The 115343-nt window shown below is 70.7% G+C and carries 67 protein-coding genes, 1 tRNA gene and 1 pseudogene (2 of these 69 cut by a window edge); 33 read left to right on the top strand and 36 right to left on the bottom strand.

What is annotated here, in order from left to right:
• The 4 genes in view from AC4BEG_RS31735 to AC4BEG_RS31720 are tightly spaced (at most 48 nt apart) and all read left to right on the top strand, a layout consistent with a single transcriptional unit that may run on beyond the window.
• Nucleotides 1–4599 carry the final stretch of a type I polyketide synthase gene (locus AC4BEG_RS31735; RefSeq protein WP_490707270.1) on the top strand. 5712 nt of this gene lie to the left of the window's left edge, so 4599 of the gene's 10311 nt are visible here — the last part of the coding sequence; its start codon lies beyond the left edge, outside the window; it ends in the stop codon at nt 4597–4599.
• The gene (locus AC4BEG_RS31730; RefSeq protein ID WP_490703100.1) at nt 4526–14398 is read left to right on the top strand and encodes an SDR family NAD(P)-dependent oxidoreductase; all 9873 of its coding nucleotides are present in this window, start codon (nt 4526–4528) and stop codon (nt 14396–14398) included. The genes AC4BEG_RS31735 and AC4BEG_RS31730 overlap by 74 nt, the downstream gene beginning before the upstream one ends.
• 48 nt (nt 14399–14446) lie before the next feature.
• Nucleotides 14447–25753: a type I polyketide synthase gene (locus AC4BEG_RS31725; RefSeq protein ID WP_490703099.1), complete on the top strand. Its 11307-nt coding sequence runs from the start codon at nt 14447–14449 to the stop codon at nt 25751–25753.
• A 30-nt stretch (nt 25754–25783) separates the two neighbouring features.
• Nucleotides 25784–26542 carry a thioesterase II family protein gene (locus AC4BEG_RS31720; RefSeq protein ID WP_490703098.1) on the top strand — a complete coding sequence of 253 codons (759 nt, stop codon included), beginning with the start codon at nt 25784–25786 and terminating at the stop codon, nt 26540–26542.
• A gap of 81 nt (nt 26543–26623) precedes the next feature.
• Here the strand turns inward: AC4BEG_RS31720 and AC4BEG_RS31715 are convergent.
• Both AC4BEG_RS31715 and AC4BEG_RS31710 read right to left on the bottom strand, forming a co-directional pair.
• Nucleotides 26624–26696 (bottom strand) — tRNA-Trp (locus AC4BEG_RS31715).
• A 64-nt stretch (nt 26697–26760) separates the two neighbouring features.
• Nucleotides 26761–28056, bottom strand: coding sequence for a cytochrome P450 (locus AC4BEG_RS31710; protein ID WP_490707269.1), 1296 nt, complete (start codon nt 28054–28056; stop codon nt 26761–26763).
• Between the two features lie 476 nt (nt 28057–28532).
• Here AC4BEG_RS31710 and AC4BEG_RS31705 point away from each other — a divergent pair.
• Nucleotides 28533–29634 (top strand): annotated as a pseudogene (locus tag AC4BEG_RS31705) (3-hydroxyacyl-CoA dehydrogenase family protein).
• Nucleotides 29631–29942: an acyl carrier protein gene (locus AC4BEG_RS31700; protein ID WP_490703097.1), complete on the top strand. Its 312-nt coding sequence runs from the start codon at nt 29631–29633 to the stop codon at nt 29940–29942. The pseudogene AC4BEG_RS31705 and the gene AC4BEG_RS31700 overlap by 4 nt, the downstream one beginning before the upstream one ends.
• A 113-nt stretch (nt 29943–30055) precedes the next feature.
• On the opposite strand, the gene AC4BEG_RS31695 is transcribed toward AC4BEG_RS31700, so the two are convergent.
• Both AC4BEG_RS31695 and AC4BEG_RS31690 read right to left on the bottom strand, forming a co-directional pair.
• A complete protein-coding gene (locus AC4BEG_RS31695) occupies nt 30056–31195 on the bottom strand; it encodes an RNA polymerase sigma factor (RefSeq protein ID WP_490703096.1) in 1140 nt (379 codons plus the stop codon).
• Nucleotides 31195–31611, bottom strand: coding sequence for a YciI family protein (locus AC4BEG_RS31690; RefSeq protein WP_490703095.1), 417 nt, complete (start codon nt 31609–31611; stop codon nt 31195–31197). The genes AC4BEG_RS31695 and AC4BEG_RS31690 overlap by 1 nt, the downstream gene beginning before the upstream one ends.
• 548 nt (nt 31612–32159) lie before the next feature.
• Between AC4BEG_RS31690 and AC4BEG_RS31685 the strand changes: the two genes are divergently transcribed.
• The 6 genes from AC4BEG_RS31685 to AC4BEG_RS31660 are packed head-to-tail and all read left to right on the top strand — an operon-like array spanning nt 32160 to nt 37814.
• Nucleotides 32160–33350 carry a M16 family metallopeptidase gene (locus AC4BEG_RS31685; protein WP_490703094.1) on the top strand — a complete coding sequence of 397 codons (1191 nt, stop codon included), beginning with the start codon at nt 32160–32162 and terminating at the stop codon, nt 33348–33350.
• A complete protein-coding gene (locus AC4BEG_RS31680) occupies nt 33347–34165 on the top strand; it encodes a hypothetical protein (protein ID WP_490703093.1) in 819 nt (272 codons plus the stop codon). The genes AC4BEG_RS31685 and AC4BEG_RS31680 overlap by 4 nt, the downstream gene beginning before the upstream one ends.
• On the top strand, nt 34162–35238 hold the full coding sequence (locus AC4BEG_RS31675; protein WP_490703092.1) for a hypothetical protein: 1077 nt from the start codon (nt 34162–34164) through the stop codon (nt 35236–35238). The genes AC4BEG_RS31680 and AC4BEG_RS31675 overlap by 4 nt, the downstream gene beginning before the upstream one ends.
• Complete coding sequence (locus AC4BEG_RS31670; protein WP_490703091.1) at nt 35235–36224, top strand: ABC transporter ATP-binding protein; 990 nt, start codon at nt 35235–35237, stop codon at nt 36222–36224. The genes AC4BEG_RS31675 and AC4BEG_RS31670 overlap by 4 nt, the downstream gene beginning before the upstream one ends.
• Complete coding sequence (locus AC4BEG_RS31665) at nt 36221–36985, top strand: ABC transporter permease (RefSeq protein ID WP_490703090.1); 765 nt, start codon at nt 36221–36223, stop codon at nt 36983–36985. Before AC4BEG_RS31670 ends, AC4BEG_RS31665 begins: the two co-directional genes overlap by 4 nt.
• 25 nt (nt 36986–37010) lie before the next feature.
• Nucleotides 37011–37814 (top strand): ABC transporter permease, encoded by an 804-nt coding sequence (locus AC4BEG_RS31660; protein WP_490703089.1) that lies wholly within the window; start codon nt 37011–37013, stop codon nt 37812–37814.
• 103 nt (nt 37815–37917) lie between these two features.
• On the opposite strand, the gene AC4BEG_RS31655 is transcribed toward AC4BEG_RS31660, so the two are convergent.
• The 13 genes from AC4BEG_RS31655 to AC4BEG_RS31595 form a co-directional block, all read right to left on the bottom strand.
• Complete coding sequence (locus tag AC4BEG_RS31655) at nt 37918–38727, bottom strand: histidinol-phosphatase (RefSeq protein WP_490703088.1); 810 nt, start codon at nt 38725–38727, stop codon at nt 37918–37920.
• 4 nt (nt 38728–38731) lie between these two features.
• Nucleotides 38732–39520 (bottom strand): SDR family NAD(P)-dependent oxidoreductase, encoded by a 789-nt coding sequence (locus tag AC4BEG_RS31650; RefSeq protein ID WP_490703087.1) that lies wholly within the window; start codon nt 39518–39520, stop codon nt 38732–38734.
• On the bottom strand, nt 39517–40524 hold the full coding sequence (locus AC4BEG_RS31645) for a hypothetical protein (RefSeq protein WP_490703086.1): 1008 nt from the start codon (nt 40522–40524) through the stop codon (nt 39517–39519). Before AC4BEG_RS31645 ends, AC4BEG_RS31650 begins: the two co-directional genes overlap by 4 nt.
• A complete protein-coding gene (locus tag AC4BEG_RS31640) occupies nt 40518–41708 on the bottom strand; it encodes a methionine adenosyltransferase (RefSeq protein ID WP_490703085.1) in 1191 nt (396 codons plus the stop codon). The genes AC4BEG_RS31645 and AC4BEG_RS31640 overlap by 7 nt, the downstream gene beginning before the upstream one ends.
• 244 nt (nt 41709–41952) lie before the next feature.
• On the bottom strand, nt 41953–42729 hold the full coding sequence (locus tag AC4BEG_RS31635; RefSeq protein ID WP_490703084.1) for a helix-turn-helix domain-containing protein: 777 nt from the start codon (nt 42727–42729) through the stop codon (nt 41953–41955).
• A gap of 108 nt (nt 42730–42837) precedes the next feature.
• On the bottom strand, nt 42838–44151 hold the full coding sequence (locus AC4BEG_RS31630) for a DegT/DnrJ/EryC1/StrS family aminotransferase (protein WP_490703083.1): 1314 nt from the start codon (nt 44149–44151) through the stop codon (nt 42838–42840).
• Nucleotides 44148–44675 carry a P-loop NTPase family protein gene (locus AC4BEG_RS31625; RefSeq protein WP_490703082.1) on the bottom strand — a complete coding sequence of 176 codons (528 nt, stop codon included), beginning with the start codon at nt 44673–44675 and terminating at the stop codon, nt 44148–44150. Before AC4BEG_RS31625 ends, AC4BEG_RS31630 begins: the two co-directional genes overlap by 4 nt.
• 58 nt (nt 44676–44733) lie before the next feature.
• A complete protein-coding gene (locus AC4BEG_RS31620; RefSeq protein ID WP_490703081.1) occupies nt 44734–45708 on the bottom strand; it encodes a phosphoenolpyruvate carboxykinase (ATP) in 975 nt (324 codons plus the stop codon).
• On the bottom strand, nt 45705–46739 hold the full coding sequence (locus tag AC4BEG_RS31615; protein WP_490703080.1) for a phosphotransferase enzyme family protein: 1035 nt from the start codon (nt 46737–46739) through the stop codon (nt 45705–45707). The genes AC4BEG_RS31620 and AC4BEG_RS31615 overlap by 4 nt, the downstream gene beginning before the upstream one ends.
• Nucleotides 46732–47844, bottom strand: coding sequence for an inositol-3-phosphate synthase (locus AC4BEG_RS31610; RefSeq protein ID WP_490703079.1), 1113 nt, complete (start codon nt 47842–47844; stop codon nt 46732–46734). The genes AC4BEG_RS31615 and AC4BEG_RS31610 overlap by 8 nt, the downstream gene beginning before the upstream one ends.
• A 425-nt stretch (nt 47845–48269) precedes the next feature.
• Complete coding sequence (locus AC4BEG_RS31605) at nt 48270–48743, bottom strand: NUDIX hydrolase (protein ID WP_490703078.1); 474 nt, start codon at nt 48741–48743, stop codon at nt 48270–48272.
• Complete coding sequence (locus AC4BEG_RS31600) at nt 48740–49687, bottom strand: hypothetical protein (protein ID WP_490703077.1); 948 nt, start codon at nt 49685–49687, stop codon at nt 48740–48742. The genes AC4BEG_RS31605 and AC4BEG_RS31600 overlap by 4 nt, the downstream gene beginning before the upstream one ends.
• A 629-nt stretch (nt 49688–50316) precedes the next feature.
• Complete coding sequence (locus AC4BEG_RS31595; RefSeq protein WP_490703076.1) at nt 50317–51408, bottom strand: helix-turn-helix transcriptional regulator; 1092 nt, start codon at nt 51406–51408, stop codon at nt 50317–50319.
• A gap of 264 nt (nt 51409–51672) precedes the next feature.
• On the opposite strand from AC4BEG_RS31595, the gene AC4BEG_RS31590 reads away from it, so the two are divergent.
• Complete coding sequence (locus AC4BEG_RS31590) at nt 51673–52092, top strand: hypothetical protein (protein ID WP_490703075.1); 420 nt, start codon at nt 51673–51675, stop codon at nt 52090–52092.
• A gap of 259 nt (nt 52093–52351) precedes the next feature.
• Here the strand turns inward: AC4BEG_RS31590 and AC4BEG_RS31585 are convergent, their stop codons facing one another.
• On the bottom strand, nt 52352–52774 hold the full coding sequence (locus AC4BEG_RS31585; RefSeq protein ID WP_490703074.1) for a hypothetical protein: 423 nt from the start codon (nt 52772–52774) through the stop codon (nt 52352–52354).
• 43 nt (nt 52775–52817) lie between these two features.
• Nucleotides 52818–53603, bottom strand: a complete 786-nt coding sequence (locus AC4BEG_RS31580) for an alpha/beta fold hydrolase (RefSeq protein WP_490703073.1) — start codon at nt 53601–53603, stop codon at nt 52818–52820.
• 83 nt (nt 53604–53686) lie between these two features.
• On the opposite strand from AC4BEG_RS31580, the gene AC4BEG_RS31575 reads away from it, so the two are divergent.
• Nucleotides 53687–56005, top strand: coding sequence for an ATP-binding protein (locus tag AC4BEG_RS31575; protein ID WP_490703072.1), 2319 nt, complete (start codon nt 53687–53689; stop codon nt 56003–56005).
• A gap of 390 nt (nt 56006–56395) precedes the next feature.
• On the top strand, nt 56396–56722 hold the full coding sequence (locus tag AC4BEG_RS31570; RefSeq protein ID WP_490703071.1) for an ATP-binding protein: 327 nt from the start codon (nt 56396–56398) through the stop codon (nt 56720–56722).
• Between the two features lie 51 nt (nt 56723–56773).
• Here the strand turns inward: AC4BEG_RS31570 and AC4BEG_RS31565 are convergent, their stop codons facing one another.
• Together AC4BEG_RS31565 and AC4BEG_RS31560 are read right to left on the bottom strand one after the other, a co-directional pair.
• A complete protein-coding gene (locus tag AC4BEG_RS31565; protein ID WP_490703070.1) occupies nt 56774–58111 on the bottom strand; it encodes a hypothetical protein in 1338 nt (445 codons plus the stop codon).
• A gap of 90 nt (nt 58112–58201) precedes the next feature.
• Entirely contained in the window at nt 58202–61630 is a 3429-nt protein-coding gene (locus tag AC4BEG_RS31560; protein ID WP_490703069.1) for an outer membrane protein assembly factor BamB family protein, read from the bottom strand.
• A gap of 336 nt (nt 61631–61966) precedes the next feature.
• On the opposite strand from AC4BEG_RS31560, the gene AC4BEG_RS31555 reads away from it, so the two are divergent.
• Complete coding sequence (locus AC4BEG_RS31555; RefSeq protein ID WP_490703068.1) at nt 61967–63400, top strand: hypothetical protein; 1434 nt, start codon at nt 61967–61969, stop codon at nt 63398–63400.
• Nucleotides 63401–63439: 39 nt separating this feature from the next.
• Nucleotides 63440–64378, top strand: coding sequence for an NAD(P)/FAD-dependent oxidoreductase (locus AC4BEG_RS31550; protein ID WP_490703067.1), 939 nt, complete (start codon nt 63440–63442; stop codon nt 64376–64378).
• Nucleotides 64379–64481: 103 nt separating this feature from the next.
• Here AC4BEG_RS31550 and AC4BEG_RS31545 read toward each other — a convergent pair whose 3' ends face one another.
• From AC4BEG_RS31545 to AC4BEG_RS31530, 4 genes are all read right to left on the bottom strand, one after another.
• The gene (locus tag AC4BEG_RS31545) at nt 64482–64682 is read right to left on the bottom strand and encodes a winged helix-turn-helix domain-containing protein (protein WP_490703066.1); all 201 of its coding nucleotides are present in this window, start codon (nt 64680–64682) and stop codon (nt 64482–64484) included.
• A 398-nt stretch (nt 64683–65080) separates the two neighbouring features.
• On the bottom strand, nt 65081–65293 hold the full coding sequence (locus tag AC4BEG_RS31540; RefSeq protein WP_490703065.1) for an MbtH family protein: 213 nt from the start codon (nt 65291–65293) through the stop codon (nt 65081–65083).
• A gap of 34 nt (nt 65294–65327) precedes the next feature.
• Nucleotides 65328–74801: an amino acid adenylation domain-containing protein gene (locus tag AC4BEG_RS31535; RefSeq protein ID WP_490703064.1), complete on the bottom strand. Its 9474-nt coding sequence runs from the start codon at nt 74799–74801 to the stop codon at nt 65328–65330.
• An 8-nt stretch (nt 74802–74809) separates the two neighbouring features.
• Complete coding sequence (locus tag AC4BEG_RS31530) at nt 74810–82567, bottom strand: amino acid adenylation domain-containing protein (RefSeq protein WP_490703063.1); 7758 nt, start codon at nt 82565–82567, stop codon at nt 74810–74812.
• A 242-nt stretch (nt 82568–82809) separates the two neighbouring features.
• Between AC4BEG_RS31530 and AC4BEG_RS31525 the strand changes: the two genes are divergently transcribed.
• On the top strand, nt 82810–85188 hold the full coding sequence (locus tag AC4BEG_RS31525; protein ID WP_490703062.1) for an ATP-binding cassette domain-containing protein: 2379 nt from the start codon (nt 82810–82812) through the stop codon (nt 85186–85188).
• Nucleotides 85189–85258: 70 nt separating this feature from the next.
• Here AC4BEG_RS31525 and AC4BEG_RS31520 read toward each other — a convergent pair whose 3' ends face one another.
• Nucleotides 85259–86005, bottom strand: a complete 747-nt coding sequence (locus AC4BEG_RS31520) for a thioesterase II family protein (RefSeq protein ID WP_490703061.1) — start codon at nt 86003–86005, stop codon at nt 85259–85261.
• Between the two features lie 158 nt (nt 86006–86163).
• Here AC4BEG_RS31520 and AC4BEG_RS31515 point away from each other — a divergent pair, with 158 nt between their 5' ends.
• From AC4BEG_RS31515 to AC4BEG_RS31505, 3 genes are all read left to right on the top strand, one after another.
• Nucleotides 86164–87534, top strand: coding sequence for a cytochrome P450 (locus AC4BEG_RS31515; protein ID WP_490703060.1), 1371 nt, complete (start codon nt 86164–86166; stop codon nt 87532–87534).
• Nucleotides 87441–88967 carry a (2,3-dihydroxybenzoyl)adenylate synthase gene (locus tag AC4BEG_RS31510; protein ID WP_490707268.1) on the top strand — a complete coding sequence of 509 codons (1527 nt, stop codon included), beginning with the start codon at nt 87441–87443 and terminating at the stop codon, nt 88965–88967. Before AC4BEG_RS31515 ends, AC4BEG_RS31510 begins: the two co-directional genes overlap by 94 nt.
• A gap of 63 nt (nt 88968–89030) precedes the next feature.
• Nucleotides 89031–90833: a non-ribosomal peptide synthetase gene (locus AC4BEG_RS31505; RefSeq protein ID WP_490703059.1), complete on the top strand. Its 1803-nt coding sequence runs from the start codon at nt 89031–89033 to the stop codon at nt 90831–90833.
• 61 nt (nt 90834–90894) lie between these two features.
• Here the strand turns inward: AC4BEG_RS31505 and AC4BEG_RS31500 are convergent, their stop codons facing one another.
• The 3 genes from AC4BEG_RS31500 to AC4BEG_RS31490 are packed head-to-tail and all read right to left on the bottom strand — an operon-like array spanning nt 90895 to nt 94403.
• Complete coding sequence (locus AC4BEG_RS31500) at nt 90895–91590, bottom strand: tryptophan 2,3-dioxygenase family protein (protein ID WP_490703058.1); 696 nt, start codon at nt 91588–91590, stop codon at nt 90895–90897.
• Between the two features lie 45 nt (nt 91591–91635).
• Nucleotides 91636–93675, bottom strand: coding sequence for a KedN5 family methylcobalamin-dependent radical SAM C-methyltransferase (locus AC4BEG_RS31495; RefSeq protein WP_490703057.1), 2040 nt, complete (start codon nt 93673–93675; stop codon nt 91636–91638).
• Nucleotides 93676–93716: 41 nt separating this feature from the next.
• On the bottom strand, nt 93717–94403 hold the full coding sequence (locus tag AC4BEG_RS31490) for a class I SAM-dependent methyltransferase (protein WP_490703056.1): 687 nt from the start codon (nt 94401–94403) through the stop codon (nt 93717–93719).
• Nucleotides 94404–94762: 359 nt separating this feature from the next.
• Between AC4BEG_RS31490 and AC4BEG_RS31485 the strand changes: the two genes are divergently transcribed.
• Together AC4BEG_RS31485 and AC4BEG_RS31480 are read left to right on the top strand one after the other, a co-directional pair.
• Nucleotides 94763–96667: a B12-binding domain-containing radical SAM protein gene (locus AC4BEG_RS31485; protein ID WP_490703055.1), complete on the top strand. Its 1905-nt coding sequence runs from the start codon at nt 94763–94765 to the stop codon at nt 96665–96667.
• Nucleotides 96664–97833: a MalY/PatB family protein gene (locus tag AC4BEG_RS31480; RefSeq protein WP_490703054.1), complete on the top strand. Its 1170-nt coding sequence runs from the start codon at nt 96664–96666 to the stop codon at nt 97831–97833. Before AC4BEG_RS31485 ends, AC4BEG_RS31480 begins: the two co-directional genes overlap by 4 nt.
• Before the next feature lie 42 nt (nt 97834–97875).
• Here AC4BEG_RS31480 and AC4BEG_RS31475 read toward each other — a convergent pair whose 3' ends face one another.
• Nucleotides 97876–98700 carry an ABC transporter permease gene (locus AC4BEG_RS31475; RefSeq protein WP_490703053.1) on the bottom strand — a complete coding sequence of 275 codons (825 nt, stop codon included), beginning with the start codon at nt 98698–98700 and terminating at the stop codon, nt 97876–97878.
• Nucleotides 98697–99686: an ATP-binding cassette domain-containing protein gene (locus tag AC4BEG_RS31470; RefSeq protein WP_490703052.1), complete on the bottom strand. Its 990-nt coding sequence runs from the start codon at nt 99684–99686 to the stop codon at nt 98697–98699. Before AC4BEG_RS31470 ends, AC4BEG_RS31475 begins: the two co-directional genes overlap by 4 nt.
• Before the next feature lie 174 nt (nt 99687–99860).
• On the opposite strand from AC4BEG_RS31470, the gene AC4BEG_RS31465 reads away from it, so the two are divergent.
• The 3 genes from AC4BEG_RS31465 (at nt 99861) to AC4BEG_RS31455 (ending at nt 102824) form a co-directional block, all read left to right on the top strand.
• Nucleotides 99861–100643: a TioE family transcriptional regulator gene (locus tag AC4BEG_RS31465; RefSeq protein ID WP_490703051.1), complete on the top strand. Its 783-nt coding sequence runs from the start codon at nt 99861–99863 to the stop codon at nt 100641–100643.
• A gap of 58 nt (nt 100644–100701) precedes the next feature.
• Nucleotides 100702–101457 (top strand): SDR family NAD(P)-dependent oxidoreductase, encoded by a 756-nt coding sequence (locus tag AC4BEG_RS31460; RefSeq protein WP_490703050.1) that lies wholly within the window; start codon nt 100702–100704, stop codon nt 101455–101457.
• A 119-nt stretch (nt 101458–101576) separates the two neighbouring features.
• The gene (locus tag AC4BEG_RS31455) at nt 101577–102824 is read left to right on the top strand and encodes a pyridoxal phosphate-dependent aminotransferase (protein ID WP_490703049.1); all 1248 of its coding nucleotides are present in this window, start codon (nt 101577–101579) and stop codon (nt 102822–102824) included.
• Nucleotides 102825–102875: 51 nt separating this feature from the next.
• On the opposite strand, the gene AC4BEG_RS31450 is transcribed toward AC4BEG_RS31455, so the two are convergent.
• Nucleotides 102876–103376: a winged helix-turn-helix transcriptional regulator gene (locus AC4BEG_RS31450; RefSeq protein WP_490703048.1), complete on the bottom strand. Its 501-nt coding sequence runs from the start codon at nt 103374–103376 to the stop codon at nt 102876–102878.
• A 104-nt stretch (nt 103377–103480) separates the two neighbouring features.
• Nucleotides 103481–104425, bottom strand: a complete 945-nt coding sequence (locus AC4BEG_RS31445) for a DUF5996 family protein (protein WP_490703047.1) — start codon at nt 104423–104425, stop codon at nt 103481–103483.
• A 328-nt stretch (nt 104426–104753) separates the two neighbouring features.
• On the opposite strand from AC4BEG_RS31445, the gene AC4BEG_RS31440 reads away from it, so the two are divergent.
• From AC4BEG_RS31440 to AC4BEG_RS31430, 3 genes are all read left to right on the top strand, one after another.
• A complete protein-coding gene (locus AC4BEG_RS31440) occupies nt 104754–105128 on the top strand; it encodes a hypothetical protein (RefSeq protein WP_490703046.1) in 375 nt (124 codons plus the stop codon).
• Nucleotides 105129–105294: 166 nt separating this feature from the next.
• On the top strand, nt 105295–105711 hold the full coding sequence (locus tag AC4BEG_RS31435) for a VOC family protein (protein ID WP_490703045.1): 417 nt from the start codon (nt 105295–105297) through the stop codon (nt 105709–105711).
• A 244-nt stretch (nt 105712–105955) separates the two neighbouring features.
• Nucleotides 105956–107290 (top strand): phosphatase PAP2 family protein, encoded by a 1335-nt coding sequence (locus AC4BEG_RS31430; RefSeq protein ID WP_490703044.1) that lies wholly within the window; start codon nt 105956–105958, stop codon nt 107288–107290.
• A 1-nt stretch (nt 107291) separates the two neighbouring features.
• On the opposite strand, the gene AC4BEG_RS31425 is transcribed toward AC4BEG_RS31430, so the two are convergent.
• The gene (locus AC4BEG_RS31425) at nt 107292–107690 is read right to left on the bottom strand and encodes a winged helix-turn-helix transcriptional regulator (protein WP_490703043.1); all 399 of its coding nucleotides are present in this window, start codon (nt 107688–107690) and stop codon (nt 107292–107294) included.
• A gap of 110 nt (nt 107691–107800) precedes the next feature.
• Between AC4BEG_RS31425 and AC4BEG_RS31420 the strand changes: the two genes are divergently transcribed.
• Nucleotides 107801–108799, top strand: a complete 999-nt coding sequence (locus AC4BEG_RS31420; protein WP_490703042.1) for an NAD(P)H-dependent flavin oxidoreductase — start codon at nt 107801–107803, stop codon at nt 108797–108799.
• 127 nt (nt 108800–108926) lie between these two features.
• On the opposite strand, the gene AC4BEG_RS31415 is transcribed toward AC4BEG_RS31420, so the two are convergent.
• On the bottom strand, nt 108927–109127 hold the full coding sequence (locus AC4BEG_RS31415) for an SCO3870 family protein (protein WP_201875303.1): 201 nt from the start codon (nt 109125–109127) through the stop codon (nt 108927–108929).
• 539 nt (nt 109128–109666) lie between these two features.
• Here AC4BEG_RS31415 and AC4BEG_RS31410 point away from each other — a divergent pair.
• The 3 genes from AC4BEG_RS31410 to AC4BEG_RS31400 are packed head-to-tail and all read left to right on the top strand — an operon-like array spanning nt 109667 to nt 114887.
• Nucleotides 109667–110221 (top strand): hypothetical protein, encoded by a 555-nt coding sequence (locus AC4BEG_RS31410; RefSeq protein ID WP_490701988.1) that lies wholly within the window; start codon nt 109667–109669, stop codon nt 110219–110221.
• Nucleotides 110218–114561, top strand: a complete 4344-nt coding sequence (locus AC4BEG_RS31405) for a DUF6531 domain-containing protein (protein ID WP_490703041.1) — start codon at nt 110218–110220, stop codon at nt 114559–114561. Before AC4BEG_RS31410 ends, AC4BEG_RS31405 begins: the two co-directional genes overlap by 4 nt.
• Nucleotides 114558–114887, top strand: coding sequence for a hypothetical protein (locus tag AC4BEG_RS31400; protein WP_490703040.1), 330 nt, complete (start codon nt 114558–114560; stop codon nt 114885–114887). Before AC4BEG_RS31405 ends, AC4BEG_RS31400 begins: the two co-directional genes overlap by 4 nt.
• Before the next feature lie 7 nt (nt 114888–114894).
• Here the strand turns inward: AC4BEG_RS31400 and AC4BEG_RS31395 are convergent, their stop codons facing one another.
• Nucleotides 114895–115343: the 3' portion of a (2Fe-2S)-binding protein gene (locus AC4BEG_RS31395; RefSeq protein WP_490703039.1), read on the bottom strand. Its footprint extends 22 nt past the window's final position; 449 of the gene's 471 nt are visible here — the last part of the coding sequence; its start codon lies off the right edge, out of view; the stop codon is at nt 114895–114897.

Here is a 115343-nt window from a genome sequence, read left to right as displayed (position 1 = left end):
CCGCTGTGGCTCGGCTCGATCAAGTCGAACATCGGGCACACCCAGGCCGCGGCCGGTGTCGCCGGTGTGATCAAGATGGTGTTGGCCATGCGGCACGGTGTGCTGCCGCGCACCCTGCACGTGGACGAGCCCTCCCCGCACGTGGACTGGTCCGCGGGCGCGGTGGAACTGCTCACCGCCCAGCGTGACTGGCCTGCCGTGGACCGGCCGTGGCGAGCCGGTGTGTCGTCGTTCGGATTCAGCGGCACGAACGCGCACACCATCATCGAGCAGGCACCCACGGTCGAGCAGGAGGAAACCCCGGAGCCGGCGCACGACGGCCTGGTGCCGTGGGTGCTGTCGGCCAAGGGGCCCGAGGCGTTGCGGGAGCAGGCCGCGCGGCTCACGTCCTTTGTGGACTCGAGCCCTGAGCTGGCCATGGCGGATGTGGGCCGTGCGCTGGTGTCTTCGCGGGCGGTGCTGGAGCACCGTGCGGTGGTGGTCGCCGCCGACCGGTCGGAGTTCCTGGCGGCTTTGGCGGCTGTGGCCGAAGGCCAGGCGACCGGTGCCGCGGTAACGGGAGTTGCTGACGAGTCTGGCCGGATGGGTTTCCTGTTCTCGGGCCAGGGGTCACAGCGGCTCGGCATGGGGCGTGAACTGGCGGCCCAGTTCCCGGTCTTCGCCGACGCGCTCGACGCTGTGCTGGGCGAATTCGACCCGGCGGTGCGTGAGGTGCTGTTCGGCGAGGACGCCGATGCTCTGAACGAGACCGGGGTGACACAGCCCGCGCTGTTCGCGGTCGAGGTGGCCCTGTTCCGCCTGCTGAAATCCTGGGGTGTCCGGCCGGATGTGCTGACTGGCCACTCGATCGGCGAACTGGCCGCCGCCCACGTGGCCGGTGTCTGGTCGCTGGCCGATGCCGCAAAGGTGGTGTCGGCGCGCGGTGCGCTGATGCAGGCACTGCCCGAGGGCGGCGCGATGGTCGCGATCCAGGCAACCGAGGCCGAGGTCGCGCCGGACCTACCGGAGACCGTCGGTGTTGCCGCGGTCAACGGGCCGAACTCGGTGGTCATCTCCGGTGTCGCCGCTGACGTCGAGGCCGTTTCCGAGCGGTGGCGTGAGGCGGGCCGGAAGGTAACCCGGCTCCGCGTCAGTCACGCGTTCCACTCGCCGCTGATGGACCCGATGCTCGACGAGTTCCGCCGGGTCCTTGAAGGCGTGTCCTACGAGGCACCCGCTATCCCGATCGTGTCGACGCTGACGGGCCGGTTGGCCACCACCGAAGAACTCGCCTCGCCGGAGTACTGGGTGCGGCATGTGCGGGAGTCGGTGCGGTTCGCCGACGCCGTGAGCACGCTCGTCGACGAGGGCATAGCGACGTTTGTCGAGGTGGGGCCGGGCGGGACACTGTCCGCGCTGGGGCAGGAGTCCGCACCCGACGCCGGATTCGTGCCGATGCTGCGTGGCGATCGGCCGGAGGCCGTGGCTGCCACCACGGCCGCGGGCCAGTTGCATGTGCGCGGCGTCCGGGTGGACTGGGAAGCGTTCTTCACCGGTCCTGGCGCCCGGAGGGTGGACCTGCCCACCTACGCGTTCCAGCACGAGCACTACTGGCCTGAGGTACTGCCGCTGATCGGTGATGTCTCGGCGGCCGGACTCGGTCCCGCCGAGCACCCGCTGCTGGGCGCGGCTGTCACCCTCGGTGGCACGGACGGTGTGCTCCTGACCGGCCGGTTGTCGGTCCAGACCCACCCGTGGCTGGCCGATCACGAGGTCATGGGCTCGGTGCTGTTGCCCGGTACGGCCTTCCTTGAGCTGGCGATTCGTGCGGGTGACCAGGTCGGGTGTGACCTGGTGGAGGAGTTGACGCTTGAGGCACCTCTCGTCCTGCCGGAGAACGGCGCGATGCGGGTGCAGGTGTGGATCGGCGCCGAGGACTCCTCCGGCAGGCGCGAGCTGACCTTCCACTCCAGCGCGGGTGACATCGACGACGGTCGTTCCTGGACCCGGCACGCCACCGGTGTGCTGCGGGCAGGCGGGCCCTCCGGGGGTGGAGCTTCCCTGGTCGAATGGCCGCCCGCAGGCGCGGAGGTCGTGGGCCTGGACGGGTTCTACGACCGCATGGCCGATGGCGGTTTCGGCTACGGGCCGGTGTTCCAGGGGCTGCGGTCGGCTTGGCGCAGCGGGGACGAGATGTTCGCCGAGGTGGCCCTGCCGGACGGGGTGAAGGCGGAGGGCTTCGGACTGCACCCGGCCCTGCTGGACGCGGTGCTGCACACCATCGGGCTGATGGGCGAGGCCGACGCTCCCGGCAAGCTGCCGTTCGCATGGTCGGGGGTGCGGTTGCACGCCTCGGGCGCGACGGTGCTGCGGGTGCGGTTGACGCCCACAGGGTCGGACGGGGTGTCGTTGGCGGTTGCTGACGGCTCCGGTGCTCCGGTGGCCACGATCGACTCGCTGGTGTTGCGACCGGCCGCGCCGGACCAGGTCGCGGGTGACGATCGGGGCGATGCGCTGTTCGGTGTCGACTGGGTGTCGGTGCCGCTGTCTGACGACGACGCCCCGACAACCGAGTGGACCGACGTGGAGGCCCTGACGCGGTCGGCGGAACTGCCCGACTTCGTCATCCTGCCGTGCCCGATCACCTCCGCCTCTGATCCGGTCTCCGGTGCGCATGAAGCGGCGCACTGGGCGCTGACCACGGTCCAGAACTGGCTTGCCGACGACCAGTTCGACGCCCCGCGACTGGCCATCGTGACCAGGGGTGCGATCGCCACCACGGCCGACGAGGATGTGCGGGACATCGCGCAGGCGGCGGTGTGGGGCCTGGTGCGGTCCGCCCAGTCGGAGAACCCGGACCGGATCGTCCTGGTCGACCTCGACGACGAAGCGGCCTCGCTCGATGCGCTGCCTTCCGCGCTGGCCACTGGAGAACCGCAGTTGGCGCTCCGCTCCGGCGTCGCCAGTGCGCCGCGTCTGGCCAGGGTCAAGCAGTCGGTGGTGGACGACCCCGGCTTCGGTTCGGGTGCGGTGCTGATCACCGGCGCGACAGGCACATTGGGCGGCCTCGTCGCCCGACACCTGGTCACGGAACGGGGCGTACGGAGCCTGCTGCTGGTGAGCAGGCGCGGCGCCGCGGCCAAGGGCGCCGAGGAACTGCGCGACGAACTCACCGCGCAGGGCGCCGAGGTGACGTTCGCGGCGTGTGATGTGGCCGACCGGGATGCGGTAGCGGCGCTGTTGGCCGAGCACCAGGTCTCCGCCGTGGTGCACACCGCGGGTGTGCTGGACGACGCCACCATCGGCTCGCTGACCCCGGACCGGATCGACGATGTGTTCCGCCCGAAGGTCGACGCGGCCTGGAACCTGCACGAGCTCACCCACGACCTGTCGGCGTTCGTGCTGTTCTCGTCCGCCGCCGGTGTGTTCGGCGGCGCCGGCCAGGGCAACTACGCGGCAGCCAACACCTTCCTGGACGCACTCGCGCAGCACCGTTGCGCTGCCGGTCTGCCCGCCACCTCCCTGGCATGGGGCCTGTGGGCCACGGCCGACGGCATGGCAGGCAGCCTCGACGAGACCGACGTACGGCGGATCACCAGCGGCGGCGCGGTCCCGATCGGCGCGGCCGAGGGCCTGGCGCTGTTCGACGCGGCAGGCTCCACAGGACGCGCACTGCTGGCACCGGTGCCCCTCGACCTGACCGTGTTGCAACGGCAGGCGCGTTCCCACCCTGTGCCGCACTTCCTGCGTGGTCTGGTGCGTGGCACGGCGCGCAGGACCGTCGATCCCGCCGCCACCAGGTCCGCACTGGCGCAGTCGCTGGCGGGCATGACCGAGGCCGAGCGGGAGAAGGCACTGCTCGACCTTGTCCGTACCCATGCCGCTGTGGTGCTCGGCCACAGCTCGGCGCATGCCATCGCACCCGACCGTGCGTTCAGGGACCTGGGCTTCGACTCGCTCAGCTCCGTCGAGCTGCGCAACCACCTCAACGCGGCCACCGAACTGCGCCTGCCCGCCACCCTGGTCTTCGACCACCCGAGCCCCGCCGCGCTCGCCGAGTTCATCGGTGCCGAGTTCGCGGGTGCTCCCGTCGTCGCGGCGCCCACCCGCACGGCCGTGGCCGTGACCGACGAGCCGATCGCGATCGTCGGCATGAGCTGCCGCTATCCCGGCGGGGTGAACTCACCCGAGGACCTGTGGCGACTGGTCCTGGACGGTGTCGACGCCATCAGCGAGTTCCCCACCAACCGCGGCTGGGACATGGACGCGCTGTACAACGAGGACCCCGACCACACGGGTACCTCGTACACCCGCGAGGGCGGCTTCCTGCACGACGCCGACCAGTTCGACCCCGCGTTCTTCGGCATCTCACCGCGTGAGGCGCTGGCGATGGACCCGCAGCAGCGACTGCTGCTGGAGACCTCCTGGGAGGCGTTCGAGCGGGCCGGTATCGCGCCGGAGTCGGTGCGCGGCAGTGCGATCGGTGTCTTCGTCGGCACCAACGTACCAGGACTACGGGCGCGGCTGCGTGGCCGCGCGGAGGAGCGTGGAAGGGTACCTCGGCACCGGCAATCCGGCAGTGTCATCGTCCGGTCGGCTGTCCCTACACGCTGGTCTTGAAGGTCCCGCCGTCACCGTCGACACCGCGTGCTCCTCGTCGCTGGTCGCCCTGCACTGGGCGTGCCAGGCGCTGCGCCAGGGCGAGTGCACGATGGCGTTGGCCGGTGGTGTCGCCGTGATGGCGACCCCCAGCACGTTCGTCGACTTCAGCCGTCAGCGCGGTCTGTCCTCCGACGGTCGGTGCAAGTCGTTCTCCGACAGCGCCGACGGCACCGGCTGGGGTGAGGGCGTCGGCATGCTGCTGGTGGAGCGGCTGTCGGACGCCCGCCGCAACGGACACCCGGTCCTGGCGGTGATCCGTGGTTCCGCGGTGAACCAGGACGGTGCGTCCAACGGTCTCACCGCGCCGAACGGTCCGTCGCAACAGCGGGTGATCCGCCAGGCGTTGGCGAGCGCCGGGCTGGCGTCGTCCGATGTGGACGCGGTCGAGGCACACGGCACCGGCACCACGCTCGGCGACCCGATCGAGGCGCAGGCACTGCTGGCCACCTACGGCCAGGACCGCACCGGTGAGCCGCTGTGGCTCGGCTCCATCAAGTCGAACCTCGGCCACACCCAGGCCGCGGCCGGTGTCGCTGGTGTGATCAAGATGGTGATGGCGATGCGGCACGGTGTGCTACCGCCGACCCTGCACGTCGGCGAGCCCTCGTCGAACGTGGACTGGTCCGCGGGTGAGGTGGAGCTGCTGACCGAGGCCCGGCAGTGGCCGGAGACCGGTCGTCTGCGGCGGGCCGGTGTGTCGTCGTTCGGCGTGAGCGGAACGAACGCACACACCATCGTCGAGCACGTGCCGAGCGAGGACCATGTTCCGGCCCCGGTCGACGGTGTCGTGCCGTGGGTGCTGTCGGGCAGGACCGCGGAGGCGCTGCGCGAGCAGGCGATCAGGCTGCGGGAGCGTCTCGCGGGTGAGCCGGAGATCGGCGTACAGGACGTCGCCTACTCGCTGGTGACAACGCGATCGGCCTTTGACCACAGGGCAGTTGTCATGGGTGACGAGCGCACGGCGCTGCTGGAGGGGCTCACCGCTCTGGCTCAGGGACAGCCGCTCCCCGGCTTGGTCGCAGGGTCCCCCGCCGTGGGTGGTGTGGGTTTCCTGTTCTCGGGTCAGGGGTCGCAGCGGCTGGGCATGGGCCGTGAGTTGTCCGAGCGGTTCCCGGTCTTCGCCGAGGCGTTGGACGAGGCGCTGGGCCAGTTTGATCCGCAGGTGCGTGCGGTGCTGTTCGGTGAGGACGCCGATGCACTGAACGAGACCGGGGTGACACAGCCGGCGCTGTTCGCGATCGAGGTGGCGCTCTTCCGCCTGCTGGAGTCCTGGGGCGTCCGGCCCGACATGCTGGCCGGGCATTCGATCGGCGAGCTGGCCGCCGCCCACGTGGCCGGTATCTGGTCGCTCGCAGATGCCGCCAAGGTGGTGTCGGCACGCGCCGGGTTGATGCAGGCACTGCCCTCGGGTGGCGCGATGGTGGCCATCCAGGCAACCGAGGCCGAGGTCGCATCGGACCTGCCGGAGACCGTCGGCGTTGCCGCGGTCAACGGCCCGAACTCGGTGGTCGTCTCCGGTGTCACCGCCGATGTCGAGACCATTGCCGAGCGGTGGCGTGCGGCGGGTCGGAAGGTGACCCGGCTCCGGGTCAGCCACGCGTTCCACTCGCCGCTGATGGACCCGATGCTCGACGAGTTCCGCCGGGTGCTGGAAGGCGTGTCCTACCAGGCACCCACGGTCCCGATCGTGTCCACGCTGACCGGTGCGCGGGCAACCGCCGACGAGTTGGCGTCGCCGGAGTACTGGGTGCGCCATGTGCGGGAGTCGGTGCGGTTCGCCGATGCCATGAGCACATTGCGGGACGAGGGCATCGCCACGTTTGTCGAGGTCGGGCCGGGCGGAACGCTGTCGGCACTCGGCCAGGAGTCCGCGCCGGACGCCGGATTCGTACCGGTGCTGCGGGCCGATCAGTCGGAGGAGTCCGCGCTGATATCCGCGGTGGCACAGCTGTGCACACAGGGCGTGCGGCTGGACTGGGAAGCCTTCTTCACCGGTCGTGGCGCACGGCGTGTGGACCTGCCCACCTACGCGTTCCAGCGGCAGCGCTACTGGCTGGACGCCGGGGTGGGGGCAGGCGACCTGAACGCCGCGGGGCTCGGCTCGGCCGACCACCCGCTGCTGGGCGCGATCGTCGATACCCCCGACTCGGACGGGCAGCTCTTCACGGGCCGGTTGTCGGTGGAGTCCCACCCGTGGCTGGCCGATCACGAGGTCATGGGTGAGGTGCTGCTGCCGGGTACGGCGTTCCTCGAGTTGGCGATCCGTGCGGGTGACCAGGTCGGGTGTGCCTCGGTGGAGGAGCTGACGCTGGAGGCACCGTTGGTGGTGCCCGAACGTGGCGGTGTGCGGGTACAGGTCGGGGTGGGTGTGCCGGACGAGTCGGGCCGTCGCCCGGTGATGGTGCATGCACGCGGTGACGACAGCGATGTATGGGTCCGGCACGCCAGTGGTGTGCTGGCCGATGGTGCTGATACGCCGCCGGTTGAGCTCGGTGTCTGGCCGCCTGCCGGGGCCGAGGCCGTGGACCTGGATGGGTTCTACGACGGTATGGCCGATGGCGGTTTCGCCTACGGGCCGGTGTTCCAGGGGCTGCGGTCGGCCTGGCGCAAGGGCGAGGAGATGTTCGCCGAGGTCGCCCTGCCGGAAGGTGCGGAAGCAGGGAGCTTTGGCCTGCATCCGGCGCTGCTGGACGCGACCCTGCACACCATCGGGCTGATGGGCGAGGCCGGTGCTCCCGGCAGGCTGCCGTTCGCATGGTCGGGTGCGCAGCTGCACGCCTCCGGTGCGACGGTGCTGCGGGTGCGGTTGGCACCCGCGGGTACGGACGGCGTGTCCTTGACGGTCGCGGACGGCTCCGGTGCTCCGGTGGCCACGATCGACTCGCTGGTGCTGCGCCCGGTGTCCACGACACTGTCGCGACAGGCCTGGGAATCACTGTTCCGCCTGGACTGGATGCCCGCCCCGGCATCGGCCGGAAACGGCGGTTCGGCGGCGGAGTTCACGGACTGGGCCACGATGCGGTCCGCCCTGGACGCGGGGGAAACACTCCCGGACAACGTCGTCGTCCGGTACACCGAGCCACACGACGTGGACGCGGTACGCCACCAGGTCCACACCGCCCTGGAACTGGTCCAGGGCTGGCTGTCCGACGACCGCTGCGCGGCATCACGCCTGGTCCTGGTGACCCGCGGCGCCGTGGCAATCGGCTCCGAGGACGACGTACCGGACCTGGCATCAGCCGCGGTATGGGGCCTGATGCGAACCGCACAGTCCGAGAACCCCGACCGCTTCATACTGGTGGACGTCGACGACGAGGACGGCTGGAGGTCCGCCCTGACGACCGGGGAACCCCAGGTCGTCGTGCGGGACGGGCGGGTGTTCGTCGCCCGCCTGGCGCGAGTGCGGCCGGAGGCCGGGACCGACCCGGCGTTCGGGCCGGACAGTTCGGTGCTGGTGACGGGTGCGTCGGGTGCGCTGGGCGGTCTGGTCGCCCGGCACCTCGTCGGCAGCCACGGGGTCGGACGGCTGGTGCTGGTCAGCAGGCGCGGGCCGAACGCCGAGGGTGCCGAGGAGTTGCGCGCGGAGCTGACCGCGCAGGGCGCCGAGGTCACCGTGGCGGCCTGCGACGTCGCGGACCGGGACGCGGTGGCCGCGCTGTTGGCCGAGCACCCCGTGACCGCCGTCGTGCACACCGCCGGTGTGCTGGACGACGGCACGATCGGCTCGCTGACCTCGGAGCAGGTCGACACCGTGTTCCGGCCGAAGGTCGACGCGGCGTGGCATCTGCATGAGCTGACCCGCGACCTGGACCTGTCGGCGTTCGTACTGTTCTCCTCGGTGGCGGGCACGCTCGGCGCGCCCGGCCAGGGCAACTATTCGGCGGCCAACGCGTTCCTCGACGGCCTGGCCCACCGCAGGCGCGCCCAGGGGCTGCCCGCCGCGTCGCTGGCGTGGGGCCTGTGGGCCGACGGCATGGGCGCTCGGGTGGCACAGTCCGACGCGAACGGTCTGTCCTCGGAGGAGGGTGTCGCGCTCTTCGACGCCGCGGTCTCCGGGACCGATCCGGTCGTCGTACCGATGCGGCTCGACCTGCGGGCCGTGCGTGAACTCCCGCTGGTGCCTCCGGTGTTGAGCGGCCTGGTGCGGACGACGAGCCGCAGGGCCGCGGAGAGCGGGGCCGACCCGGCCGGGGCGCTCCGCAACCGGCTGGCGTCGCTGGCCGAGGACGAGCGCGACCGGGTGCTGCTGGAGCTCGTCCGCACCCAGGCCGCCGTGGTGCTCGGCCACGCCGGGCCGGAGGCGGTCGCGTCCGGCCAGGCGTTCACCGAGCTGGGCTTCGACTCGCTGACCGCCGTCGACCTGCGCAACCGGCTCAACATGGCCACGGGGCTGCGTCTGCCCGCCACGCTGGTCTTCGACTACCCGACCCCCACGGCGCTCGCCACGTTCGTCGGCACCGAGTTCGCGGGTGAGCCCGTCGTCGCGGCGCCCACCGGCGTGGCCGTGGCCGTGACCGAAGAGCCGATCGCGATCGTCGGCATGAGCTGCCGCTACCCCGGTGGTGTCCGCTCGCCGGAGGACCTGTGGCGGCTGGTCGTCGACGGCGCCGAGGGCATCACACCGTTCCCGACCGAGCGTGGGTGGGACGTGGAGGCGCTCTACGACCCGTCGGGCGAACGGATGGGCAGCTCCTACACCCGCGAGGGCGGCTTCCTGCATGACGCCGACCAGTTCGACCCGGCGTTCTTCGGCATCTCGCCCCGCGAGGCACTGGCCATGGACCCGCAGCAGCGACTGCTGCTGGAGACCTCCTGGGAGGCGTTCGAGCGGGCGGGCATCGACCCCAAGTCGGTGCGGGGCAGCGCGACCGGCGTGTTCGCGGGCGTGATGTACCACGACTACGCCGCCCAGCTGCACGGTGTGCCGAAGAACGTCGAGGGCTACCTCGGCACGGGCAACGCGGGCAGTGTCGCGTCCGGCCGGCTGTCCTACACGTTCGGTCTTGAAGGCCCCGCGATGACCGTGGACACGGCGTGCTCGTCGTCGCTCGTCGCGCTGCACCTGGCGGCGCAGGCGCTGCGATCCGGTGAGTGCACGCTCGCGCTCGCCGGTGGCGCCACCGTCATGGCGACGCCTGCCGCGTTCATCGACTTCAGCCGTCAGCAGGGCCTGTCGCCGGACGGCCGGTGCCGCTCGTTCTCCGCCGATGCCAACGGGACCGGCTGGGGCGAGGGCGTCGGGATGCTCGTACTGGAACGGCTCTCGGACGCTCAGCGCAACGGACACCCGGTGCTCGCGGTGATCCGTGGTTCCGCGGTGAACCAGGACGGTGCGTCGAACGGGCTGACTGCCCCGAACGGCCCGTCGCAACAGCGGGTCATCCGGCAGGCGTTGGCCAACGCGGACCTGGCTCCGTCCGATGTGGACGTGGTCGAGGCACACGGCACCGGTACCACGCTCGGCGACCCGATCGAGGCACAGGCGCTGCTCGCCACCTACGGGCGGGAGCGGGCGGGTGAGCCGCTGTGGCTGGGCTCGCTGAAGTCCAACATCGGCCACACCCAGGCCGCCGCGGGTGTGGGTGGCGTCATCAAGATGGTGATGGCGCTGCGGCACGGTGTGCTGCCGAAGACGCTGCACATCGGCGAGCCCTCGCCGAACATCGACTGGTCCGCGGGCGCCGTGGAGCTGCTGACCGAGGCACGGCCGTGGCCTCAGGCGGACCGGCCCCGGCGGGCGGGTGTGTCGTCCTTCGGCTTCAGCGGCACCAACGCGCACGTCATCGTCGAGTCCCCGTCGGACGTCGAGTCCGCGTCGGACGTCGACGCGCCGCAGGCCCCCGAGGCGCCGCACGGTCCGTGGCTGGTGTCCGGCCGCACCGAGAGCGCCTTGCGCGACCAGGCGGTGCGGCTGCGCGACTACCTGACCGGGCGGCCTGACCTCGACCCGGCGGATGTCGCCCGCGCGCTCGCGACCTCGCGGGCCGGTTTCGAGCACCGACTCGCCGTCGTCGGCCACGACGTGGCCGAGCTGGTGGCCGGGCTGACCGACGCCGTCGAAGGGCGGCCGGGTGGCGGAGCCATCCGTGGTGTCGCCGACGAGCACCGGGTCGGTTTCCTGTTCTCGGGTCAGGGGTCGCAGCGGCTGGGCATGGGCCGTGAGTTGTCCAAGCGCTTCCCGGTGTTCGCCGAGGCGTTGGACGAGGTGCTGGGCGCGTTCGACCCGCAGGTGCGTGAGGTGCTGTTCGGTGAGGACGCCGATGCACTGAACGAGACCGGGGTGACACAGCCGGCGCTGTTCGCGATCGAGGTGGCGCTCTTCCGCCTGCTGGAGTCCTGGGGCGTCCGGCCCGACATGCTGGCCGGGCATTCGATCGGCGAGCTGGCCGCCGCCCACGTGGCCGGTATCTGGTCGCTCGCAGATGCCGCCAAGGTGGTGTCGGCACGCGCCGGGTTGATGCAGGCACTGCCCTCGGGTGGCGCGATGGTGGCCATCCAGGCGACCGAGACCGAGGTCGCGTCCGCGTTGCCGGACACCGTGGGAATCGCGGCGGTCAACGGGCCGACGTCAGTCGTCGTCTCCGGTGTCGCCGCCGATGCCGAGACCGTTGCCGAGCGGTGGCGTGCGGCGGGTCGGAAGGTGACCCGGCTCCGGGTCAGCCACGCGTTCCACTCGCCGCTGATGGACCCGATGCTCGACGAGTTCCGCCGGGTGCTGGAAGGCGTGTCCTACCAGGCACCCACGGTCCCGATCGTGTCCACGCTGACCGGTGCGCGGGCAACCGCCGACGAGTTGGCGTCGCCGGAGTACTGGGTGCGCCATGTGCGGGAGTCGGTGCGGTTCGCCGACGCCGTGGTCGAGATGGGCGCGGACGTCCTCGTCGAGATCGGCCCCGGTGGCGTGCTGTCGGCGCTCGGGCAGGAGTCCCTGCCGGACGCGGCTTGCGTCCCCGTGCTGCGCGGCGACCGGCCGGAGGTCGGCGCCGTCATGACCGCGCTCGCCGAGCTGCATGTGCGAGGTGTGCACGTCGACTGGGCCGCCTACTTCACGGGCCGCGGCTACGGCATTGACCTGCCGACCTACGCCTTCCAGTACCAGCGGTTCTGGCCCGACACGAGTGTGCGGCCCGCCACCGACGCGACCGGGCTCGGGCTCGGTTCCGCCGACCACCCGCTGCTGGGCGCCGCGGTCACGCTCGCGGACGAGGACACTGTCCTGTTCACGGGCAGGCTGTCACTGCGGACACACCCGTGGCTGGCCGAGCACGAGATCATGGGTTCGGCGCTGCTGCCGGGTACGGCGTTCCTCGAGTTGGCGATCCGTGCGGGTGACCAGGTCGGGTGTGCCTCGGTGGAGGAGCTGACGCTGGAGGCACCGTTGGTGGTGCCCGAGCGTGGCGGTGTGTCGGTGCAGGTGCGGGTCGGTGCACCGGAGGAGTCCGGTCGGCGCCCGGTGACGGTGCATGCACAGGACGACAACGGCGATGTATGGGTTCGCCACGCCAGTGGTGTGCTGGCCGATGGTGTCGATACGCCGCCGGTTGAGCTCGGTGTCTGGCCGCCTGCCGGGGCCGAGGCCGTGGACCTGGATGGGTTCTACGACGGTATGGCCGATGGCGGTTTCGCCTACGGGCCGGTGTTCCAGGGGCTGCGGTCGGCCTGGCGCAAGGGCGAGGAGATGTTCGCCGAGGTCGCCCTGCCGGAAGGTGCGGAAGCAGGGAGCTTTGGCCTGCATCCGGCGCTGCTGGACGCGACCCTGCACACCATCGGGCTGATGGGCGAGGCCGGTGCTCCCGGCAGGCTGCCGTTCGCATGGTCGGGTGCGCAGCTGCACGCCTCCGGTGCGACGGTGCTGCGGGTGCGGTTGGCACCCGCGGGTACGGACGGCGTGTCCTTGACGGTCGCGGACGGCTCCGGTGCTCCGGTGGCCACGATCGACTCGCTGGTGCTGCGCCCGGTGTCCACGACACTGTCGCGACAGGCCTGGGAATCACTGTTCCGCCTGGACTGGATGCCCGCCCCGGCATCGGCCGGAAACGGCGGTTCGGCGGCGGAGTTCACGGACTGGGCCACGATGCGGTCCGCCCTGGACGCGGGGGAAACACTCCCGGACAACGTCGTCGTCCGGTACACCGAGCCACACGACGTGGACGCGGTACGCCACCAGGTCCACACCGCCCTGGAACTGGTCCAGGGCTGGCTGTCCGACGACCGCTGCGCGGCATCACGCCTGGTCCTGGTGACCCGCGGCGCCGTGGCAATCGGCTCCGAGGACGACGTACCGGACCTGGCATCAGCCGCGGTATGGGGCCTGATGCGAACCGCACAGTCCGAGAACCCCGACCGCTTCATACTGGTGGACGTCGACGACGAGGACGGCTGGAAGCCGGCCGTCGGAAGCTCGGAACCCGAGCTGGCCGTGCGGTCCGGTGAACTGCTGGCGCCGCGTCTGGTGCGGGCCCGTCCCGCGGAGGCGGAGGGGCCGGGCTTCGGTGCCGGTCCGGTGCTGGTGACCGGTGCCAGCGGCATGCTCGGCGGGCTGGTGGCACGCCACCTGGTGGTACGGCACGGGGTGCGGCGACTGGTTCTGGCGAGCCGCCGCGGCCACGTCGGCGCACTGCACGAGGAGCTGACCGGCCTGGGCGCCGAGGTCACCACGGTGGCCTGTGATGTGGCGGACCGCGACGCGGTGGCGGCCCTGCTGGCCGAGCACCCCGTAACGGCCGTTGTGCACGTGGCGGGTGTGCTGGACGACGGTGTGATCGGCTCGCTGACACCGGAGCGGATCGACACCGTGTTCCGGCCCAAGGTCGACGCCGCCTGGAATCTGCACGAACTGACCCGCGAGCTGGACCTGTCGGCGTTCGTACTGTTCTCCTCCGCCGCGGGCACATTCGGCAACCCCGGTCAGGGCAACTACTCGGCGGCCAACGCCTTCCTCGACGCACTCGCCCAACACCGGCACGTACAGGGCCTGCCCGCGACATCGCTGGCGTGGGGCCTGTGGGCCGGGGAGGACGGTATGGGCGCCCGAATGGCCGAGACCGGGGCCGTGGGCCTGTCTCCGGAGGAGGGCCTCGAGCTGTTCGACGCGGTGGCCCTCGGGGCGGACCCGGTCGTCGTACCGATGCGGCTCGACCTGCGGGCCGTACGGGAACTCCCGGTGGTGCCACCGGTGTTCAGCGGTCTGGTGCGGACGACGACCCGCAGGGCGGCGGAGACCGGGGGCGACCCCGCCGCCGCGCTTCGGGACCGGTTGGCGGCGCTGCCCCCGGCCGAGCGGCCGTCCGCGCTGGTGGACCTGGTGTGCACACAGGTCGCGGCGGTGCTGGCGTTCTCCGGTCCCGAGGAGGTCGACGAGCGGCGCGCGTTCACCGAGCTGGGCTTCGACTCGCTGACCGCCGTCGACCTGCGCAACCGGCTTAACACCGGCACCGGGCTGCGGCTGCCCGCCACCTTGATTTTCGACTACCCGACCCCGCTCGACCTGGTCGGCTACCTCGCGGACGAGCTCGTCGTCGACGAGCCCGGCGGGGTGGCGCCGCTGCTGGCCGAGTTGAACCGCATCGAGGCGAGCCTCGCCTCGGTCAAGCCCGGCGACGACGAGGCCGACCAGGTCGGCGCCCGTCTGTCGGCGCTGCTCGCCGCGTGGCGCGACAGTCGTGCCGACGCACCCGGGCAGGCATCCGACGACCTCGACGCCGCGACGGACGACGAGGTGTTCGACCTGCTCGGTAAAGAGTTCGGCATCTCCTGACCCGCCCGGCCACCCCCACTTGCTTGACGTTCCCTGGAGTAAAACGGCATGGACAACGAGGACAAGCTCCGGTATTTCCTCAAGCGGGTCACCGCTGACCTGCGCGAGACACGTCGCCGGTTGCGCGAGGTCGAGGAGGGCGAGCAGGAGCCGATCGCGATCGTCGGCATGAGCTGCCGCTACCCCGGCGGTGTGCGCTCCCCTGAAGAACTGTGGGAGCTGGTCGCGAACGGCCGCGACGGCGTGACGGCGTTCCCCACCGACCGAGGATGGGGCGACGTCGAACTGTCCGACCCCGAGGACCCCGACCGGGTGTTCCGCACCGAGGGCGGGTTCCTCCACGACGCGGCCGAGTTCGACCCCGGCGTGTTCGGGATCTCGCCGCGTGAGGCGCTGGCGATGGACCCGCAGCAGCGGCTGCTGCTGGAAACCTCCTGGGAGGCGTTCGAGCGGGCCGGGATCGACGCGTCGTCGCTGCGCGGCAGCAGGACGGGCGTGTTCGCGGGTGTGATGTACCACGACTACACATCGCGGCTGCGGTCGGTGCCGGAGGGGCTGGACGGCTTCCTCGGCACCGGCAGCTTCGGCAGCGTCGCCTCCGGCCGCGTGTCGTACACGTTCGCCTTGGAGGGGCCCGCCGTCACGGTGGACACCGCCTGCTCGTCCTCCCTGGTGACGCTGCATCTGGCGGCCCAGGCGCTGCGGTCGGGCGAGTGTGCGCTCGCCCTCGCGGGCGGTGTCACCCTGATGGCGACCCCGCACACGTTCATCGGCTTCAGCAAGCAGCGCGGCCTCGCCACGGACGGTCGGTGCAAGTCGTTCTCCGAGAGCGCCGACGGCACCGGCTGGGGAGAGGGCGCCGGCATGCTGCTGCTGGAGCGACTGTCCGACGCCCGGCGCAACGGTCACCCCGTGCTGGCGGTCGTGCGCGGTTCGGCGGTGAACCAGGACGGGGCGTCGAACGGCCTCACCGCGCCCAACGGTCCGTCACAGCAGCGTGTGATCCGGCAGGCGCTGGACAGCGCCGGACTGACCGCGGCCCAGGTCGACGTGGTCGAGGCGCACGGCACCGGCACCACGCTCGGCGACCCGATCGAGGCGCAGGCGCTGCTGGCCACCTACGGCCAGGACCGCGGTGGTGAGCCGCTGTGGCTGGGGTCGGTGAAGTCCAACATCGGTCACACCCAGGCGGCCGCGGGTGTGGCGGGCGTGATCAAGATGGTGATGGCGATGCGGCACGGTGTGCTGCCGCCGACCCTGCACGTCGGCGAGCGCTCCCGGCACGTCGACTGGTCGGCGGGCGCCGTGGAACTGCTGACCGAGTCTCGGCCGTGGCCGGAGACGGGGCAGCCGCGCAGGACGGCGGTGTCGTCGTTCGGCATCAGCGGCACCAACGCGCACGTCGTCCTCGAGCAGGCCCCGGTCAAGGGCGCCGACGACGCCGAGGTCTCCGAGGACGCCGACGAGGAGCAGGGCGAGCCCGTCTCCCCCGTCCTGGCCGACGCGGTGCCGTGGGTGCTGTCCGGCAACGACCCCGCCGCGCTGCGCGAGCGCGCCGCCGCCCTGCTGTCGCACGTGGACGGTGCGGACGCTTCGGCGGTGGACGTCGGCTACTCGCTCGCCACGAGCAGGACCGCGCTGGAGCACCGGGCCGCCGTTGTCGGCGCGGACCGCGCGGAGTTGCTGCGCGGGCTGGAGGCCCTGGCCGCCGGTGGCGAGGCGCCGAACCTGGTGCGCGGCATGGTGGGTTCGCGCGGCAAACTCGCGTTCCTGTTCAGTGGACAGGGCAGTCAGCGCGTGGGCATGGGCCGCGAGCTGTACCGGGAGTTCCCCGTGTTCGCGCAGGCGCTGGACGAGGTCTGCGCCGGTCTGGACCCGCATCTGGACCGGCCGCTGCGGGACGTGCTCTTCTCCGAGCCCGGCACCGAGGCCGCCGACCTGCTCGACCTGACCACCTATACACAGCCCGCGCTGTTCGCGATCGAGGTGGCGTTGTTCCGCCTCGTCACGGCGTGGGGCCTCGCCCCGCAGTTCCTCGCGGGCCACTCCATCGGGGAGTTGGCGGCGGCGCATGTGTCGGGCGTGTTCTCCCTCGCCGACGCGTGCACGCTGGTCGCCGCCCGCGGCAGGCTGATGGGAGCGCTGCCCGAGGGCGGAGCGATGCTGTCGCTGCGCGCGGACGAGGACACCGTCCGCGGCCTGGTCGCCGAGCACGGCGGCGCGGTGGATGTCGCGGCGGTCAACGGCCCCGAGTCCACCGTGATCGCGGGCGACGCCGACGCGGTGGCCGCTATCGACAGCGCGTGGCGGCAGCGCGGCGGGAAGACCCGGTATCTGCGGGTCAGCCACGCGTTCCACTCGCCGCACGTGGACGCCGTGCTGGCGGACTTCCGCGCTGTCGCCCGGACCGTGGCCTACGGGACGCCGGTGATCCCGATCGTGTCCACCCTGACCGGTGCCGTGCTGACCCCGGAGCAAGCGCGCGACCCGGAGCACTGGGTGCGCCATGTCCGCGAGGCGGTGCGGTTCCTCGACGGTGTGCGGTGCCTGCGCGAGCGGGGCGTCACCACCTTCCTGGAGCTGGGCCCCGACGCGGTGCTGACCGCGATGGGCCGCGACTGCGTCGACGAGGGCCCGCTGCTGGTGGCCGGGGCGCGGGCGAACCGGCCCGAGGGCGCCACGCTCACCTCGGCGGTGATGGCCCTGCACGTGCGGGGCGTCGCGCTCGACTGGCAGGCGGTGTTCGCGGGACGCGACGCCGGGCGGATCGACCTGCCCACCTACCCGTTCCAGCGCACCAGGTTCTGGCTGGACGCGGGCGAGCAGGTGTGGGACGTGGCCTCAGTGGGTCTGCGGCCCGCCGACCACCCGCTGCTGGGCGCCGCGGTCACCCTGGCCGACGAGGAGGGCGCGCTGCTCACCGGCAGGCTCTCCTTGGCCACCCACCCGTGGCTGGCCGATCACACCGTCGGGGGCGTGGTGCTCGTGCCGGGCACCGCCCTCGTGGAACTGGCGATCAGGGCCGGCGACCAGGTCGGACTCGACCAGGTCGAGGAGTTGACGCTGGCGGCGCCACTGGTCCTGCCGGAGGACGGCGCGGTGCGGCTCCAGGTGTCCGTCGGCGCGCCGGACGAGTCCGGGCGCCGCGCACTGAGCGCCTACGCGCGGCCCGACGACGCGCCCGACGACCAGCCGTGGACGCGGCACGCCTTCGGCACGCTCGCGGCGGGTGCGGAGGTCCCGGCCGCCGATGGGGAGGTCTGGCCGCCCGTGGGGGCCGAGCGGATCGACACCGAGGGCCGTTACGACGACCTCGCCGCGTCGGGACTGGGCTACGGGCCCGCGTTCCGCGGTCTGCGCACGGCGTGGCGGCGGGGCGACGAGGTGTTCGTCGAGGTGGAGCTGCCCGACCGGGACACCGCGGGCTCCTTCGGGCTGCACCCCGCGCTGCTCGACTCCGCGCTGCACGCCATCGGGCTCGGCGGGTTCGTCGCCGACGCGGAGCGGCTGCATCTGCCGTACTCCTGGCGTGGGGTGCGGCTGCACAGCGGTGGCGCGTCCACGCTGCGGGGGCGGCTGTCCCCGGCGGGCGCCTCGGGCGTCGCGATCGCCCTGACCGACGGCACGGGCGCCCCCGTCGCCTCGGTCGAGGCACTGTCGCTGCGGCCCCTGACGGCGGACGGGCTGGGCGGCGACCGGCTGGACTCACTGTTCCGGGTCGACTGGGCGCGGGTGCGGCCCGCAGCCCCGGCCCCGGCCCGCTGGGTCGTCCTGGGGGACGGGCTCGGTCAGGCGGACACCGCCGAGCCGGTCCGCGCGTACGCGGACCTGGCCGCGCTGGGGGAGGACGAGGTGCCGGACCTCGTGTTCGCCCCCGTACCCGCGGCCGCGGGCCCCGCGGAGGCCGCATACTGGGCGCTGGCGCTGGCGCGGACGTGGCTCGCCGACGATCGGTTCGGCGCGGCGCAGTTGGTGTTCGTCACCACCGGCGCGGTGGCGACGGGCCCCGACGAGGACGTTTCCGACCTGGCCAACGCGCCGGTGTGGGGCCTCGTGCGCGCGGCACAGGCCGAACACCCCGGCCGGTTCGTACTCGTCGACGTCGACCGGGCGGCGGCCGCGGTCCACGCGCTGCCGGGCGCCGTCGCGACCGGTGAGCCCCAACTTGCCCTGCGGTCCGGTGAACTGCTGGCGCCGCGTCTGGTGCGGGCCCGTCCCGCGGAGGCGGAGGGGCCGGGCTTCGGTGCCGGTCCGGTGCTGGTGACCGGTGCCAGCGGCATGCTCGGCGGGCTGGTGGCACGCCACCTGGTGGTACGGCACGGGGTGCGGCGACTGGTTCTGGCGAGCCGCCGCGGCCACGTCGGCGCACTGCACGAGGAGCTGACCGGCCTGGGCGCCGAGGTCACCACGGTGGCCTGTGATGTGGCGGACCGCGACGCGGTGGCGGCCCTGCTGGCCGAGCACCCCGTAACGGCCGTTGTGCACGTGGCGGGTGTGCTGGACGACGGTGTGATCGGCTCGCTGACACCGGAGCGGATCGACACCGTGTTCCGGCCCAAGGTCGACGCCGCCTGGAATCTGCACGAACTGACCCGCGAGCTGGACCTGTCGGCGTTCGTACTGTTCTCCTCCGCCGCGGGCACATTCGGCAACCCCGGTCAGGGCAACTACTCGGCGGCCAACGCCTTCCTCGACGCGCTGGCCCAACACCGGCACGTACAGGGCCTGCCCGCGACATCGCTGGCGTGGGGCCTGTGGGCGGACACCAGCGGCATGACCGGAGAGCTGGCCGAGACCGACCGCGGCCGTCTGGACCGGGCCGGTGTCGCCGCGCTGTCCGCCGAGGAGGGGCTGCGGCTGTTCGACGTCGCCATCGCGCTGCCGTCGGCCGTGGCCGTGCCCATACGGCTGGACCTGGCGCCGCTGCGGGCGCGCCCCGAGGCCGTCCCCGCGCTGCTGCGCGCGCTGGTGCGCACCGCGCGCCCCGAGGCCGCCAAGGACGACGGGAGCCTGGCGGCGCGGATCTCGGCGCTGCCAAAGGACGAGCGCCTCCCGGTGCTGCTCGACCTCGTGCGCACGTCCGTCGCCGCCGTGCTCGGTCACGCGTCCGCCGCCGAGGTGGAGCCGGAGCGGGCGTTCGGCGAACTCGGCTTTGACTCGCTCACGGCGGTCGAGCTGCGCAACCGGCTCGACGCGGCCACCGGGCTGCGCCTGCCCGCGACGCTGGTCTTCGACTACCCCACGCCCCTGGCGCTCGCGGGCCACCTGCACTCCGCGCTGCTGGGCGGCGACGAGGCAGGGACGGCGGCCACCCGCACGGCCGTCTCCGAGGACGAGCCGATCGCGATCGTCGGCATGAGCTGCCGCTATCCCGGCGGTGTGCGCTCCCCAGAGGAGCTGTGGGAGCTGGTCGCGAACGGCCGTGACGCGATATCCGACTTCCCGGACGACCGGGGCTGGGATGTGGAGTCGCTCTACAGCCCGGACCCCGAGGACACCGGCACCACCAGTGTCCGGTCGGGTGGTTTCCTCTACGACGCCGCTGAGTTCGACCCGGTGTTCTTCGGCATGTCGCCGCGCGAGGCGCTGGCGGTCGACCCGCAGCAGCGGTTGCTGCTGGAGACATCGTGGGAGGCGTTGGAGCGGGCCGGTATGGACCCGAAGGCGTTGCGGGGCAGTGCGACCGGTGTGTTCGCGGGCGTGATGTACAACGACTACGCCTCCCGGCTCCGGCGTGCTCCGGAAGGTTTCGAGGGCCAGCTCGGGATCGGCAGCTCGGCCAGCGTCGCTTCCGGCCGGGTGTCCTACGTGTTCGGTCTTGAAGGCCCCGCGATGACGGTGGACACGGCGTGCTCGTCGTCGCTGGTGGCGATGCACCTCGCGGCTCAGGCGCTGCGCTCGGGTGAGTGCTCGCTCGCGCTCGCGGGCGGTGTGACGGTGATGTCCAGTCCCGCGACCTTCGTGGAGTTCAGCAGGCAGCGGGGGCTGGCCCCGGACGGCCGCTGCAAGGCGTTCGCCGAGAGCGCCGACGGCACCGGCTGGGGCGAGGGCGTCGGCATGCTGGTGCTGGAGCGGCTGTCGGACGCGCAGCGCAACGGCCACCAGGTGCTGGCGGTCGTACGGGGTTCCGCGGTCAACCAGGACGGTGCGTCGAATGGCCTGACGGCGCCGAACGGTCCCTCGCAGCAGCGGGTGATCCGGCAGGCGTTGGCGAACGCGGGTCTGGCTCCGTCCGATGTGGACGCGGTCGAGGCACACGGCACCGGCACCACGCTCGGCGACCCGATCGAGGCGCAGGCGCTGCTGGCCACCTACGGCCAGGACCGCACCGGTGAGCCGCTGTGGCTCGGTGCGCTGAAGTCGAACGTCGGCCACACCCAGGCCGCGGCCGGTGTCGGCGGCGTGATCAAGATGGTGATGGCGATGCGGCACGGTGTGCTGCCGAAGAGCCTGCACGTGGATGAGCCGTCGTCGCATGTGGACTGGTCCGCGGGCGCGGTTGACGTACTGGCGGAGGCCCGGCCGTGGCCGGAGGTGGGCCGCCCGCGCCGGGCGGGAGTGTCGTCGTTCGGTGTGAGCGGCACAAACGCCCATGTCGTACTGGAGCAGGCGGCTGACGAGGCACCGGTCGTTCCGTCGTCGGTGTCCGGGCCGGCCCCGTTGGTTCTGTCGGCGCGTTCGGAGGGCGCGCTGCGTGCTCAGGCCGCCCAACTCGCCGTTGCCGCTGAGGGTTTGGCGCCGGGGGATGTGGCGGACGCTCTGTTGTCGCGGTCGGTGTTCGAGCACCGGGCTGTGGTGGTGGCGGGTGGCACGGACGCGTTGGCCGCGGTGGCCCGGGGGACCGAGTCGGCCCGCGTGGCGGTCGGGGTCGCGCGGCCCGTCGGGAAGGTGGCGTTTGTCTTCCCCGGTCAGGGTTCGCAGTGGCTGGGCATGGGGGCCGCGCTGGCCGAGTCGTCGCCGGTGTTCCGCGCCTCGCTCGATGCCTGCGCCGATGCGCTCGCTCCTTATGTGGACTGGTCGTTGTGGGATGTGCTCGGCGATCCTGCCGCGTTGGAGCGGGTGGATGTGGTGCAGCCGGCGCTGTTCGCGGTGATGGTGTCGTTGGCCGCGCTGTGGCGCTCCTACGGTGTCGAGCCGGATGCGGTGGTGGGGCACAGCCAGGGTGAGATCGCCGCCGCGCGCGTCGCGGGCGCGCTGTCGCTGGACGATGCGGCCAAGGTCGTCGCGTTGCGCAGCAGGGCGTTGTTGGAGCTGTCGGGTCAGGGTGGCATGGTGTCGCTCGCGGCGACGGTCGAGGACGCGGGTGAGCGGATCGCGCGGTGGGGCGGGCGGATCTCGGTCGCCGCCGTCAACGGCCCCGGCTCGGTGGTGGTGGCGGGTGACGCCGACGCACTCGACGAGCTGGTCGAGTCCTGCGCCGCCGACGATGTGCGGGCCCGCCGGGTCCCCGTCGACTACGCCTCCCACTCGCCGCATGTCGAGCTCATCCAGGAGGCGTTGGCGAGTGCGCTGGCCGGAGTGGAGGCCAGGGCCGCTGAGGTGCCGATGCTCTCCACCGTCACCGGGGAGTGGCTGACCGGCACCGAGGTGGGTGCGGACTACTGGTACCGGAACCTGCGGGAGACGGTGCGGTTCGAGGACGCCACGCGCGGTCTGCTGGACCGGGGTGTCGGTGTGTTCATCGAGTGCAGCCCGCATCCCGTGCTGGCCTTCGGGGTGCGTGAGACTCTGGACGCGACCGGTGGTGACGCCGTGGTCGTCGATACGCTGCGACGGGACGACGGCGACCTCGACCGGTTCCTGCTCTCCGCCGCCGAGGGGTACGTGGCGGGGCTGCCGTTCGACTGGCGTACTGTGGTGCCTGCCGGGCGGCGGGTGGACCTGCCGACCTACCCCTTCCAGCGCAAGCGCTACTGGCTGGACGCTCCCCGTGACCTGAGCATCGGCGAAGCGGCCGGTGGTCTCGGCCTGGCAGGCGCGGACCACCCGCTGCTCGGCGCCGCCGTGGACCTCGCCGACGAGCAGGGCCTCGTGTGCACCGGCAGGCTGGGCACGGACACCCACCCGTGGCTCGCCGACCACGCCGTCGCACAGGTGACCCTCCTGCCCGGCACGGCTTTCGCGGAACTCGCGCTCGCCGCGGGCGGCAGGCTCGGCCTGGACGAGGTGGAAGAACTGGCGCTGGCCGCACCGTTGGTGCTGCCCGAACGCGGCGGGGTGCGACTGCGGGTGACGGTCGGCGGCGACGACGGCTCCGGCCGCCGCACGCTGAGCATCGACTCCTGCCCGGACGCCCGGGTCGCCGACCCCGAGTGGACCCGGCATGCCACCGGCTTCCTCACCACCGGAGCGCCCACCCAGCCGGCCGCGGTCACGCAGTGGCCGCCCGCCGGAGCCGAGCCCGTCGACATCGATGGCCTCTACGACGGTCTCGAGGAGGCCGGGTTCGGGTACGGGCCCGCCTTCCAGGGCCTGCGGGCGGCATGGCGCGGCGACGGCGCCGTGTACGCCGAGATCGAGCTGGACGAGGACCAGCACCGGGACGCCGCGTCGTTCGGGCTCCATCCGGCGCTGCTCGACGCCGCGCTGCACGCGTGCATGCTCGGCGGCCTCGTCGAAGACGCCGGTCGCCCCCGGCTGCCGTTCTCCTGGAGCGGCGTCCGGTGGCACGCGACCGGTGCCACCACGGCGCGGGTCCGGCTCACGTCGGCCGGACCCGACGCCGTGACCCTGGAACTGGCCGACGCACAGGGGCATCCCCTGGCGACGGTCGCATCCCTCGTACTGCGGCCGATCGCCGCGGACCAGTGGGGTGCGCGCCACCGCGAATCACTGTTCCGGCTGGAGTGGGTGGCCGCACCAACCCGTGCGGCCACCCCCGCTCCTGCCCGCGGTTGCGCTGTTGTCGGCCCGGACGGCCTGAAGGCCGGTGCGGGGCTCGCCGCCTGCGGCATCACCGTCGAGGAGCACCGCGACCTCGCGGCCCTCGCCGAGGCCGGGGTGCCGGAGCTGGTCGTCGTCCCGTGCGCCGAGGACGACTCGGAACCGGTCTCCGCCGCCCGCACCGCCGCGCTCCGCGCGCTGCGGCTCGCTCAGGAGTGGCTGGCCGACGACCGGTTCCTCGACTCCCGCCTCGTCTTCGTGACCCGCGGGGCCGTCGCGACCGGGCCGGACGAGGATGTGCCGGACATCGCCAACGCGGCGGTGTGGGGCCTGATCCGGTCGGCGCAGTCCGAGAACCCCGACCGGTTCGCGCTGGTCGATGTGGACGCCCACGACGCGTCCTGGGCGGCGCTGCCCGCCGTTCTCACCGGTTCCGAGCCGCAGTTGGCGGTGCGCGCCGGTGACCCGCTGGTGCCACGTATCGCACGATCCGGACCGGCCACGGCGGAGTCCCCGATCACGTTCACACCCGGCGGCACCGTCCTCGTCACCGGAGCCACCGGCATGATCGGCGGCCTTGTCACCCGGCATCTCGTGACCGACCACGGCGTCCGGCACCTGGTGCTGGCCAGCCGCAGCGGCGCCGCCGCGCCCGGAGCCGACGACCTGCGCGCCGAACTCGCCGATCTCGGCGCCCACGTCACGCTCGCCGCCTGCGACGTCACCGACCCCGCCGCGCTGGCGGAACTGCTGGCCGCGGTGGACTCGAACCACCCGCTGACCGGTGTGGTGCACTCGGCGGGTGTGCTGGACGACGGTGTGATCGGCTCGCTGACACCTGAGCGGATCGACAGGGTGTTCCGGCCGAAGGTCGACGCGGCGTGGCATCTGCACGAGCTGACCCGCGACCTGGACCTGTCGGCGTTCGTGCTGTTCTCCTCGGTGGCGGGCACGCTCGGCGCGCCCGGCCAGGGCAACTACGCGGCGGCCAACGCGTTCCTCGACGCGCTCGCCCAGCACCGCACGTCGGCCGGTCTGCCCGCGACGTCGCTGGCGTGGGGGCTGTGGGAGACGGCCAGCGCGATGACCGGCGGCATGGTCGGACACGACGTGGAGCGGATGTCCCGCACCGGTGTCGCCGGCTTGACCGAGGAGCAGGGCCTCGCGCTGTTCGACCTCGGATGCGCGGCGGGTGACGCGGTGGTGGTGCCGATGCGGCTCGACGTCGGTGCCCTGCGCGGCGAACCCGACCAGGTGCCCGCGCTGCTGCGCGGCCTGGTGCGCCCGCGGGCCACCAGGGCGGCCGACGCGAGCGAGGAGCGGTTGGCGCAGCGGCTGGCCGGGCTGACGGAGGTAGAGCAGGAGCGGGAGTTGCTGCGGCTCGTCCGTGACCAGACAGCGGCCGTGCTCGGCTTCTCGCCGGACGAGCTCGATGTCTCCGGCGCCCTGACCCAGCTCGGGCTGGACTCCTTGACCGCGCTGCAACTGCGCAACCGGCTCGCGGGCGCGACCGGGCTGCGCCTGCCCACCACCGTCGTGTTCGACCAGCCGACCGGTCCGGCGCTCGCCGGGTATCTGCGGCGCGAACTCGCCTCGGGGGCCGGGGATGCGTCTGCCGCGCCCGCCGCCTTGGCGGTCGAGGACACCCTCACCGGTCTGTACCGGCAGGCCTGCGAACTCGGGCTGTACGAGGAGGGGTGGCAGATGGTGAACGCGGCTTCGCTGCTGCGGCCGGTGTTCGGGGAACCGGAGGAGGTGGCCGCACTGCCGTCGATCACGCTGGCGACCGGGGCGGGAACCCCGCTGCTGTGCTTCCCGCCGACGATGGCGCCCTCCGGCCCGCACTACTTCGGCCGGTTCGCCCCCGTGTTCGCGGGCGAGCGGGACGTGACCGTGCTGCCCAACCCCGGTTTCGCGGCGGGGGAAGCGCTGCCCGCGACCAGGGAGGCGGTCGTCCGCTTCCAGGCCGGGGCCGTCCGGAGGGCGGCGGGCGACCAGCCGTTCGTGCTCCTCGGCTACTCCTCAGGCGGGTGGATGGCCAACGCGGTCGCCGCGCTGCTCGAACGGCAGGGCAGGGCACCGGCGGCCGTGGTGCTGGTGGACACCTACACCGCGACCACCTCGTTCGAGGGCCGGCTGGAGGCGGCGCTGAGGAAGCGCGCGTCCACCAGCGAGGCGTTCGAGCTGCTGACCGGTGCGCAGCTGACCGGGCAGGGTGGCTATCTGCGCGTGTTCGGCGACTGGGAGCCCGAGCCGATCGAGGCGCCGACGCTGTATGTGCACGCCACCTTCCCGCCGGGGGAGTCGGCGGCCCTGGAGACCGAGGACGCCTGGCAGCCCGAGTGGCCGCACCCGCACGAGGACGCCGACGTCCCCGGCGACCACTTCACGATCCTGGAAGACCACTCGGAGTCGACGGCGCTCGCCGTACGGGCCTGGCTGAGCGACGGCCGAGGCAACAACCCCCTCTGAGCACAACAACAACCAGAATGGACAATGAACATGGCAGTTGCCGACGCCAGTGACCTCTGGCTCCGCCGGTTCCACCCCACACCGAACGCCCCGGTCCGGCTGGTGTGCTTCCCGCACGCGGGCGGATCGGCGAGCTTCTACTTCCCCGTCTCGGGCGCGCTGGAGAACGACTGCGACGTGGCGACCCTCCAGTACCCCGGCCGCCAGGACCGGCGGACCGAACCGAACCTGGACGACATCGGTGTGCTGGCCGACCGGATCGCTCCCGTGGTGGCGCCGTTATTCGACCGGCCCGTGGTGTTCTTCGGGCACAGCATGGGCGCGATCCTCGCGTTCGAGGTCACCCGCAGGCTCCAGCGTCGTGGCCACACGCCCGCGATGCTGTTCGCCTCCGGCAGGCGCGCACCGTCCACGCACCGCTTGGAGAACGTCCACCAGCGGGACGACGACGGGATCGTGGCCGAGCTGAAGTCCATGAGCGGCACCGACGCCCAGGTGCTCGGTGACGAGGAACTGCTGCGGATGGTGCTGCCGGCCATCCGCAGCGACTACCGCGCCATCGAGACATACAGTCCCGTGGACGCCACCATCGACTGCCCGGTCACGGCCCTGGTGGGCGACAACGACCCGAAGACGACGGTCCCGGAAGCCGACGCGTGGCGTGCCCACACGACCGCCGCGTTCGACATCCAGGTGTTCCGCGGCGGCCACTTCTACCTCAGCCCGCGCGCGGCTGAGGTGATCGCGGTGATCCGTGAGGCGCTGCGCGGCGCCACGGCCGTCCGATAGGTACGGGTGAACGGGGGCCGGACGAGGAGATCGTCCGGCCCCCGTTTCGCCGTGTGCGATCGGTTCAGGCCGCTCGATCGGCAGGGGTGACAGGAGTCGAACCTGCGGCATCCGGTTTTGGAGACCGGCGCTCTGGCCTCTGAGCTACACCCCTTCGAGTGGCCTCAGCATGACACGCGCTCCGCTCCGATCACCACCGGGTTTCGATGTCTCGGGTGCTATGAGCACTCCGGAACGGGCGTGATGGAGGCGGGTGTCGGACCGTCCGGGCGGACGGTGATCCCGAAGTAGGCGGAGGTCGGGAGGGTGTGGAAGGAAGGAGTGAAGGCGGGCAGCAGATGTTCCAGGAGCACGGTCGTCTCGCGCATGGCGAACTGCGCGCCCAGGCAGGCACGGGCGCCGAGGCCGAAGGGGATGTACGCGCCGTGCCGGGAGGAGCGGCGGTCCTCGTCCCGCGCGATGAACCGCTCGGGGTCGAACCGCTCGGGCTCGGGCCACAGCGACGGGTCGCGGTGGGTGAGGTACGGGCATACGAAGATGTCGGTTCCGGCCTCAATGCGATAGTCGGCCAGGGTGTCGTCCTCGATGGCGTGACGGGGAGTCAGCCATACCGGCGGATAGAGCCGCAAGGTCTCCGAGGCGAGAGCCCGGATGGCCGTCGCGCGCTCGGGCGAGCCCGGGGCTCCCGCGTCCAGGGCCCACTGGCGGGCTTCGGGATGGCGGTCGAGCAGCAGATACAGCCAGGTCAACGTTGTTGCGGTGGTCTCGTGACCGGCGGCGAGCAGGGTGACCAGTTCGTCGCGGATCAGCTGGTCGGTGTATTCGGGCCGGGTCTCTCCGGCGTCCACCAGGACGCGCAGCAGGCCGGGGCCCTCCGGTCCCGCCTCTCCTCGATGGGCGGCGGCGATCGCGTATGCGGCCACGGCGTCGATCCTGGCGAGGTCCGCTGCCACGGCGGCACGCAGCTCGGCCGCGTCGGCCGACGCGGAGGGGGTGGCCGGAAGCGCGGCCCCCACCGCCTCGACGGACGCGAGTTCGCGGTTCGTGGTCTCGTCGAGGGGGTGGCCGGTGAGGGAGCGCCAGATGGTGTCCAGTGCGAAGAAGCGCATGTCCTCGCCGACGTCGGTCGGCGTGCCCGTACGGGCGCACTGTGCCCAGTGGTCGGCGGCGCGGCGCGCGGCACCGACGATCCGCTGCTCGTAGCGAGCGATCCCCGCTCCGGTGAACTCGGCCTGGAGCAGGCGGCGCTGTCGCTTCCACGGTTCGCCGGTGGCCGCGAGCACCCCGTCTCCGACCAGCACGCGGGCCCGATGCGAGCGCTTGACGTAGCGGTCCGGACGCAGGGCCAGGACGTGCTGAGCCGCGCCCGGGTCGGTGACCAGCACCGTGGGGCGCGTGCCGAGACGCACCGCGGCGACCCCGCCGAGCTCACGCGCCTGGGCCAGCAGGTCGATCACCACCCCCGAGGAGGAGCGCCACCGCTTGACGGCCGCCGGGTCGAGCTCCGGTGGCAGGGGCGCGGCACCGGGCCCGGGTGACGGGACGGGGGCGCCTTGCGGGGCTGTGGTGGCCACTGTGCTCTCCTGCTCGATGACTGCGTGCGCGGACACGGGGGACGACGAAGGGCGGACCCGGTCGATGACTTCCCACCCGGTCTCCCCCCGGCAAGCTACCCGACTGCCGGAAGGGTGCCGCTGCGCAACGCAGTTGAGCAACGAAAGCGTACCGGCGCCGCAGCGCGCGTTCCCTCGTCAGTGACCCCCATCGTCAGGCTGTGGCCTCCCGCCCATCACCGCCTCCGGAAGCGGTAGTTCGGTCAGGTGCAGTCAGCGGCGGGCGATGCGCCACTGGCCGTCCTCCTTGCGGAGCAGGTCGGCGTAGCCGCCGGTGCGGCGGAGTTCGGGGGGGCGACGGAGCCGGGGCGGCGGTACTCGGGGGTGGTCATGGGCGGGTTGTCCTCCGGTCGTCGGGGCTGGTGGCTGGGTCTGGTATGCGTACGGGGCAGGCGGCGGGGATTGCCGCCCGGGTGGCGAGCCAGCGGTGCACCTGCGCGGCGGTGCGGTCCGCGTACTCGCCGATCATCGTGCAGTGGTCCCCCGGCACCTCGGCGGTGTCGTGGGCGTTCGGCCGCCACACTGGAGTCGGCGTGACCGGGGTCGCGCCGGAACTCCCTCCGGACGCCTCGGAGTTCCCCGAGGCGTCCCCCGAGGAGTCCCCCGAGGCGTCCCCCGGCTGGCTCGGCCACCGCCTGGTCATCCTCGGCGCCGGTGTGATGGGTACCGGGATCGCCGCTCTGGCCCTGGGCCATGGTGTGCGCACCGTGCTGGTGGATGTGGATCCGGTGGCGCTCGGGCAGGCGGAGGGGCGTGTGTCGGCGCAACTCCGGCATGCCCAGCTGATGGAGGCGCTGCCCGAGGGCCGCCCGGTGGGCGAGTTGGTGACGGGCGGTTCCGTGCGGGACGCGGTCGAGGCCGCTGATGCCACCGTCGTCATCGAGGCGGTCACCGAGTCGCCCGAGGCGAAGTCCGCAGCGCTGACGGAGGCCGCTGCGGCCGTCCGGATACACCGCTGGTGTCCAACACCTCCGGTATCCCGATCGACGAGCTGGCGTCCTGTGTGCCTCGGCCGGAGGATCTGGTCGGCACGCATTTCATGAATCCGCCCTACCTGATCAGGATGGCCGAGGTGATCCGCGGCCCCCGCACCGGCGAGGCCACGCTGGAGCGCGTCGACTCGCTGCTGGCGGCGCTGGAGCGGCAGCCCGTCGTCGTACGGGACGCGCCCGGCTTCGTCACCAGCCGCCTGCTGCATCCGATGATCAACGCGGCGGCCGACATCGTCGGTCGCGGTACCGCCACGCCCGAAGCGGTGGACACGTTGGTGCAGGGCGTCTGGGGCACCCGACGGGGCCGCTGCGTACGGCGGATCTGATCGGGATCGACAACCTCGTCGACTCGCTCAACTCCCTCTACCAGCGAACCGGCGACGAGAGCTGCCGACCGTGCGAACCGCTGCTGGAGAAGGTGCGCGCCGGTGAACTTGGCCGGAAGAGCGGCCGGGGCTTCTACCTCTACGGAAAGGCACTGTCGTGAGTACCGACCAGACCGCCGGCCCTTCCGCGCCGCTGAGCGCGGAGACGCTGGAGGCGGCTCTGCTGGACCACCTGGAAGAGCGGACGAACAGTCGCCCTGCCCCCGATCAGGACCTTTTCGGCTCCGGGCTGGTGTCGTCCATGTTCGCCATGCAGCTCATCGTCCATCTGGAGAAGGAGTACGGGATCCGGATCGTCGGAAAGGACCTGCGGCTGGACAACTTCCGTACCGCGCGGACGATGTCAGCCCTGGTCCTGCGGCTGCGCGCGGAAATGGCGGCCGGGGGCGGGGGCACCGGGCATGCCTGATCCACAGGCCGGTCGGCGACGCCCGCCCTTCACGCAGGATGTCGTCGTCGAGCGACGTTCGATGGGCCCGCGGCCGCAACGCCGCGGGAAGATCCGAGCGCGCCCCGTCAGCGTCACCGGCGGGCGTTGAGCCGGGCGGCCTGGCGCGTCAGGTAGTCGCGCTCGGCGAGGTTGGGTGCGTTGTGGGCCGCCTCGGCATACAACCGTGCCGCCGTCGCCAGGTCGCCGTCGCGCTCGTGGAGGTACGCCGCCACCGCGGCGTGGCGGGGCACTGAGGAGTCCAGCGCCGCGAGCGCCGCCAGCCCGGCGCGCGGTCCGTCGGCCTCGCCGACGGCCACCGCGCGGTTGAGCCGGACGACCGGGCTGTCGGTCAGGCGCACGAGCTCGTCGTACCACTCGACGATCTGCACCCAGTCGGTCTCCTCGGCGGTGGGGGCGTCGGCGTGGAGCGCCGCGATGGCGGCCTGGGCCTGGAACTCGCCCAGCCGGTCGCGGGCGAGGGCCGCCTGAAGGATCTCGATGCCCTCGGCGATCGACGTCGTGTCCCACCGGCCGCGGTCCTGCTCGGCGAGCGGTACCAGGCTGCCGTCGGGTGCGGTCCGGGTGGCGCGCCGGGCGTGGTGGAGCAGCATGAGGGCGAGCAGTCCCGCCACCTCGGGGTGGTCGATCGCGGCGGCGAGCTGCCGGGTGAGCCGGATGGCCTCGGCGGCGAGGTCGACGTCGCCGGAGTACCCCTCGTTGAAGACCAGGTAGAGGACGCGCAGCACGGTGGCGACGTCGCCGGCCTGGTCGAATCGCACGTCGGAGACGGTGCGCTTGGCACGGCTGATGCGCTGCGCCATGGTCGCCTCGGGCACCAGATACGCCTGGGCGATCTGACGGGTGGTGAGTCCGCCGACGGCGCGCAGGGTGAGCGCGACCGCGGACGACGGCGTCAGCGACGGGTGGGCGCACAGGAAGTAGAGCTGGAGCGTGTCGTCCACCGCGGGAGCGGGCCCGGGCGGCGGCTCCTCGTCGAGGAGGTCCTCACGCCGGCGGCGGGCGGCGTCCGCCCGGGTCGCGTCGAGGAACCGGCGCCAGGCCACGGTGATCAGCCAGCCCTTCGGATCCCGCGGCGGATCGGCGGGCCAGACGCGGACCGCCTCGACCAGCGCGTCCTGCACGGCGTCCTCGGCCGCCGCGAAGTCGGCTCCGCGGCGGACGAGGATGGCGAGCACGCTCGGCGTGAGGCTCCGGAGCAGGGCCTCGTTCATCAATGAGGGCACTCCGTGGTGGTGGGCGACGCGACCAGGAACGGGCGGACCTCGAGCCACTCGTGGATCGGCTCCCCGCCCGCCCCGGGGGCGGCCGACAGTTCCCCGGCCAGCTCGATGGCGCGCTCGTAGCTGTCGACGTCGATCACCATCCAGCCGGCGATGAGGTCCTTGGTCTCGGCGAACGGACCGTCGGTGACCGGCGGGCGCCCCTCACCGTCGTACCGGACCCACATCCCCTCGGGGGCGAGCGCCTGACCGTCGACGAACTCGCCCGTGGTCTCCAGCCGGGCCGCGAAGTCGTGCATGTACTGCACGTGCGCCGAGATCTCCTCCGGCGTCCACTGATCCATGGGCACATCGTTCACCGCGGCCGGGGCTCCGCGGTAGTGCTTCAGCAGCAAGTACTTGGCCATCGTGTTTCTCCTCGGTATGGGTGCGACCCATTGTGGTCACGTTCACCTCGGGGACGGAGCCGGTCACGGGTTCTCGACATCGCGGCCCGAACTTTTTTTGTTGATCAACGCAGCCATCTCGGCTGAGGGCCGGCCGAGCTCGGCCGGCCGGTGGTCGGGGGCCGCGGAGGCGTCCGCGGGTGACGGCCGAGGCGCGCACAGCCGCCGGGGTCTCGAGGGGGCCGCGGGAGGGGACACCACCCTTCCCGCGGCCCCCGGCAGTGCGTTCGGCAGTGCGTGCCAACTCTTTACTGGCCGTGGTTCCGCTGCGCGGAACGCCGCGCCGCAAATATTCGACCCGCTGGTAGAAAAAATCACGTGTCCGGTTCACCGGACCGGACTGTTCATTCGAACACAAAAGGAGCTCGTTATGACTCGCAACCACGTTTCCCTGCTGCGTCCGCGCCTGGACAAGATCAAGACGAAGTGACGCAAGGGCTGCCGCGGGGAGGCAGCTGCCTCCCCGCGGCAGCCCGCTCAGCTGAGATCCGCCGGCCAAGGAGACGCCCATGACCATCGACCTGCGGCTGCCCGTGATGGCGCTCACCGACGAACGGTTGCAGACCACCAGCTTCTGTCTCGCCGCCGCGCACGGAGCCCGGGACGATCCCGCGACCGGCGGTGGTATCGCGCATCTGCTGGAACACCTGCTGATGTCGGCGCCCGTGACCGACGGCATCTCCTTCTGCGAACACGTCGAGCGCCAGGGCGGCCATGCCAACGCGCAGACCGGGCTGGACACCATCCTGTGCTACGCCCAGGTGCACGCGGACGACGCGGACCTCACCGCCGAACTCCTCCAGCGCACGGTGGGCGACCCGCAGTGGTCCCAGGATCTGCTGGACAGCGAGCGGAACGTGGTGTTGCAGGAGCTCACCGCGGCCGCCGCGGACCCCAGTGATGTGGTGCAGGACGCCTTCCTCGCCGATCTGTTCGGAGACCAGGGCCTCGGCCGACCGGTCGGAGGGATACCCGAGGAACTGGCCGCGCTGAGTCTGGATGAGGTGCGCACCGCCTACCGCGACGGTTTCCTCACCGCCCCCATGACGCTGGTCGTGGTGGGGCCCCGCGTCCCGGAGCCACTGGTCGGCGCGCCGTCGGCCACCGCCGTCGCGGTACCTCCCGCGTCGGCCGTACCTGTCGCCCCCCGCAAAGAGATGCCGCGGTGGCCGCTCGAGGAGGAGTTCTGCTGGGTCTGCTGCGGAGGGCTCGCACCGCGTGCGGGCGACCCGGACAGGCTCTCCTACCGCGTGCTGGCCAAACTGCTCGGCTCCAGCCCGGCGTCGCTGTTCTACCGCGCCGTGCGCAACGAGAACGGCTTGTCCTACGCCTTCCAGGCGTGGAGCCGCGGCTACGCCGACACCGGGGTGTGGCGACTGCTCGCCGGTGTCGAACCCCGTCATGCGGACCAGTTGGTGGGCATCGTCAGGCAACTGCTGGACCAGATGGCCCGTGTCGGGCCGACACCGGCCGAACTGGAGATCGCCCGGCGGCAGGCATGCATGAGCATGGTGCTGGACTGGGAAACACCTCTGGAGCGCGCGAAGCTGGTGGCACAGCGGATCCGCGCGGGGCGACCGGACTGGTCGCTCACGCAGGAGCTCAAGGAACTCGATTCCGTCACCGTCGACGACGTCCGCCGGGCCGCCGGACGGATCGCGGACGATCTGCGCGTCACCGTCCGACCGGAGCCACGATGACGGCCCCGGACCCTGGCTATCTCAAGGCCGCCGACGCCGCGGGTCTGCTGCACACCCTCGACGGTCACCACTACGTCGCCGGAGCGCACACCGATCCGGTCACCGGAGCGCGGCAGACGCTGGTGGAGTACGCCGACCGGGCGCTGATCGAGGACCCCCGCCTGCTGACCCGCCTGCGTGCGCGGGGGGCGGACTCCTCCGTCACCACCGCGATGGTGTTGCGGACACCGGCGGACCTGGAGTTGCCCGAGCCGTGGCGCCGGCAGATGACCTACGTGCAGCTGACCAGTGTGGCTGAGTCCGTGAACGAGGCCGCGGACAAGGCCGCGGACAAGGCCGTGCACGAGGCCGTGCGCGCATCCGACGCGGTGGGGGACGACCTGGTCCGGGAGTGGCTCGTGCGGGCCTTCCGGACCGCCGGCACCCAGACCGGCGCACCCGTCTCCCGGGAGGCCGCCCTGGAGGCCGCGGAGTCGGTGCTTGACCGGCCCGACCGGGTGTCCCTGCTGTACGTCCTGGAGGGGAAACCGATCGGCCACGCCACGCTGCTCAACGACACGGCGGACGAGGTTACCGGTCAGGCATGCGGCGAACTCGTCGATGTCCTGGTCGAACCAGGGCCGGCCCAGCGCGACGCGCTCGCCGCACTGACCGCGGCGGCGGCGCACCGGGCCCAAGCCGCCGGTCTGCCGCTGGTGGGCCACGTGGTCCATGCCGTGGAGGACGAGGAGCGGGACCACGCGAGCCATGTACTGAACTCCCTGGGCCGACGCGGATGGGTGCCCACACACTGCTTCTGGCGGGCGGACTCGTGACACTGCACCTGGACACACTGCGGAGGCTGTACGGCCTCTCCCCCGACGACGGTGTGCGCGCCCTGGTGCGCGGGGCTCGCTCGTTCGCGCAGAGCCACACGGCGCTGGCGATCTCAGCGGCCGCCGCTGCCGGTGTTCCCCTGGGCAGCGGCAGCCGGGACGAACTCCACCGCGCTCGCCTGCGCGCCGCGGGGTACGCCGAACTGTTCGACGCCATGGCCGAGGCGGCCGACGTACGGACGGTCAAGGGCCCCTCGCTGGCCGCGTACTATCCGGAATCGGTGGTGCGCCCCGTCGGTGATCTGGATGTGATTGCCGCATCCGAGGCGGATCTTTGGGCCGCGGCGCGTGTGGTGTGTGCCCGCAGAGACGTGGATACGATCGATCTGTCGCTCATCCCGCACGCCGACCAGGTACACGTACAGCTGGGGCTGCTGTGGCCCACCGACGATCCGATGATGGAGCGGGACCACAACATCGAGATCGGCACACTGCCGTACGCCGGTGATTTCGGCACGGTCCCGGCCATCCCCGAGCTGCCGTCCGATCCACGCCTTGCCGATCTGCTCGCCCTGGCCGAGGAGCGTTTCCAGCGTCCCTACTCCCCCAAGGACATACTGGACGTGTGCTTCCTCCTGGAGCGCACGGATCTGGACCCCGTCGTCACCGCACGGCTCATCGCCGGTCACCGGCGTGCCCCGGAGCTGGTCGAACTGCTGGAGCTGGTCCGACCGCACACCTCCGCGCCTGAGGTCACCGGTCTGCTGGAAGCACTGCGCGAACCGGCCGAACACGAGCGCGCGTTGCGGAAGAACACCCCCGACACCCGCCCCGACCCGCAACCGGTCGATGTCCGCGAACGCCTGGACGCGGGCCTGCCGGTGTACGGCATGGTCTTGCGGCCGGACCCCCCGCAGGACCGCTCCGGCTGGCGGGCGGCGCGCCACGAGGTGGTGGACGGCAGCCATCTGCTGTGCACGCCGATCGGCGACTACCTGCTGGTCGGCGAGGCGACCGTGTCACACGAGAGCTACTCCGCCGCCATGGCGGCACTGACCCGGATCGAGGGATGAGCGACGTGGACGGTGTCGGCACCGCGGAGCCCGCGGTGGAGGTGCGGGGGCTCCTGCGGGTGTATGAGCGTGGCCGGGGCCGGAACGCTCGGCAGATCACCGCACTGGACCGGATCGATCTGACCGTGGCCCGGGGAGAGATACACGGCCTTCTCGGCCCCAACGGCGCGGGCAAGACCACACTGTGCAAGATCCTTTGCACTGTGCTGCTGCCCTCCGCCGGCAGCGCCAGGGTCCTGGGGCACGATGTGGCGACGGACCCGGTGGCGGTCAAGAAGTCGGTGGGGGTGGTCTTCGGCGGTGACCGCGGGCTCTACGGCAGGCTGGACGCGCGTGCCAACCTCAATCTCTGGGGCGCGCTGCACGGCGTGCACGGTGCCGCGCTGCACCGCCAGGTGGACACCTTGCTGGAACGGGTCGGCCTGGCCGATCGCGCGGAGGAGCGGGTGGATGGGTTCTCGCGCGGCATGAAGCAGCGGCTGCACCTCGCGCGGGGCATGGTCGCCGACCCCCAGGTGCTGCTGCTCGACGAACCCACCAGCGGAATGGACCCGGTCGCCGCACACGACTTCCGTTCCCTCGTCGAGCAGTTGCGTCTCGAGGGACGCACGGTATTGCTGACCACCCACGACATGGCCGAGGCCGAGGCGGTGTGCGACCAGGTCACGCTGATGGACAAGGGAACACTGCTGGCAACCGAGCGCCCCAGCGAACTCTCCGCAGGGCTCAGCACTCTTGAATCGGTGGAGGCGGAGGACGTACCGGAGAGTGCCGTCCGCGAGATCTCCGAACTGTCCGGGGTGGCCGCCGTGAAGAGACTGCCCGCGGGACGGCTGCGGGTGGACACCGAATCGTCCGATGTCACCCGACAGGTGCTCCAGGTGCTGGTGAATGCCGGAGTCACCTCCCTGGGCACGGTGCGGCCCAGTCTCGAGGACGTGTATCTGCACTACATCGGGCGACGCGGGATGGCGGTGCGCTCATGAGGGTTTTCACCGCGGCGTTCCGGTTCCAGCTGGCGCTGGCCCGTCGCAAACCGGACACCGTGCATGTCCTGGTCACGGCACCGCTGTTCACGCTGGTCTTCGTCTCCATCGGAGTGCATGCGCACCGGCCTGATTTCACGGCGTCCGCGGTGCTCGCGCCCGTTCTGATGTCGCTGTGGTCACTGGCCCTGCTCACCGCCGGCGACCTGATCAGTCAGGACCGCAACCGTGGAACGCTGGAGGCGATCGTGGCGACTCCGGCCCGGTTCGCCACCGTGGTGCTGGGCAGGCTGACCGCGGTCGCCTCGGTCGCCCTGGTCTGTTTCGCCGAATCGTGGCTGGTGGCGTGGGCGTGTTTCGGGGTGGTGCTGACCATCGCGCATCCGCTGGTGTTCGTGTCGTGTCTGGTGTGTTCGTCGCTGGCCATGGCGGGCACGGCGAGCCTGCTCTCCGCGGCGTTCGTCCTGATGCCCTCAGCCCGCGTGCTCCAGAACACCCTGACCTATCCGTTCTATTTGCTGGGCGGGCTGCTGGTGCCGGTGGCCGATCTGCCCGGCTGGCTGCGTCCGCTGAGCCGCCTGGTGTTCCTGTCCTGGAGCTCGGATCTGCTGCGTGCCTCGGTTTCCGGTCCGGCCGGACACTGGTGGACGGGTCTGGCCGCCATCGTCGGACTGGGCATGGCGGGTGCGGTATCGGGAGCACTGCTGATCGGCGCGATCCTGCGCAGAGTCAGGCGCACCGGCACGCTTGCGCTGACATGAACCTCACCACCGACGAGGAGCCTCGTTGTCCGCATTGACCTCGTCCTTCCATGTGGTCCGCTACAGCGCCGCCAACGCGGTGGCCGACTTCCGCGCCACCTACACATGGCGGAGCTGGACCTTCGGCTGGCTGGGCCGGATGCTGGCTCAGGTCACCTTCTTCGCCACCATGGGCCTGGCTCTCCACTCGTCCGCCTCGGCTCACTATCTGGTCGTCGGCAATTCCGTGATGACCTGCGTGGTGGAGGCGATGACGGTCGTCACCTCCAGTGCCTGGGAGCGCCGACAGGGAACGTTGCCGCTGCTGGCGGCCTCGCCCGCCCGGCTCATCTGGGTGTTCTTCGGCCGGAGCCTCCAGTGGCCGGTCAGCGGGACGGTCACCTCCCTGGTGGCGCTCCTGGGTCTGGGCCCGCTGTTCGGTGTCACCTGGTCACCGGGGCAGGTGCCGGTGCTGGTCGGGCTCGTCCTGCTCACCGCCGTGTCCACCTACTGCGTAGGGCTGTTCCTGGCGGCGTTCGTGCTGTCCGCGTCCAACGCGCGGAACATCGTGTCCAACGTCGGTTACCTGGTGATGATGGCGATCTGCGGTGTGCAGGTGCCGGTGTCGTTCTGGCCCGACTGGGTGGGCGTGCTGGCGCAATCCCTGCCCCTCACCCACACGCTGGCCGGGGTCCGGGGGGTGGCCGCTCATGCCGGTGCGGGTGAGGTCGCCCTGCGCGCGGGCTGGGCGGTGCTGGCCGGCGCGTGCTGGCTGGGCGCGGCCGCGTTCGCGTTCACCAGGTTGCAGATACACGCCAGGAAGAACGGCCACTTCTCGTTCACCGAGTGAGTCGACTGCCTGCCGAGTGGTTCAAAGCCGCGCCACGCCCGGACGCGCGGGCGCCCCGGCCGGCCGGGGGTACGAGCCCGGACCGGCGGGCTGCGCCGGGGCGTCAGGCCAGTGAGAGGGTGCGGGGCGTACCGCGGCGGAACACCGTCCAGGTGCGGAACCCGATGTCGTGCAGTACCCGGACCACCTCCGGGTACTGGTCGCAGATCCGCTCGGGGACATGCGCGTCGGAGGCGAAGGTGATGGGCACTCCGAAGTGGTGTGCGCGCTCGAGGAGGTCGTGTTCGGGGTACCAGCCGCCGCACATCTTGGTGTTGCCGGAGGTGTTGATCTCCATCACGGCGCCGGAGTCGCGGATCGCCCGGAGCATCTCGTCCGCCGCGGCGGGCGCCGGGACGGCCCCGAGCTTCGGGTGGTTGCCCTTGAGTGCGTCCACATGCCCCATGACCTGGAAGAGCCCGGAGCGGGCACACTCCGCGATGGCGCGGAAGTACCGTCCTTTGACCGCGGCCAGTTCGCCGTCCTCGATGTTCTCCCAGCGGGTGGTGTCGAAGATGTCACGGCCCTCGAACATGTGGACCGAGCCGATCACATAGTCCAGCGGGTACCTGCCCAGCGCCTTCGAGTAGGGGTCCATTCGGCCCTGGAAGAAGTCCGCCTCGGTGGAGACCAGGATCTCGATGCTGTGGGCGAACTCCTCCTTGAGGGCGAGCGCTTCGGCGATGTAGGAGGGAAACTCCGACTTGGGCATCGCCACCGGGGGCAGCGCCTGGTCGGCTTCTTCGGCGAACATGGGGGTGTGGTCGGACAGGCCGAGGACCTTGACCCCCTTGTCCAGAGCGGCGGTGACGTAGTCGCGCAGCGAACCGGTGGCGTGTCCGCACCGGTTGTGGTGGGTGTGAAGGTCGATCACCGGCTCACACCGCCAGGTATCCGCCGTCGACGGGCAGGTCCGTTCCCGTGATGAAGCTCGCCTCGGAGGAGAGCAGGAAGGCGATCGGTGCCGCGATCTCCTCGGGGTCGGCGAAGCGCTTCAGCAGGAACTTTCCGCCGTGTTCGGGAGCGGCCTCGGCCGTAGCCCGGTCAAGGCCCAGTGCTTCGCGGTGGAATCGCTCGTTGTTGGCGTTCCACACGGTGCCCGGACTGACCGAGTTGACGCGGATCCCGCGCGGGGCGAGTTCCTCGGCCGTGCACCGGGTGAAACCGAGCACGGCGGCCTTTCCGGTGTTGTAGGTCAGATAGCCGCTCTGTGAGATGTGCGCCGAGATCGACGCCATGTTCACGATGGCCGCGTCGGCCTCGCGCTCCGGGAGACCCGCCACGAACTCACGGGTGACCAGGGAGAGTCCGATGATGGTCGGGTCGAGGGCGGCATGCCATTCCGCCGCGGTCGCCTCCAGACCCTTGAAGACGAATCCGGCGGCGAGGTTGACCAGGAGCGTCGGCCGCTGCCAGCCCTCCGGGAGTCCGTCGAAGGCCGCCGTCACCGCCCCGGCGTCCATCACGTCGCCGACCGCCAGATGGACCTGGTGTCCCTGGGCGGTCCAGGTCGCGACGGAGGCCCGGCCGTGCTCCTCGCTCTTGTCGAAGACCAGTACCCGGCAGCCCTCGGAGCACAGGCGCTCCACGACCGCCGCACCGATGCCCTGTGCTCCGCCGGTGACCATCGCGGTGCGTCCGGCGAGTCCACGTTCCCGGCTCCTCATACTGCCCACTCCTTAGCGGTGGTGACCCAGTGTCCGACGAGGCGGACAACTTCTTCGCGGTCCAGGTTCTCGGTCGCGCCGTGCGGGGCCAGCGTCCGCCCCGTGCCGTCGGTGAGGTCCCGGTCGGCGGCCAGCGCGGCCACGTCGCCCAGGTTCACACCGGCACCCGCCAGGGACCGGCCCAGGGGGGTGCTGTCCAGGCCGTCCCCGTCCCGGGCGGAGAAGTACCGCCAGTTCTGGAACATTCCTTCCAGATGGCCCGCCGACAGGTGCACGGCGTTGCGTCCCTCCGACACGGCGATGCCGTGCTCGCGTGCCACGGCGCCCAGGGTGCCGCGCAGTGAGCCGGGGTGGGCCCGCAACGGGTGCAACTCGCCGAGAACATGGGCGCGCAGCTCCGCCACGGAGCGTTCGCTGTGACACTCCAGCAGGCCGACCAGGGAGGCCGGGGCGCGGTAGCCCTCGCTCAGGGCTGGCAGGAAGCCGTTGAGGACCGTCACCGGCCGGCCGTTCACCTCGGTGACCGAGGCGTACGAACCCGAACCCAGCTTGTGGATGCCCGCGTCCCGGCAGCGTTCTTCCAGCGCGCGTGGGGACAGGCCCCCGTGGGCCATGGCCTCGTAGGCCGCGAGGACCTGGGCCACGTCCGTGCGCTCCCGCAGGGCGTCGAGTGCGCCGCGGGCGTCGGGGGTCAGGGCGGCGGATCCGTCCGCGGCCACCCGGTGCAGTCGGGGGTAGTGCAGGAACAGGTCGCCGCGGGCGGCGAAGTCCGCCGCCGGGACCACCGCGCAGCGAAGGACGGCCACATCCTGGCGGCCGAGTGCCCCGACCGCCTCCGCCAGAGTGGCGGCCGCGTGCGGGGCGTTCATGACCTCGGGCTTGACGAGGACCGCGACATGACTGCCGGTCCCGGGGACCGGTGTGTCCGGTCTGCCGCTGTCGGCGCGGCTCCGGGTGTCCAGCGCCTCGGCCGACAGGGAGCGGGCCCGCTCCGGGGTCACCACAGCGTGACACCCGACTCGATGAGTTCCGCCGTCAGGTCGCCGGAGCTTGCGACCGTTTGCTCCACCAGCTCCCGCAGCGCGGCCTCGTCCGCGTCGGGGGAGGTCACGACCACCTCGTCGGGGCGCTCCAGCGGAGCCTCCTTGGAGGTGAAGATATGCACCTGGGAGGGGCCGCCGAACCGCTCGTGGACCCGTCGGGCCAGTCGCATGGCCATCACGTTGTAGATCTTGCCGGTGTGGTCGAGCGGATTCTTGCCAGCGGGAGCCTCGATGCTCATCGGGCGCATCGGGGTGATGAGACCGTTGACGCGGTTGCCTCGGCCGACGACGCCCACGTCGCCGGTGTCGGCCACCGAGCCGATCGCGGTGAGGTACGGACGGCCGTTGCGGTCGGTGGCGTTCATGAGCATGCGGCAGTCCTGGATGCCGAGCGAGGCGACATACGCCTCCAGCTCCTGCTGGATGACCGCCTTGCGGGCCCAGTACTGGTCCATCGACTCGATACCGGCCGCGAGGAAGGGCATGTTGACCACGAGGCTGAACGCGTCCTGGCGGCGGCTGCCGAAGACCTTGACGTCCCAGCCGGTGTCGGCGTGGCGCTTCTTGAAGTCGGCGCCGTTGATGAGGTTCTCCAGGCCGAGAACCACGCTCTCCAGGCGGGACAGCGGAGCGTATCCGTGCAGCAGGTTGGTGTCGTTGGAGACGAGTCCGGCGGCGCCCAGCGGCACCAAGTCCTCCGGGGAGGACGGCTGGTAGCGGGAGACACCGCGGCCCGAGCCCTGGTGGTCGACGATGCCCAGCTCGATCACCAGGTGTTGTTCCGGCCGGAAGCCGGTGGTGACCTCGGAGAGGACGTCGGCGGCGGCGCGGAACATGATGTCGTGCACCGGGATCTCGGTGGAGCCGACGCGGTAGGCGCCCTTGCCGAACACCTTGACGCGGTACGGGGAGGTGATCTCACCCCGGCCGAAGTCGATGTCCGCGCCGCCGCCGTAGAGCGTGACCTTGTCGAACCAGTGGTGGGCGACGCCGCCGAACTCCTTCAGGCAGTACTGGGAGTAGTAGCGGGACATGCGCTCCGCCATGGCGTCGCACATGGTGTCAGGGTGGCCCACCCCCTTGCGCTCGACGAGTTCGTAGGGAAGGTCCTCGACGGTGCGGGAGTCGCGTTCGATCGACAGCATGGCCATCTCTTCCTGTCCTGCTCCGGCGTACGCCGGCGGCTCCTGGTCTACGGCGGCCGCGCGTCCTCACGCGCCGCACGAGAGGGGTGACGGGGTGGTGGAACAACAGGCCCGCCAGAAACGTGGGGTGACATCGAAGGGGCCCGCCCGACGACCCGTGGGACCCGGCGCTCCGCGGACCGGGTCAGCCTGTCAAGCGCCCGGGGCCCGGTTCAACGGACGTTCCGGCAGCCGGAACACTGCCTCAGGACGCCGTGACCAGCTCGGGATCGCGCTGCATGGCACGGGAGACCGCGGCGCACGCGGTCTTCAGGTGTGCGGCGACCATGGCCACTTCGAGCCGGGCCCGCGGCCCCGCGACGGCCAGTGCCCCGGCGGCCGCCCCGGACGCCGTCAGCACCGGGGCGGCGACACCGACCGCGCCGGACGCGCCGCGGACGGCCGCGAAGCCCTGGTGCCGCACCCGGGCCGTCTCGGCCCCCGGGGTGGCCGCGTGCCCGCGCACCACCGTCTCGTCCTCGGCCCCGAAGGCGTGGAAGATCCTGTTCGCGGCCCGGTCGGAGGCCCGCATCTCCTCCATGGCGAGTCCGTGACCGAGCCCGTGACCGAGCCCGTGACCGGGTCCGTGACCGGGTCCGTGACCGGGTCCGTGGGTACGCCGTACGGTGTCCACCAGGACGGCGGCCGGCCCGGTGGGGTCGGCGATGAAGACGAACGCGCTGCCACGGGTGATGCCGTGCAGCTGCTTCGCGTAGGGGACGGCGATGTTGCGGAGCATCAGCTGCCGGGGGACCCGGGCGCCCAGCATGAACAGGCCCATGCCGAGCCTGAGTCCCCGCTCGCCGCGCTCCAGCATGCCTTCCTTGACCAGCTCGGCGATGATGCGGTGGGCCGTCGCCTTGGGCATCTCGGCCCGCCGGGCGATCTCGGATAACGGCAGCTCCGGCTCACCCGGCCGGAAGGAGCGGAGGACACACAGACCGCGCGCGAGCATGGAACGGGAGCTGTTCTCGACGGACATGACGACTTCCTCCGTGTCAGGGCGGTGCAGGAGCAGTGATGCGGTGGCGGCGCGGGACGCCGATCGGCCCCGCCACGGCGCCCGGGACCGTGGTGGTGCGGAGGCCGGTCAGTGCTGTGCGGTGCGGGCGGGGTCCTGGACGGGGAGGGCACCGGCGGCGTACCGGTCGCGCAATTTCCCGGCGTTGTCCACGACCTTGCGGATGCCTTCGGCCCAGGCGTCCATCAGGTCGCCCCGCTCCTCGGAGTACACGGGCAGCCGCAGCACACGGGAGAGGTAGGCGTCGACACCCGGGAACTCGTCGCCCCGGTAGCGGCGGTAGGCGTTGTCCCCGGGGTGGTATGTGCCAGGGTGCCAGGACGCGCTGCGGAAGGCGACCTCGCGGTGCAGTGGGGGCGAGGCCGGCCGGGTCAGCGGGACGCCCTCGGCCCTGGCGGCGACCGTGAAGACGTCGATGGGGAGGCCGCCGAGCTCCTCGGCTGCGTAGAGGGGCTGGTAGCTCACATAGTGGGCGACGCGGTCCACATGCGTCTGCCGCACCGGAGGGGTGATACCCGGGATGTCCCTCAGGAGGGCGCCGAGCCGGTCGTAGTTCTTTTCCCGGCCTTCCAGCACGGTGTCGAGCCGGGAGAGGGCACCCCGGGCGAGGGCCGCACCGACCGGGTGGATGCGGTAGTTGAGGCCGAAGCCCGTCCGGCCGTAGGCACGGTACTCCTCGCTGGTGACGTCCTCCTCGCCGCGGTCGATGCAGTGGCCGAGCATCACCGCGCGCTCGTAGATCCTGCGGTCGTCGGTGACCAGGATGCCGCCCTCGCCCGCCGGGACCTGCTTCTTGGCCTGGAGGCTGAAGGCGGCGACATCGCCGTGGCGGCCGACCGGGCGGCCCGAGCACTCGGCGCCGTGGGCCTGGGAACAGTCCTCCACCACCGCGAGGCCGTGCTCACACGCGAAGTCGGTGATGCGCTCCATGTCGGCGGGGAAGCCCATGAGGTGGGTGACCACGACGGCCCTGGTGCGGGGTGTGAGGTGGGCGGCCAGCCCGTCGGGGTCCAGGATGCCGGTGTCGGGGTCCACGTCGGCCAGGACCGGCACACCGTTGCAGGCGAAGACCGGCATGGCGGTGGCGAGGAAGGTGTAGGCCGGGGCGATGACCTCGTCGCCGGGCCGCAGATCGAGGCCGAAGAAGGCCGAATGCAGGGCGGAGGTACCGGAGTTGACCGCGAGGGCGTGGGCCACTCCGAGGCGCTGGCGGTAGCCGTCCTCCAGGACCCGCACCTCGCCCTCGCTGCCGTCGTAGGAGATCTCGCCGCGCCGCAGCAGCGCGGTCACCGCCTCCATGTCCTCCTCGGTGATGTGCGGCCACACGGGCCGGTCGGCGGGGGTCAGCAGGGGCTCCCCGCCGAGGAGCGCGAGTCGCGTCATACCCGTTCCTTCCTGAGTAGGTCCTGGATGTCGTGCGAGGTCCGCAACCGCAGGCAGGGGACGGAACGCGCCCGCATACGCGCGCACAGGGCGGTGTTGGTGCGCCGGACCACGGGAAACTCCCGGTGGGCCCACAGCACGAGCCCTGCGGCGCTGCCGGGGCGTTCACGGTTGCCGTTCCACAGCTCCTCCCGCGTCCGCAGCCGTCGCAGGGTGCGGCGCAGCAGCCGGACGGTGGTCACGGAGCGACGCGGGTCGACCCAGACGACGGTGTCGGCGAGCTCCTCCAGCACCGGGTGGGCCGAGGCGTACTGGCCGTCGGCGATCCAGTGGTCGGTACGGTCCAGGGCGGCGATGTCGGCGAGGAACTCGTCCTCGGGGCGCCGCTGCCAGCCCGGTGCCCAGAACATCGCGTCCAGCTCGTAGTGGGGCAGGCCCCGGGCCTCGGCGAGAGCGCGGGCCACCGTGCTCTTGCCCGCGCCCGACGGGCCGACCACCCACACCCTGCTGCCGATCAGCGCCACGGCCGCACACCCTTACCGGCGGCGGGGGCGGTCCCGGCACGGTCCCCCGGGGACGTGCTCACGCTCCCAGCCTTTCGAGAGGTGCGGGGGTGTGCCCGGCCAGGAGCCCGGTCAGTGCGCGGGTTCCGTCGTGCAGGGCGGAGAACCGCTGCCGCAGTTCGAAGGCGGGCACCTCCGCCGCGAGACGGGCGAGGAGGCCCCGCCGGTCGGAGGGCGTGACGGAGTCGAAGAACGGCGGCAGGAAGTCGACGTGCTTGACCGGGGTGGGCAACTCGTTGGCCACCAACCGGTCCAGGGTCTCGTCCGGGCCGAGGGGCAGCACTGCGGGCTCGGTGTGGAACCGTGGGAAGACCAGGATTCCCACCCGCGCCTCGGCCAGCAACGGTCGACCGCCCACGGCGTCGCGCACCTCCGACGGGTGGAGCACACGGTTGGTGTCCCCGGGCAGGCCGACGGCGGCGAAGGTGTCGCCCCGGACGGACACCCGTCGCGGCCAGCCGCGTCCGGTCCATTGGCTGTCCGCGTGGACGGAGACGTCGTCGTTGCCGACGAAACGGAGCCCCGACCGCAGGGCGGACAGGACAGTGGAGGTCTTGCCCGCCCGTTTCGCGCCGAGGAGGAGTGCACCGGACCCGCCATGGGCGACCATTCCCGCGTGCAGGAAGACCTCCGGGTCCGCCGTGTGCATCAGTCTCAGCAGGATGCGGGTGAAGCGGACGAAGTTGTGGCGCAGGAAGTCGTGCGGCATCGCCGGGTCGAACAGCAGCTCCCGGGCCGTTCCGTCGTACCAGAGCCGGGTGAGGGGTTCGGTGGCGCTGGTGATCAACGCCTCCTCCCCCGTCGGACGCTTCCCGTCCGCGATCCCGATCCGCCAGCGGGCTTCCGGCGCCTCGGGGAACCGCTCGGGCAACCCCTCGGGCGCGGGAGCGACGGTCACATACGGGGCGAGCAGCTCACGAACGTACGCGGCGGTGTCAGGACTCACGTCCAGCGCCACCGCGTGCCGGGGAGTGCGGCACACGTACCGGGTCATCGCCCTGCCCCCCGCGCGGCCGTGGCGATGACGTCCGAGAGGATGCCGCGCACCGATCGGGCGCCCTCGGCCCGCCAGCCCATGTACCACTCCAAGTGACCCGGGGTGTGCCGGGTGACCTGCCGGAGGTAGTCGGGCGACGGGACGAAGTTCAGCTCCAGGACGGGTATCAGGGAGTCGAGTTCGTCCGGCACGAGCGGCTGGCGGGCCGTCGAGGCGTCGAGTACGGCACGGGCCCGGTCGGGCAGGATCTGGAAGCTGCCGCGGGTCCGCCGGGGCAGGAACAGCAGCCCCCTGGCGATGTCGTAGACGCGGGAGCGCAGTTGCAGCGCGTCCCAGTCGAGAACGCAGGCCAGCTCCCCGCTGTCGGAGTACAGCAGGTTGGAACCGGCGACCTCGCCGTGGGTGAGGACCTCGGGAAGGTCGGCGTACCCGGCGAGTTCGGTCCGGGCCCGGGACAGCACCGCGGAGAAGGCGCGCCGGGCGTCGGCGCGCACGGCGGCGCTGACGTACGGGGCGGCGATCTCGTCCACCTCGTCCAGCACCTCGTGCGGGGGCCGCTCGGTGGCGAGCCAGAACTCCAGATTGCGGGTGGAGCAGTGACCGTCCGCGGGCAGTCCCTCGACCGGGACGCGGTGCAGCGCCGACAGGAAGGTGCCGACCTGTTCGATATCGCCCGGCCGGGCGGAGTCGAAGGGCCTGCCCTGCCGCCAGGGCCGCAGTTGCCAGACGGAGCCGTCGTGGACCACCGAACCGGCTCCGGTGGCCGTCGGCAGCGGCGGCGCGATGGGGATCCCGGCGGCGGCGATCCGGGGCAGAGCCGCTTCCTCGAAGGCGAGCCACTGCGGAGCGGTGTCCCGCCCCAATCGCTTCAGCACGTACTGCCCGTCCGATGTCTTCACGCGCCAGAGGCGGTTGACGCTCTCCCGGTCGAGGGACCACGTCTTGTGGGCGCCGAGGCCGTACTCCCGGGTGAGGACATGGGCGACAGTGGTGTTGTGTCCGGGCAGCCAGGTGGCGGTGTCAGGCACTCCGCTCCACCGCCTGATGGGCGTGGTGCTCCGCCGACTTGCGCACGAACGCCTGGAAGTCGTGCAGCGCCTCGGACTCCCTGGCACCTGTCTTGGGGCTCTTGAAGAGGAAGGCGCAGACCGGGTCGATGACACCGACCATGCCCTGCCGGGCGGCGCTGTGCGCGGCGCGGACGGCGTTGGCCAGCACGGCGGCGGCGTTGGGGCTGTCCTCGACCTCGAGGCGTATCTCCATGTGCACGGGGGCGCCGATGATGCTCTCGCCCTCGATGCGCAGGAAGCACACCTTGCGGTCGCCGAGGTGCTTGACGAAGCCGTTGGGTCCCGCGGCGACCTCGCGGGAGTCGATACCGGCGTTGGCGAGGGCCTTGCGCTTGGAGACCTGCTTCGAGCGGGACCTGGCCGGGTCGGAGAGGTTCAGGAAGTCGGTGTTGCCGCCGACGTTCAGCTGGTAGTTGTCCTTCACTTCGACACCACGGCTTTGGAACAACTCGATCAGGGCGGTGTGCAACGTGGTGGCCCCGAGGTGACTGCGCAGGTCGTCGCCGAGGAGCGCGGCACCGCGCTCGGCGAACAGGGCGGCCAGCTCGGGGTCGTTGGCGACCGGCTCGGGGGTGGCGTTGACGAAGCCCGCCCCCGCCTCGGCGGCTGCTCTGGCATACGTGGCGACGGCCTCGGTGGACCCGGTGGGCAGCAGACAGACCATGACATCGGGCCGCGCATCGGCCAGGGCGGCCGCCAGGGACGCCGGAGAGGCGTGGGCGACATCGGCGTGGGTGCCGACGGCATCGCCGAGCGCGCCGTCGAGGCCGTCGAGCAGCGGGCCGGCCTGGACCTTGACGCCCAGGTGCGGCACATCCACGTGGCGGACGGCGGCGGTGCGGCCGGCGTACACGGCTTCGGATAAGTCCCGGCCGACCTTCACGCTGTCGACGTCGAAGGCCGCGACGAATTCCACGTCGCCGAGACGGTGACCACCGATGTATTCGTGCATCACACCGTTGGCGGGGCCGGGCTGTTCCCGGTCCAGGGCCACGGACTGGACGAAACTGGAGGCGCAGGAACCGACGCCGACCAGTGCAACCCTGATCGCGTTGCTACTCAAAGGTTTCCCTCCGGATGTTTGCCTGACGGCCAATGCACGGTTGCTCTCGCCGCGTTGAGGCATCTCACGCAGCCGGGACCGAGAAACAGCCGGCCGTTCTCATCATGTTTATCCACCGGAGCAATCGTGTCACGGGCGTAACCGATCCCCTCCTAGGGATTCACCCAGAATCTTCCGGCACACAATTCGGAACCCAATCTTCCGGAAGATTGGGTTCCGGTATCGTTCAACCCGAACCGGGGCGCAATGGCTGCCATCACGCGAGCATTTGACCGTCCCGCCGCGCAAGAATGACCCCGCAAAAGGGTTGCCGGAACATGGAGCTAAAACCTTTCCAAGTCCGGAACCGAATGTGTGCGATGTGCATCAGAGTGGCGGCGACCCCGCGGGCGCCGGGTCGGCAGGCTCACCTGACGGTCCCGAGGTCAGCTGCCGACGGCTTCGGGCTCGGCGGGGGCACCGTCGGTGAGGACGGCGCGCAGCCGCGGCGCCAGGTCAGCGGGCACCAACCGGTCCTCGGTGGCATCCAGTTCGTCCAGCGTCCACCAGCGGTGGCCGGTGACCATGTCGATCTCGCCCTGACTGAAGCCGCTGGTGTCGATGGTGAAGTGGGGTACGCGGCAGAGGTAGATGCGCTCGCGGCAGTCGTAGGTGTTTCCGCCCCAGGAGGCCACGGCCTCCCGGTACCAGATCTGGGGCCCGATGGCGAGTTCCGTGAGGCCGGTCTCCTCCTCGATCTCGCGGCGGAGGGCGGCCTCGGGGGACTCGCCCTCCTTGATGCCACCGCCCACCGGGTACCAGAAGGTGCCGCCCTCGTCGACGCTGGAGAACAGCAGCAGTTTGGCGTCCTCGTCCAGCAGCAGGGCACGGGCGCTGTAGCGAATCCGAGGCGCCGTCACGGACGGACTCCTGTCGTTTCGGTGGTGTCGTCGATTGATGTGGTCAGCCAGGCTGTCAGGGTGTCCTTCCCATAGGTCGCCGGTGTCCACGCACCGTGCCGGGCGGGCACGGCAGCGGCCAAGGCGCGGAGCCGGCCCATGGGGTCGTCGGCCGGTTCGGGGCTCGGGTCGGCGGACAGCCACCGGCTGCGGTAGGCCGTGTCGGGCACGAGGACATGCTCGGCCAGCGCGGTCACGGCCCGCGCGGTGGGCAGCGGCCTGGACAGGGGCCGGGGCGCGCCGGTGTTCTCGACCACCACGAGTTGGTCGATCCGGGTCGACGCGGCGAACTCCACACCCGCCAGGCGGTACATCTCCGCGTTGCTGAGGGAGAGTTTGCCCTTGGGATCCGGTCTGCGGACGGCCGCCTCACCATGTCTGATGAGCGTGTCCCGCTCATCGGGAGCGATACCGAGACCGAGCGCCGCCTCGCGGGTGAGCCGGGTGGACAAGGGCAGGCCGATCACGGTCCATCCCGCGGCTCCGGCCAGCAGCAGGGAACGGTCGGTGGCCACGCAGTAACCACCGGCGCGGGCGATTTGCACGGCCGCGGAGGTCTTGCCCGCGCCGGAGAGCCCCGCGAGGACGAGTCCGGTGCCGTCGGGCAGGACGGCCGCCGCACCGTGCAGCATGAGCGCGCCACGGCCGACGAAGTGCTCACGCACCAGCTCCCGAATGGTGCGGGTGACAACGAGCCCCAGCTCGTGCTCCTGGGCGGCGACGATCTCCCACGCGCGGAAGTCCGTGGTGACCAGGGCGTGCGTGAACTCGTGCCCTTCCCCGGAGGCGATGACGAACGCCCCGTCCTCGCGCCGGTGGCAGTCGTACCACCATCCCGCGCACGACTCCCGGCGCTCGGTCGCCGGTGGCCCGGTCAGTTCCGCGAGCCGCGACGGAGAACTCACGGCCGAGATGTCGAACCGCGTCACCGCCGGGTTCACATCGGTGCGAGCGAGCTGGTGCTGACTGCTGATGTAATCGACAACTCCAGGGCCCTTGGCGCGGACTCGAAACGCCAGATCATGCCAGACAAATTCGGTTTCACATTCCGATAACAAGTCCACCACTCTCCGATCCCTTGCACATACCAACCTCACCTGCGGCTAGCCATGATGCCGTCACGGCATGCCCTGCGTCCCCCAGAAAGCGGTGGCTGAAAAGCGATGGCCGCTCGCGAGCGTATCTCTGTACGGACCGGATCAGGGCGGCGAAGTAATACGTCCCGGAGGCCGAGCATACACATGGCATCGTGGTGCCCGGATTCACGCGCGATTCCGCACGTTGAGCAAACGTGCACACTCAGCGTGCTGCTGCCACGCGAACTCCGCAGCGCTTCAACAAGTCTGGAACATCGCCTAGTTTCCGCTGGAGCGGCTGATGCCCCGTCTGGGCCATGATGACGAGCGGTCTGCCTCCCCATCGGATGCCAATGTCGGCTCTGGCCTCGCTTCCGGAGGAGAATGCGGGCACCACGCCCGGCGAGCCGGGCTGCCCTCCCCAGCACCGGGCACGCTCTCGGCTCTGCGTACCGGGCTCAGAGGCGAACGTCGAGGCTCCGGACCGCTTCGGGGAGTTGGCGTCGCCCGGTGATGTTGAGTTTGCGGAACGAACTGGTGAGGTGGTTTTCCACGGTGCGCTGGGTGATGAACCGCTCCTGGGCGATCTCACGGTTGGTGAGACCTTGGGCAGCCAGGACCACAACCCGGCGTTCGCTTTCGGTCAGGGCCTGGATTCCGACCGTACGCAGGCTGCGGGGGCGGCCCCCGAAAGTCCGCAGCCTGTCGAGGGCCCGGTTGCTCAGTGCCACCGCACCGCAGTACTGCGCGAGCTGGAGTGAGCGGCGAGCCAGCTCGCGCGCCAGGCGGGTATGGCCGGATTCGAACCTCAGGGTGGCCAGGTCGATGAGCGAGCGTGCCTGTTCCAGGGTGGCCCCGGCCTCGTCCAGCAGCCCGACGGACTCCTCCACCAAACGCTGTCCCCGCCCCCCGCGCACAGTGAGCCCGGCGGCGCGCAGGGAGATGCCCACAGCCCGCGGTGCGCCGAAGGCACGTGCCTGGTGGAGCTCCTCCTCCGCGAGGTGTTGGGCGGATGCGTGGTCGCCCATGGCCAGGTGGACGAGGGCAGCTTGGGAGCGCCAGGCCAGCACGGCCGGGTTGTCCCGTCGCCACTCCGTCTGGCGACGTCCGCATTCAAGGAGGTCCGCCAGGGCGTCTTCGAGGTGACCGCGTGCGACAGAGAGCCGCGCGCGGGCTTCAAGAAGGTGACTGCCGTGCCAGACGTCGTCCAAGCGGTTGCCGTCGGGCACGGCGAGAAGAGGAACGGCCTGGTCGGCCTGGTCGCATTCCACCAGAGCCCGTACCAGGGGGGCCGTGACGAGGGCCAGTCGGTTGTCCCCACGGGAGGAGGACAGCAGTTCCAGACAGGTGCGGCCGGTCTCGATCGCTGTGTGCAGGTCACCGGTGCGCCAGGCGTGCTCGGTTCTGTTCAGCGACGCCCAGATCCGGGCCTGCGGCTCGCCATCGCGCTGGGCATGAGCGGCCAGCCGGTCGATGAACACGGCCGCTTCCTCGTCCTGGTCGCACCAGGTCAGCGCCTGCACGGCCAACCCGGCAACTTTGATCCCCACGCCTGGCGAAAAATCACCTTTCAGCGCCCGGCGGGCCTCAGTGGCCATCGCAGCGGCATCCGGTTCCTGCTCCGCTCCACAGCGTGCGCGAAGGGCCGCCGTCCCCCGTTGGACCACCTCATCGTCCGGATACCGTCCCTCGAACTCCGCAACCTCCCGGGCCAGGTGAGGCCGCTTCGCCCGGTCGTCCGCATCGATCAGCAGACGCTGTAGGCGCAGACGCGCAGCCAGGTCATGGCGGGGTGATCCGGTGGTAACGAAGGCATGGGCTTCGCGGTCGAGCAGTTCGGTTGCCTGGCATCCACGGCGGCAACGGGTCAGAGCATCGGCAAGAACGGTCACCACCTCCAACCGCCGCGCCGGGTTCTCATGGCCGAGAAGGCTGAGCACCTCGGTGAGATGACGCACCGCAGCCGCCGGATGCGAGCCCGCCTCGATCTGGCCCAGCTCCGCCAGCACAACGGCACGCTCGCCCGGCGACAGCGGCTCGTGCAGAATCCGGCGGAGGTAGTCTGCGGCAACGCCGAACTGTGCTCGTGCCGTGGCAGCATGGGCAGCGGCCCGGAGCACACTCACCACCCATGGCTCACCGGCCGACTCGGCGGCCAGCAGGTGCCTCGCGATCTCCTCGGGCGGCGCATCCTCATCGTGCAGCGCACGCGCAGCCCGGTACCGCGGACATGACTGCTCACACGGCTCCGTCACAGTGATGACAGTTCCTCCCCACTAGACGAACAATCAGGTCAGCGCGTCACACGGCAGACCCACCGGACATGTGGCCATCTCCCCGGGAGTGGAACCCGGCGAGCCGCACCACCATGGCCGCCCGTCCGGGACACCGGGCAGGGGAGGAATACGCATCTCACTACGCACACCGCGGATGCTCACCCCACGGCGGCAGGGCCGGCTCTGCCGGCAGAGCCGGCCCATCACTGCATCGGTGTCACCCGGCGGCTCTCCGCAGTCCGGCCACCTGCAACGCGGCGAAGACCACGACCGCGATGCCGATGAAACCGACATACAGGGCCCCGAGATCAGTCACGGGGAACCAGCCGGCCGTTGCCAGCGCCAGGCAGCCCACTGCCCAGACGACGTTGAGAACCACCGCGCCGACCGCGATCCACTGGATCACCCTCGGCCGGGTGGCGGCGTACCACAGCGCACCCGCGTAGACCGCCAGGAACCCGCCCTGCGCCCAGTGCAGCCACGCGGGAAGGCCAAGCAACCTGTCCATCGGCCGCGCGCCCAGCAGACTGAGCACGGCAACCGCCCCGGACACCGCCCCGTCCAGCTTCAGAGCCAAACGCAGCAGACTCTCCTCCTTCACATGCCCGGTTCCCACCGCACCGGTCTGCGCTGCATGCATAACGACCACCTTCACTTCCTTCACTTCTCGTGCTGAATGGTTGTCACGCGGTGCGGGAGCCGGACCGGGCCGCGGAATCAATCACCTTGGCGACCTGCTCCGGGTGGGACAGCGGCGCGGCATGGCTCGCGGGAACAGACGTGGTGATCGCCTTCATGCGCTCGGCCATCCACCACTGCGCCGCCGGCAGCAGCGCCCGGTCCTCCTCGGCCACCACGTACCACGACGGAACAGACGCCCACGCCGGCTCACCCGAGCGCGTCTCGAAGCAGGCAGGCGCAGCCGGCTTCTGCACACTGGCCAGCATCGCCGCACGGGGCGGGTGAAGGTCCGCGGCGAACACCGGCCCGTACTGGTCGGGATCAAGCCACATCCGGCCCTGCTCATCCTGGCGCAGTGCCTCAGCCACCGGCGAGGGGAAACGGGCCAGAACATCGTTGCCGTTCTCGCCCTTGTCCGGCGCGAACGCCGCGACATACACCAGGGCGGACACATTCGCCGCCCCCTGAGCCGCGTTGGTGATGACCGCGCCGCCGTAGGACCACCCCGCCAGAACCACCGGCCCAGGCAACCGGTCCACCAGCTGCCGGACCAGGGTGACGTCTTCCTCCACCGACGTCAGAGGCAGTTGCACTGCCTGCACCCGGTGCCCAGCCTGGTGGAGCTTGGGGATCACCTCGCTCCAGCTCGAACCGTCCGCCCACAGCCCGTGAACCAGCACAATATCCGTCATTGCCATCAATTCCCTGAACTCGTCGAGGGTCCGCCCGTCGATCAGCGCCGGACGGAACAGACTTGCCGGGGACCAAGACTGGTCAACCGGACGCATCGGCGGATCACGGCGTCACCGTGAAGTTTCCGCCGCGCGCTGTCCCTCGGGGCGGCACGGCGGCCGTGGCCTAGGCTGCGACCATGGGCGCTACCGTGCGAGACGCATCCACCTTGCCTGCGGAAATGAACAGCTTCGTCGGTCGACGCCGGGAAGTGGCTCAAGTCCGGCACTTGCTGTCGTCCGGCCGACTGGTGACGCTGACCGGCGCGGGCGGCATCGGCAAGACCCGACTGGCCATGCGTGTCGCCGCCGACGTACACCGTTCTTTCCCGGGCGGCGTGTGGCTGGTGGAGCTGGCCACACTGGAGGATGAAACGCTGGTGGCTCAGGCGGTTGCCGCCAAGCTCAGGCTCGGAAACGAGTCGGGGCGCGAGCCGGTGGAGATGCTGGCGGACTACCTGGTGGACCAGCGGCTGCTGCTCATCCTCGACAACTGTGAACACCTGCTCGAGCAGTGTGCATCCCTGGTGGCCACCTTGCTGGGCGTCGCTCGCGATCTGCATGTGCTGGCGACCAGCCGCCAAGCGCTCGGTGTGCAAGGGGAGCGGCCGTTGCCTGTGCCGCCGATGTCGCTGCCCGAGCCGGGCGAAGTGTACGCATCCGAGGCGTCGGCACAGTGTGAGGCCGTGCGGTTGTTCACCGACCGCGCCGTCGCCGTCCGTCACGACTTCGTGGTCACCGCGGACAAAGCCCAGGCGATCGCGCAGATCTGTCGGCGCTTGGACGGAATGCCACTGGCTATCGAGCTGGCCGCGGCAAGAACGCGCGTCTTGTCGGTCGAAGAGATCCTGCACCGCCTCGATGACCGTTTCCACCTGCTGACCCGCGGGTCGCGTAGCGCGCTTCCGCGTCACCGGACCCTGCGCGCGGCGATCGACTGGAGTTTCGAGCTGTGCTCGACGCGTGAGCAACAGTTGTGGTCACGTCTGTCGGTGTTCTCCGACGGTTTCGACCTTCCGTCGGTCGAGGCTGTCTGCTGCGGTGACGGCATCGAACGGTCCGAGGTGCTCGATCTGGTGACGGATCTGGTCGACAAGTCCGTACTTGGGTGTGAAGAGCACGGCGCACGGATGCGCTACTGGCTGCCGGAGACATTGCGCCAGTACGGACTCGAACGGCTGGCGGCGTCAGGTGAGAAGGACACACTGCGGGCACGCCATCGGGACTACTACCACGGCCTTGCCGATCAGGCCGAGGCCGAGTGGTTCGGCCCCGGCCAGTTCGAGCGGTTCCGCGTACTGCGCGCCGAGCATCCCAATCTCCGTGCCGCGCTGGCGTTCTGTATGAGTGAACCCGGCCAGGCCCGTAGCGGGTTGGCGCTCGCCGCCGCGATGTGGAGCCACCGGCTCGGCTTCGGCTCGCTCGGGGAGGGTCGCCGCTGGCTGTCCGAGGGACTCACCCTGGACGCGGAGCCCAGCCCTGTCACAGCGAAAGCCCTGTACGTCGACGGCCTGCTCGCGCTCCTCCAGGGTGACGGCGATGGGGCCGCGGCACGGCTGGAGCAGTTTCGCAGCCTGCCCCAGGAGCTGCGGAGCCATCCGGATCTCGCCCGTCCCGCTGTGACCATCGAAGGGCTGAGTGCCCTGTTCCGCGGGCACTTCCGCGATGCGGTGCCGGCGCTGGAAGACGCCTTCAGTCGGCATATGGCCTCAGGTGACCCCGGCTCGGCCGCAGTCACCGCCTTCATGCTGACCACCGCCTTTTTCAACCTCGACGACGCTCGGGCCGCCGAGTATGCCGAGCGATGCCTTGCCTTGTGCGAGACCCACCAAGCGGAGTGGTCCCGCACCCACGCGCGGTGGGCACTGGCCCTGGAGGCATACCGGCAGGGCAGCACACGGCGCGCCGCCACACTCGTCCGTCATGCGCTGCGGGAGAAGCCGCTCTCACACGACCAGTACGGCATTGCCCAGTGCTTGGAAGTCCTGGGCTGGTGCGCCATGAAGGAGGGGCGCGGCGCTCGGGCCGCCACGCTGCTCGGTGCCGCACAGGCAACCTGGGAGGTGTCCGGCTCTGCCCTCTCCGGGTTCGGCCATCTGCTCACCGGCCACCAGCGGTGCGAGGCCGCATTGCGCCAGGAGATGGGTGACGAGGCGTTCACGCTCGCCTTTCACGGCGGAAGGCAGCTGACATTGGAGCAAGCGGTCACCTACGCCCTGGAGGAGAAGCAGGCGGCCGCGGTCCCACCACCCGCCGAGGCAGCGTCCGCACCCCTGACCCCCCGCGAACGGCAGGTCGCCGACCTCGTCGCGCAGGGGCTGAGCAACAAGGAGATCGCCGCGAAACTGGTGATCGCACGGCGTACCGCCGAAGGCCATGTCGAGCACATCCTCACCAAGCTCGGCTTCACCTCCCGCTCCCAGATCGCCGCCTGGGCGGCACGTCAAGAGGCCGGCTGATCGCCGCTTCAGAATCAGCTTGCTGGCACGCATTCACACAGCGCAACATCACCTTCACAGATCGCGAACTCGTGCGGGTCGGTGGATACGTAGGCAGCGCATACGTATCGGTCCGCGTAGTGTCCCCCTTCTCTCCACGACGAGGCCCTGGGCAGTGTGAGAGGTGTTCCACCGCTGTGCCGTTCACCTCTGGTTAGGACGATGGAAACCCCGCGACAGGCCTCACGTGCGATACCCACGCCGACGTGTACCACCGGCGGCAGCGGCCTTCGCGACAGGGGCCAGGACGTAGTCCGCCTGGAACGCGATCCGCGTTTCGTCGACCGGACATCGCGTCGGCTGACGCACGGCCCGGAAGCGGTCGCTCACGCCCGCCGCATCGCCCGGTCCATGCTCAGCACCTGGCAGATCGGCGACGATGCCGCCCATTCGGTGCTGCTCGTGGTGTCCGAGCTGGTCACCAACGCCGTGGAGCACGCCCGGCCGCCGCTCACCCTGCACCTGTCCCGCGAGAACACGGGTCGCCGGGTGTGGGTGGGTATCACCGATGGCGGCCCCGCAACACGGGAGGGGGCCTGGGCTTCGTCCTGCGCCCATGACGAACACGGGCGCGGCCTGGCCATTGTCGAAGCCCTCGCCACCACTCACGGTGCCCGTCATCACACGGGTGGGAGCACGCATTGGGCCCGCTTGCCCTTGGCGCACGGGACCCGCTGATCATGGTCGACGAGTAGGCCGGTTTCCGGCCTGGCGTTGCCCACCTGAGCCTCAGGGAGCCAGGACGCGTCCCGCGGCCAGTACGGAGGCCAGGCTCCCACCGAGCACAACGGCCACCGCGGAGACCATGGGCGCGCGCCGTGTCCATACGTGCAGCGTGGGCGAGTTGGAGGCGCGTGTCAGCAGGGCGTCACGCCCCCGGAGTACGACCAGGCCGACACCGGTCAGCGTCAGCGCCATACCGCAACCGAATGCCGCCACCATCAGCACCGCGGTGCCGACCTGGCCGGTCAGCAGCCCGCTGAGCAGAACGAGGAACGCCGATGGCGAGGGCAGCAGACCACCGGAGGTACCGAGCAGCAGGATGCCGCGCCAGGTGAGCAGGGACGTACCGGCGGGGACAAGGTGGCTGTGCGCGAGTCCGTGCCCGTGGTCGTGGCTGTGCGCATGTCCGTGGTCGTGGTCGTGGTCGTGGCTGTGGCCCTGTGCACGGCCCCGGTTGCCCAGGTGGCGCCGGAGCAGGCTCACCCCGACGCCCACCACGACCAGGGCTGCCGTCAGTTGCAGCCAGCCCGTCAGCGCCGAGATGTCCGGGGCACTCGCCGAGGCGAGCCACCATCCGACGGCGAGCGCGGCGACGGACGCGGTGTGCATCACGGCGACGATGACGCCCAGCCACACCGCATCCCGCGCCCGCCCCCGTCCGGCCACGAGGAAACCGGCCGCGAGCGTCTTGCCGTGGCCCGGGGCGCAGGCGTGAAAGGCCCCCACCCCGGCCGAGACGAGCAGTGCCAGGGGGAGCACGGCACGGTGTTCCAGCAGCTGGGAAAGGTCCATGGTCCAGACGCTGAACGGCTTCTGGGGCCCGGCCGCCGCGTCCGGATCGCCGCGTCCGGACCCGCTGGGCGCGAGCGTACGGGTCGGCTCGTCGGCCGTGTGCAGACCGCCGCCGCCCGACTCCGTGACGGATATCGTGCGGTACTTCGGATCGACATCGTTCAGCGCGGTGATGGTCATGGCGACCGTGGCCACCGGCTCCGGGCAGTGGTAGCGCAGGCGAGCGCCCGCGTCGGCGAGGTGCGCGGTGTCCGCGCGGTCCAGCGGACAGGACCGGCCGTCCTGGCGCAGTGTGATGTGCGAGCCGAGGTACCGCGCCTGGGACATGCCCGCCTTGTCGGAGACCTTGCGGAGTACGGCCAGGTCGTCCTCGGCGGCCGACCAGACGACCTCGACCGCCTTCCCGTCGGCCTTGATCCTGGCGACCGGAGGGGTACCGAAGGGGTGAGCGTCCGCCGGACCCGCGAAACCGAGCAGCACCAGCGTGGTGAGCGCGCCGACAAGGAGGAGGCGGTGAGCCGCCCGGGAGCAGATGTGGCCGAAGGTGTGCACAGTGGTGTTCCGATCAGGAGTGCCCTGCGGGCCGCCTCCCCTGGAGGGGGAGCCGGCCCGCAGGGCGGGAGGGGTGTAACCGGGTGGCTGTCAGCCGCGGCGGTCGCGCCGGGCCGCCAGCGCGTGGATCGTCCCGTCGTCGGTGAGGGCGATCACCCAGTCACCGCTGACGGACAGCGCCGAAGCCACCCCGCCACCGAGGTTGTACTCGGTCAGCCGCTTACCGGTGGCGCGGTCCAGGACGACCACTCGTCCGTCCCAGGTGCCCGCGTAGAGCCGGTCCTTGGTCACCAGGGCGTGCATCGTGGGGGACCCAGGCCCCTCACCGGTGCAGCCCACGGCCACCCGCCACTTGTCGTCCATGGGGCTCTCCCCGGGCAGATAGCCGACGGGGGTCTCCCACAGCGGCTTGGCCGGGTCGGCCGCACTGGTGTCGTAGGCGCGGATGACACCGTCCCGGTTGGCGATGTAGGCGACGCTGCCCCAGACGGCGGGGCTCGTCAGCGGAGCGCGGCCGGGCTCGCAGTTCGAGGCGTCGTTCGCCGGGGTCTTCCACAGGACCTCACCGGTCTGCGGGTTGTGCCCACGGACACCGCTGGTGGTCCTTGTCACCACCTGCGGCTCCCCGTTGTCGGGGTCGGTGAGGGCCGGGGAGGAGTGGCTGTCGATACCGCCGTCGGTGTTCTGGGCCCACAGCTGTTTGCAGCTTGCGAGGTCCATGGCGACCAGTGTGTTGCTGGAGTCGGTGTGCAGGTAGGCGGTGTTGGTGCCGGGCTTGCGGACCGCCGTGCTGTGGAACTGCCCCCAGCTGGTCGCTCCGTTGAAGCCACCGAGCAGCTCTCCGCTGCCGGCGTCACGGCACCGGATCTTGTTCCAGTTCTGGTAGACCGCGACCTTGCGGTTGTCGCCCGTCAGACCGAAGACACTGACCGGACCGCCGGCCCGCCCGTGGCGGCGCACGGTGTCACCGTGCTGCTGCTCGTCCTCGATCGTCTGCCAGACGACATGGCCGTCCTTGGCGTCGAGAGCGTAGATCCGGCCGACGGCGGTGGTCAGGTAGACCTTGCCGTCGTGGAGGGTGGGCGCCGATTCGGCGTCACCGTCCAGATAGGTGCGCCAGACCTCACGGCCTGAGGCGAGGTCGTAGGAGAGCATCATGCTGTACGGGGAGTCGAACGCCCGGGAGCTGACGATCACCTTGCCGTCGGCGACGACCGATCCGTTGAGGTTGAACTGCTCACCGGTACTGGCAGCCCACCGCAGGTCGAGCTTGCTGCCCGGATTGTCCGAGCTCGCGGAGCGCCCGGCCTCGTCGCGGCCCTGACGGGTCCAGTCCTGGCCACTCCGGGGCTTGGCCAGCCGGCTGTCGGGCACCACCTGGAAAGTGTTCTTGATGGTGGGCCATTCCTTGCCCTTGGTGTCCACGGCGGTCATCTGCGCCGTGTACGTACCGGGGGCCAGGTCCTGGATACGGTCGCTGACCCGGGTCCAGGAGATACGGGCGTCCGGACAGGGCTCCCGCTCGCCACCGGGCGCCGTGTAGCAGTTCTCGATGCCCGTCCGGTGGTTGCCCGCGCCGAACTTCAGTCCCTTCTCCTGCCGTACCGTACGGCCACGTCCATCACGGACGGTGAGGCTCGCTGTGGCCGGGGTGCGGCCGTCGTCCTCGGCGTACAGCTCGACCGGGATGGGGGCACCGGCGGGGTGGACACTGTCCGCCGCGGGGCTGACCAGCGCGGCATCGTCATCGATGTCGAACTGCCGGTGTGTGCCCTGAATGTAGCCGGTGTCTTCGTTGCGCTGGGTACGCGGGTTGTCGGTGATGTCCTTGAAGTCAAGGATCTTGTAGTCCGGGTGGGCTCCGTCGATGCCGTACTTGCCCTGGTTGTTGACCTCCACCGAGCGGCGGAAGGCGCCACGGCGGTACTCGGCCTGCTGGTTGTGGCCCGCGGCGAACATCCGCACGTCGTACTTGGCCAGCTCGTCGACGGTCGGCTGCATACCGGCGCCGGGTCCCCACACGGTGAACAGGGACCGGTGCGCGAACACGAGCACCTGCTTCCCCACGGCGTGGCGCTTGAGGTCCTCACGCAACCACTCGAGCTGCGGCTTCAGACCACTGGAGTCGTAGTTGTCCTCGAGGACGACGATATGGCGGCCGTTGCGGTCGAAGCTGTACCACTCCGGGCCCATGTTCCTGCGCCAGTACTCCATACTGCCGCCATAGCCCTGGGAGGTGGCGGTGCCACCGAAGTCATGGTTGCCGATCGTCGGGTAGAAGGGCATACCGAGCCGGCCGTCGGTCAGCCCCTTGCGCAGCAGGTCGTAGCCACCTTGCCGACGAGGCTCCGCGGCGTAGTCGGTGACCGACAGATCACCTGTCGTGATCACCATCGACGCTCCGTCGACCTCGGACATCGCGTCGACCTGGCCGGTCCACTCCGGGAGGGTGCTGCGCGCGGCCGCGTCCGAGGTGTTGGACACCTCGCCGTCGGAGTCCATCAGCCACTTCTCGGTGGGGTCGGCAGCGCGCTTGTCCGGCACCAGGGCGAAGTCGATGCCGGTGCGCGGACCGCTGTCGGGCACCTTCTGGAAGAACTGCGGGACGTAGTCTTTGCGCAGCGCGGGCGTATAGCCGTTCGGGGAGACGATGTTGACGAGATCGGTCTCCCGGCGGTTCGGGTCGATCCGCAGGGTGTACGAGCCGTCGGCGCCGGTCGTCGTCCAGACCTCGCCGTCGGTGACATCAACACCGGGCATGGGGTCCTCGCCCGGGTCACGTACGCCGTTGTGGTTGGCATCCTTGAAGACGGTGCCCTCAACGGCCACCCGGCCGTCGGTCGGCTCGGCGGCGAACGAGGCACCGGCGGTCGACACCATCCCCGCCACCAGCGCCGTCCCGGCCGCGACCAGCTGCTTACGGCGACGCCGGGGGCTGTGGGCCTGCGGCTGGTGCCGACGCCGGTACCGCCCGCCGAGCCGGAGCGCCCATCGAAGGGCCGATAGAGCCACCACGGCGAGACCTATGAGCAACACCACGGGGCGCCAGGGGAAGGCCGAGCCCGCGGGCACCACCTCATGGGCGCCCGACGCGTCGACCACGGGGGTGGCCTCGGTGGCGTCGACCGTGTTGCCGTCCAACTCCACAACGGCCTGTGTCAGTCCGCCGTCCTTCAGCATCGAGGTCAGGTCGAGCTTGTCGACATGGCAGCTCCATGCCAGCTCGACCACCACACCGCCGGGGACGCCACCACTGTCGCCCGCGACTCCGGAGGCGCTGGTCGGGCAGGCCGCGTCAAGAAGGCGCGACGCCCACGCGCCCGCCTTCTCGGGCGACACCACATCCTTGTGAACGATGAGCCGCCCGCTGGTGACGTTCTTGTGGGTGGAGACGATAAGTTCGGCATGCTGCCGCGACACATGGGCCGACGCGGGCTGCGCACCAAAGACCAGGCCGAAGGCCAGTACGGAGACCAGCAGCGCCAGTACGGATCTCGCTGCTGTGCTGATTGTTTTCATGCCCAGGAACAGTGGGCCCGACAGGCTGCCGGGGCAATAACTTCTGGCGAAGAATCACCCTCCCCGCGGCGAACAGCCGTACGGGACGCTGAGCGCCGCCGGTGTCCGGAGGATCGGCGGCGCCCGGTTGTGGTCACCCTCAGGGATGTGTTGGCCTCGCCGACGTGTTCCGTGATGACAGAGGTTCGCAAGACACCCAGGACCACACCGCGGACGGTACGACCATGGTCGTATGACCGAGCCGGTTGCCGATCCGCGGGAGGCGGCGGGCTGCACCGCACATTCCTTGCGTGAACTCCTCCATCGCGAATACGGCGAGTGCGAAGGCAACGAATCATGAAGCTACCCAGAGCAGGCACCTGGATACGGACGCTGCTCGCGCCCGCTCCGCCGCCCAACCGGGCCGCCAGGCGGGCCGGTCCCGCACGTCGTGCGAGTGGGCTCGCCCGCGACGCCTCCCATCTCGCCCCCACCGTTTCGCAGTTCGCATGCGGTGCCTCCCGGTTGGCCCGTGAGACCTCCCGGTTCGGCCTCGTCTACTCCGGGCTCTACTGCCTGACGAATTCCCAGATCCTGCCGTCCCTCCTGGGGGGCGGACTGGGGCACCGGCGGGTCGCGGTCGAGACATGGTCGAAGGTCTGGGGCATACGGCCGGTGCGCTCCTGGGTGGCCTCGCATGTGTTCCGTGCCGAGGTGGACGATCGCTTCGAGGGCGGCGACAACCGGTACGCGTGGGTGGGGCAGGCCTGCTGGCTTGGGGCCGCCGCCGCGGTCACCTCCGCGTGGTCCGCGCTGGACCGGCGCCAGACGGGCTACGACACGGCACGGCCGTGGATCGAGCTGGCCGTCCGGCTGTGTCTGGCCGGGCAGATGATCTACTACGGGGCCGCCAAAGCCATCCCGTTGCAGTTCCAGACGCCGCTTTCCCGGTTCGTCGAGCCGCTCGGAAACCTCAGTCCGATGGATCTGCTGTGGGCCCAGTCGGGCCACTCGACGGCGTATCAGATCCTGCTCGGCTGCGCCGAGATCTCCGGCGGTCTGCTGTTGCTCCAGCCGAGGACGGCGACGCTGGGCGCGCTGTTGTCGGCGTTGGAGCTGGCCCAGGTGTTCATCCTGAACATGACCTTCGACGTGCCGGTGAAGCTCCACTCGTTCCATCTGCTCCTGCTGAGCCTCGTGCTGCTGGCACCGGAGTCCGCCCGCCTCGCCCGGTCCCTCCTGGCGGACCAAGAGGTCCGTCTCGCTCCCCGGCCCCGGCTGCTGCGCAACGAACGCGCGAACCGGATCGCCGAGGCCGCGCAGGTCGCCGCGGGACTCTGGCTGCTGGGCGCGCAGCTGCGCAACAACTGGGGATTCTGGGAGAAGTTCGGCGGCGGAGGGGAGAAGCCCGCGCTGTACGGCATCTGGCACGTCGACGAGTTCTCGGTCGACGGTGAGCCGCGCCCGCCGCTGACCACCGACCCGCAACGGTGGCGGCACGTCATGTTCGACTCCGGCGACCTCGTCGGCATCCAGCGCATGGACGACTCGCTCGACACCTGCCTCGCGGCCCACGCCCCGGACGGCGCGTCGCTGACGCTGCTGAAGATGACCGACCCGGAGTGGAAGGCGACCGTGTCGGTGGAGCGCCCCGCGGACGACCGGCTGACGCTGGACGGCGATGTCGACGGCGCCCATGTGCGGGTACGGCTGCACCGGCTGGATCTCCGGCAGTTCCCCCTCATCGGCCGCGGCTTCCACTGGGTGCAGGAAAGCTCCTCCCTGCGCTAGCGGACTCCCCGCGACAGCGGACTCGGAAGGTACCGACCCATGTCTTCGAACTCCGGCAATGAAACCGTCATCGTGGGGGCCGGCCCGGCCGGGCTCACCGCGGCGCTCGCCCTGAGCAGATACCGCCACCCCGTGGTCCTCGTCGACAGCCGTCAGGCACCGCGCAACCACTTGTCGAGCGGTGTGCACGGGCACATCGGTCTGGACGGTGTCCCTCCCGCCGAGATCCGGTCCCGCACCTTTGAGGAACTCTCCCGGTACGCGACCACCGACATCCTGGAGGCCGATGTCGACGGCGTACGCACGGGGGACGACGGCCGGTTCCGCGTCGCCCTCGGCAACGGCGACACCCTGGAGGCTTCGACCGTCCTGCTCGCCACCGGTGTCATCGACGTCCACCCGGCCGACGTGGACGGGTTCTCCGCCTGCTGGGGCCACACCGTCATCCACTGCCCGTTCTGCCTCGGCGAGGAGAACGCCGGGCGCCGCTGGGGCCATGTCACGGACAACGCCCAGCTCGCCGCCCTGTCGGCGGTGGCGATGCGCGCGTGGAGCAAGGACACCGTCGTCATCTGCCCCGAGTCGATGCCCGGCCTCGACGAGGCCCGCACGACCGCGCGCGGCTTGGGCGGCGACATCGTGGCGGGCACGATCCGCCGTCTGCACCACCACGACGGATCGCTGTACGCGGTCGAGTTCGACGACGGCCGCACCCTGGAGCGCGACACCCTGGTGTGGACGCCGGAGCAGCGGCAGCAACCCGTCATCGCAAGGGCCGTCGACGAGCTGAAACTGACCGTCGACGACGGCGGGTTCCTGAGTGTCGACGACACGCAGTGCACCAACGTCCCGGGCCTGTACGCGGCCGGGGACGTGGCCTCCCGGTGGAAGCAGTCGTTCACCTCGGCGGCCGCGGCGGGTGCCGCCGCCGCCGAGGCCATGCACGCCACGGCGGTCTTCAGCGCCATCCAGCACTGACCAACGCCGTCCAACGCCGACCCACCGGGGCGGCACGCGCGGAAACGCCCGGCCGGAGGTCTCCCCCCTGTCCTCCGGCCGCCGACGCTGCCGACTGTTCCGTTCAGGCCTGCGCCTTCTCCAGCATGTACCCCCGACCCCATACGGTCCGGATCGACAGATCGATCGGCAGGAGCCGGCGGCGGAGCCGCATGATGTGCAGGTCGAGCGAGTTCCTGGTCAGCGTCGGCATCCGTGAGGCCAGACAGTGCACGAACTCATTGCGGTAGACCACTTCGTCGAAGCGCTCGATCAGCAGCCTCATGAGCTCGGTCTGAGTGGTGGAGATGGTGATCGAGTGACGGCCGAATCTCAGATTTCCCGCCGAGTCGAGTGTCGGTACCCTACGACTGTTGAATCGGTTCTGTAAGGCTCTGACCCGAGCCTCCAGGTCGTCGCGGGAGATCGGTGGCCGGACCCAGTCCTCGACCGGGTCAATGCTGACCGGCGGCTGCGCACCTCCCTCGACGACGAGTAGTCGCGGTACTCCTTCCCTACGACATCGGCTCCTCAGGTCCATTTGCACGGGCCACCGGACGAAGATGACGTCGCTCCGAGCTCCCACAGGTAACTCCACCCCCAGTTCGGTGCTTACGCGTAGTCCCTACGGCTCTCGCGATGAGTCCCTCCAAGGTGTTGTGGGCGTCGTTTCCCCCCTCGGTTTCACGCGTCCATGGCCTGCTGGAGGCTTCGGGGACGCATATCGGTCCAGTTCTCCTCCACATACGCCAGGCTCTCCGCCCGTCCGGCCGGACCGAAGACCGCGCGCCAGCCGGCGGGGACCTCGGCGAACGCGGGCCAGAGCGAGTGCTGGTCCTCGTCGTTGACCAGCACATGGAACCGGCCGTCCTCGTCGTCGAACGGATTGGTGCTCATACGGCTCCGCCATCCCTTCTTGTCGGTCGGTGTCTCACGGGCGTCGCAGCTCCCGGAGCATCCGGTTGATCACACGGCTGACCTCGGCGGCGTTCCGCGGCCAGTACATCTCGTTGTGCGCGCAGGCCACGTCCACGCGGTGCACCGGCCCGTCGATATAGCGGTGCCACCGCGCGTCCATCTCCTCGTCGAGCCGGCGCAGGTCACGCGTGTCCAGATCGAGGAGCGCGTTGAAGAACACGACCTCGCCGCGGTACCGCGGCGAGGTGTAGCGCTGCATCTGCTCGATGTGCTTCACGAAGATCGACGAAGCGGTCTCGACGAGGAACTCGTAGCCCTCCATGCCCTGGAGGTGTTCCATGTAGGCGGCGAGGAAGGGGCGGATCATGTCCTCGTTGAACGTCTCCAGGCCGGAGAAGTAGTTGGCGGGCGCGGCGTCGAGGATCGCGAGGAGCGCCACCTCGCGCCCGCGGCGCTGGAGCTCCGCGGCCACCGCCTGGGCGAGGGTGCCGCCGAACGACCAGCCCAGCACGTGGTACGGGCCCTCCGGCTGGACCTCGAGCACCTGGCCCACATAGTCGTCGATCATCTCCTCGATGGAGGACGACGGCGGGGTGACCCGGTCGAAGCCACGCGCCTGGATGCCGTAGAGCGGCCACGACGCGTCGATGTGCCGGGCGAAGCTCATGTACGGCCAGCTCAGCCCGCCGCCGGGGTGCAGCCACCACAGCGGGGGGTTCTCTCCCTCGGTGCGGATCGGCAGGACGACGGCGAACGGGTCCTCGAAGGTCGTCACCTCCGTGTCCATGGACAGCTGCTCGGCGAGCTCGGCGACCGTCGGATACTGGAACACCGTCCTGATGGGCGCGTCGATGCCCATCGTCTCGCGGATCTGCCAGACGAGACGGGTCACCCGCAGCGAGTGGCCGCCGCAGGCGAAGAAGTCGTCGTCGATCCCGACCCGGTCCAGGCCCAGCACCTGGGCGAACAGGCCGACGAGGGCCTTCTCGCGCGAGGTGCGCGGGGCGCGGTAGGCGCCACCGCTCGGGTCGGGGTCGGGCAGCGCGGCGCGGTCCACCTTTCCGTGGTCGTTGAGGGGCAGTTCGGTGAGCAGGACGATCTCGCTCGGCATCATGAAGTCGGGCAGTTCCCGGGCCAGTTCCTCGCGCAGGCGCGACGGCAGCCGGGACGCGCCGCGGGACAGCGCGGGCGAGTTCACCAGCCGTCCGGTGCGGCCACGGGTGGGGCGGTAGATTCCATCGCAGGCGGTGGCATCCACATCGGGCACCACGACCGCCTCGAAGCGGTCCGGTGACTCCGCCGACCAGGTGCAGTACACCGCGTAGCCCCGCTCGGCGCCCCACGCCTCCAGGTCGGCCGGGTCGAGTGCGGTGCGGTCGTCGATCTGGCCGCCCCATTCGCCCTTCTCGGTGGCCAGCCGGGCATTCGGCACCCCGGTCAAACGGATCTTCCCGCCGTGCCGGGCCAACGCGCCAGCGACGCCGTCCAGTTCATGGACATCGACGCCCCAGGTTTCCATCGGCAGACCCGCGAGGTCGAGGGCCTGGAGGGGGCCCTTGTGCAGGACGACCTCGTAGCGGTGGCGGGTCAGTTCGTTGTGCGCGGTGCCCTGCTTGAGCCGGATGTCGGTGGCGGTGACGTCCGGGTGTGCCTCGGCCCACCGCACGAAGAAGTCGGGGGCGATGACCAATTCCTTCTCGTCCAGGACCGCGCGCTCGACCGCGGCCTGTACGGCGGCCGCCCGGTTCTCCGGGCGCCGCGCGCGGTGGACGGCCTCGGTGAACGCCCGCAGCGTGTGGTGGCTGCGGACGTCGCCGACCACGATCCGCCCGCCCGGGGCGAGGCTGCGCAGCGCGACATCCAGCACCCGCTCGAGATAGCCGGCGTCCGGGAAGTACTGCACCACCGAGTTGAGGATCACCGTGTCGAAGTGCCCGGCGGGAAGGTCACCGGCCTCGTCGGCGCCCTGGACGCGCAGCGTCACCTTCTCCGCGAGCCGGGGCTCGGCGGCGACCTGTGCGCGCAGCCGCTCGACCACCGGGACACAGAAGTCGGTGCCCCAGTACTCCTCCGCCTCGGGGGCGAGCGGCCCCATGAGCAGGCCGGACCCGACGCCGATCTCCAGCACGCGCCGCGGCCGCAGGGCGCGCACCCGGCCCACCGCGGCGTCGCGCCACGCCCGCATCTCGGGCAGCGGGATGGGCTGACCGTTGTAGGAGCTGTTCCAGCCGGTGAAGTCCTCGCCGACCCCGTCCAGGCCCACTTCGGCCTCGCCGTACATGGAGTCGTAGATCTCCTGCCACTCGCCGAGGTGCTGGACGGCTTCGTGGTCGGAGTCGACCGACGCGTCGGGCACCACGTACGCCACCAGGCGCCGTTCGCCCAAGCGGTCCTCGCGGACGGTCACGACCGCCTGCACCACGCCCTCGCGCCTGCGCAACGCCGTGGCGATCTCCCCCGGCTCGACGCGGAAGCCGCGCAGTTTCACCTGGTCGTCCACCCGGCCGAGGAACATCAGGTGCCCGGCGGTGTTCCAGCGCACCAGGTCGCCGGTGCGGTACATCCGCGCACCCGGCGCTCCGTACGGGTCGGCGACGAACCGCTCGGCGGTCAGGAGCGGTCGATTGACATATCCGCGCGCCACGCCTTCGCCCCCGATGTACAGCTCCCCGGCGACGCCGGACGGAACCGGCCGCAGGGCGGCGTCGAGCACCCGGAACTCGGTGCTCTGCAAAGGCCCGCCGATGGGCAGCGGGTCGGTGCACTCCTCCAGCGAGGCGATCCGGTGGCCGGAGACGAAGGTGGTGGCCTCCGTCGGGCCGTACGCGTTGACCACGGCGAGGCTGGGGCAGGCCGCCAGGACCTTGCGGACCGCCGAGGGCGGCAGCACCTCGCCGCCGGTCCACACCTCGGCGACGTCGGCGAAGCACTCCGGGTGCTGCTCGGCCATCACGACGAACAGCCCGGTGGTCAGCCACAGGCCGGTCACCTTGCGGTCGGCGATGACACCGGCGAGTTCGGCGGTGTCCAGCTGCCCCGCGGGGGCCAGCACCGCGGCGCCACCGCTGAACAGGGGCACCCACAGCTCGTAGTTCAGCGGGTCGAAGGTGAACGTCGTGTGGAACAGCACACGGCGGTGCGCGGCGCCCGCCCAGCACGCGTCGAGTACGAAGTCGACGACGTTGCGGTGGGTCACCTCGACGCCCTTGGGGCGGCCGGTGGAGCCGGACGTGAACATCACATACGCGCCGCTCTGTTCCCCGACTCCCTTGATCTCGGGCGCGGAATCCGGGTGACCGGACAGGTCGAGGTCGGCGAGGGTGTGGTCCACGACGACATCGGGGGCGGCGTCCGCGAGCATGAAGTCGACGCGGTCGGCGGGGTAGCAGGGGTCGACGGGCACGAAGGCCGCGCCCGACTTCAGGACCGCGAGGAGGGCCGCCACCATCAGCGGCGAGCGGTCGAGCTTCACCGCCACGCGGCCGTTCGGGCGGGCGCCGCGCTCGCACAGGTGGTGGGCGATGCGGTTGGACCAGCGGTCCAGCTCGGCGTAGGTCCAGCGTTCCGAGCCGTCGGCGGAGATCAGCGCGGTGGCGTCCGGGTCTTCGGCGGCGACGGCGGAGAACCGCTGGTGGACGGTTCCGGCCTCGAGGCGCTCCGCGCGGCCGCGGCCGCCCCACCGGGCCAGTGTCGCGGACTCTCCGTCCATGAGGATGTCCACCGCCCCCAGGGGCGTGTCCGGCGCGGCGACCGCCTGCCGCAGGAAGTGCGTCCAGCGGTCGAGCAGCGCGGTGATCGTGCCCGCGTCGAAGAGCTCGGTCGCGTACTCGGCGAAGCCGGAGATGTGCGGCCGGTCCCCCTCGTGTTCGGTGAGGCTGAGGAACAGGTCGAAGCGCGAGACACCCGCGCTGAAGATCTCCTCGGAGAGCGTCAGGCCCGGCAGGGAGTAGTTCCCCGGGGTGTTGTTCTGGAGTGCGAGGTGCACCTGGAACAGCGGGTGGTGGGCGGGCGAGCGCACCGGGTTCAGGACCTCGACCAGGTGCTCGAAGGGGACGTCCTGGTTGTCGTAGGCGGCCAGGCTCCGCTGCCGCACCCGGCCGACGAGGTCGGCGAAGGTGGGGTCGCCGGAGGTGTCGGCCCGCAGCACCCAGGTGTTGACGAAGAAGCCCACCAGGCCGGCCAGCGCATCGTCCGTGCGGCCCGCGATCGGGGCGCCGAGCGGCACATCGGTGCCCGCGCCCAGCCGGGTGAGGATCGCGGCCAGTCCCGCCTGGAGCACCATCGACACGGTGGCACCGGTCTCCCGCGCCAACGACCGGATACTGGCTGTGAGTTGCTCGTCGATATCGATGAAGACCGCGTCGCCCTCGTAGGACGCCACCGCGGGCCGCGCCCGGTCGGTGGGCAGGTCGATGGTGGCCGGCAGGTCCGTCAGCTGGGTGGTCCAGTAGTCCAGCTGGCGCCGGTACAGGCTGTCCGGGTCGTCGCTGTCCCCGAGCAGATCGCGCTGCCACAGGGTGTAGTCCGCGTACTGCACCGGCAACGGCTTCCACTCCGGCCGCCCGCCCGCGCACCGGGCCTCGTAGGCCGTGGCGAGGTCCGAGGCGAGCGGGCGCGCCGACCATCCGTCCGCGGCGATGTGGTGCGCGCTGATCAGGAACATCCACTCATGGGCGCCGAGCCGGAACAGCCACGCGCGGATGGGGATCTCGTGTCCCAGGTCGAAGGGGCGGCGGGCCGCCTCGCGCAGCGCGGTCGGCAGTTCGGCCTCGGTGACCTCGCGTTCCTCCCACCCCACTTCGACCTCGCCCGGCGCGAGGACTCGTTGGTACGGCTGCCCGGCGTCCTCGCCGAAGACCGTGCGCAGCGACTCGTGCCGCTCCACGACGTCGTCCATGGCGTCGCGGAGCGCCGCCGCGTCGAGGTCGCCTCGCATCCGCAGGCCCAGCGGGACGTTGTAGGTGGCCGACGGCCCTTCGAGCCGCTGGATGAACCACAGCCGCCGCTGTGCGAAGGAGACCGGCAGCCGCTCCGGCCTGGCCTGGGGGACCAGCGGCGGCCGGACGGCGGTCGCGGTGGTCAGGTGGACCGCCAGCTCGGCGGGGGTGGATGCCTGGAACACCAGGCGGATCGGGATCTCCACACCGTGCACCGCGCGGATGCGGCTGACCAGCTTGGTGGCCAGCAGCGAATGGCCGCCGATGGAGAAGAAGTTGTCGTCGGCGCCGACCCGGTCGACGCCGAGCACGGCGGCGAACAGCGTGCACAGCGACTCCTCCTCCGGCGTCGACGGGACCCGTCCACCGCTGCCCGCGGCGTAGTCGGGCACCGGCAGCGCGCGCCGGTCCGGCTTGCCGTTGTCGGTCAGCGGCACCCCGGCGATCGGCACGATCGCGGCGGGCACCATGTACGCGGGCAGGCTCTCCCGCAGGTGCGCGCGGAGGGCGGGCAGTAGCGCGGCTATCCCGTTCGCGACGGCCGGGTTGTTGACCGGCGCCCGGTCGCCCCGGCCGGGCAGGTACACCCCGCTCAGGGTCCGCCCGGCCGCCGGGCCGTCCCGGAAGACAAGCACGTCCACCCCGTCGACCGCGGTGGCCGACAGCGTCACGAGCGCGTCCCAGCCGTGCCGTTCGGCCCAGGCGCGGATCACGGGCGGGTCAAGCGCCGGTGGCACCAACGTGCCGGGCTGCTCCTCGCCCAACTCCCGGGCGGCGGCGATCTCGTCGGTCAGACGGGCGTTCGGCACACCGGTGACGCGGACGACCGCCGCGTCCTGTGCGCCCACCCGCGCGGCGAGGCGATCGAGATCACCTTCCCAGGCCAGGGCGGGAACACCGGCCACGGACTGCGCCGGCTGGGTGCCACCCGGTTTGTGCAGCACGATCTCATAGCGATGCCCGGTGAGTTCGTTGTGCGCGTCGCCGTCCTTGACCCGAACATCGACGGCGGCCCCGCCGGCGTGGTCGGCCCAGCGCAGGAACCACTCGGGGTCGACAACGAGTTCCTTCTCCAGCAATACGGCCTGGTCCACGGCGCTGCGCAGCACCTCCGGTGTGGCCTCCGGGTGCCTGGCCCGCTGGACGGCGACCTGGAGCACCGGCAGGGAGGCGGCCCGGCGGACGTCGCCGAGGACGATCCGGCCGCCCGGCGCGAGCATGTCCCACGCGGCGTCCAGGACCTGGCGGAGGTAGTGCTCGTTCGGGAAGTACTGCACCACCGAGTTGAGCAGCACGGTGTCCAACGCGCCGCGGGGCAGGCCGGAGGTGTCGTCGGCGGCCTGGCAGCGCAGCTCGACGCGGTCGGCCAGACCGGCCCGCGCCACCTGACGGCGCAGCCGCTCGACGACCGCCGCGGAGAAGTCGGTGGCCCAGTACCGCTCCACCCGGCCCGCGAGATGGGCGAGCAACAGGCCGGAGCCGACGCCGAGTTCGAGAACCCGCCGGGGCGAGTGGTCCAGGACGCGGCGCACCGCGGCGTCCCGCCAGGCGCGCATCTCCCCGATCGGGATGCGGTCGCCGGTGAAGGCGCTGTTCCAGCCGGTGAAGTCCTCGCCGAACGGCACGTCGGGTTCGTCGGCGTACCCCTGGTCGTAGACCTCGTGCCACTCCTCGATCTGCTCCTGTGCCCCGCCCGCGGTGTCCAGTGCGCCGGTGTCCGCGACGACGTAGGCGGCCAGCCGCTTGTCGCCGGGCCGGTCCTCGCGCAGGGTGACGATGGCCTGGCGGACGGCGGGGTGGCGGACCAGGGTGGCTTCGATCTCGCCGGGCTCGACGCGGAAGCCGCGCAGTTTCACCTGGTTGTCGGCGCGGCCCTGGAAGCAGATGTTTCCGTCGGGGTAGAAGCTCGCCCGGTCGCCGGTCCAGTAGAGGCGGTCGCCGTCCCGGTGGGGATACGGATCGCGGAGGAAGCGTTCCGCGGTCAGCTCCGGGCGGTTGGCGTATCCGGCGCACAGCACGTCCCCGCCGATGTAGAGGTCGCCCTCGACGCCGACCGGGCACGGCCGCATGTCGTCGTCGAGGATGTAGTAGCGCGCGTTGTCGATGGGCCGGCCGTAGGGAATGCTGCGCCAGGCCGGGTCGATCTCACGTACGCGGAAGTAGTTGGACCACACCGTGGCCTCGGTCGCCCCGCCGAGGCTGACGATCTCGGCGCGGTCGAACACCGCGCGGATCTCGTCCGGCAGGGGCAGCGGGGTGTAGTCGCCGGACAGGAACACCAGGCGCAGCCTGTCGGTTCCTTCCCAGGTGTCCTTCCGGGACAGCAGGGGCGGCAGCTGGTTGAGCGTGGTCGGCACCGAGTTCCAGAAGGTGATCGGCTCGGTGAGCAGCAGGTCGAGCAGGAGCGCGGGATCGCGCTGCTGGGCCTCGTCGGCGATGTACAGCGAGCCGCCGCAGCCCAGGAGGCCGAGGATGTCGAAGACCGACAGGTCGAAGCCCAGCGAGGTGAGGCACAGGCCGGTGTCGTCGGGGCCGAAACCGAAGGTGCGGAAGCACCAGTTGAGCAGGTTGTGCAGCGGCCGTTGGGTCATCACCACGCCCTTGGGCTTACCGGTGCTGCCGGAGGTGAAGATGACGTACGCGGTGGTGTCCGGCCCGGCGGACGGCTCCGGATCGCCCTCGGCCGCGGGGGGCGGCGGGTCCTGCTCACCGGCGACCTCGATGCGGGTGACACCGTCGGGGAGGGCCAGGAGTTCGGTGTCCGCCGTGGTCAGCACGGTGTCCGCCCCGGTGTCGGCGAGCATGCCGGCGACGCGTTCGGCGGGGGACGACGGTTCGAGCGGCAGATAGGCGCCGCCCGCCTTGAGCACGCCGAACACCGCCGCGACCATGACCGGGCCGCGGCGGATGCCGATGCCGACCACCGTCTCCGGGCCGACGCCGCGTTCCTTGAGGTCCCAGGCGATCCGGTTCGCCCGCTGGTTCAGCTCGCGGTAGGTCATGGTGCCGCCGGTCCAGCGCACCGCGATCGCGTCCGGGCGCAGGGCGGCCTGCTCCTCGAACAGCACATGGATCGGCCCGGGACAGGGCACCTCACGCGCGGTGTCGTTCCACTCGACGAGGATCTTGTGGCGCTCCGCCGCGTCGAGCGGGCGGCGCGCGGCGTCGGGTGCGGCATCGGGCGCGGCGGCCTCGTCGGCCGTGATGGTGTGCTCCCGGCCGCCGACGGCCGGTACGTCGAGGGCGCCGACGGTGATCTCCGGGTCGGCGACCACCTGCTCCACCACCCGTACGAACCGGGCGGCGATCTCCTCCACCGTCGAGCGGTCGAACAGGTCGGTGGCGTACTCGATCTCGCCCGTCACCGAGCCGTCGGACTCGTCCGGCGCCATGTTGAAGAACAGGTCGAACTTGGCGGTGCCGGTCGGGATGGGCTCCATCGACACCGTCACACCGGGCATCTCCAGTTCCGGCGGTGTGTTGTTCTGCCAGGCCAGCACGGTCTGGAACAGCGGGTGGTGGGCGGTGGACCGCTCCGGCCGCAGCAGTTCGAGGAGCCGCTCGAAGGGGACGTCCTGGTTCTCGTACGCCGCGAGCGCCTTGCTCCGCACCTGGTCGAGCACGGACGCGAACGACGCTTCCGCGGAGACCTGGACGCGCAGCACCCATGAGTTGACGAAGAACCCCACCAGGTCGTGCAGCGCCTCGTCGGTGCGCCCGGCGATCGGTGAGCCGACCGTCAGGTCGTCCCCGCCGTCCAGCCGGTGCAGCAGTACCGTCAGCGCCGCCTGGAACACCATCGACACCGTCATACCGCGGGCGCGGGCCAACTCCTCGACGCGTGCCCGGATCTCGCGCGGCAGGCCGAGCGGGACGGATCCGCCGCGGTGGCTCGCCACCTCGGGCCGGGGCCGGTCCAGGGGGAGCGGAAGCAGCGGGGAGACCCCGGCGAGCTCCTCGCGCCAGTACGCCGCCTGGGTCGACAGGACGCTGTCCGGATCGTCCAGGTCTCCGAGCATCTCCCGCTGCCACACCGCGTAGTCCGCGTACTGCACCGGCAGTTCCGCCCACCGGGGCGGGTGTCCGGCCACACGCGCGCGATAAGCCTCCGACACGTCCCGCGCCAGCGGCGCCAGCGACCCGCCGTCCCCGGCGATGTGGTGGATCACCAGGACCAGCAGGTGTTCGTCGTCGCCGCTCCGGACGAGGCTGCCCCGCAGCGGCGCGTCGGACGACAGGTCGAACCAGCTGCCGATGATCGAGGAGATCACGCCCGGCACCCGGTCGGCGGCCACCCGGCCCCAGTCCGTCCAGGGCAGTTCGAGCTCGTCCGGGTCGAGGATGCGTTGGTAGGGCTCGCCGTCCTCCTCGCCGAACACCGTCCGCAGGACCTCGTGCCGCGCCATCACATCGCGGAACGCGGCGCGCAGCGCGCCGGTGTCGAGCGCTCCGGTGAACCGCAGGAGCAGGGGGATGTTGTACGTCGGGGACGGGCCCTCGAAGCGGTTGATGAACCAGAGCCGACGCTGCGCGTACGACAGGGGAATCATGTTCGCGTTCACCTTTCGATCATTCTGCGCAACTGCGTGCGGGCAGGGGCCGACATCTCGTTCCAGTGATCGGACAGCTCGGCGGGGGTCCGTGAGGTGAACAGCGCGCGGATCGGGATCTCCACGCCCAGTTCCGCGCGCACCCGCGCCACCAGCCGGGTGGCCAGCAGGGAATGCCCGCCCAGGGCGAAGAAGTCGTCGTCCATCCCGACGCGTTCGGCACCGAGCACCTCGCCGAACAACCGGCACAGCGTCGCTTCTCGCCCGGACCGCGGGGCGCGGTAGGCGACTCCCGCGAACTCCGGCGCGGGCAGCGCCGAGCGGTCCAGCTTGCCATTGGGGGTGAGCGGGAATTCCGTCAGCACGACGACGGCCGCGGGCACCATGTAGGCGGGCAGCCGCTCGCCCACCAGCGTCCGCAGCCGCTCGGCGGGCGGCGCCTCGGCGCCGCTCTCCGGCACCACGTACGCCACCAGCCGCCGCTCGCCGGGCTGGTCCTCCCTGAGGACGACGGTGGCCTGGCGGATGGTGTCGTGGCCGGCCAGTGTGGCTTCGATCTCGGCGGGTTCGATGCGGAACCCCCGCAGTTTGACCTGGTGGTCGGAGCGGCCCAGGTACTCGACCTCGCCGCTGCCGGTCCAGCGGGCGAGGTCCCCGCTGCGGTACATCCGGGACCCCGCGGGGCCGTACGGGTTCGCCACGAACCGCTCGGCGGTCTGCGCCGACCGGCCGAAGTAGCCGCGGGCCAGGCCGTCTCCGGCGATCCAGAGGTCGCCGGTCACCCCCGGCGGCACCGGGCGCAGGCCATGGTCCAGGACCAGGATCCGGTAGTTGGCCACGGGTACGCCGATGGACGGGGGCAGGCCCGAGGAGCCGGGGCCGAGGCGGGCGGCGGTGGCGTAGATGGTCGCTTCGGTGGGGCCGTACAGGTTGGTGGCCTCGGCGGCGTGGCCGCGCAGCTCCTCGGCCAGGGCACGCGGCAGGGCCTCGCCGGTGCTGATCACGCGGAGTCCGGCCAGCCGGGCCGGGTCGTGGGCGATCAGCTGCTGCCAGAGCGCCGGGGTGGCCTGCACCAGGGTGACGCCCGCCCGGTCGACGAGGTCGAGCAGCGCGGGGGGCTGGAGGACGTCGTCCTTGCCCGCCAGCACGACCCGCGCCCCGGTCAGCAGCGGCAGGAACAGCTCCAGCGCGGCGATGTCGAACGCGACGGTGGCGACCGCGAGGACCCGGTCGCGAGGGGTGAGCGCGAACCGGTCCCGCATGCCGGTGAGCAGGTTGACCAGCGCGCCCTGTTCGACGACCACGCCCTTGGGCCTGCCGGTGGAGCCGGAGGTGTAGATGGTGTAGGCGGCGTGCCGCGCGGTGACCGGTGTCCGCGGCGCGTCGGCGGGGCAGCCGGACAGGTCCGCCCCGGCCAGCCGCTGTGCGTCGAGCACCAGCACCGGGCCGCTGTCCTCAACCACGGAACGCACCCGGGCGGCCGGGTAGTCGGGGTCCACCGGCACATACGCACCGCCGGCCTTCCCCACCGCGAGCAGCGCGACCACCAGGTCGGCCGAGCGGGGCAGCAGCACCACGACCCGGGCCTCCGGCCGCACGCCCTGTCCGATCAGCCAGTGCGCCAGGCGGTTGGCCCGCTCGTCCAGTTCGCGGTAGGTGAGGGTGTGGCCGTCGTGCTCGACCGCCACCGCGTCCGGTGCCGCCGCCACCTGCCGGGCGAACAGGGCGGTCACGGTCTCCCGGGGGACCTCGGCCGCGGTGTCGTTCCAGCGGTGCAGCACCTGGTCCCGCTCGTCCGCGGTGAGCACGTCGAGGGCGCCGACGGTGGTGTGCGGGTCGGCGGCGATCTGCCGCAGCACCTGGGTCAGCCGACCGGCGATGGCCTCCACCTCGGTGTGGTCGAAGGCGTCGCGCTGGTACTGGAAGGACAGCCGCAGCAGGGGGTCGGCCGCAGCGATGACGGTCAGCGGATAGTGCGGCGGGGCGTAGGGGCGCACACCGGTCACGCCGAGACCCGGTGCCGCGGCGGACAGGCCCGCCCGGTCGACGGGGAACGACTCGAAGACCATGAGGGTGTCGAACAGCGCGCTCAGCCCGGTCGACCGCTGGATGTCGGCCAACCCGAGGTGGTGGTGTTCCACCAGCCCGGCCTGGGCGTCCTGGAGTCGGCCCAGCATGCGCCCGAGGTCCTCGCCCGGTGCGCAGGTGGCACGGACGGGCACCGTGTTGATGAAGAGGCCGATCACCCCGTCGGCTCCCGGGAGTTCCGAGGGCCTGCCGGACACGGTGACGCCGAAGAGCACATCATCGCGGCCGGTCAGACCGGCCAGCACGATCGACCACGCGCCCTGCACCAGGGCGTTGATGGTGACGCCGAGGCCGGTGGCCCTGCGGGCGAGCGCGGCGGCCTCCTCGCCGGACAGCGCCGCGACGACCTGCCCGCTGCCGGTGCGGTCCGAGCGCGGGCCGGGCGCGAGGAGGGTCGGCTCCGCGACCCCGGCCAGTTCCGCGCTCCACGCCTCGGCCGACCGGGCCGCGTCCTGCCGTGACAGCCAGCGCAGGAAGTCCCGGTAGCCGTGCGCGGGCGGCGGCTCCGGGGCGCCGCCGTGTGCCGCGTACAGCCGTATCAGTTCCCGCTCGATCAGCGGGACCGACCAGCCGTCGAACAGCACATGGTGGGCGGTGAGGACGAGGTCGGCCAGGTCCGGTCCCCGGGTGACGAGGGTGAAGCGGAGCAGCGGTGGCGCGTCGGCGCTGAACGGGGCGTCGCGCTCGTCGGTGATGATCCGTTCCAGGCGCTCTTCCGCGTCGGGCTCACCGGTGAGGTCGACGTGCCCCCAGGGCAGCGGTACGTCCTCCACCACCACCTGTACGGACTCGCCGGCCGCGGTCGACACGAAGGCCACGCGCAGGTTGGGATGGCGCTCCAGCAGTGCCTGGCCCGCCGAGCGCAGCCGGTCCGGGTCGACCGGACCGCTGAGCCGGAAGACGAACTGCGTCTGGTAGGCGGCGATCGTGGGGTCCGCGAGCATCGTGTGGAACAGCAGACCGGCCTGGAGCGGGGTCAGCGGCCACACGTCGTCGATCCGACCGAAGCGCCGCTGCCAGGCGTCCAGTTCGGCCTGGCCTACGGTCACCAGCGGTACGTCGCTGGGGTTGAGCCCGGTCGCGCCCTCGGCGGCCCGCGTCCGCAGTCCGGTGAGGGCGGCGCGCCAGTCGGCGGCCAGTGCGCGGACCTCGTCGGCGCCGAGCACTCCGGTGGCGAAGGTGAACAGGGCGGTGAGGCGCGGCCCGTCGTCGGCCCGGGTCACCAGGGCGCCCAGGTCCAGGGCGCTGAGCGCGGGCATGCCGGAATCGGGGGCGGCGACGAGTTCGGGGTGCTCCGGCGCCGTGGTCCACCCGTCGTGGTGCCCGGACCGGGGGGCGTCGAAGGAGAAGTGCCCGAGGAAGTTGAAGCCGATCTCGTCGGCCGGGTGGGGGCGCAGGGCCGCCGCGGTCTCGTCGTTGAGGTGGCGCAGCAGGGTGTAGCCGTTGCCGTCGCCCGGCACGGCGTGGCGCTGTTCCTTCACGCGCCTGAGGGCTTCGCCCGCCGCCGCTCCCCCGGCGATCGCCTCGTCGACGTCGATCCCGGAGAGGTCGAACCGGACGGGGTGGACGCCGGTGAACCAGCCGACGGTGCGGGAGAGGTCCGCGCCGGGGACGAGGTCCTCCTGCCGTCCGTGGCCTTCGAGCCGGACGACCGTGGGGCCCTCGGGTGCGCCGCGCCGGTGCCGGGCCACCGCCAGGACGAGGGCGGTGAGCAGCACATCGTCGACGCCGGAGCGGAACGCGGCGGGCACCGAGGTGAGCACGGCGTCGGTGAGGTCAGCGGGGAGTTCGACGCGCAGGGTGTCCGTGGTGGACATGAGGTCGGCCTTGGGGTCCAGCGGGCGGGAGCCGACCGGCGGGACGGGACCGGCGAGCAGGTCGCGCCACCGCGGCAGTTCCGCCGTCCGGGCCGGTCGCGCCGCCTCCTCGGACAGGGCCCGCAGCCAGCGCCGCAGCGAGGTGCCGACCGGCGGCAGCTCCGGTGCCGTGCCCGCCCGTATGTGCCGCCATGCCGTGGCGAGGTCGGGGAGCAGCACCCGCCATGACATGCCGTCGACCACGAGGTGGTGCGCGGCGATCAGCAGCCGCCCGGGGCCGCCCGCCTCGGGGTCGAACCACACGAGCCGGAGCATGCGGCCCGTCCGGGCGTCGATGGCGCGCAGCGCCGCGTCGGCCTCGGTGCGCAGCAGCTGACGCCAGGAGGGGGCGTCCCAGTGGCCCGGACAGCCGACCCGGGTGATCAGTACGGCGGGGTCCACCGCGCCGGGCGGCAGCACCAGCAGGCCGTCGTCGACGAGGCGCGAGCGCAGCACGTCGTGCCGGTCGAGGACGGCGCCGACCGTCGCGGCGAGGCCGTCGCGGTCCACCCCGGCGGGCAGTTCGAGGACCAGCCACTGGGCGAGCCGGTCGAGTCCTGGGCCGCGTTCGGCGATCAGCCGCGCCATCGGCGGCAGCGGCACCAGGCCGAGGCCGCCGCCGTCGAGTTCGGCGAGCGCCGGCGCCGCGGTGTCGCGCGTCGCGGCGACGGCCAGCGCGGCGACGGTGCGGCACTCGAACACGGTGCGCGGGGTGAAGGCGAGGCCGCCCGCCCGCGCGCGGGCCACCACCTGGATGGCCCGGATGCTGTCGCCGCCGAGGGCGAGGAAGTCGTCGTCCGCCCCGACCCGGCTCACCCCGAGCACCTGGGCGAAGGCGTCCGCCAGCAGCCGCTCCTCGTCGGTGCGGGGCGGCCGGTAGGCGCGGGCGGCGAACTCCGGTTCGGGCAGCGCGCCGCGGTCCAGCTTGCCGTTGGCGCTCAGCGGCAGCCGGTCCAGGATCTCGAAGGCGGCGGGGACCAGGTGGTTCGGCAGCCGGGCGGCGGTGAAGGCGCGTAACTCGGCGATGTCGAGACCGGCGTGGAAGTCCCAGTCCGTGGCCTGCCGGCCGGTGCCGACGACAGTCTTGGGCACGACGTACGCGACCAGTTGGGCGGCTCCGTCGGCGCCGCGGCTCTCCCGGGCGACGACCGCGGCGCCGGCCACCCCGGGGTGGGCGGCGAGCACCGCCTCCACCTCCGCGGGCTCGACCCGGAAGCCACGGATCTTCACCTGGTGGTCGGCGCGTCCGGCGAACTCGAGGTCGCCGTCGGCGTTCCAGCGCGCCAGGTCGCCGGTCCGGTACATGCGCTGCCCGGCGGATCCGAACGGGCACGCGACGAACCGCTCCGCGGTGAGGGCCGAGCGGCCGAGGTAGCCCCGCGCGAGCCCGGCACCCACGATGTACAGCTCGCCGCGGACGCCGCGGGGGACCAGCCGGAGCCCGCTGTCGAGCACGAGCAGCGTGGTGTTCTGGATCGGGGTGCCGATCGGGATGGTGGCGGCCTCCGGCCGGCACCGCCACGCGGTGACGTCCACCGCCGCCTCGGTCGGCCCGTACAGGTTGTGCAGGGGCACGCCGAAGAGCCGGTCGAACCGCGCGGCGACGTCGGGGGGCAGCGCCTCGCCGCTGCATACGACCCGGCGCAGACCGGTGCAGCGGGCCGCGGTCTCCTCGGCGGTGAACTCGGCGAGCATGGACGGGACGAAGTGCAGTGTGGTGACCCGGGCCCGCTCGATCACCTCGGCGAGGTAGGCGGGGTCGCGGTGGCCGTCCGGCCGGGCCATCACCAGGGTGGCGCCGGTGATCAGCGGCCAGAAGAACTCCCAGACCGATACGTCGAAGGAGGCCGAGGTCTTCTGGAGCACCCGGTCGGTGCCGTCCAGCCGGAAGTGGTCCTGCATCCACAGCAGTCGGTTGACGATCGCGGCGTGTGTGATGACCGTGCCCTTGGGCCGCCCGGTCGACCCGGATGTGTAGATCATGTACGCCGGGTGATCGGGGCGGTGGGGTGCTGTCGCGGTGGCCCCGCCGGTCAGCGGGATCTCGTCCACGGCGAGGGCGGGGACGTCCCCGACGGGCAGCTTCCCGGCGCTCTCCCCGGCCACCAGGAGCAGTGCGGGGCGCGCGTCGGCGAGCATGAACTCCACGCGGGCGGCGGGGTATTCCGGGTCGACCGGGACGTAGGCCGCACCCGCCTTGAGCACCGCGAGCAGCGCCACGACGAGGTCCAGGGAGCGCGGGATGGCCACCGCGACGAAGCGCTCGGGGCCCGCGCCCGCCTCGATCAGCGTGCGGGCGAGGCGGCCGGACCGGTCGGCCAGCTCCCGGTACGTCAGGCCCGCGTCCTCGAAGGTGACCGCGGTCGCGTCGGGGGTGGCGCGGGCCTGCCGGTCCAGCAGTTCGGTCAGCGTGACGTCCGGGACGTCGACCGCCGGGCCGGAGCAGGCGGCGAGCAGCGCGCGTTGTTCGGCGGCGCCGAGCGGGCTGATGTCCGCGACCCGCCGCGCGGGGTCGGCGAGCGCGGCGCGGAGGAACGGCACGAAGCTGTCGGCCAGACCGGCGAGGTCCCGCTCGCCGTAGTGCGCGGCGGGCGCGTCGAAGCGGACGTACAGATCGCTGTCGGCGGTGCCGTCGGTGTAGAGCGACACCATGATCTCGTCGACCAGGCCGAACGTGCCGCCCGCGAACCGCGCCACGCTGCCCGCGAGGTCGAGCGCCTCGACGAACGGGAAGACGTTGACGATGGTGCCGAACGGGCTGCGCGCCTCGGCGGCGCGCCCGGTGGCCCGCTTGATCAGGGCCAGTTCGTGCCGGGCGTGCCGCAGTACACCGCGGCGCTCCCGGCCGAGCGCCCCGGCCAGCTCCACCAGGCTCGCTTCGGGGGCGGCCTCGGCCCGGATCGGGATCCGGTTGGAGTACAGGCCGAGCGCCTGCCGCGCGGCACCGGTGCGGTGGTTGACGGTGATGGTGTGCAGGGGGGCGGACGGGCCGCACATGAGCTGGAGGTAGGCCGCGGCCGCGGCGGAGAGCAGGTCCGGCACGCTCGTTTTCAGCCGCTGCGCCGCGCCTTCCCATGAGGCGCGTTCGGCGGCCGGAACCGTCGCGGTGCGGGTGGTCATGCCCAGCGGCCCGGTGAGAAAGTCCCAGGGCCCGCGCTCACTCGGGGATGCCCCCTCGGGGGGGCGTACGCCGGTGGGGAGCCGCGCCGCGGTCGGTTCACCGGCGAGGTAGTCGCGCCAGAACCGCTCGGCGTCGGCGAACCGGCGCGACGTCCGGTACGCGGCGTCCGCCGCGGCGGCGTCGCCCGCCGGCCGCGCGACGCGTCCGGGGACGTCGGACTTCTCGTACAGCGCCCGGTAGACCTCGGCGATCCGCCGGGACAGCAGCATGAGCACACCGAAGGCGTCGGTGAGGATGTGATGGAAGATCAGGACCACGAGGTGACGGGCCGGACCCAAGCGGATGGAGCCGACCCGCAGCAGCGCGTCCCGCGCCAGGTCGAACGGTTCGCTCGTCAACGAGGCGACGGCGGCACGGGCCGCGTCCTCCGGGTCGGGGGCGTCTTGGACGTCGAGGTGAAACGGTTCCCACGTCCCCGGGTCACGGGCGATCACCCGGAGCCCGTCAGCGCCCCGCCGGAAATTCACCCACAGAGGGTCGGTCTCCGCCATCACCATGCGCAGCGCGGTGGTGAAGAGGGGGACGTCCAGGACACCGTCGACGTTCCACAGCGTCACCACATTGTTCGGTTGGGCCGGGGCGAACTTCTGTGCGAGCCACATTGCTTCCTGCGCGGCCGTGACGCCGGTCGCCGATGCCATTCAGGCATCCCCCCCTGCCTACGTGGTATCCAGAACACAGGGCACTCAACTCACCCAATAGTGACGCAACCCACAGGGTTGGCCACCAAGGTGAAAGAAGTTGGCCAGACACACACAGTTGCCACCCTGTGTACGGACAGCAGTTTCCGGTCAACACGGTGCTATGGGTCTGTTTCGGACCCGGCAGCGAAGACAGGTTCGTTCGACAACAAGACACCCTCGTCCGGCAAGTGGAGGATTGGATGACCGTGAGGACGACTGCCGACACTCAGCAGACCGAACAGGACTTAGCCGATCAGCACGACCGGATCCGCGTGCACGGCGCGCGGGAGAACAACCTGCGGGACGTGAGTCTGGAGATCCCCAAGCGCCGTCTGACGGTGTTCACCGGTGTCTCCGGATCGGGCAAGAGTTCGCTGGTCTTCAATACGATCGCCGCCGAGTCGCAGCGGCTGATCAATGAGACCTACAGCGCCTTCGTACAGGGGTTCATGCCGTCCATGGCGCGGCCCGAGGTCGAGATGCTGGACGGGCTGACCACCGCGATCATCGTCGACCAGCAGCCGCTGAGCGGCCATCCCCGCTCCACGGTCGGCACCGCCACCGACGCGGGCGCGCTGCTGCGGATCCTGTTCAGCCGCCTCGCCAAGCCGTACATCGGCACCCAGAAGGCGTTCGCCTTCAACGTCGCGTCGGCCGACGCGTCGGGCACCCTGGTGGTGGGCGGCAAGGCCATCGAGAAGCGCGTCAGCGTCGTCGGCGGCATGTGTCTGCGCTGCGAGGGGTTCGGCACGGTCACCGACATCGATCCGGACCAACTGTACGACGCCGACACATCGCTGGCCGACGGCGCGATCACGGTCCCCGGCTGGAAGCCCGACGGCTGGGTGGTGCAGTCGTTCATCCAGTCCGGCTTCCTCGACCCGGCCAAGCCGATCCGCGACTACACCGCCACGGAGATGCACGACTTCCTGCACCGCGACCCGGTGAAGGTCAAGGTGAAGGGCGTCAACACCACCTACGAGGGCCTGCTCGCCCGGGTGCGGAAGACATTTCTGGCCAAGGACCAGGAGGCTCTTCAGCCGCATATCCGGGCCTTCGTGGATCGGGCGGTGACCTTCACCGCCTGCCCCGACTGTCAGGGCAGCCGGCTCAGCGAACTGGCCCGGTCGGCGAAGATCGACGGGGTCGACATCGCCGAGGCCTGCGCGATGCAGATCACCGACCTGTCCGCGTGGGTAAGGAACATCGCCCAGCCCTCGATCGTCACCCTGGCGGCGAACCTGTGTCAGGCCCTCGACGCCTTCGACGACATCGGTCTTGGCTACCTCTCGCTGGACCGGCCCACCGGCACGCTGTCGGGCGGCGAGGCGCAGCGTGTCAAGATGGTCCGCCATCTCAGCTCGGCGCTCACCGACGTCACGTATGTCTTCGACGAGCCGACCGTCGGTCTGCACCCGCATGACATCCAGCGGATGAACAACCTGCTCAGGCGGCTGCGCAACAAGGGCAACACCGTGCTGGTGGTGGAGCACAAGCCGAAGATGATCATGATTGCCGACCATGTCGTCGACATGGGGCCGAAGGCCGGCACCGAGGGCGGCCAGGTGGTCTTCGAAGGCACCATCGACGAGCTCCGCTCCAGCGGGACGCTGACCGGCCGGCATCTGGATGCCGGTGTCCGTCTCAAGCCGACGGTGCGCACCCCGACGGGCAAGCTCGCGGTGCGCGGCGCCAACGACCACAACCTACGGAACGTCGATGTCGACATCCCGCTGGGCGTGCTCACCGTACTTACCGGAGTGGCCGGTTCCGGCAAGAGCTCGCTCATCCGCGGCTCCGTGGCCGACCGGGAGGGAGTCGTGCTGGTGGATCAGGGCCCCATCAAGGGCTCCCGGCGCAGCAATCCGGCCACCTACACCGGGATGCTGGAGTCGATCCGCAAGACCTTCGCCAAGGCCAACGGCGTCAAGCCCGCCCTGTTCAGCCCCAACTCCGAGGGCGCGTGCCCGCAGTGCAAGGGCGCCGGAGTCGTCTACACCGACCTGGCGATCATGGCGGGCGTCGCCATCACCTGCGACGAGTGCGAGGGCAAGCGGTTCCAGCCGTCGGTCCTCGACTACCGCGTCGGCGGCCGCAACATCAGCGACGTCTTCGAGATGTCGGTGGCCGCGGCCGAGGAGTTCTTCGGCCAGGGCGAGGCGCGCACCCCCGCCGCGCACACCGCCCTGCGGCGGCTCGTGGACGTCGGGCTCGGCTACCTCCCGCTCGGCCAGCCGCTCACCACGCTGTCCGGAGGCGAGCGGCAGCGGCTGAAGCTGGCGGCGCACATGAATGAGGACCGCAGCGTCTTCGTGCTGGACGAGCCGACCTCCGGTATGCACCTCGCCGACGTGGAGCAGTTCCTCGCGCTGCTCGACCGGCTGGTGTCCGCGGGCACGTCGGTCATCGTGATCGAGCACCACCAGGCCGTCATGGCGCATGCCGACTGGATCATCGATCTGGGGCCAGGCGCGGGCCACGACGGCGGCCGGATCGTCTTCGAGGGGACACCGGCCGACCTCGTCGCCGCCCGCTCCACGCTGACGGGCGAGCATCTGGCGGAATACGTGGGCAGCTGACCGCCAGCTGACCCATCTGGTGTGCCGCCGGGGCCCGTTGGCCGCGGCGGCTCACCGTTTCCCTGACCTCTCAGGCCGTTTCGCGCCCCAGGACGTCCGACACCAGACCCGCGATGTCGGTGCCCACGTGGAAGTGGCCGCCCGGCCGCACCCGCAGTCTGAACTCGCCCGAGGTGACGTCCGCCCACTCCCCCAGCAGCGCTTCGTCCACCATCGGGTCACCGATGCCGTGGTAGCAACTCACCGGGCAGGACAGCGGTTTGGTCCCGGAGCAGGGCCGGTAGGTCGCATGCGCCCGCAGGTCCGAGCGCAGCGTCGGCAGCAGCAGCTCGCGCAGTTCCTCGTTCTCGGCGATCCCGGGGTCGATGCCGCCCAGCGCGTACAGGGTCGCCCAGAACTCGTCGTCGGGCGCGGCGTGGACCTCCCGGTTCTTCATATGCCCCGGGGGAAGACAGGCGGAGGCGCACAGCATCCTCGGCTGTTCGCCCATGTCGCGCAGGAGCAGGGCGGACTCGTAGGCCACCAGGGCACCCAGGCTGTGCCCGAACAGCACGTCGTCGCAGGTGGGCAGCTGGAGCAGCTCGGCCACGGCGTGGCTGGCCATCTCGGCGACGTCGTCGACGAGTTGCTCGACGAAGCGGTCACCGCGTCCGGGGTACTGGACGGCCACGAGTTCCACTTCGCGCGGCAGCGCGGTGGCCCAGTCGGCGAACGCCGACGCCGAGCCCCCGGAGTGCGGGAAGCACACCAGCCGGACGGCGGGCGCCTCGACCGTGGCCAGTGACCGAATCCAGCCCTGTTCCCGCATCCGGCTCATCGCATCGCCTTTCTCGGTAGCCCACGGCTTTCACCGGTTCCATGGTGTCCGCTTCCGCCGCTATCACGGGATTCACGAAAGAACTAGGTAAGACATGGGGGGCGCCGGGCGGTCGGGTCATGACGATTTATCACGGTGCCAGTGAAAGGAGTGTCCGGATGAGTTTGTCACTCGACCTCACGGACCCGGCCACATTCGTCGAGCACGACCCGCACGCGTTCTGGCGGCGGGTGCGCCGGGAGCGGCCCGTCCACTGGCACCCGGCCGCCTCGGGACGCCCCGGTTTCTGGGTCGTCGCCGGGTACGAGGACGTCCTGTCCTGCCACGACGACTGGAAACGGCTGAGCTCCGCCCGCGGCAACGTCCTGGACGTGCTGCTGCACGGCGGCGACTCGGCGGGCGGGAAGATGCTCGCGGTCACCGACCGCCCCCGGCACCGGCAGTTGCGCAGCATCATGCTGCGCGCCTTCTCCCCCCAGGTGCTGGGCGGGGTGGTGCGCAGGGTCGAGCAGCGCACGGCGGAACTCATCGAGAGGGTCACCGAGCTGGGATCGTTCGACTTCGCCGCGGAGGTCGCCGAGCACATCCCGATGAACACCATCTGCGATCTACTGTCCGTTCCCGAACAGGACCGCAAGAGCCTGCTCGGGTGGAGCAAGGCGGCGCTGGCGTCCGACGCCCCGGACGGCGCGCAGCTGGACGCGCTGGAGGCCCGCAACGAAATCGTGCTCTATCTGATGGACCTGGCCTTCGAGCGCCGCGCGAACCCTGGCGACGACGTGATCAGCATGATCGCCGGAGCCGAGGTCGACGGCCGGCCGCTGACGCCGGAGGAGATCGCGCTCAACTGCTACAGCCTGATCCTCGGAGGGGACGAGTCGTCGCGGATGACCGCGATCAGCTCGGTCCTCGCCTTCACGCAGTACCCCGAGCAGTGGCGGGGGCTGCGCGAGGGGAGCATCTCCGTGGACACCGCGGTGGAGGAACTTCTGCGCTGGGCGACACCGGGCATGCACTTCGCGCGCACGGCCCTGTGCGACTTCACCCTGGGGGGCGAGCGGGTGCGCGCGGGCGACATCGTGACGCTCTGGACCATCTCCGCCAACAACGACGAAACCGTCTTCGCGTCCCCGCGTGACCTCGACCTGTCCCGCGCCCCGAACAAGCACCTCACCTTCGGCCACGGGCCGCACTTCTGCGTCGGCGCGGCGCTGGGCCGGGCCTCGGTGAGCGCGCTGGTACGCGGTCTCGTCACGCATGTGGACAGGATCGAACTTGGCGGGGAGCCGTCCCGGATCTACTCCACCTTCCTCTACGGCCACAGCAGGCTGCCCGTCACCTTCCATCCGCGCTCCTTACGAAAGGCAACGCGATCATGCTTGACGGATTCGTCCCCTGGCCCGGCCACCTCGCGGAGAGCTACCGCCGACGGGGACTGTGGCTGGGGCGGCCGCTCGGCGACCTCCTGCTCGACTCCTGCGAGCGGCACGCCGACCGCGTGGCCGTCGTCTGCGACGAGGAGCGGCTGACCTACGCGGAGCTGGCCCGGCGGGCCGACCGGCTGGCGCGCGGACTGCTCGGGGCGGGACTGAAACCGCTCGACCGGGTGGTCGTGCAACTGCCCAACGTCCCCGCGTTCCCCGTCGTGCTCTTCGCGCTGCTGCGCGCCGGGGTGATCCCGGTCCTGGCCCTCCCCGGGCACCGCGCGCTGGAGATCGCCCACCTGAGCGAGCACTCCGGCGCCGTGGCCTACATCGTGCGGGACGAGTTCGGCGGATTCGACTACCGGCAGCTGGCGCGGGAGATCCCGTCGGTCCCGCGGGTGCTCGTCAGCGGTGACGCCCAGGAGTTCACCGACCTGGACTCGCTGCGCGGTGACGACATCGCCCTGCCCGCGGTGGACCCGACCGCCCCCGCGCTGTTCCTGCTGTCGGGCGGCACCACCGGACAGCCGAAGCTGATACCCCGCACCCATGACGACTACGGCCTCGTCGTACGGGCCTGCTCCGAGGCGGTGGGCGCCGACCGGGACTTCACCTATCTCGCCGTCAACCCGGCCGCGCACAACGCGGCGTTGGGGTGCCCCGGCATCCTGGGCGCGCTGCTGCTCGGCGGCAAGGCGGTACTGACCTCGACGGTGCGGCCCGACACGGTGTTCCCGCTGGTCCGCCGGGAGGGGGTCACCCTGACGACGGTCGTCCCCGCCGTGCTGCGGCTGTGGGCCGACGCGGACCGGGACACCGGCGACCTGGCGGGGCTGACGCTCCAGGTCGGCAGCGCCCCGCTGGACCCGGCGCTCGCACAGCGGGCGGGCAAGGCGCTGGGCCGCGAGGTGATGCGCTGGTACGGCATCAGCGAGGGGCTGCTGACGCACACCAGGTCCGACGACCCGGACGAGGTGAAGACGGGCACCGACGGGCGGCCCATGTGCCCGGAGGACGAGGTGCGCGTCGTCGACACGTCCGGGGCGGTGGTGCCCGACGGCGAGACCGGGGAGCTGCTGACCCGGGGCCCGTACACGATCCGCGGATACTTCCGGGCTCCCGAGGAGAACGCGCGCTCGTTCACACCCGACGGGTTCTTCCGCACCGGCGACCTGGTGCGGCGCTCGGCCGACGGCAACATCGTCGTGGTCGGGCGGGTCAAGGAGATCATCAACCGCGGCGGCGAGAAGGTGTCCGCCCTGGAGGTGGAACGCCAGCTGTGCACCCACCCGGAAGTGCGGGACGCCGCGGTCATCGGCGTGCCGGACGCCTCCCTGGGCGAGCGGACGTACGCGTTCGTGGTGGTCGCCGGGGACGGCTTCCGGGCGGCCGCCATGAAGGAGTTCCTCCGGGGGTGCGGGCTGGCCACGTACAAGATCCCCGACCGGATGGTGCGGCTCGACGAGCTGCCTCGCTCCCCGATGGGCAAGGTCGACAAGAAGGCCCTGCTGTCGCTCGCCACACCACCCGCGAGGTGACCTGTCCGAGCCCCCGGGCGGCGCACAGTCCACATGGTCGGGAGAAACGGAGGACCAGGTCCCATGACACGTGACGTCGACGGGCACGGCGCGGCGCACGGCCGCGCGCCGGACGTGGTGCCGCGCACCGTACCGCGTCTGTTCGAGACGGTCGCCGCGCGGGCGGGCGACCGGACCGCCGTGCTGTTCGAGGACACGGCGGTCAGCTACGCGGAGCTGAACACGGCGGCCAACCGGCTCGCCCGGTGGCTGATCGACCGCGGGGTGGGCCCCGACCGGGCGGTCGCGGTCTCCGCGCCCAAGTCCGAGGACCTGATCACCGTGCTCCTGGCGGTGCTCAAGGCGGGCGGCGCCTACCTCGCGCTCGACCCCGCCTATCCGTCCGAACGGCTTGCGCACATGGTGGCGCAGGTCCGGCCGGTGCTGCTGCTCCACACGGCCAAGGAGGCGGAACTCGCCACGCCTGGCACCGACATGCCGCGCATCGTCATCAACGACCCCGATGTCCGGGCGGAGTGGGAGGCGCGTCCCGGCCACGACGTGACCGACGCCGAGCGGCGCGCGCCGCTGCGTCCCGACCATCTGATGTACATCGTGTTCACCTCGGGGTCGACCGGCAGGCCCAAGGGTGTCGCGGTGACGCACGGCGGCGTCGCGGGCCTGGTGGCCGGTCAGCGCGAGCAGATCGGCACGGGCCCCGGCGACCGCGTGCTCCAGTGGGCGTCGATCAGCTTCGACGCCGCCTTCTGGGACATCTCGCTCGCGCTGCTGAACGGCGCGACCCTGGTGATGGCGGCGGCCGACGACCTGCTTCCCGGCCAGCCGCTGCGGGACACGCTGATCGAGCGGCGGGTGACCCATGCCACCCTGCCGCCGGTCGCCCTGAGCGTCACCGACGCCGACGATGTCCTGCCGGGCGGCACGCTGGTGTCGACCGGCGACGCGGTGTCCCCCTCCCTGGTGCGCACCTGGGCCGAGGGCCGGAGGATGTTCAACGGCTACGGCCCCACAGAAGTGACCGTCGGCAGCAGCATCGGGCGGATCTCGGACCCCGACGACATCGGCATCGGCCGGCCGTTCCCCGGCAGCGCGGTGCGCGTCCTCGACGAGCGGCTGTCCCTCGTCGGCGGCGGGGAGGAGGGCGAGCTGTATCTGGCGGGCCCTGGCCTGGCGCGCGGATATCTGAACCACCCAGGGCTGACCGCGACACGGTTCGTGGCCGACCCGGCGGGGCCGCCCGGCAGCCGGATGTACCGTTCGGGCGACCGGGGGCGGTGCCGCGCGGACGGCGAGCTGTTTTTCACCGGCCGGGTGGACAGCCAGGTCAAGGTCCGCGGCTTCCGGATCGAACTGGGCGAGATCGAGGCTCGGCTGGCCGCGCACCCGGCCGTGGACCTGGCCTGTGTCGTGGTGGAGGGCGATATCGCGACCGCCCGGATCATGGGGTACGTGACCACATCCACCGGCGCCGGTGCCGACGGTGCGGAGCTGCGGCGGTACGTGGCCAGGTCGCTGCCCGAGCACATGGTGCCGTCCACCGTGGTGGTCCTGGACCGCTTCCCCACCGACCCGAACGGCAAGGTCGACCGGGCGGCCCTCACCGCCGCCCGCGCCGGGCGCCCGGCGGCGGAGGCGGCCGCCTCCGGGGACATCGACCTGTGCGAGCTCGTCCGGCGGATCCTCGGGGTCCCGCGGGTACGGCCGCAGGACAACTTCTTCGAGCTGGGCGGCCACTCGGTGCTGGCGACGATGCTGGCACGCCAGATCCGCAAGGAATTCGACGTCGTGATCCCGATGCGGAGCATATTCGAGGCCGCGACACTGGCCGAACTGGCGGACCTGGTGGACGCGGCCCGGCAGGAGTGAAGGCCAGCGTCCGTCCGCGAAGAGGGCCGTGCGCACCCGGCACGGCCCTCAGCGTACGGCCTCAGCCGTCATGCAACTGGCTTCGCAGCCCGCGCAGTTCGGCGAACGGCATGGTGACCCGCCGGGCCAGGAAGTCGACGCCGCTCGTGCCGCCGGTGCCCTGGCGGTTGCCGGCCATCTTCGACATCAGTGCCAGGTGGGTCACTTTCCAGTGCCAGTAGCCGTTGCCGATGTCCATCAGCGCCTCGGCGATGCGGTGCAGCGCCCCGGCTCCCACGCCCTGCCGGCACACCTCGGGAACCGTCCGGCCGTGATACGCGGCCGCCGCCACGAACACCTGGTACAGACTGCCGGGATGCTGATCGCCGCCCAGCAGCCGCGCCAGCTGCCGGAACTGCGCCGACTGGGCGCCGCTCGCCGTACCCAGGTACGGCCGGAACTCGGCGAAGTACTGGACCGGCAGCTTCTCCAGGGCGAGCAGCTGACCGTGCAGCACGCGCAGGATCTCCCCCGTGCGCATCAGGAACTCGACGCCGGACTCCAGGTCGTCGACGTCGCAGGGCGGGGTGAGCGCATCGGCCGCGGCGCCCAGGTCCGCCCCGACTTGCTTCAGCCACAGCTCACACGACTGGTGAGTGATGATGAAGAACTGCTCGGCCAGTACCGCCGCCCGGCCCGCTGTCGCCGGAATCCGCGGCTCCTGCAACGAGAGCAGGGTCTCCATCTGCAAATAGTCGGTATACGTCAGAGTGGTCAAGACACCGCTTCCTCGCTGGTCAATTCCGGTCGCTTCGGGGACCGTTCACGAATAGCCGCCGTGCTCGCTGAGCGTGAGGGACAGGCCCTGCCGGCCGCCCCGCACCTGCTGGGCGTCCTCGTCTGCGTCCTCCGCGTCGCGTTTCGCCGCGCGGACGGCGGCGGCCGCCTCCACCTCGTCCCGGGTCAGCCCGACGAAGTGGACGACCTCCTCATGGTTGGTGGACCCGATGAAGTTCTCGGCGCCCTGGCGGTAGAAGAGGTCCACGGTGTGCTCACGGGCCGTCAGCTCCGCCGGTGTGACCTGCCTCGTCCGCAGCGCGACAAGCAGCGCCGGCACGTCGTAACGCATCGTCACACCGCCGCGCCGCAGATACCGCTCGCCACGGATGGTCTCGGTGTCCAGGCGCTCGGGCCGACTCGGGGCGTCGGGGTGGTGGTAGTACGGCTGGGTGAGCAGGTCGTACCGGAAGACCTCGTCGAAGAGGTCCCCCCGCTCCTCAGGCAGCAGCGGACGCACCGACTCCGTCCACCAGCGTTTCAGCAGGTTCCGTGCCACCGGGTCGCCGAAGAGGTACTTGATGGCGTCGCCGCAGGCGGTGTTGCTGTTCTCCGCCTCCGCGACCCAGGCCCGCAGCGGCTGCGCCGCCGGATCGTCGACCCGGTGCACGAACGCGTCGAGGTTGGTCAGCACCTGGGACTGGGTGAGGTCGCTCAGATCACGGATGGCCACCCACGTACCGCGCAGAACGGCGTTCTCCGCCATCACCCGCGCCCAGAACAGGAACCGCTTCATCCGCCGGTTGTCGGCGAAGCTCATCGTGTTGTGGGACAGGATGTACTCGAAGTCGTCGACGTTGCCGCGCACGGACACGATGCCGTACTCCGCCTTCTTCTCCGCGTAGTCCGTGTTGGGCAGCAGATGCAACGGATACACGGCGATCCGTGAGACATGCCGGGACAGCCGGTCGTAGCCCTCCAGGAACGATTCGACCGTCTCCCCCGGGGCACCCCAGATCAGCTCCGCGTAGGCGTCGAGGCCCTCCCGGTTCAGCCAGGCGGCCAGGTCCTCCCAGTCGTTCACCTTCATGTTCTTGCGGTTCATCAGGTGCAGCGCGGTGTCGTCGAGCGTCTGGAGGGCCAGGGTGAAGGAGCTGCGCATGCCGTGCTTCTTCATCTTCCGCACGATGCTGAAGAACACCTTCGACTTGTTCTTCGCCCACGAGGCCTCGACGGCGCGCGGATACCCGTACCGCTCGCGGAGGTCGATGACATCGTCGACGAACTCCTCGTCGGCCCGCAGCATCCCGAAGTTCGCGTCGCAGAGCACGATGGTGTGCACCTTGAGCCGGGCGAACAGCTCCAGCTCCGCCCGCAGCCGCGCCCGCGAGAAACTCTGCACCCGCTGCCCGACGGCACCGCCCCAGTAGCAGAACGAGCACTTGTACGGGCAGCCGCGGTTGGTCTCCATCAGCGCGACGTCGTAGCGGAACCGGTCGTTGTCGTCGAGCAGCGGGATCGCTCCGGTCAGGAACGGCGACGGAATCACGTCCAGGTCCTGAATCCGGGGCCGTGGCGGCGTCGTCACCACGGTGCCTGCGGCGTCCCTGTAGGTGATGCCGGCGATGTCCCCCAGCGCGGTGCGTTCCACCCCGCGCAGATACGCGTCCAGCACATCGGGCAGCACCAAATCGCCCTCGCCGTTCACGATGACGTCGACGTCGTCGAACATCCGGAACGTGCGCTCCGCCTGGTTCGCCACATGCGTGCCGCCGAACACCACCAGACCGCGCGGGTTGAGCTGCTTGAACGTCTCCGCCAGCGCCCCGAACTCACGGATGTTCCAGCCGAGCACCGAGAACGCCAGCACGTCCGGCGCCCCGTCGGCGAACAGTTCGTTCGCCATCCGCATCAGGGTGACCCCGCCGCGGAAGTTGCGGATCGACACGTCCACGCGGTCGCGGACACGCTCGTCCGTCTGGACGCAGGCCTTCAGATATCCCGACGCCAAAGGCATCGACTCCAGGGGCATGTCCCACACGCCCTGCTGCACCAGATGGACAGAGAGCCGCCCGGATTCCTCCATGATGAACACTCCTCGTCGTCCGTGCGAGGCGGCGGGTGTCGTCAGATTCGGCGGAACCGGTAGAGCCAGGAGGCCGGTTGAAGGGTCTCCGTCGTCTCGGACGGGAGGATGTAGTGCACCGCGCTGTCGGTGACGGACTCGACCGTCCAGTGCCGGGAGAAGCCGTCCGGGATGTGCTGGAACGTCAGGCTCAGTCCGCCGACGCCCTCGTCGTCCTTGGGGACCTCCTTGGGAATGCCGTCGATCTCCTCGGCGAGCCGCGCCGTCAGGTCCTCCATCCCGCTCTGGGTGAGGGCGAGGACATACGCGTACGCCCCGGGCCGGCACAGCCGGTGCAGCGCCGCCGCGTAGGTCGCCAGCGTCTCGGAGTCGAACATGCGCGCCGTACCGGAGTCGATCACGGTGTCGTAGAGCCCGCTCTTACCCCCGTCGTCGAGGATGTCAGCGACCTCGAACGTGACGTCGAGACCGCGCTCCTCGGCCTTGCGCCGTGCCGTGGCGATCGCCGTCGCCGAGAAGTCGACGCCGGTCACCGTATGGCCCTTGCTCGCCAGATAGAGCGAGGTCTCGCCGGTGCCGCAGCCCGGATCGAAGACGTCACCTTTGACGAGTCCCGCCTCCTCGATCGCGACGAAGGCGGGCTGCGGCCTCTCGATCTCCCATGGCGGGCGTTTGCCGTACACGCTTTCACCGCGATAGACGGACTCGAAGAGGTCGGATGAAGTCATGTTCTCTCCCGACTGAGAAAAGTGGGCCAGTCAGATCCGTCTTGGGCGTGAGAGGGCACGGTAAGCGTCATACGCGAGACGGGCACGGTTTTATCGTGATGCGGCCGCCAATCCCGAGCGTGCTCATTCTTGGGTAGCACAACGGGACCTGCCCTTATATCAACTCTGTCAACTGTCCTTCACGAAACTCCGGCGACGCCTGCCCGCTGCGTCATGATGGATTGGCGACGTCATGCGGTGATGCGGAGCCGAACGTCGCGGTGCAAAGGCGCAAAAGAGAGTGAGCCTCCAAAGACCCCATGGAGCACGCGTGTTCCATGGCGCCCACGACACTGAAATGTGGAGGGGGAGCAGTTCGAGTGCATCAGGAAATCGAGGTCCGACGAATTCCGCGAACCGGTGTCGCCCCGGACCTCGCCCAGCGCCGGGCCCGCCGCCGGACCCGGCTCGCCGAGCAGCTGCGCGACGGCCGACGCCCCGACCGCTGGTTCCCGGTGCTGTCCGTGCTCGCACCGGTCATGACCCAGGCGGAAGGGGAGATCACCTACCCCGGTGACCCCATGTGCCTGTACGCGGCGTTGTCGGTGGCCGTGCACAACGCGGTCCACGACGCCGTACCGCTGGAGCGGGCGCGGCACTACAACGATCTTGCGCCCCGGTGGACGAGGTTCCCGGACCAGTCCTACCGCCTCTCCGTCGGACACGACGGCTTCCGGGACCACGGCGACGACCCGAACACCGACGAGACCGTCTACGACCCGCGCGTATGGGACCAGCATGCCAAGAACCGCTGGCTGGACCTGCTGCGCCGGGCGCGACCAAAGGTGGTGCTGATCTCCAGCGTCTCCCCCGCCCACCGCTACGCGCTGGAGATCGCCACGATGGCCAAGGCAGCGGTCCCCGGGGTGTTCGTGGTGCTCGGCGGGCGACACGTGGACGAGACGATCACCTGCCTGCCCGGCAAGGACATGATGATGGTGGCCCCGAGCAGCACGCTGTCGGTGATCCGTACCGGCAAGGTGCCGCCCGTCGTGGACGCCACCATCTCCGGAGAGGCCTACTACTCCCTCGACCTGCTGATGCGGGCCATCGCGGCGGCCGTCGACCTGGACACGGACCTGGTCCGGCCGGACGCGGTTCGCACGTTGCTGGAGGAGTTGTTGTCCGAGCAGGAGCCGATGCCCGGCCGCTCCCTGATCACCTTATTGACGCCCGAGACCACGCTCGCCTATCCGCAGGAGGGCCCGAAGATCGACCTGTCGGCCCTGCCGTCGCCGTACGAGGGGTTCGCGATCCGCTCCCGGTTCCCCATCTTCGTCGACCCGCGCACCGACGAGATCCGGCGCACCGCACATGTGATGGTCTCCAACGCCTGCCCCTACCAGTGCAATTTCTGCTCGGAGACGGCGAAGCTGGCGGGCGGCCTGAAGAAGTTCCGCCAGACCTCCGCGGGCGTCAACCGCGTGGTGGAGTACGTCGGTTATGGCGCGGAGGCGCTGTTCTTCGACGACTCGGTGTTCTGGAGTGGCACCTACCGCGATGTGGTCGACTTCTGTGAGGAGCTGTGCCGGGTCCGCGAGACACCGGCCGGGAAACTGGCGGAGCACCATCGCCGCCTCCTCCCCACCGCCGCCGATGTGGAGCGGCTCGGCCGGCTGGAGTGGGGGGCGCAGCTGACCGTGGACGTCCTGGTCGCCCTGCACTCCCTCGAGGAGTCCCGGCGGGCCCTGGAGATCATGCGCGCGGCCGGGTGCAGCTACGTCTACATCGGCATCGAGAGCATGTCCGACCAGGTGATGGACAAGATCCACAAGAATCTGCGGCGCGTGGAGGGGCACAGCTGGGCGGAGAAGGTGCGCGCGGCGGTGTCGCTGGTGAAGTCGACGGGACTGCGGGTGGGTACGTCCGTCCTGTTCGGCCTGGAGGGCGAGACCCGGGCCAGCATCGACGAGACGATCGCCGGGGTGAGCAACCTGATCGCCGACAAACTGATCGATCTGGCCAGCCCCAACATATTGACGTACCACCCGGCGACCCCGATCACGAGGATCCACGGCATGGTCGACAAGCTGGACTACCACTCGCCGAATCTCGACAACCGCAAGCCCTACACCTATTTCGAGGAGGCGTTCCCGGGCGTGGTGTCCGTCGCGCTGAGCGAGGAGGACCTCTGGTACATCCACGCCGAGACCGACCACCGCTGGGGTACGACACGGAACGACAGCGCGGCGGTCCCGCTCGACCAGGGGCAGGTGGGCGTGTGACCCGCCTCGACTCGGTGGACCTGGCCGGATTCCGGGTCAGGGACGGGGAGAAGTGGGGCAGCGTGGCGGACGGAGTGCTGCCCGCGTGGATCGCCGATATGGACTTCCCGGTGGCCCCCGCCGTGCGGGAGGCCCTGCTGCACCGCGTGGACACCGATCTGGGCTATCCGTCGGGGTACGACGAGTCCGACGGCGGCCCGCTGGGGCGCACCTTCGCCGACCGTATGCGGCGCCGCTTCGGGTTCGCCGCCGATCCGACGCATGTGCGCACCTTCACCGACATCAATCAGGCGATGCAGGTCGCGCTGCACCTGGGCACGGAGACCGGTGACCCGGTGGTGCTGCACTCCCCTGCCTGCCCGCCCTTCACCGACGTCCTGGTCAAGCTGGGGCGTCCGCCGCGACCGGTGCCGGTCGTGCACCGCGACGGGGACTGGCAGCTGGACCTGGGCCGGGTGGCCGACGAGGTGCGGGCCGGGGCCCGCGCGCTGTTCCTGGTCAACCCGCACAATCCGACCGGGCGGGTGTTCCGCCGCGCCGAGCTGGAGGCGCTGGCCGAACTGGCCGTCGCGCACGACCTGTTGGTGATCTCCGACGAGGTCCACGCCGACCTGGTCTTCGACGGCCACCGGCACATCCCGTTCGCCTCGCTCTCCGCGGACGCCGCCGCGCACACCGTCACACTCACCTCGGGAAGCAAGGCGTTCAACCTCGGCGGAGCACGCTGCGCGGTGGCCCATATCGGGGTGCCGCGGCTTCGCGAGGCCGTCGACGCCCATCGCGGCATCCTGTTCGGCCAGGTCGGGATTCTGGCCATGACGGCGCTGAAGGCGGCGTGGACCTCCGGCGACGGCTGGCTGGACGGTGTCCGCGAGGTGATCGCGCGCAATCGGCTGCGGGTGCACCAGGAGCTGCCCGAGGGCGTGGTGCGCCACCTGCCGGAGGCCACCTTCCTGTCCTGGCTGGACTGCCGTCCGCTCGGCCTGGGTCACGACCCGGCGAGCTTCTTCACGGAACACGCCCGGGTGATGCTCTTCCGCGGCGGCGACTTCGGCCCCGAGGGGCTCGGCCACGTACGGCTCAACTTCGCCACGACGCCGGACATCCTCGACGAGGTGCTGCGCCGGATGCGGGAGGCGGTGGCACGGGTGCTGTCCGAGCGCTGACAGGCGGGTCCGGGGCGCGGCTTTCGGCCGCGCCCCGGCAGGTCAACGCGCCGTCAGCGACTCGAACTTGCGCATCGACAGCCAGCCGAAGACCACCATCAGACCGAGGGACCAGGCGACCGTCTGAAGCACATCGCTCGCCGCGGGCCCGCCGGTGAACAGCGCGCGCAGCGCGTTCACGGCCGTGGTCATGGGGCTGTTGGCCGCGTACACCTGGAGCCATCCCGGCATCGTCTCGGTCGGCACGAACGCCGAGGAGATCAGCACGAACGGGAAGACCCACACGCCGCCCGCCGCCTGGGCGGCCTGCGCGCTGTGCACCGACAGACCGATCCAGGCGCCGAGCCATGACACCGCGTGGCCGAACAGCAGCAACAGCAGCATGCCGCCCAGCGCGGGCAGGAAGCCGTTCTCAAAACGGAAGCCCATGAGCAGACCGATGGGCACCATCACGGCCAGCGAGGCCACGGTGCGGAAGACCTCCGACACCGTACGGCCGAGGAGTACGGCGGTGCGGCTCATCGGCATCGACCGGAAGCGGTCCATCAGCCCCGTGCGCATTTCCGCGGCGACGCCGATGGTGGTGCCAGTGGCCGATCCGTAGAGCGCCATCTGGACAAAGATGCCGGGCAGCAGGAACTGCACATAATCCCCGCCGACCTCGATCGCGCCGCCGAAGACATACGCGAACAGCAGAATGAACAGCACCGGCTGAAGGAGCGAGTACAGCACCATCTCCGGGCTGCGCACCAGATATCTGATGTTGCGCAGCGTCATTTCCCACAGGTCGGAGAACCACCAGGAGACCCCGCCCTGCGGTCGCGCTTCCACCGCGCTGCTTTCGGGCGTCAAGGCCGCGGACGTCATGACCACGTGGTGTCCTTCCCGGTCTTCTCGTCGGTCTCCCGATCAGCGGAATGCGCGGCATGTCCGGTCACCGCGAGGAACACATCGTCGAGCGTCGGACGGCGTACGGACACATCGCCGATCTGGACGCCGGACTCCCGGAGCGTGTGCAGCAGATCGGCCAGCGAACCGCCGTCGGAGAGCGGCGCCTGCACCCGCAGCGTCTCCGGGTCGGCGGCCAGACCGGCGCCCAGCTGGTCCCGCAGGAGTTCGGTGGTCGTGTCGAAGTCGGCGGTGTCGATCAGGGTCACCACCGCCCAGTCGTTGCCCACCTGCGACTTCAGCTGGTCCGGGGTGCCGCTGGCGATGACCTTGCCATGGTCGACCACCGACAGCGAGTGGGCGAGCTGGTCGGCCTCTTCCAGGTACTGCGTCGTGAGCAGCACGGTGGTGCCCTCAGCGACCAGCTCACGGACGATCCGCCACAGTTCCATCCGGCTGCGCGGGTCGAGCCCGGTGGTCGGCTCGTCGAGGAAGATGAGCCGGGGCCGGGCCATGAGGCTCGCGGCGACGTCGAGCCTGCGCCGCATGCCGCCCGAGTACGTCCGCGCCGGCCGGTCGGCCGCGTCACCGAGGTCGAAGCGCTCCAGCAGTTCGTCGGCGCGGGTCTTCGCGGCGGGCCTGGATAGCCGGAACAACCGGCCGATCATGACCAGGTTCTCGCGCCCGGTCAGCAATTCGTCGACCGCGGCGTACTGTCCGGTCAGGCCGATGATGCGGCGCACCTGTCGTGGATCTCTGCGCACATCGACGCCGAATACCTCGGCCCTTCCGTCGTCCGGCGTGAGCAGGGTGCTCAGGACGCGGACGATGGTGGTCTTGCCCGCGCCATTGGGCCCCAGCAGGCCGTGCACCGTCCCTTCCGGCACGGTGAGTTCGAGGTGATCGAGTGCGGTCACCGAGCCGAAGCTCTTGCATAGTCCAGCCACTTCGATGGCTGTCGGCATTCCGATGGTCCTTCCCGGGATCGACCTGTCGGCGGTGGGAATTCCGGCGCCGCGCACTTCCTCCGCCGACGCCGGGATTCACATGCTTTTGAGCGTACACCTGAAAAGTCGGTTGAAACTTTTGCGCCGATGGCCTCGAGAATTGGCGGAGACCTGGGGGTAAAGTTTCAATCCATGAGACATCTGCGCCCGGTCGACCTCGCGCGTGAGCACGGCATCTCCACCCAGGCGGTCCGCAACTACGAGAAGGACGGCTGCGTCCCCCCGGCCGACCGCACCGCGAGCGGTTACCGCACCTACACCGCGGCGCACGCGGCGGCTCTGCGCGCCTATCTGGCACTCATCCCGGCCCAGGGGTACGCGGTGAGCGGGCAGATCATGCGGGCGCTGAACACGGGCCGGATCGACGCGGCGCTGACGGCCATCGACCGCGGCCACGCCCAGCTGCTGCGTGACCGGGGCACGCTCGACGCGGTCGAGGAAGCGCTCCAGGATCTCGCACCCGCCGAGGGCACCGCCCTTCAACCCCCCACCGGCGGCGCGGCGTTCAGCATCGGGGAGCTCGCCCGCCGCCTCGGCGTCACCCCGGCGACCCTGCGGAACTGGGAGCAGGCGGGCATCCTCACACCGCGGCGCGAACCCGTCTCCGGACGTCGCTCGTACGGCCCCGACGACCTGCGCGACGCGGAGCTGACGCTCCTGCTGCGGCGCGGCGGGCACGGGCTCGACCACATCCGCACCATCATCGAGCAGATCCGGACGGCTGGGGGTACCCAGGCCCTCTACGCCGCCCTGCACGACTGGCGGCAGGGCCTCACCACGCGCGGGCTCGCCATGCTGAGCGCGTCCGTCCTGGTCGCGCGGTATGTCGAGCTGCTGGACGTCGGCACGAAGGTCGGTACGAAGGATTTCCGAAAGGCACGCCGAGGTACCGACGCTTCTGGGACAGAGTCGTAGGCAGACGGCCGGCCGCAGGCGAAGCGTCGGGGCAACCGCAGGCGAGGAGCGTGCGCGGATGAGTGTGTCCGGCAAGACTGTCGTGGTGACCGGCGCCGGCTCGGGCATCGGCCGCGCGGCGTGCGAGCAGTTGTGCCGGGCGGGCGCGCGGGTGGGGGCGATCGGCCGGCGCGAGAAGCTCCTGCACACACTGCGCGACGAACTGAGTTCCGCACCAGGTGAGTTGGTGGCGCTGCCCGCCGACGTCGGCTCCGCGTCCGAGGTCGAGGCCGCGGTGCGGGCTCTGACCGAACGCTGCGGCCCGGTGACCGGTGTCGTCAACAATGCCGGTCTGGCACGCTTCGCACCGATCGACTCGGCCTCGCTGTCCGACCTGGACGCCATGTTCGCGGTGCACCTCCGGGGCCCGGTGAACACGCTGCGGGCCTGCCTTCCCGCCTTGCGCGCACACCGTGGCGCGGTGGTGAACGTGTCGTCGGTCGGTGGCGCCCTGGCGATGCCGAACCGCTCTCTGTACGGCGCGACGAAGGCCGCCGTCAACAGCCTCACCCGCTCGTGGGCGCGGGAGCTGGCGCCCCGGATCCGGGTGAACGCGATCCTGCCCGGTCCGGTCGACACGCCGATGTACGCCGATCTGGGGCTCACCGACACGCAGACGGAGACGCTGCGCGCGGACCTGCTCGCGTCGACCCCGCTGGGCAGGTTCGGCGAACCCCACGAGGTCGCGAGGTGGATCGCGCTGCTGCTCGACGACGACATGTCGGGGTGGATCACCGGCGCGCTCGTACCGGTCGACGGCGGCAGAACGACGTGACACCGGGCGCGGGCGGCGCGGCACAGCGGAGGAGCAGTGCGGCGAAGGCGTGAACGCAACAGCACGCCACGGACGCGGCACGGCACGAACGGGGCCACTCACGGGAGAGGGAGAACACGATGGCAGCATCGGCGCCAGCATCAGCGTCGGCGGAGTTCCCACCGGCGGCCGGAATCCCACCGTCGTGCCTGCACGATGTGTTCCGCGCCGCCGATGCCCTGGAGCGCGAGACCGGCCGCCCGGTGAACCAACTGCACGTCGGCGAGCCCTCGTTCCGCATGCCGCCAGAGGTGGCCGAGGGGCTGACCAAGGCGATCACGGACGGCCGCACCTCCTATACGTCGGCCGAAGGCATGCCACAGCTCCGGGAGGCACTGACCGCCAAGCTGGAGACGGAGAACGGGCATCACACCACCCCCGACCGGGTGTTCGTCTCTCCGGGTTCGTGCCAGGGCCTCGCCGCGCTGCTTCAGTCCATCGCCACGCCGGGCGCCGAACTGCTGCTGCCGGAGGTGCACTGGCCGATTCACCTTCAGCAGGCGCTGCTGGCCGGATTCCGCCCGGTGTTCTATCCGCTCCGGGCCGACCTCGGTGTCGACATCGAGCGGCTCGCGGAGGTATCCGGGCCGCGCACCCGCGCGATCGTGGTGAACACACCCTCGAACCCCACCGGAGCCGTACTGGAGGAGGCCGAGCTGCGGCGGCTGCTCGCGCTCGCCGAGGAGCACGACTGGTACGTGATCAGCGACGAGGCGTACGAACACTTCGTCTATGAGGGACAGCATGTGTCGCTGGCCTCGCTGGAGCGGGACCTGCCACCGGACCGGCGGCGGGTGTTCAGCACGTACAGCTTCTCCAAGAGCTACGCGATGACCGGGTGCCGCCTCGGCTATGTCGTCACCCCCAACGATGTCACCGCGAGCGCGCTGCGGGTCGTCCAGGAGGCGAGCATCATCGCTCCGGCGACCCCGGTCCAGTACGCGGGCCTGGCCGCGCTGGACGCGCACAACGCGGTGCGGCGCCACCGTGAGATGGTCCGGGCGGCGCGGGACGAGGCGCTGCCGATGCTGGTCACGGCGGGGCTGCTGAACGCGCTGCCGGCCGGCGGCTGGTACGCACTGCTCGACGTCGGACGCACCGGCATGGACGCGAACACCTTCGCCGAGGGGCTGCTCGCCGCGACGGATGTCGCGGTGGCACCCGCGACGGGGTTCGCCCTGCGGCCGGTCGTCGACGACACCGGCCGGGTGACCGAGATAGGGTCCCTGCCGATGGCGCGGCACTTGGTGCGGGTGGCGATCTGCGGCGATCGCGAGCTGCTGTGCGCGGGCGTGCGGGCGCTGGTGGACTTCGCCGCGCAGCGGTAGCGCGGCGGACGCGAGCGGTCGGTGACCGGCCGCGCCCGCCCGGCGGCAGGCTCAGGTGGAATGCCGAGGCGGGGCGGCGTCACCGCTGCCGGGTAACAGGCCCTTCTTCCGGTATTTGATCCGCAGCGGCTCGCTGGCCGCGGGCCCGGCGGTGAAACGGAACGCCTCGGAATCCACCCGCACGCCGCTGACGGAGTCCACCACCACGGGCTCGGCCTCCGCCCCGGTGGCGGCGTCGACCAGGATCAGGCTCCGCTCACGGGCGGCGAGCCCACGATTGCCCCACGCCGCCATCGCCAGGATGACGGGCCGCAGCGACCACCCGAGCTCCGTCGCCCCGTACCGGCCGTCATCCGCCCGCGCCAGCAGCCCCCGATCCTCCAGGGCGTCCAGCCGCCCGGCGAGCACCTCGTTGGACAGCCCGAGGTTCTCCCGGATCTCACCGGGTTCGGTGAACCCGTCGAACACCTCGTGCAGCAGCTCCAGCGTCCACCACTGCTGTACGGCGAGCACGGTCCTGGCCAGCGGACAGTCCTTGATCCTGGGCTCCACTCCGACCACCTCCGCCCAGGTTCTGACACCGTGGCGGGGCCCCAACACAACTCTGTCCCCAACCTGTTGACTCGGTCGGAACAGTATCCGACGTATGTGCGAAGTCAGTGGTGTTCCCAACGGTGGGGGCCTGCTTCCAACCTCGCGCGGTCCCAGTGGGCCAGTTCGGCGGTTGCCGCGTAGGTGGTGTGCAGGAATTCACTCAGCGCCCGGTCCGGATCGGGGGCGGTGGCGACCGCCTCGTAGGGCAGCACGAATTCACCGGATTCCCGCTGGTAGGACGCGGCGGCGGGGCGGATCGGGCGGGCGGCGAGACCGGCCGGCTCGGGGTAGGCGTAGGCGTAGAACGCGCCCTCCTCGCCGCCGCCGGGCCAGAAGCCGCAGCTGGACAGTTCGACCGAGTAGGCCTCCCTGGTCACCCAGTCCGGCAGGTTGGGCATGCCGTCGGGGGGATGGGGTGGTGCGGGGCGGCCGGAGAAGCGGGTGGTGGCCAGATCCATGGAGCCCCAGAAGAAGTGCACGGGGCTGGCCTTGCCGACGAACTCGGACCGGAATTCCTCGAAGGCCCGGTCCGCCCGCGTGAGCTGGCCCCAGAAGAGGTGCGCGGCGTGCGGGTCGTATGTCGCGTGGCGGTGGTCCTCCGCGAACGGGATCGCCGGGTCCACCTCGTTCGGGCGAGGGTGTATGCGGGTCTGGACGCCGAGTTCTCCCAGGGCCCCCATGACCTCGGCGTAGAACTGGGACACCGGTTTGGACTCCAGCGCCAGCTCGCGGCTGCTTCCGTCGCTGACGCGTATGCGCAGCCGGTGGTCGATGAAGTCGAATTCGATGTCGAACGCACCGGTCCGGTAGGGGATCGCGGATGTGCTCAGCCCTCGCGGGGTGACGTACAGGGTGACCTGCCACCAGTGGTTGGCCAGTGGGGCGTGGGCCAGCCGGATCTTGCCGACGATCTGGGTCCACATGTGGAGTGTTTCCCGGGCCTCGGCCCAGTCCGCCACGCGGAGCCGGGGCCAGGCACCGGCCCGTTGTGTCGTCTGCTCGGCCATCTCGCCTCCCCGCGGGTCTCGCGCGTCTCGCCGTTCATGGGGTTCCGGTCGACTCGCAGTCGGGACGGTCGAGTACCCGTGTCCTGGCGGGCGCAAAACCACCCGGCACTATGCAACAAAAGCCCAGGTCAGACCCCTGGGCCTGGGTCATTCGCGTGGTCCGCCACGTCTCGCCCCGCTGGTCGCGCCGCTGCCGCCGGAGGCGTTCGCCGACAAGGCCGACCGGGGTCTTCACACGCATCGCGCGCGCCGTTCGGGAGGGGTCCCCGGACCGGCGGGTTAGAAAAGTTCAGCGGGGATCAACCCTTGAAAACAGGAGGTCCAACTGATGAATACGGGCATGCGCCGACGAGCCGCGACGACTGCCGTCACACTGACCATGGCGGGCACACTGGGCTTCGGCCTGATGACACCGGCGGCGTCTGCCGCTGCCAGCGGCCCCTGCTACGACGGGCGGTGCAAGACCACCGTATCGGCGCCCAAAACCATCAAGGTCAACAGCCGCACGTTCGGATTCGACACGTTGAAGATCACGCACATCAGCTCCCACTCCGTGAAGATGGCGACCGTCACCACGGACGGAGCGCACCTGAGTGGCACCACCAGTCCGGGCGGCACCATCACGTTCAACAACCTGACGATCTGGGTGAAGTCGGTCTCCGGCCACAAGGCCAAGCTCCACCTGTCCCCCACGTCCTCCTGACCTGCCATCGAACCCCGGCGCACATCTCGCGCCGGGGTTCGACGTTCCCTGATCGACGATCAGGGGGACCACCCAGGCGAGCGACCACGCCCCTCAGGTCGTCCGGCTTCGCTTCTGAGGCACGTAGGCTGCCCGCGTCAACCATTCGTAACGAAAGGGGCAAATTATGCCCTCTCGCCTCAACCCGTACATCAGCTTCTCCGGCGAAGCGAAGCAAGCCATGGAGTTCTACAAAGAGGCCCTCGGCGGCGACCTGGCCGTCCACACCTACGGCGCCTTCGGCTCCGAGGCGCCACCCGGATACGCCGACAAGATCATGCACAGCATGCTCGAGACCCCCAGCGGATTCACACTGATGGGCGCCGACAATCCGCCCGGCACCGAACACAAACCCGGGAACAACTTCGCGGTGAGCCTGAGTGGCGACGACGCGGATGAACTGCGCGGCTACTGGGGCAAGCTGTCCGACGGCGGCACCGTGTCCGTTCCGCTGAAAAAGCAGATGTGGGGCGACGTGTTCGGCATGTGCACGGACAAGTTCGGCATCATGTGGATGGTCAACATCAACGAGCGGCAGACCTGATCCGGACATCGACGCGTCGGCGACCGACAGGATCGTCGCCGACGCGTTGTCCGAACACCGTCTTCCAGCGAAGCCGGCCGTACCGCCGCAATGGCATGATCGGACCCTGGACGAGCACCACCTTCGCCCGCCCTTCACCGGAAAGCCACACCATCCGGCATGACCTCTTCACCTAACAACTAACAAATCGGCCAAACAATTGATACCTATAGCATCGCGGGTGTTTTCGCGAATAAGCCACAAAATGACGTTCGCCACGTGGCGTCAACCACGGGCGATCCTGTGGGCCACCGCGGGTGTGGCGGCCCTCGCATTGCTCATCGCGCTGGAGATCGCCGCGCGTCGCTACGGCGGCCAACCGGGGCCGATTACCAACCAGGCGCGAGAGGTGATATTCGCGCCCAAACCCGGGCCGTTGTACGGCGGTCTGGCGTTGATGATGGTGGTGCTCACCTGGCGGCAACGGTTCATCGCGACCGGTGTCGCGATCGGCATCGACGTCGTCTTCGTGCTGGTGCGGTGGGCGGTCGACGCGAAGGTGCCCGAGGGCGAATCTTTTGGCAACGGCGCGTTGTGGGTGATGTTGGGCTATGCGGTCATCGCGATCACACGCCGCACGGGCCAGGAACGTACTCTGCTGCTGAAGGGCGTCGGGCTGGGTCTGCTGCTGGTGGCCGGCCGTAAGACCGGCGATACCTGGCTGCTCATCACGGCGAAGACCCGCCCGACGGTGCTCGACCAGTACGTGGCGACCGCCGATCACGCGCTGGGCAATCCGTCGTGGCTGGTGGGCCGGATCGTCAAGGCCACCGACCCGATCAGCACCTTTGTTCTCGATGACTTGGTCTACGGTGAGCTTGCGGTGGCCGCGGTCGTCGTCGCGCTGTACCAGCTGCGGAACGTGGCGGTCGAGCGCCGCTTCCCGAGCCATCATCTGTTGCGCACTTTTCTGGTGATCGGCCTTGTCGGGCCGGCTATCTACATGATCTTCCCCGTGGTCGGACCGATCTTCGCCTACGGCCCGGGCACCTCCGGCACCGGCGGCGTGCAATGGGCGGCGGCCAACCTGTGGCCGCACACACCGCCGCCGATCAGCATCCCGCACCCGATGCCGTACGACGGGATCACCCCACGCAACTGCATGCCCAGCCTGCACACGGCATGGGCTACCGCGATCTTCATTCACTCCCGAACGGGCCCACGGATTCTGCGCCACGCGGGCACCTTCTGGCTGATCGCCACGCTCAGCGCGACGCTCGGCTTCGGCTACCACTACGGCGTGGATCTCATTGCCGGTGTGGTGTTCACGCTCACGATCGAGGCAGCGCTGCGCGCGTTCGACCGTGGCTGGGACCGGTCAGCAATCCAGCTGGTCGCTTACGGCACAACGGTCTTCGCCGCGCTCCTGGTGTCCTATCGCTATCTGCCGATGGAAATGGCCCAGCATCCGTGGGTGTTCGGCCCCCTTCTCCTTCTGGCGCTGGCCTCAGTGATCTACAGCTACGTGCGGACCACCAAACTGTGCGAAGGCAAGACCGCACCATCGCTGCAACCGGAACCGCAACCCGAACTGGTGTGAGTCACGTGGCATCAGGGTGTGGGGGCTCCGCCGCGGTATCTGACGCGCGCGTGCCGGAATCGACGGACTGCTCGGCCAGTTCGGCGGCCCAGGTGGCCGACCAGTCGACGAGGGGGCTGAGCGCTGTATGAGCCTGTCGCCCCAGCGCGGTGAGGGCGTAGTGGCCGTCCGGGGTTTGGTGCACCAGACGCGCCTCGATCAGCTCGACGAGGCGTTGACGCAGCACACTGGAGGACATGTCGCCGCAGCGTCCACGGAGGGCACGGAAACCCAGGGCGCCTTCGTGGAGTTCCCACACCACTCGCAGGCTCCATCGCCTGCCGAACAGATCGAGCGCGGCCATGAGAGGGCGTCCGGTGGTCGAGCCACGCACCGGCCGTCCTGGTGTCGGTGTGACCATCGCGGTCCTCCTGCGCTCTACAGATCCACAGCGCCTGGCGTTTCGATTTCCGAAACACTAACATCACCCGGTGATTCGGAAACCGAAACGCCTCACGTGGGGAGGGCGGCATGACGGCGTTGACCACACCTCTGTGTCGGCAGTTGGGGATCGAGGTGCCCGTGGTGCAGGCGCCCATCGGGTCTGCGGTCACAACAGACCTGGTGGCTGCGGTGGCGGACGCGGGCGGGCTCGGCACCCTCGCCCTGACGTGGGTCACCCCGGAAGAGGCGGTGCGCCGGATCCGGGTGGTGCGGCGGTTGACGCCAAGGCCCTTCGCCGTGAACTTGGTGCTGGACTTCCCGGTCGACGAGCTTCTCGACGCCTGCCTGGCGGAAGGCGTGCCGATCATCTCGACGTTCTGGGGTGATCCCTCGGCTGTCACCGAACGCACGCACTCGGCCGGTGCCATTCACCTCCACACGGTCGGTTCCGTCGCCGAGGCCGAACGCGCCGTTGCCGCGGGCGTCGATGTGATCGTGGCCCAAGGGTGTGAAGCAGGCGGCCACGTGCGCGGGGAGACCACCACGATGGCGCTCGTGCCCGCGGTCGTGGACGCTGTGCACCCGGTGCCCGTCATCGCGGCCGGCGGCATAGCCGACGGGCGCGGACTCGCCGCCGCACTGGCTCTCGGGGCCCAGGCCGGATGGCTGGGCACCCGATTCCTGGCGGCCTACGAGGCAGCCACACACGAGGTCTACCGCCAAGCCGTGATCCGGGCGGCTCCGCAGGACGCCGTGCACACGCGGTGCTTCGACGGTGGCTGGCCCAACGCCCCGCATCGCGCACTGCGCAATGCCACGCTCAGCGCCTGGGAGGCCGCGGGCTGTCCCACCGCGCCGAACCGTCCCGGCGAGGGCGCCGTGGTGGCCCGCAGCGCCGAGGGGCGGACCTGGTCGCGTTACGAGGACATGGTCCCCGTGCCCGGCATGTCGGGCGACCTGGAGGCTCTTGCCCTCTACGCGGGCCAGAGCGCCGGGCTCGTCCACGACGTCGCCCCGGCGGGCCGCATCGTGGCCGACATCGCCGCCGGTGCCGCGGCCCTCTTGGGGCCGATGCGGACACCCTGACACCCTGACGTCGTGCCGACGGCGACATCGCGCGTGCCGCTCTCGCCTGAACGTCTGACGACCGCGAGCGCCCGCATCGGACCGGCGCCGGGCCGGACACCCGGCGCCGGTCCGGCATCCGTGGAACTCAGTTCGAGTTCGTCTGCCGGTAGCGGATCCACGTCACGACCGTCAGGCAGGCCGTGATCCACATCACGACACTGGCGTTGGCCATGGACTCGACGTACTGCTCGTAACCGTCCGCGCGCAACTGGACCGTGAACAAGCCCAGCACGGTCCCAAGACTCGCAATCGCGGTGGACAGAGCGGCGAAGGGAGGCTGTGTCATTCCATCTCCTTTGACCTATGAGTTCAACACAATGATCTTCGAGTCTAATCGCGAACTCGTATCTCTGTGGGATGACTTGGCCCGGGCCTCGCCCCAGCCAGGCCAACACCACGGGACCACGAAGCCACAGCCCTGTGTCAAGATTGATCTCATGTTCGGGGGAGGGGGCGACTTGGGTACGCCGGAGCGCGATGGCAGGCCGACGCTCGTCGACGTGGTGCGGCAGGGAAACGCAGCGCAGACGTTAGAGCGGGAATAGCCGGCGGCGTTGCCCTCCGCGCGCCTGTGGTTCCGGGCCGGATGAACCGGGCTTTCTGGTCTCCGACACGGCGTAGGGCCAGTGGTGCCCGTCTTCACCTCTGTGGAACGGCCAGCGCTGTTCGCGGGTGTGTGTGCGCGTGGGCGTCGACGACGGTCGAGGATCTGGTGGAGCTGATGCCCGAGGGGACGCGGGCAGCGGTGGATCCGCTGAAATCACGGATGTTCACGGGATGGCGAGGCGGCCCTGAGGGCCGTTGAGGAGCGGGGGGAGCGGGTCGGTGTCGGGGGATGACAAGGGTGGTTCGGCGGCGGATGGTCCGAAGCCGGGTGATGGCTACCGGGTGGAGATCGATTCGGTACAGAAGGTGCTGACGCCGCTGGAGGAGTCGGTCGTCGCCGCGCGGAAGATCAAGAAGGACTGGAAGACGCTGGCCGACAGCATCGGGACCTCCGCCGACTTCGACATCTACGACTCCTCGGAGAAGTTGCTCTCCGCCTGGGGGTTCGGCATGGGGCGGGTGGCCGAGCACGCGGACACGGTGGTGCAGACCCTCCGGCAGGTGATCGCCGCCTATATGCTCGCCGACCTGCTGCGCATCAAGGACTTCGCGCCGACCGAGGACAACATGGCCAAGCTCCCCTTCGGCGAATACGGCATGAAGGCGTGGAAGGACGGCTACCGGCCGAAGTTCGATCCACCGCCGGAGATCTACAAGGAACCGTGGCTCGACGATGACGGCACCACCGTCACCGGAGACGTGCCCACCAACCCGCGGCTTCGCTACGACGGCGGCTGGGAAGTCGACGGCGGTTCCAAGGGAGTGACCGCATGACCCAGAAGGACGCGACCGAGGGCGGCTCGACCGAGCGCATACCCCCCAACGCCAAACCCTCCGATGTCATCCCCGGCAGCCCCACCGACGTCGAAGACCTGGCCGTCAAACTCCGCGCCTACGCGGGCGCGTTCCAGGACGGGGTCGAACAACTCGACGTGCTGTCCCTGATGAACTGGACCGGTGCGGCGTCGGAGGGATTCCAGGGCGCGACGGAGAAGCTGCCCAAGGAGCTGGGCTCGGCCAAGACCTACTTCACCTCCGCCGCCAGTGCGCTGGATTCCTATGCGGGAAAGCTGCGGTCGGTACAAAAGCGCGTCAAGCCCATCATCGACGACGCCGATGACGCACGAGCGGCATCCAAGCGCTACTGGCAGCAGGTGAAGGACTACGCCGACGCGGAGGACCGCAAGGACGATCCCCTGCCGGAGAAGCCCCCGGAGGACGATCCGGGGATGGCCGCTCTGAACGCCTGCTACAAGCGCCTGGACAAGCTGGAGAAGGAACTCAACCTCGTCGTCGACACGGCCAAGCGCACACTCGACACCGCCAAGGAGAAGGCCCCGGACAAGCCCCCGGCTCCCAAAGGCGTGGACTACCTCAAGCAGAAGTGGGGGGACTTCTTCGGCGGCGCGAAGGACACCGCGCACGGGTGGTACAAGGAGTTCGAGTATCTCGTCGAGGACGGGCCCCAGGGGGCTGGGCTGCGGCTTGCGGGCATGGCAGACGGGGCCGCCTACGCCGTGGACCACCCCAAGGAGTTCGCCAAGGCCGTCGTCAACTGGGACGAATGGCAGCGCAACCCCGCCCGCGCCGCCGGACAACTCACCCCCGACCTCCTCCTGGCACTGGCCAGCGGCGGCACCGGCGCCATCCGCCGGGGTGGCAACGTGGCCAAGAACGCCGCACAACGCCTCCTCAACCGCGAACGCGCCCTCAGCCGAGACGGCAGCGCCCGCAAACGCACCGACAGCGATCCGAACAAGAACAACACCTGCAACACCGACCGGTGCACCACCGGTGAGCCCATCGATGTGGCGACCGGCGAGATGGTCATGTCCGCCACCGACGTCACCCTGCCCGGAGTACTGCCACTGGTCCTGGAGCGGCACTACGTCTCCGGGCACCCGTGCGGCGGCTGGTTCGGCCGCACCTGGGCCGGCACCCTCGACCAGCGCCTGGAGATCGACGACGCGGGCGTCGTCTACATCACCGACGACGGCATGCTCCTCACCTACCCGATCCCCGAGCCCGGTGTCCCCACCCTTCCCACCTCCGGTCCTCGCTGGCCACTTCGCTGGGACGGCAAACCGGACGGCACCTTCACCATCACCACCCCCGAACACCACCGCACCCTCCACTTCGCCCCCCTCCCGGCAGGCGGCCGGGAACTGGCCCTGACCGCGATCACCGACCGCACCGGCGAAGGCGACCGCATCACCATCACCTACGACGAGCAGGGCGCACCGACGGAGATCACCCACTCCGGCGGCTACCGCATCGCCATCGACACCGATCCGCAGCTGCTGCGCATCACCACCCTCCGTCTGCTCCACGGCGCAGAGCATCAGCACAGCACCCCCCTGATCTCATACGGCTACAGCGAAGCCGGAGACCTGAGCGAGGTCATCAACTCCACCGGACTGCCGCTGCGTTTCCAGTACGACGACGCACACCGCATCACGTCCTGGACCGACCGCAACGGCACGACCTACGCCTATGTCTACGACCATCGCGGCCGCGTCCTGCGGGGCATCGGCCCGGACGGCATCCTCTCCGGCCGCATGCACTACGACAACGGGACCCGAACCAACCGCTACACCGACTCCCTCGGCAATACCACCACCTACGTCTACAACGAGGCATACCGGGTCATCGCGGAGACCGACCCGCTGGGCAACACCACCCACACCGAATGGGACGACAACAACCGTCATCCCATCGCGGTCACCAACCCATTGGGCCACACCACCCGCTACCACTACGACGACCTCGACCGCCTGATCGCCGTCGAACGCCCCGACGGCACGAGGGCCGAGGCCACCTACGACGACCGCGGTCTGCCCCTGGAGATCCGCGAGCCGAACGGCGGCACATGGCGCCACACCTACGATGACCGCGGTGCGCGCACCTCCACCACCGACCCCACCGGCGCCACCACCCACTACACCTACAACGGGTCCGGACACCTGTCGACAATCACCGACGCACTCGGGAACACCACCCAGGTCACCACCAACGCGGCCGGCCTCCCCATGGCCATCACCGACCCCCTGGGCAACACCACCCGCGCCCGCCGAGGCCCACACGGACTGGTCACCGCCGTCACCGACCCCCTGGGCAACACCACCCGGCAGGGCTGGACCCTCGAGGGCGAACCCGCCTGGCGCGAGGGACCAGACGGAGTCCGTGAGGTATGGCAGTGGGACACCGAAGGCAACCTCGCCCACCACACCGACCAAGCCGGACACACCACCACCTACACCCACACCCACTTCGACCAGCCCGCCACCCGCACCGACCCCGACGGCGCCCACTACAGCTTCACCTACGACACCGAACTACGCCTCACCGAGGTCACCAATCCGCAGGGCAGTCAGTGGCACTACACCTATGACGCCGCGGGCCACCTGACCGCGGAAACCGACTTCAACGGCGCCACGCGCACCTACGAACGCGACGCGGCGGGCCGTCTCACCGCCCGGACCAACGCGCTCGGGGAAACACTGCGCTACACCCTGGACGCAACGGGTCGCGTGGTCGCGCAGCACGACGAGTCCACCGGCGAGGTGACGACCTACGCCTACGACCCGAACGGCACCCTCACCCACGCGTCGAACGATGCCGCACAGCTGACCCTGGAGCGCGATCCACTCGGCCGTATCCTCGCCGAAACGGTCAACGGCCGGACGGCCACGTACGGTTATGACGCAGCGGGCAACCAGAGCCACCGCACCACACCCTCCGGTCTCACCTCCGCCTGGACCTACGACCCGACGGGCCGACCCTCCACCCTCACCACAGGCGGCCACACCCTCACCTTCACCCACGACGCGGCCGGCTACGAAACCCAGCACACCGCAGGAGACCTCACCCTCACCCAGAGCTGGGACGACGTCGGCCGCCTGGCAACCCAGACCATCACCACCTCCCCCCAGGAGCGTCTGCTCCAGCACCGCGCCTACACCTACCGTCCCGACGGCTACGTCACCCAGATCCGCGAACTCACCACCGGAACACGCCGGTTCACCCTCGACCCCGTGGGGCGGGTGACGGCCGTTCAGGCACATGGCTGGACGGAGAAGTACGCCTACGACACGGTGGGCAACCAGACCCACGCCACCGCACCGGACCACCCCGCCGCCGGTGAGCGCACCTGCGACGGCGCCCTCATCCGCCACGCCGGCCGGACCAGGTACCAGCACGACGCGGCAGGCCGCCTGATCAGGAAGACCCGCAAACTCCTCAACGGCCGGACCCGCACCTGGACCTACACCTGGAACGCCGAAGACCGCCTCACCAAAGCCACCACCCCCGACGGCGAGGAGTGGACCTACACCTACGATCCACTCGGCCGCCGCACAGCGAAGAGCAGTCAGGGCGGAACCGCCCTCACCTTCACCTGGGACGCCGGCCGCCTGGCCGAACGGACCACCCACGACGGCCTGACCACCACCTGGGACTACTCCCCCGACACCCACCGTCCCCTGACCCAGGTCGACCAGGAACCGGGCTCCACCCGCTTCCACACCATCGTCACCGACCCGATCGGCACCCCGACCGAACTCATCACCCCTGACGGCCACCTGGCCTGGCAGCACCGCACCACCCTCTGGGGCACCCCCCTCCCCACCCCATCCGACACCACCACCTGCCCCCTCCGCTTCCCCGGCCAGTACGCCGACCCCGAAACCGGCCTGAACTACAACCACCACCGCTACTACGACCCCGAAACCGCCCAGTACCTCACCCCCGACCCCCTCGGTCTCGCCCCGGCACCACATCCCCGGGCCTATGTGCACAACCCCCACACCTGGCAGGACCCGCTCGGCCTCGAAGGCTGTGGAGATCCGCCGCTGCAATCGCTGCACCCGGACAGCTCACTCGACAAGAGTTCACTGGACTTCTGGCACAAACAAGACACGGAAGACATCGTCTTCTCTTTGCGGCCAGGGGCGCACGAGCCACTGATCGTCAAGCCCGACGGCACTATCATGAACGGAAACACCAGGATTGCCGTGCTGCGGTCACGTGGGTACGACGTGGATTCACTGCCTCGCGAATCCTATGGTGGAGGTCGGCCGATGACGGACGAAGATTTCTGGGACATGGACCAATGAGTGCTCGCGACCGCGTACTGGCAATTCTGGATTCGCCTGCGAGGGAGACGTTCCTGATCGCCGTGGGCCATCGGCTGGGGGTCTCGGCGCGCGAGGTTTTCACCGGTGAAGGTCCGCATCGGCTCGCGCAGGCCCAAGCCTGCAACGAAATGATGATCTCCATCTGGTCACAGCTGTGGGCCACGAAGGAATCCCAGGACAGCGGCTACCCGGACCCGGAATTCCTGTCGGCCCTGCTGAACAAGGCCGATGCGGGGGACGCGCGGACACACCTACGCCATGCGCTGCAAAGCGCTCTGCGCGCGGTGGACGACGCCGGGACATAGCCCGCTGTCAGTCCTCGGCGGGCCGACTGGCTGCGGCGGCCTTCTTGATCGCTTCGCGTATCCGGGAGTAGGTGCCGCAGCGGCAGACGTTCTCGATCCGGTCGATGTCGGCGTCCGTCGGCCGGGGCGTCTTCTTCAGCAGGGCTGCCGCGGCCATGATCTGTCCCGGCTGACAGAAGCCGCACTGCGCGACATCGCAGTCGAGCCAGGCCCGCTGTACGGGGTGCAGGGTGTCTCCGTCGGCCAGGCCCTCGATGGTGGTGACGGAGCGGTCCGCGCAGTCCGCGACGGGCACGGTGCAGGGCTGGATCTCCTCGCCGTCGAGATGGCTGGTGCAGGCGCGGCAGACCCCGACGCCGCAGCCGTACTTGGGGCCGGTGACCCCCAGCATGTCGCGCAGCACCCACAGCAGCGGCATATCGGCCGGTGCCTGGACGGTGACCCGTTTCCCGTTGA

Source organism: Streptomyces sp. JLBJ103 (assembly GCF_058215575.1).
Note: the sequence above shows the minus strand (reverse complement) of the source record. Positions and strands in the feature narration are given on the sequence as shown.

Coding starts and splice junctions, on each gene's coding strand:
- AC4BEG_RS31685 (WP_490703094.1), top strand. CDS start 32,160: ATGACCATCGACCTGCGGCTGCCCGTGATGGCGCTCACCGACGAACGG.
- AC4BEG_RS31570 (WP_490703071.1), top strand. CDS start 56,396: ATGCTCAGCACCTGGCAGATCGGCGACGATGCCGCCCATTCGGTGCTG.
- AC4BEG_RS31695 (WP_490703096.1), bottom strand. CDS start 31,195: ATGAACGAGGCCCTGCTCCGGAGCCTCACGCCGAGCGTGCTCGCCATC.
- AC4BEG_RS31620 (WP_490703081.1), bottom strand. CDS start 45,708: ATGACCCGGTACGTGTGCCGCACTCCCCGGCACGCGGTGGCGCTGGAC.
- AC4BEG_RS31445 (WP_490703047.1), bottom strand. CDS start 104,425: ATGGCCGAGCAGACGACACAACGGGCCGGTGCCTGGCCCCGGCTCCGC.
- AC4BEG_RS31545 (WP_490703066.1), bottom strand. CDS start 64,682: ATGAGGCTGCTGATCGAGCGCTTCGACGAAGTGGTCTACCGCAATGAG.
- AC4BEG_RS31560 (WP_490703069.1), bottom strand. CDS start 61,630: ATGAAAACAATCAGCACAGCAGCGAGATCCGTACTGGCGCTGCTGGTC.
- AC4BEG_RS31590 (WP_490703075.1), top strand. CDS start 51,673: ATGGGCTTCGCGGTCGAGCAGTTCGGTTGCCTGGCATCCACGGCGGCA.
- AC4BEG_RS31430 (WP_490703044.1), top strand. CDS start 105,956: ATGACGTTCGCCACGTGGCGTCAACCACGGGCGATCCTGTGGGCCACC.
- AC4BEG_RS31415 (WP_201875303.1), bottom strand. CDS start 109,127: ATGACACAGCCTCCCTTCGCCGCTCTGTCCACCGCGATTGCGAGTCTT.
- AC4BEG_RS31555 (WP_490703068.1), top strand. CDS start 61,967: ATGAAGCTACCCAGAGCAGGCACCTGGATACGGACGCTGCTCGCGCCC.
- AC4BEG_RS31490 (WP_490703056.1), bottom strand. CDS start 94,403: ATGACTTCATCCGACCTCTTCGAGTCCGTCTATCGCGGTGAAAGCGTG.
- AC4BEG_RS31465 (WP_490703051.1), top strand. CDS start 99,861: ATGAGACATCTGCGCCCGGTCGACCTCGCGCGTGAGCACGGCATCTCC.
- AC4BEG_RS31680 (WP_490703093.1), top strand. CDS start 33,347: ATGACGGCCCCGGACCCTGGCTATCTCAAGGCCGCCGACGCCGCGGGT.
- AC4BEG_RS31460 (WP_490703050.1), top strand. CDS start 100,702: ATGAGTGTGTCCGGCAAGACTGTCGTGGTGACCGGCGCCGGCTCGGGC.
- AC4BEG_RS31525 (WP_490703062.1), top strand. CDS start 82,810: ATGACCGTGAGGACGACTGCCGACACTCAGCAGACCGAACAGGACTTA.
- AC4BEG_RS31640 (WP_490703085.1), bottom strand. CDS start 41,708: ATGCTGTCGATCGAACGCGACTCCCGCACCGTCGAGGACCTTCCCTAC.
- AC4BEG_RS31495 (WP_490703057.1), bottom strand. CDS start 93,675: ATGGAGGAATCCGGGCGGCTCTCTGTCCATCTGGTGCAGCAGGGCGTG.
- AC4BEG_RS31405 (WP_490703041.1), top strand. CDS start 110,218: ATGACCCAGAAGGACGCGACCGAGGGCGGCTCGACCGAGCGCATACCC.
- AC4BEG_RS31515 (WP_490703060.1), top strand. CDS start 86,164: ATGAGTTTGTCACTCGACCTCACGGACCCGGCCACATTCGTCGAGCAC.
- AC4BEG_RS31440 (WP_490703046.1), top strand. CDS start 104,754: ATGAATACGGGCATGCGCCGACGAGCCGCGACGACTGCCGTCACACTG.
- AC4BEG_RS31580 (WP_490703073.1), bottom strand. CDS start 53,603: ATGCGTCCGGTTGACCAGTCTTGGTCCCCGGCAAGTCTGTTCCGTCCG.
- AC4BEG_RS31455 (WP_490703049.1), top strand. CDS start 101,577: ATGGCAGCATCGGCGCCAGCATCAGCGTCGGCGGAGTTCCCACCGGCG.
- AC4BEG_RS31665 (WP_490703090.1), top strand. CDS start 36,221: ATGAGGGTTTTCACCGCGGCGTTCCGGTTCCAGCTGGCGCTGGCCCGT.
- AC4BEG_RS31540 (WP_490703065.1), bottom strand. CDS start 65,293: ATGAGCACCAATCCGTTCGACGACGAGGACGGCCGGTTCCATGTGCTG.
- AC4BEG_RS31650 (WP_490703087.1), bottom strand. CDS start 39,520: ATGAGGAGCCGGGAACGTGGACTCGCCGGACGCACCGCGATGGTCACC.
- AC4BEG_RS31420 (WP_490703042.1), top strand. CDS start 107,801: ATGACGGCGTTGACCACACCTCTGTGTCGGCAGTTGGGGATCGAGGTG.
- AC4BEG_RS31400 (WP_490703040.1), top strand. CDS start 114,558: ATGAGTGCTCGCGACCGCGTACTGGCAATTCTGGATTCGCCTGCGAGG.
- AC4BEG_RS31505 (WP_490703059.1), top strand. CDS start 89,031: ATGACACGTGACGTCGACGGGCACGGCGCGGCGCACGGCCGCGCGCCG.
- AC4BEG_RS31425 (WP_490703043.1), bottom strand. CDS start 107,690: ATGGTCACACCGACACCAGGACGGCCGGTGCGTGGCTCGACCACCGGA.
- AC4BEG_RS31630 (WP_490703083.1), bottom strand. CDS start 44,151: ATGACGCGACTCGCGCTCCTCGGCGGGGAGCCCCTGCTGACCCCCGCC.
- AC4BEG_RS31635 (WP_490703084.1), bottom strand. CDS start 42,729: ATGTCCGTCGAGAACAGCTCCCGTTCCATGCTCGCGCGCGGTCTGTGT.
- AC4BEG_RS31530 (WP_490703063.1), bottom strand. CDS start 82,567: ATGGCATCGGCGACCGGCGTCACGGCCGCGCAGGAAGCAATGTGGCTC.
- AC4BEG_RS31725 (WP_490703099.1), top strand. CDS start 14,447: ATGGACAACGAGGACAAGCTCCGGTATTTCCTCAAGCGGGTCACCGCT.
- AC4BEG_RS31670 (WP_490703091.1), top strand. CDS start 35,235: ATGAGCGACGTGGACGGTGTCGGCACCGCGGAGCCCGCGGTGGAGGTG.
- AC4BEG_RS31435 (WP_490703045.1), top strand. CDS start 105,295: ATGCCCTCTCGCCTCAACCCGTACATCAGCTTCTCCGGCGAAGCGAAG.
- AC4BEG_RS31535 (WP_490703064.1), bottom strand. CDS start 74,801: ATGATTCCCCTGTCGTACGCGCAGCGTCGGCTCTGGTTCATCAACCGC.
- AC4BEG_RS31720 (WP_490703098.1), top strand. CDS start 25,784: ATGGCAGTTGCCGACGCCAGTGACCTCTGGCTCCGCCGGTTCCACCCC.
- AC4BEG_RS31585 (WP_490703074.1), bottom strand. CDS start 52,774: ATGCATGCAGCGCAGACCGGTGCGGTGGGAACCGGGCATGTGAAGGAG.
- AC4BEG_RS31520 (WP_490703061.1), bottom strand. CDS start 86,005: ATGAGCCGGATGCGGGAACAGGGCTGGATTCGGTCACTGGCCACGGTC.
- AC4BEG_RS31690 (WP_490703095.1), bottom strand. CDS start 31,611: ATGGCCAAGTACTTGCTGCTGAAGCACTACCGCGGAGCCCCGGCCGCG.
- AC4BEG_RS31470 (WP_490703052.1), bottom strand. CDS start 99,686: ATGCCGACAGCCATCGAAGTGGCTGGACTATGCAAGAGCTTCGGCTCG.
- AC4BEG_RS31475 (WP_490703053.1), bottom strand. CDS start 98,700: ATGACGTCCGCGGCCTTGACGCCCGAAAGCAGCGCGGTGGAAGCGCGA.
- AC4BEG_RS31575 (WP_490703072.1), top strand. CDS start 53,687: ATGGGCGCTACCGTGCGAGACGCATCCACCTTGCCTGCGGAAATGAAC.
- AC4BEG_RS31550 (WP_490703067.1), top strand. CDS start 63,440: ATGTCTTCGAACTCCGGCAATGAAACCGTCATCGTGGGGGCCGGCCCG.